The sequence below is a fragment of the Saccharopolyspora sp. NPDC045839 genome (genome assembly GCF_056431645.1).
Map to the genome: position 1 here is coordinate 273,284 of NZ_JBWKKH010000002.1, position 107,290 is coordinate 380,573.

121 protein-coding genes and 5 pseudogenes (2 of these 126 cut by a window edge) are annotated in these 107,290 nt (G+C 70.3%); 52 read left to right on the top strand and 74 right to left on the bottom strand.

Annotation, left to right across the window (positions count from 1 at the left end):
- A protein-coding gene (murJ, locus tag AC07EQ_RS04125; RefSeq protein ID WP_478386468.1) for a murein biosynthesis integral membrane protein MurJ crosses the window boundary here: on the bottom strand, positions 1–383 show its beginning. It extends 1,243 nt beyond the left edge of the window; the window shows 383 of its 1,626 coding nt (coding positions 1–383); the start codon lies at positions 381–383; the stop codon falls past the left edge of the window.
- Positions 384–503: 120 nt separating this feature from the next.
- On the opposite strand from murJ, the gene AC07EQ_RS04130 reads away from it, so the two are divergent.
- Positions 504–977, top strand: a complete 474-nt coding sequence (locus AC07EQ_RS04130) for a YkvA family protein (protein ID WP_478386469.1) — start codon at positions 504–506, stop codon at positions 975–977.
- A 3-nt stretch (positions 978–980) separates the two neighbouring features.
- Here AC07EQ_RS04130 and AC07EQ_RS04135 read toward each other — a convergent pair whose 3' ends face one another.
- Positions 981–1,412 carry a DoxX family protein gene (locus tag AC07EQ_RS04135; RefSeq protein WP_478386470.1) on the bottom strand — a complete coding sequence of 144 codons (432 nt, stop codon included), beginning with the start codon at positions 1,410–1,412 and terminating at the stop codon, positions 981–983.
- Positions 1,413–1,557: 145 nt separating this feature from the next.
- Positions 1,558–2,715 (bottom strand): acyl-CoA dehydrogenase, encoded by a 1,158-nt coding sequence (locus AC07EQ_RS04140; RefSeq protein WP_478386471.1) that lies wholly within the window; start codon positions 2,713–2,715, stop codon positions 1,558–1,560.
- A gap of 131 nt (positions 2,716–2,846) precedes the next feature.
- On the opposite strand from AC07EQ_RS04140, the gene AC07EQ_RS04145 reads away from it, so the two are divergent.
- Positions 2,847–3,590 (top strand): TetR family transcriptional regulator, encoded by a 744-nt coding sequence (locus AC07EQ_RS04145; protein ID WP_478386472.1) that lies wholly within the window; start codon positions 2,847–2,849, stop codon positions 3,588–3,590.
- Between the two features lie 147 nt (positions 3,591–3,737).
- Here AC07EQ_RS04145 and AC07EQ_RS04150 read toward each other — a convergent pair whose 3' ends face one another.
- Together AC07EQ_RS04150 and AC07EQ_RS04155 are read right to left on the bottom strand one after the other, a co-directional pair.
- The gene (locus AC07EQ_RS04150; protein ID WP_478386473.1) at positions 3,738–4,088 is read right to left on the bottom strand and encodes a VOC family protein; all 351 of its coding nucleotides are present in this window, start codon (positions 4,086–4,088) and stop codon (positions 3,738–3,740) included.
- A 60-nt stretch (positions 4,089–4,148) separates the two neighbouring features.
- Positions 4,149–5,099: a TIGR03621 family F420-dependent LLM class oxidoreductase gene (locus AC07EQ_RS04155; RefSeq protein ID WP_478386474.1), complete on the bottom strand. Its 951-nt coding sequence runs from the start codon at positions 5,097–5,099 to the stop codon at positions 4,149–4,151.
- 211 nt (positions 5,100–5,310) lie between these two features.
- Here AC07EQ_RS04155 and AC07EQ_RS04160 point away from each other — a divergent pair, with 211 nt between their 5' ends.
- The gene (locus AC07EQ_RS04160) at positions 5,311–5,826 is read left to right on the top strand and encodes a GNAT family N-acetyltransferase (RefSeq protein WP_478386475.1); all 516 of its coding nucleotides are present in this window, start codon (positions 5,311–5,313) and stop codon (positions 5,824–5,826) included.
- Positions 5,827–5,854: 28 nt separating this feature from the next.
- Here AC07EQ_RS04160 and AC07EQ_RS04165 read toward each other — a convergent pair whose 3' ends face one another.
- The 3 genes from AC07EQ_RS04165 to AC07EQ_RS04175 form a co-directional block, all read right to left on the bottom strand.
- Positions 5,855–7,066 (bottom strand): threonine synthase, encoded by a 1,212-nt coding sequence (locus AC07EQ_RS04165; RefSeq protein WP_478386476.1) that lies wholly within the window; start codon positions 7,064–7,066, stop codon positions 5,855–5,857.
- A 42-nt stretch (positions 7,067–7,108) separates the two neighbouring features.
- Positions 7,109–7,270, bottom strand: a complete 162-nt coding sequence (locus AC07EQ_RS04170; protein ID WP_478386477.1) for a hypothetical protein — start codon at positions 7,268–7,270, stop codon at positions 7,109–7,111.
- A gap of 411 nt (positions 7,271–7,681) precedes the next feature.
- Positions 7,682–9,232, bottom strand: coding sequence for an N-acyl-D-amino-acid deacylase family protein (locus tag AC07EQ_RS04175; protein ID WP_478386478.1), 1,551 nt, complete (start codon positions 9,230–9,232; stop codon positions 7,682–7,684).
- 83 nt (positions 9,233–9,315) lie between these two features.
- Between AC07EQ_RS04175 and AC07EQ_RS04180 the strand changes: the two genes are divergently transcribed.
- Positions 9,316–10,365: a lipoate--protein ligase family protein gene (locus AC07EQ_RS04180; RefSeq protein ID WP_478386479.1), complete on the top strand. Its 1,050-nt coding sequence runs from the start codon at positions 9,316–9,318 to the stop codon at positions 10,363–10,365.
- A gap of 5 nt (positions 10,366–10,370) precedes the next feature.
- On the opposite strand, the gene AC07EQ_RS04185 is transcribed toward AC07EQ_RS04180, so the two are convergent.
- The 3 genes from AC07EQ_RS04185 to AC07EQ_RS04195 form a co-directional block, all read right to left on the bottom strand.
- On the bottom strand, positions 10,371–10,589 hold the full coding sequence (locus tag AC07EQ_RS04185; protein ID WP_093263387.1) for a DUF5703 family protein: 219 nt from the start codon (positions 10,587–10,589) through the stop codon (positions 10,371–10,373).
- Entirely contained in the window at positions 10,586–11,566 is a 981-nt protein-coding gene (locus tag AC07EQ_RS04190) for a YncE family protein (RefSeq protein ID WP_478386480.1), read from the bottom strand. The genes AC07EQ_RS04185 and AC07EQ_RS04190 overlap by 4 nt, the downstream gene beginning before the upstream one ends.
- A gap of 101 nt (positions 11,567–11,667) precedes the next feature.
- Positions 11,668–12,651 carry an aldo/keto reductase gene (locus AC07EQ_RS04195; RefSeq protein WP_478386481.1) on the bottom strand — a complete coding sequence of 328 codons (984 nt, stop codon included), beginning with the start codon at positions 12,649–12,651 and terminating at the stop codon, positions 11,668–11,670.
- Positions 12,652–12,939: 288 nt separating this feature from the next.
- Between AC07EQ_RS04195 and AC07EQ_RS04200 the strand changes: the two genes are divergently transcribed.
- Positions 12,940–13,761, top strand: a complete 822-nt coding sequence (locus AC07EQ_RS04200; RefSeq protein WP_478386740.1) for an undecaprenyl-diphosphate phosphatase — start codon at positions 12,940–12,942, stop codon at positions 13,759–13,761.
- A 105-nt stretch (positions 13,762–13,866) separates the two neighbouring features.
- On the top strand, positions 13,867–14,547 hold the full coding sequence (locus AC07EQ_RS04205; RefSeq protein WP_478386482.1) for a histidine phosphatase family protein: 681 nt from the start codon (positions 13,867–13,869) through the stop codon (positions 14,545–14,547).
- Positions 14,548–14,553: 6 nt separating this feature from the next.
- Here AC07EQ_RS04205 and AC07EQ_RS04210 read toward each other — a convergent pair whose 3' ends face one another.
- The 3 genes from AC07EQ_RS04210 to AC07EQ_RS04220 all read right to left on the bottom strand — a co-directional run bounded on the left by AC07EQ_RS04210 (position 14,554) and on the right by AC07EQ_RS04220 (position 16,555).
- The gene (locus tag AC07EQ_RS04210) at positions 14,554–15,405 is read right to left on the bottom strand and encodes a hypothetical protein (protein WP_478386483.1); all 852 of its coding nucleotides are present in this window, start codon (positions 15,403–15,405) and stop codon (positions 14,554–14,556) included.
- A complete protein-coding gene (locus AC07EQ_RS04215; RefSeq protein ID WP_478386484.1) occupies positions 15,399–15,935 on the bottom strand; it encodes a hypothetical protein in 537 nt (178 codons plus the stop codon). The genes AC07EQ_RS04210 and AC07EQ_RS04215 overlap by 7 nt, the downstream gene beginning before the upstream one ends.
- A gap of 347 nt (positions 15,936–16,282) precedes the next feature.
- Positions 16,283–16,555 carry a helix-turn-helix domain-containing protein gene (locus AC07EQ_RS04220; RefSeq protein WP_478386485.1) on the bottom strand — a complete coding sequence of 91 codons (273 nt, stop codon included), beginning with the start codon at positions 16,553–16,555 and terminating at the stop codon, positions 16,283–16,285.
- A gap of 56 nt (positions 16,556–16,611) precedes the next feature.
- Here AC07EQ_RS04220 and map point away from each other — a divergent pair, with 56 nt between their 5' ends.
- Together map and AC07EQ_RS04230 are read left to right on the top strand one after the other, a co-directional pair.
- Positions 16,612–17,379 carry a type I methionyl aminopeptidase gene (gene map / locus AC07EQ_RS04225; RefSeq protein ID WP_478386486.1) on the top strand — a complete coding sequence of 256 codons (768 nt, stop codon included), beginning with the start codon at positions 16,612–16,614 and terminating at the stop codon, positions 17,377–17,379.
- A 261-nt stretch (positions 17,380–17,640) separates the two neighbouring features.
- Positions 17,641–18,816 (top strand): macrolide family glycosyltransferase, encoded by a 1,176-nt coding sequence (locus AC07EQ_RS04230; protein WP_478386487.1) that lies wholly within the window; start codon positions 17,641–17,643, stop codon positions 18,814–18,816.
- A 101-nt stretch (positions 18,817–18,917) separates the two neighbouring features.
- Here AC07EQ_RS04230 and AC07EQ_RS04235 read toward each other — a convergent pair whose 3' ends face one another.
- On the bottom strand, positions 18,918–19,460 hold the full coding sequence (locus AC07EQ_RS04235; RefSeq protein ID WP_478386488.1) for a YciI family protein: 543 nt from the start codon (positions 19,458–19,460) through the stop codon (positions 18,918–18,920).
- Between the two features lie 136 nt (positions 19,461–19,596).
- Positions 19,597–20,841, bottom strand: a complete 1,245-nt coding sequence (locus tag AC07EQ_RS04240) for an FAD-dependent monooxygenase (protein WP_478386489.1) — start codon at positions 20,839–20,841, stop codon at positions 19,597–19,599.
- 90 nt (positions 20,842–20,931) lie between these two features.
- Here AC07EQ_RS04240 and AC07EQ_RS04245 point away from each other — a divergent pair, with 90 nt between their 5' ends.
- Positions 20,932–21,924: a helix-turn-helix transcriptional regulator gene (locus AC07EQ_RS04245; protein ID WP_478386490.1), complete on the top strand. Its 993-nt coding sequence runs from the start codon at positions 20,932–20,934 to the stop codon at positions 21,922–21,924.
- A 217-nt stretch (positions 21,925–22,141) separates the two neighbouring features.
- Here the strand turns inward: AC07EQ_RS04245 and AC07EQ_RS04250 are convergent, their stop codons facing one another.
- The 5 genes and pseudogenes from AC07EQ_RS04250 to AC07EQ_RS04270 form a co-directional block, all read right to left on the bottom strand.
- Positions 22,142–23,428 carry an RNA polymerase sigma factor gene (locus AC07EQ_RS04250; protein WP_478386741.1) on the bottom strand — a complete coding sequence of 429 codons (1,287 nt, stop codon included), beginning with the start codon at positions 23,426–23,428 and terminating at the stop codon, positions 22,142–22,144.
- Positions 23,429–23,439: 11 nt separating this feature from the next.
- The gene (locus AC07EQ_RS04255; protein WP_478386491.1) at positions 23,440–23,859 is read right to left on the bottom strand and encodes a YciI family protein; all 420 of its coding nucleotides are present in this window, start codon (positions 23,857–23,859) and stop codon (positions 23,440–23,442) included.
- 166 nt (positions 23,860–24,025) lie between these two features.
- Complete coding sequence (locus AC07EQ_RS04260) at positions 24,026–25,372, bottom strand: MFS transporter (RefSeq protein WP_478386492.1); 1,347 nt, start codon at positions 25,370–25,372, stop codon at positions 24,026–24,028.
- A 64-nt stretch (positions 25,373–25,436) separates the two neighbouring features.
- The gene (locus AC07EQ_RS04265; RefSeq protein ID WP_478386757.1) at positions 25,437–25,628 is read right to left on the bottom strand and encodes a hypothetical protein; all 192 of its coding nucleotides are present in this window, start codon (positions 25,626–25,628) and stop codon (positions 25,437–25,439) included.
- A 67-nt stretch (positions 25,629–25,695) separates the two neighbouring features.
- Positions 25,696–26,169: pseudogene (locus AC07EQ_RS04270) on the bottom strand (DUF2306 domain-containing protein); the annotation flags it as partial.
- A 196-nt stretch (positions 26,170–26,365) separates the two neighbouring features.
- Here AC07EQ_RS04270 and AC07EQ_RS04275 point away from each other — a divergent pair.
- The 3 genes from AC07EQ_RS04275 to AC07EQ_RS04285 all read left to right on the top strand — a co-directional run bounded on the left by AC07EQ_RS04275 (position 26,366) and on the right by AC07EQ_RS04285 (position 29,285).
- The gene (locus tag AC07EQ_RS04275; RefSeq protein ID WP_478386493.1) at positions 26,366–27,325 is read left to right on the top strand and encodes a TetR/AcrR family transcriptional regulator C-terminal domain-containing protein; all 960 of its coding nucleotides are present in this window, start codon (positions 26,366–26,368) and stop codon (positions 27,323–27,325) included.
- Positions 27,326–27,435: 110 nt separating this feature from the next.
- Positions 27,436–28,338 carry an alpha/beta fold hydrolase gene (locus AC07EQ_RS04280; protein WP_478386494.1) on the top strand — a complete coding sequence of 301 codons (903 nt, stop codon included), beginning with the start codon at positions 27,436–27,438 and terminating at the stop codon, positions 28,336–28,338.
- Between the two features lie 185 nt (positions 28,339–28,523).
- Positions 28,524–29,285, top strand: a complete 762-nt coding sequence (locus tag AC07EQ_RS04285) for an alpha/beta fold hydrolase (RefSeq protein WP_478386495.1) — start codon at positions 28,524–28,526, stop codon at positions 29,283–29,285.
- 206 nt (positions 29,286–29,491) lie between these two features.
- Here AC07EQ_RS04285 and AC07EQ_RS04290 read toward each other — a convergent pair whose 3' ends face one another.
- From AC07EQ_RS04290 to AC07EQ_RS04305, 4 genes are read right to left on the bottom strand one after another with little or no spacing between them, the layout of a single operon-like run.
- A complete protein-coding gene (locus AC07EQ_RS04290; protein WP_478386496.1) occupies positions 29,492–30,067 on the bottom strand; it encodes a 1,2-dihydroxy-3-keto-5-methylthiopentene dioxygenase in 576 nt (191 codons plus the stop codon).
- Positions 30,064–30,690 (bottom strand): methylthioribulose 1-phosphate dehydratase, encoded by a 627-nt coding sequence (gene mtnB, locus AC07EQ_RS04295; RefSeq protein ID WP_478386497.1) that lies wholly within the window; start codon positions 30,688–30,690, stop codon positions 30,064–30,066. The genes AC07EQ_RS04290 and mtnB overlap by 4 nt, the downstream gene beginning before the upstream one ends.
- Complete coding sequence (gene mtnC / locus AC07EQ_RS04300) at positions 30,687–31,406, bottom strand: acireductone synthase (protein WP_478386498.1); 720 nt, start codon at positions 31,404–31,406, stop codon at positions 30,687–30,689. Before mtnC ends, mtnB begins: the two co-directional genes overlap by 4 nt.
- A complete protein-coding gene (locus AC07EQ_RS04305; protein ID WP_478386499.1) occupies positions 31,403–32,443 on the bottom strand; it encodes a s-methyl-5-thioribose-1-phosphate isomerase in 1,041 nt (346 codons plus the stop codon). The genes mtnC and AC07EQ_RS04305 overlap by 4 nt, the downstream gene beginning before the upstream one ends.
- Positions 32,444–32,745: 302 nt before the next feature.
- Between AC07EQ_RS04305 and AC07EQ_RS04310 the strand changes: the two genes are divergently transcribed.
- Complete coding sequence (locus tag AC07EQ_RS04310) at positions 32,746–33,552, top strand: ABC transporter ATP-binding protein (protein WP_478386500.1); 807 nt, start codon at positions 32,746–32,748, stop codon at positions 33,550–33,552.
- 398 nt (positions 33,553–33,950) lie between these two features.
- On the opposite strand, the gene argG is transcribed toward AC07EQ_RS04310, so the two are convergent.
- Positions 33,951–35,399, bottom strand: a complete 1,449-nt coding sequence (gene argG / locus AC07EQ_RS04315; protein ID WP_478386501.1) for an argininosuccinate synthase — start codon at positions 35,397–35,399, stop codon at positions 33,951–33,953.
- A gap of 126 nt (positions 35,400–35,525) precedes the next feature.
- Here argG and AC07EQ_RS04320 point away from each other — a divergent pair, with 126 nt between their 5' ends.
- A complete protein-coding gene (locus AC07EQ_RS04320; RefSeq protein ID WP_478386502.1) occupies positions 35,526–36,188 on the top strand; it encodes a TetR/AcrR family transcriptional regulator in 663 nt (220 codons plus the stop codon).
- A 130-nt stretch (positions 36,189–36,318) separates the two neighbouring features.
- On the opposite strand, the gene AC07EQ_RS04325 is transcribed toward AC07EQ_RS04320, so the two are convergent.
- Together AC07EQ_RS04325 and AC07EQ_RS04330 are read right to left on the bottom strand one after the other, a co-directional pair.
- A complete protein-coding gene (locus tag AC07EQ_RS04325) occupies positions 36,319–37,209 on the bottom strand; it encodes an MBL fold metallo-hydrolase (RefSeq protein ID WP_478386503.1) in 891 nt (296 codons plus the stop codon).
- Positions 37,210–37,432: 223 nt separating this feature from the next.
- Entirely contained in the window at positions 37,433–38,641 is a 1,209-nt protein-coding gene (locus tag AC07EQ_RS04330) for an MFS transporter (protein ID WP_478386742.1), read from the bottom strand.
- A gap of 83 nt (positions 38,642–38,724) precedes the next feature.
- Between AC07EQ_RS04330 and AC07EQ_RS04335 the strand changes: the two genes are divergently transcribed.
- The 4 genes from AC07EQ_RS04335 to AC07EQ_RS04350 all read left to right on the top strand — a co-directional run bounded on the left by AC07EQ_RS04335 (position 38,725) and on the right by AC07EQ_RS04350 (position 42,132).
- Positions 38,725–39,186 carry a winged helix-turn-helix transcriptional regulator gene (locus AC07EQ_RS04335; protein WP_478386504.1) on the top strand — a complete coding sequence of 154 codons (462 nt, stop codon included), beginning with the start codon at positions 38,725–38,727 and terminating at the stop codon, positions 39,184–39,186.
- Positions 39,187–39,428: 242 nt separating this feature from the next.
- The gene (locus AC07EQ_RS04340; protein WP_478386505.1) at positions 39,429–40,160 is read left to right on the top strand and encodes an alpha/beta hydrolase family protein; all 732 of its coding nucleotides are present in this window, start codon (positions 39,429–39,431) and stop codon (positions 40,158–40,160) included.
- 202 nt (positions 40,161–40,362) lie between these two features.
- On the top strand, positions 40,363–41,106 hold the full coding sequence (locus AC07EQ_RS04345) for a MerR family transcriptional regulator (RefSeq protein WP_478386506.1): 744 nt from the start codon (positions 40,363–40,365) through the stop codon (positions 41,104–41,106).
- An 84-nt stretch (positions 41,107–41,190) separates the two neighbouring features.
- A complete protein-coding gene (locus AC07EQ_RS04350) occupies positions 41,191–42,132 on the top strand; it encodes a bile acid:sodium symporter (protein ID WP_478386743.1) in 942 nt (313 codons plus the stop codon).
- A 56-nt stretch (positions 42,133–42,188) separates the two neighbouring features.
- Here AC07EQ_RS04350 and AC07EQ_RS04355 read toward each other — a convergent pair whose 3' ends face one another.
- Positions 42,189–42,737, bottom strand: coding sequence for a hypothetical protein (locus AC07EQ_RS04355; protein WP_478386758.1), 549 nt, complete (start codon positions 42,735–42,737; stop codon positions 42,189–42,191).
- A gap of 130 nt (positions 42,738–42,867) precedes the next feature.
- A pseudogene (locus tag AC07EQ_RS04360) lies at positions 42,868–43,677 on the bottom strand (carboxylesterase family protein); the annotation flags it as partial.
- A gap of 97 nt (positions 43,678–43,774) precedes the next feature.
- On the opposite strand from AC07EQ_RS04360, the gene AC07EQ_RS04365 reads away from it, so the two are divergent.
- Positions 43,775–44,374, top strand: coding sequence for a TetR/AcrR family transcriptional regulator (locus tag AC07EQ_RS04365; RefSeq protein ID WP_478386507.1), 600 nt, complete (start codon positions 43,775–43,777; stop codon positions 44,372–44,374).
- A 90-nt stretch (positions 44,375–44,464) separates the two neighbouring features.
- Positions 44,465–44,842, top strand: coding sequence for a hypothetical protein (locus AC07EQ_RS04370; RefSeq protein WP_478386508.1), 378 nt, complete (start codon positions 44,465–44,467; stop codon positions 44,840–44,842).
- Between the two features lie 11 nt (positions 44,843–44,853).
- Here the strand turns inward: AC07EQ_RS04370 and AC07EQ_RS04375 are convergent, their stop codons facing one another.
- The 3 genes from AC07EQ_RS04375 to AC07EQ_RS04385 form a co-directional block, all read right to left on the bottom strand.
- Positions 44,854–45,270, bottom strand: a complete 417-nt coding sequence (locus AC07EQ_RS04375) for a nuclear transport factor 2 family protein (protein ID WP_478386509.1) — start codon at positions 45,268–45,270, stop codon at positions 44,854–44,856.
- A gap of 176 nt (positions 45,271–45,446) precedes the next feature.
- A complete protein-coding gene (locus AC07EQ_RS04380; RefSeq protein ID WP_478386510.1) occupies positions 45,447–45,878 on the bottom strand; it encodes an Rrf2 family transcriptional regulator in 432 nt (143 codons plus the stop codon).
- Positions 45,879–46,299: 421 nt separating this feature from the next.
- A complete protein-coding gene (locus AC07EQ_RS04385; protein ID WP_478386511.1) occupies positions 46,300–46,926 on the bottom strand; it encodes a TetR/AcrR family transcriptional regulator C-terminal domain-containing protein in 627 nt (208 codons plus the stop codon).
- A gap of 72 nt (positions 46,927–46,998) precedes the next feature.
- On the opposite strand from AC07EQ_RS04385, the gene AC07EQ_RS04390 reads away from it, so the two are divergent.
- Positions 46,999–48,249, top strand: coding sequence for an FAD-dependent monooxygenase (locus AC07EQ_RS04390; protein WP_478386512.1), 1,251 nt, complete (start codon positions 46,999–47,001; stop codon positions 48,247–48,249).
- A gap of 75 nt (positions 48,250–48,324) precedes the next feature.
- On the opposite strand, the gene AC07EQ_RS04395 is transcribed toward AC07EQ_RS04390, so the two are convergent.
- Entirely contained in the window at positions 48,325–48,621 is a 297-nt protein-coding gene (locus AC07EQ_RS04395; protein WP_478386513.1) for a recombinase family protein, read from the bottom strand.
- Complete coding sequence (locus tag AC07EQ_RS04400) at positions 48,618–48,833, bottom strand: hypothetical protein (protein ID WP_478386514.1); 216 nt, start codon at positions 48,831–48,833, stop codon at positions 48,618–48,620. The genes AC07EQ_RS04395 and AC07EQ_RS04400 overlap by 4 nt, the downstream gene beginning before the upstream one ends.
- Before the next feature lie 242 nt (positions 48,834–49,075).
- Between AC07EQ_RS04400 and AC07EQ_RS04405 the strand changes: the two genes are divergently transcribed.
- The 3 genes from AC07EQ_RS04405 to AC07EQ_RS04415 are packed head-to-tail and all read left to right on the top strand — an operon-like array spanning position 49,076 to position 51,563.
- Entirely contained in the window at positions 49,076–50,188 is a 1,113-nt protein-coding gene (locus AC07EQ_RS04405; RefSeq protein ID WP_478386515.1) for a methyltransferase, read from the top strand.
- 2 nt (positions 50,189–50,190) lie between these two features.
- Positions 50,191–51,243: a type III polyketide synthase gene (locus AC07EQ_RS04410; protein WP_478386516.1), complete on the top strand. Its 1,053-nt coding sequence runs from the start codon at positions 50,191–50,193 to the stop codon at positions 51,241–51,243.
- Positions 51,244–51,254: 11 nt separating this feature from the next.
- Positions 51,255–51,563: an alpha/beta hydrolase fold domain-containing protein gene (locus AC07EQ_RS04415; RefSeq protein ID WP_478386517.1), complete on the top strand. Its 309-nt coding sequence runs from the start codon at positions 51,255–51,257 to the stop codon at positions 51,561–51,563.
- 24 nt (positions 51,564–51,587) lie between these two features.
- On the opposite strand, the gene AC07EQ_RS04420 is transcribed toward AC07EQ_RS04415, so the two are convergent.
- From AC07EQ_RS04420 to mug, 5 genes and pseudogenes are all read right to left on the bottom strand, one after another.
- The gene (locus AC07EQ_RS04420) at positions 51,588–52,433 is read right to left on the bottom strand and encodes a Tn3 family transposase (RefSeq protein ID WP_478386744.1); all 846 of its coding nucleotides are present in this window, start codon (positions 52,431–52,433) and stop codon (positions 51,588–51,590) included.
- Entirely contained in the window at positions 52,402–52,659 is a 258-nt protein-coding gene (locus tag AC07EQ_RS04425; RefSeq protein ID WP_478386745.1) for a Tn3 family transposase, read from the bottom strand. Before AC07EQ_RS04425 ends, AC07EQ_RS04420 begins: the two co-directional genes overlap by 32 nt.
- Positions 52,632–52,832: pseudogene (locus AC07EQ_RS04430) on the bottom strand (DUF4158 domain-containing protein); the annotation flags it as partial. The pseudogene AC07EQ_RS04430 and the gene AC07EQ_RS04425, both read right to left, overlap by 28 nt.
- A gap of 120 nt (positions 52,833–52,952) precedes the next feature.
- On the bottom strand, positions 52,953–53,303 hold the full coding sequence (locus AC07EQ_RS04435; protein WP_478386518.1) for a hypothetical protein: 351 nt from the start codon (positions 53,301–53,303) through the stop codon (positions 52,953–52,955).
- A 345-nt stretch (positions 53,304–53,648) separates the two neighbouring features.
- Positions 53,649–54,239 (bottom strand): G/U mismatch-specific DNA glycosylase, encoded by a 591-nt coding sequence (gene mug, locus AC07EQ_RS04440; protein WP_478386519.1) that lies wholly within the window; start codon positions 54,237–54,239, stop codon positions 53,649–53,651.
- 215 nt (positions 54,240–54,454) lie between these two features.
- Between mug and AC07EQ_RS04445 the strand changes: the two genes are divergently transcribed.
- Positions 54,455–55,495, top strand: a complete 1,041-nt coding sequence (locus AC07EQ_RS04445) for a tyrosine-type recombinase/integrase (RefSeq protein WP_478386520.1) — start codon at positions 54,455–54,457, stop codon at positions 55,493–55,495.
- Between the two features lie 41 nt (positions 55,496–55,536).
- Here the strand turns inward: AC07EQ_RS04445 and AC07EQ_RS04450 are convergent, their stop codons facing one another.
- The 3 genes from AC07EQ_RS04450 to AC07EQ_RS04460 form a co-directional block, all read right to left on the bottom strand.
- Entirely contained in the window at positions 55,537–56,091 is a 555-nt protein-coding gene (locus tag AC07EQ_RS04450; protein ID WP_478386521.1) for a dihydrofolate reductase family protein, read from the bottom strand.
- 128 nt (positions 56,092–56,219) lie between these two features.
- On the bottom strand, positions 56,220–56,984 hold the full coding sequence (locus AC07EQ_RS04455; protein WP_478386522.1) for a class I SAM-dependent methyltransferase: 765 nt from the start codon (positions 56,982–56,984) through the stop codon (positions 56,220–56,222).
- 279 nt (positions 56,985–57,263) lie between these two features.
- Positions 57,264–58,433 (bottom strand): epoxide hydrolase family protein, encoded by a 1,170-nt coding sequence (locus AC07EQ_RS04460; protein WP_478386523.1) that lies wholly within the window; start codon positions 58,431–58,433, stop codon positions 57,264–57,266.
- 103 nt (positions 58,434–58,536) lie between these two features.
- On the opposite strand from AC07EQ_RS04460, the gene AC07EQ_RS04465 reads away from it, so the two are divergent.
- Positions 58,537–59,112, top strand: coding sequence for a CGNR zinc finger domain-containing protein (locus AC07EQ_RS04465; RefSeq protein ID WP_478386524.1), 576 nt, complete (start codon positions 58,537–58,539; stop codon positions 59,110–59,112).
- Here the strand turns inward: AC07EQ_RS04465 and AC07EQ_RS04470 are convergent.
- From AC07EQ_RS04470 to AC07EQ_RS04490, 5 genes are all read right to left on the bottom strand, one after another.
- The gene (locus AC07EQ_RS04470; protein ID WP_478386525.1) at positions 59,072–59,461 is read right to left on the bottom strand and encodes a DUF6204 family protein; all 390 of its coding nucleotides are present in this window, start codon (positions 59,459–59,461) and stop codon (positions 59,072–59,074) included. The genes AC07EQ_RS04465 and AC07EQ_RS04470 overlap by 41 nt on opposite strands.
- Positions 59,458–60,111 carry a TetR/AcrR family transcriptional regulator gene (locus tag AC07EQ_RS04475; RefSeq protein ID WP_478386526.1) on the bottom strand — a complete coding sequence of 218 codons (654 nt, stop codon included), beginning with the start codon at positions 60,109–60,111 and terminating at the stop codon, positions 59,458–59,460. The genes AC07EQ_RS04470 and AC07EQ_RS04475 overlap by 4 nt, the downstream gene beginning before the upstream one ends.
- Positions 60,112–60,160: 49 nt before the next feature.
- Complete coding sequence (locus AC07EQ_RS04480) at positions 60,161–60,679, bottom strand: GNAT family N-acetyltransferase (RefSeq protein ID WP_478386527.1); 519 nt, start codon at positions 60,677–60,679, stop codon at positions 60,161–60,163.
- Between the two features lie 20 nt (positions 60,680–60,699).
- Entirely contained in the window at positions 60,700–61,266 is a 567-nt protein-coding gene (locus AC07EQ_RS04485) for a helix-turn-helix domain-containing protein (protein WP_478386528.1), read from the bottom strand.
- A gap of 65 nt (positions 61,267–61,331) precedes the next feature.
- A complete protein-coding gene (locus tag AC07EQ_RS04490; RefSeq protein ID WP_478386529.1) occupies positions 61,332–64,406 on the bottom strand; it encodes an AfsR/SARP family transcriptional regulator in 3,075 nt (1,024 codons plus the stop codon).
- A 108-nt stretch (positions 64,407–64,514) separates the two neighbouring features.
- Between AC07EQ_RS04490 and AC07EQ_RS04495 the strand changes: the two are divergent.
- Both AC07EQ_RS04495 and AC07EQ_RS04500 read left to right on the top strand, forming a co-directional pair.
- Positions 64,515–65,408: pseudogene (locus AC07EQ_RS04495) on the top strand (NAD(P)-dependent oxidoreductase); the annotation flags it as partial.
- Entirely contained in the window at positions 65,401–66,282 is an 882-nt protein-coding gene (locus AC07EQ_RS04500; protein ID WP_478386530.1) for an NAD(P)-dependent oxidoreductase, read from the top strand. The pseudogene AC07EQ_RS04495 and the gene AC07EQ_RS04500, both read left to right, overlap by 8 nt.
- Before the next feature lie 230 nt (positions 66,283–66,512).
- Here AC07EQ_RS04500 and AC07EQ_RS04505 read toward each other — a convergent pair whose 3' ends face one another.
- The gene (locus AC07EQ_RS04505) at positions 66,513–67,403 is read right to left on the bottom strand and encodes an EamA family transporter (RefSeq protein ID WP_478386531.1); all 891 of its coding nucleotides are present in this window, start codon (positions 67,401–67,403) and stop codon (positions 66,513–66,515) included.
- Between the two features lie 69 nt (positions 67,404–67,472).
- Here AC07EQ_RS04505 and AC07EQ_RS04510 point away from each other — a divergent pair, with 69 nt between their 5' ends.
- The gene (locus tag AC07EQ_RS04510) at positions 67,473–68,330 is read left to right on the top strand and encodes a LysR family transcriptional regulator (RefSeq protein WP_478386532.1); all 858 of its coding nucleotides are present in this window, start codon (positions 67,473–67,475) and stop codon (positions 68,328–68,330) included.
- 33 nt (positions 68,331–68,363) lie between these two features.
- Here the strand turns inward: AC07EQ_RS04510 and AC07EQ_RS04515 are convergent, their stop codons facing one another.
- From AC07EQ_RS04515 to AC07EQ_RS04525, 3 genes are all read right to left on the bottom strand, one after another.
- Positions 68,364–68,927: an AAA family ATPase gene (locus AC07EQ_RS04515; RefSeq protein WP_478386533.1), complete on the bottom strand. Its 564-nt coding sequence runs from the start codon at positions 68,925–68,927 to the stop codon at positions 68,364–68,366.
- A gap of 272 nt (positions 68,928–69,199) precedes the next feature.
- Entirely contained in the window at positions 69,200–70,333 is a 1,134-nt protein-coding gene (locus tag AC07EQ_RS04520; protein WP_478386534.1) for a glycosyltransferase family 9 protein, read from the bottom strand.
- Between the two features lie 39 nt (positions 70,334–70,372).
- Positions 70,373–71,122 (bottom strand): SDR family oxidoreductase, encoded by a 750-nt coding sequence (locus tag AC07EQ_RS04525; protein ID WP_478386535.1) that lies wholly within the window; start codon positions 71,120–71,122, stop codon positions 70,373–70,375.
- A gap of 94 nt (positions 71,123–71,216) precedes the next feature.
- Between AC07EQ_RS04525 and AC07EQ_RS04530 the strand changes: the two genes are divergently transcribed.
- The gene (locus AC07EQ_RS04530; protein WP_478386536.1) at positions 71,217–71,780 is read left to right on the top strand and encodes an NADAR family protein; all 564 of its coding nucleotides are present in this window, start codon (positions 71,217–71,219) and stop codon (positions 71,778–71,780) included.
- Between the two features lie 28 nt (positions 71,781–71,808).
- Here the strand turns inward: AC07EQ_RS04530 and AC07EQ_RS04535 are convergent, their stop codons facing one another.
- Positions 71,809–72,012, bottom strand: coding sequence for a DUF397 domain-containing protein (locus tag AC07EQ_RS04535; RefSeq protein ID WP_478386537.1), 204 nt, complete (start codon positions 72,010–72,012; stop codon positions 71,809–71,811).
- Between the two features lie 19 nt (positions 72,013–72,031).
- Positions 72,032–72,895 carry a helix-turn-helix domain-containing protein gene (locus AC07EQ_RS04540; RefSeq protein WP_478386538.1) on the bottom strand — a complete coding sequence of 288 codons (864 nt, stop codon included), beginning with the start codon at positions 72,893–72,895 and terminating at the stop codon, positions 72,032–72,034.
- Positions 72,896–73,010: 115 nt separating this feature from the next.
- Between AC07EQ_RS04540 and AC07EQ_RS04545 the strand changes: the two genes are divergently transcribed.
- On the top strand, positions 73,011–73,301 hold the full coding sequence (locus AC07EQ_RS04545; RefSeq protein ID WP_478386539.1) for a hypothetical protein: 291 nt from the start codon (positions 73,011–73,013) through the stop codon (positions 73,299–73,301).
- 27 nt (positions 73,302–73,328) lie between these two features.
- On the opposite strand, the gene AC07EQ_RS04550 is transcribed toward AC07EQ_RS04545, so the two are convergent.
- Together AC07EQ_RS04550 and AC07EQ_RS04555 are read right to left on the bottom strand one after the other, a co-directional pair.
- On the bottom strand, positions 73,329–73,745 hold the full coding sequence (locus AC07EQ_RS04550) for a 3'-5' exonuclease (RefSeq protein WP_478386540.1): 417 nt from the start codon (positions 73,743–73,745) through the stop codon (positions 73,329–73,331).
- 193 nt (positions 73,746–73,938) lie between these two features.
- On the bottom strand, positions 73,939–74,514 hold the full coding sequence (locus AC07EQ_RS04555) for a TetR/AcrR family transcriptional regulator (RefSeq protein ID WP_478386541.1): 576 nt from the start codon (positions 74,512–74,514) through the stop codon (positions 73,939–73,941).
- 338 nt (positions 74,515–74,852) lie between these two features.
- Between AC07EQ_RS04555 and AC07EQ_RS04560 the strand changes: the two are divergent.
- Positions 74,853–75,101 (top strand): annotated as a pseudogene (locus AC07EQ_RS04560) (anthrone oxygenase family protein); the annotation flags it as partial.
- A 165-nt stretch (positions 75,102–75,266) separates the two neighbouring features.
- Here the strand turns inward: AC07EQ_RS04560 and AC07EQ_RS04565 are convergent.
- Positions 75,267–76,091, bottom strand: coding sequence for a pentapeptide repeat-containing protein (locus AC07EQ_RS04565; protein ID WP_478386542.1), 825 nt, complete (start codon positions 76,089–76,091; stop codon positions 75,267–75,269).
- A gap of 161 nt (positions 76,092–76,252) precedes the next feature.
- On the opposite strand from AC07EQ_RS04565, the gene AC07EQ_RS04570 reads away from it, so the two are divergent.
- The gene (locus AC07EQ_RS04570) at positions 76,253–77,389 is read left to right on the top strand and encodes a hypothetical protein (protein WP_478386543.1); all 1,137 of its coding nucleotides are present in this window, start codon (positions 76,253–76,255) and stop codon (positions 77,387–77,389) included.
- A 77-nt stretch (positions 77,390–77,466) separates the two neighbouring features.
- Here the strand turns inward: AC07EQ_RS04570 and AC07EQ_RS04575 are convergent, their stop codons facing one another.
- Positions 77,467–78,678 carry a GDSL-type esterase/lipase family protein gene (locus tag AC07EQ_RS04575; protein ID WP_478386544.1) on the bottom strand — a complete coding sequence of 404 codons (1,212 nt, stop codon included), beginning with the start codon at positions 78,676–78,678 and terminating at the stop codon, positions 77,467–77,469.
- 13 nt (positions 78,679–78,691) lie between these two features.
- Complete coding sequence (locus AC07EQ_RS04580) at positions 78,692–79,147, bottom strand: RidA family protein (RefSeq protein ID WP_478386545.1); 456 nt, start codon at positions 79,145–79,147, stop codon at positions 78,692–78,694.
- 151 nt (positions 79,148–79,298) lie between these two features.
- On the opposite strand from AC07EQ_RS04580, the gene AC07EQ_RS04585 reads away from it, so the two are divergent.
- The 3 genes from AC07EQ_RS04585 to AC07EQ_RS04595 are packed head-to-tail and all read left to right on the top strand — an operon-like array spanning position 79,299 to position 81,298.
- Complete coding sequence (locus AC07EQ_RS04585; protein WP_478386546.1) at positions 79,299–80,381, top strand: serine hydrolase domain-containing protein; 1,083 nt, start codon at positions 79,299–79,301, stop codon at positions 80,379–80,381.
- A 51-nt stretch (positions 80,382–80,432) separates the two neighbouring features.
- Positions 80,433–80,891: a GNAT family N-acetyltransferase gene (locus AC07EQ_RS04590; RefSeq protein ID WP_478386547.1), complete on the top strand. Its 459-nt coding sequence runs from the start codon at positions 80,433–80,435 to the stop codon at positions 80,889–80,891.
- A 20-nt stretch (positions 80,892–80,911) separates the two neighbouring features.
- Positions 80,912–81,298: a VOC family protein gene (locus AC07EQ_RS04595; protein ID WP_132490162.1), complete on the top strand. Its 387-nt coding sequence runs from the start codon at positions 80,912–80,914 to the stop codon at positions 81,296–81,298.
- 4 nt (positions 81,299–81,302) lie between these two features.
- On the opposite strand, the gene AC07EQ_RS04600 is transcribed toward AC07EQ_RS04595, so the two are convergent.
- From AC07EQ_RS04600 to AC07EQ_RS04610, 3 genes are all read right to left on the bottom strand, one after another.
- Positions 81,303–82,697 carry a carboxylesterase/lipase family protein gene (locus AC07EQ_RS04600; RefSeq protein WP_478386548.1) on the bottom strand — a complete coding sequence of 465 codons (1,395 nt, stop codon included), beginning with the start codon at positions 82,695–82,697 and terminating at the stop codon, positions 81,303–81,305.
- Complete coding sequence (locus AC07EQ_RS04605) at positions 82,694–83,245, bottom strand: GNAT family N-acetyltransferase (protein WP_478386549.1); 552 nt, start codon at positions 83,243–83,245, stop codon at positions 82,694–82,696. The genes AC07EQ_RS04600 and AC07EQ_RS04605 overlap by 4 nt, the downstream gene beginning before the upstream one ends.
- A 114-nt stretch (positions 83,246–83,359) precedes the next feature.
- On the bottom strand, positions 83,360–84,346 hold the full coding sequence (locus AC07EQ_RS04610; protein WP_358378706.1) for a malate dehydrogenase: 987 nt from the start codon (positions 84,344–84,346) through the stop codon (positions 83,360–83,362).
- A 291-nt stretch (positions 84,347–84,637) separates the two neighbouring features.
- On the opposite strand from AC07EQ_RS04610, the gene AC07EQ_RS04615 reads away from it, so the two are divergent.
- The 4 genes from AC07EQ_RS04615 to AC07EQ_RS04630 all read left to right on the top strand — a co-directional run bounded on the left by AC07EQ_RS04615 (position 84,638) and on the right by AC07EQ_RS04630 (position 87,781).
- Positions 84,638–85,009 (top strand): YciI family protein, encoded by a 372-nt coding sequence (locus AC07EQ_RS04615; RefSeq protein WP_478386550.1) that lies wholly within the window; start codon positions 84,638–84,640, stop codon positions 85,007–85,009.
- Positions 84,991–86,214: an RNA polymerase sigma factor gene (locus AC07EQ_RS04620; RefSeq protein ID WP_478386551.1), complete on the top strand. Its 1,224-nt coding sequence runs from the start codon at positions 84,991–84,993 to the stop codon at positions 86,212–86,214. Before AC07EQ_RS04615 ends, AC07EQ_RS04620 begins: the two co-directional genes overlap by 19 nt.
- A 64-nt stretch (positions 86,215–86,278) precedes the next feature.
- Positions 86,279–87,037 carry a DUF899 domain-containing protein gene (locus tag AC07EQ_RS04625; protein WP_478386552.1) on the top strand — a complete coding sequence of 253 codons (759 nt, stop codon included), beginning with the start codon at positions 86,279–86,281 and terminating at the stop codon, positions 87,035–87,037.
- Positions 87,038–87,142: 105 nt separating this feature from the next.
- Complete coding sequence (locus AC07EQ_RS04630) at positions 87,143–87,781, top strand: LysE family translocator (protein ID WP_478386553.1); 639 nt, start codon at positions 87,143–87,145, stop codon at positions 87,779–87,781.
- Here AC07EQ_RS04630 and AC07EQ_RS04635 read toward each other — a convergent pair.
- Positions 87,717–88,526: a helix-turn-helix domain-containing protein gene (locus AC07EQ_RS04635; RefSeq protein ID WP_478386554.1), complete on the bottom strand. Its 810-nt coding sequence runs from the start codon at positions 88,524–88,526 to the stop codon at positions 87,717–87,719. The two genes, AC07EQ_RS04630 and AC07EQ_RS04635, sit on opposite strands and share 65 nt — an antisense overlap.
- A 64-nt stretch (positions 88,527–88,590) precedes the next feature.
- Between AC07EQ_RS04635 and AC07EQ_RS04640 the strand changes: the two genes are divergently transcribed.
- Positions 88,591–89,955, top strand: a complete 1,365-nt coding sequence (locus AC07EQ_RS04640; protein WP_478386555.1) for an MFS transporter — start codon at positions 88,591–88,593, stop codon at positions 89,953–89,955.
- A gap of 16 nt (positions 89,956–89,971) precedes the next feature.
- Here the strand turns inward: AC07EQ_RS04640 and AC07EQ_RS04645 are convergent, their stop codons facing one another.
- From AC07EQ_RS04645 to AC07EQ_RS04665, 5 genes are all read right to left on the bottom strand, one after another.
- A complete protein-coding gene (locus AC07EQ_RS04645; protein ID WP_478386556.1) occupies positions 89,972–90,460 on the bottom strand; it encodes an MFS transporter in 489 nt (162 codons plus the stop codon).
- 93 nt (positions 90,461–90,553) lie between these two features.
- Positions 90,554–91,387 carry an SDR family NAD(P)-dependent oxidoreductase gene (locus tag AC07EQ_RS04650; RefSeq protein ID WP_478386557.1) on the bottom strand — a complete coding sequence of 278 codons (834 nt, stop codon included), beginning with the start codon at positions 91,385–91,387 and terminating at the stop codon, positions 90,554–90,556.
- The gene (locus AC07EQ_RS04655; RefSeq protein WP_478386558.1) at positions 91,384–92,280 is read right to left on the bottom strand and encodes an alpha/beta fold hydrolase; all 897 of its coding nucleotides are present in this window, start codon (positions 92,278–92,280) and stop codon (positions 91,384–91,386) included. The genes AC07EQ_RS04650 and AC07EQ_RS04655 overlap by 4 nt, the downstream gene beginning before the upstream one ends.
- Positions 92,273–92,938, bottom strand: coding sequence for a CatB-related O-acetyltransferase (locus AC07EQ_RS04660; RefSeq protein ID WP_478386559.1), 666 nt, complete (start codon positions 92,936–92,938; stop codon positions 92,273–92,275). The genes AC07EQ_RS04655 and AC07EQ_RS04660 overlap by 8 nt, the downstream gene beginning before the upstream one ends.
- 14 nt (positions 92,939–92,952) lie before the next feature.
- On the bottom strand, positions 92,953–94,578 hold the full coding sequence (locus AC07EQ_RS04665) for an ABC-F family ATP-binding cassette domain-containing protein (protein WP_478386560.1): 1,626 nt from the start codon (positions 94,576–94,578) through the stop codon (positions 92,953–92,955).
- 304 nt (positions 94,579–94,882) lie between these two features.
- Between AC07EQ_RS04665 and AC07EQ_RS04670 the strand changes: the two genes are divergently transcribed.
- The 3 genes from AC07EQ_RS04670 (at position 94,883) to trpS (ending at position 97,294) form a co-directional block, all read left to right on the top strand.
- Entirely contained in the window at positions 94,883–95,140 is a 258-nt protein-coding gene (locus AC07EQ_RS04670) for a hypothetical protein (RefSeq protein ID WP_478386561.1), read from the top strand.
- A gap of 117 nt (positions 95,141–95,257) precedes the next feature.
- Positions 95,258–95,998 (top strand): GNAT family N-acetyltransferase, encoded by a 741-nt coding sequence (locus tag AC07EQ_RS04675; RefSeq protein WP_478386562.1) that lies wholly within the window; start codon positions 95,258–95,260, stop codon positions 95,996–95,998.
- Positions 95,999–96,241: 243 nt separating this feature from the next.
- Positions 96,242–97,294, top strand: coding sequence for a tryptophan--tRNA ligase (gene trpS / locus AC07EQ_RS04680; RefSeq protein ID WP_478386563.1), 1,053 nt, complete (start codon positions 96,242–96,244; stop codon positions 97,292–97,294).
- Here trpS and AC07EQ_RS04685 read toward each other — a convergent pair.
- Both AC07EQ_RS04685 and AC07EQ_RS04690 read right to left on the bottom strand, forming a co-directional pair.
- Positions 97,271–97,960: an ABC transporter ATP-binding protein gene (locus AC07EQ_RS04685; protein WP_478386564.1), complete on the bottom strand. Its 690-nt coding sequence runs from the start codon at positions 97,958–97,960 to the stop codon at positions 97,271–97,273. The genes trpS and AC07EQ_RS04685 overlap by 24 nt on opposite strands.
- Positions 97,957–99,063, bottom strand: coding sequence for an ABC transporter permease (locus AC07EQ_RS04690; protein WP_478386565.1), 1,107 nt, complete (start codon positions 99,061–99,063; stop codon positions 97,957–97,959). Before AC07EQ_RS04690 ends, AC07EQ_RS04685 begins: the two co-directional genes overlap by 4 nt.
- 177 nt (positions 99,064–99,240) lie before the next feature.
- On the opposite strand from AC07EQ_RS04690, the gene AC07EQ_RS04695 reads away from it, so the two are divergent.
- Positions 99,241–100,458: a sensor histidine kinase gene (locus AC07EQ_RS04695; RefSeq protein WP_478386566.1), complete on the top strand. Its 1,218-nt coding sequence runs from the start codon at positions 99,241–99,243 to the stop codon at positions 100,456–100,458.
- The gene (locus AC07EQ_RS04700; RefSeq protein WP_132490194.1) at positions 100,458–101,090 is read left to right on the top strand and encodes a response regulator; all 633 of its coding nucleotides are present in this window, start codon (positions 100,458–100,460) and stop codon (positions 101,088–101,090) included. The genes AC07EQ_RS04695 and AC07EQ_RS04700 overlap by 1 nt, the downstream gene beginning before the upstream one ends.
- Here AC07EQ_RS04700 and AC07EQ_RS04705 read toward each other — a convergent pair.
- Positions 101,074–102,090, bottom strand: coding sequence for a methyltransferase domain-containing protein (locus AC07EQ_RS04705; protein WP_478386567.1), 1,017 nt, complete (start codon positions 102,088–102,090; stop codon positions 101,074–101,076). The two genes, AC07EQ_RS04700 and AC07EQ_RS04705, sit on opposite strands and share 17 nt — an antisense overlap.
- Complete coding sequence (locus tag AC07EQ_RS04710) at positions 101,997–102,572, bottom strand: ASCH domain-containing protein (protein ID WP_478386568.1); 576 nt, start codon at positions 102,570–102,572, stop codon at positions 101,997–101,999. Before AC07EQ_RS04710 ends, AC07EQ_RS04705 begins: the two co-directional genes overlap by 94 nt.
- Positions 102,573–102,692: 120 nt before the next feature.
- Between AC07EQ_RS04710 and AC07EQ_RS04715 the strand changes: the two genes are divergently transcribed.
- From AC07EQ_RS04715 to AC07EQ_RS04735, 5 genes are all read left to right on the top strand, one after another.
- Positions 102,693–103,415, top strand: coding sequence for a 3-keto-5-aminohexanoate cleavage protein (locus AC07EQ_RS04715; protein WP_478386569.1), 723 nt, complete (start codon positions 102,693–102,695; stop codon positions 103,413–103,415).
- The gene (locus AC07EQ_RS04720; RefSeq protein ID WP_478386570.1) at positions 103,412–103,813 is read left to right on the top strand and encodes a PaaI family thioesterase; all 402 of its coding nucleotides are present in this window, start codon (positions 103,412–103,414) and stop codon (positions 103,811–103,813) included. The genes AC07EQ_RS04715 and AC07EQ_RS04720 overlap by 4 nt, the downstream gene beginning before the upstream one ends.
- Before the next feature lie 46 nt (positions 103,814–103,859).
- The gene (locus tag AC07EQ_RS04725) at positions 103,860–104,186 is read left to right on the top strand and encodes an ArsR/SmtB family transcription factor (protein ID WP_478386571.1); all 327 of its coding nucleotides are present in this window, start codon (positions 103,860–103,862) and stop codon (positions 104,184–104,186) included.
- On the top strand, positions 104,183–105,121 hold the full coding sequence (locus AC07EQ_RS04730) for an SRPBCC family protein (protein WP_478386572.1): 939 nt from the start codon (positions 104,183–104,185) through the stop codon (positions 105,119–105,121). The genes AC07EQ_RS04725 and AC07EQ_RS04730 overlap by 4 nt, the downstream gene beginning before the upstream one ends.
- 98 nt (positions 105,122–105,219) lie before the next feature.
- Positions 105,220–105,546 (top strand): putative quinol monooxygenase, encoded by a 327-nt coding sequence (locus AC07EQ_RS04735; protein ID WP_478386573.1) that lies wholly within the window; start codon positions 105,220–105,222, stop codon positions 105,544–105,546.
- Between the two features lie 48 nt (positions 105,547–105,594).
- Here AC07EQ_RS04735 and AC07EQ_RS04740 read toward each other — a convergent pair whose 3' ends face one another.
- A complete protein-coding gene (locus tag AC07EQ_RS04740) occupies positions 105,595–106,296 on the bottom strand; it encodes an alpha/beta fold hydrolase (RefSeq protein ID WP_478386574.1) in 702 nt (233 codons plus the stop codon).
- Between the two features lie 88 nt (positions 106,297–106,384).
- On the opposite strand from AC07EQ_RS04740, the gene AC07EQ_RS04745 reads away from it, so the two are divergent.
- Positions 106,385–107,170, top strand: coding sequence for an ArsR/SmtB family transcription factor (locus AC07EQ_RS04745; RefSeq protein ID WP_478386746.1), 786 nt, complete (start codon positions 106,385–106,387; stop codon positions 107,168–107,170).
- A gap of 7 nt (positions 107,171–107,177) precedes the next feature.
- Here AC07EQ_RS04745 and AC07EQ_RS04750 read toward each other — a convergent pair whose 3' ends face one another.
- On the bottom strand, positions 107,178–107,290 hold the 3' end of the coding sequence (locus AC07EQ_RS04750) for a cupin domain-containing protein (protein ID WP_478386575.1). Its footprint extends 361 nt past the window's final position; only the last 113 of its 474 coding nucleotides appear in the window; its start codon lies beyond the right edge, outside the window; the stop codon is at positions 107,178–107,180.

Here is a 107,290-nt window from a genome sequence, read left to right on the forward strand (position 1 = left end):
GTGTCGGGGCCGAGGTAGAGCTCGGTGAGCAGTGGCGCGGCGGCTACCGCGGCGGTGGTGGCGGCGACCAGCAGCACCCCACCCATGGTGATCATCCACTGCGCGTAGGACTCGCCCTGCCGGGCGCCCTTCTGCTGCGCCCGCACCAGCAGCGGAATCGCGATACTCGTGAGCACCCCGCCGAGCAGGAGTTCGTTGACCACGGTCGGGAGCGTGTTCGCGACGGTGTAGGAGTCGTTGACCATGCCGAGCCCGAGAACGGCCACCAGCAGCACCTTCGCCAGCAGGCCGCTGACCCGGCTGACGGTCGTCGCCACCGCCATCGCGGCGCTGGCCCGTGCCAGCGAAGTGCCGCGCACGCTGGAATCGGCCTGCTCGACCACGACGCTCCCCAGTTCTCGGTCCCACCTGCGCCGACGGTGCCATGAAAACCCGGCCGCCGCCTCGCGACCGCTCGTCCCATGGCAACCTGATCACACCGACGTGGACGGGGAGGCGCTGCGATGATCGTGATCGGCGGGCTGTTGCTGGTGGCCGGGGTGGTCGTGGCGATCGTCAGCGGCGGCGACATGGCGGGCGGCTGGTTGCTGCCGGTGGGCCTGATCGCCGCGGGCCTCGGGATGCTCGTCGCCGGAACGGTCGCGGCCGCTCGCCGCCGGCTCCCGCTGCGAGCGGCAGTCCGTGCGCACCGGGTGGCGCCGGTGGGCAGCCCGCTGCGGCGGGCCCGCGCGGTTCCGCCGATGATCGCCTCCACCGCGCGGGGCCGGAATCCGGTGCTGCCGCGCTACCAGCTCGCGCTCTGGCTGCTGGCCGCGGTGTACGTGGTCTCGCCGATCGACTTCATCCCGGACTTCCTGCCGCTGCTGGGCATCGGCGACGACATCGGCGTCGGCACCTGGCTGCTGACCAGCCTGTACGCCGAAGCGGGCAATTTCCTCGCCGCCCGGGAGCAGCGGTCCGGTACGGACGCCGAGTAGTCCTCAGGTCGTCGTCGGCGCGGGTTCGGTGGGAGTGCGACGGCGGCGGAAGAGGCCGTGGTCGATCGACCAGTTGCCACCGTTGAAGCCCAGTGCGAGCGCGGCGACGCCGATGGCCAGCGGCAGTTCGAAGCCCATGGGGGAGAGCAGCCCGTAGGGCAGGTGCACGAGCACCACCGCGCCGGCCATGTCGATGGCGACCAGGACGCCGACCAGCGGCAACAGCAGCCCGAGGATCAGGAACACGCCGCCGATCAGTTCGACCAGGGCCGCGTACCAGGCCGACACCTGCGGGAACGGGATCTGCATGCCGGCGAAGCTCTGCGCGACCGCGCCCAGCCCGTAGTCGACGACCTTCTGCCATCCGTGCGCGATCAGGATGATCCCGATGCCCAGCCGGCCGATGAAGGCGAAGAAATCACGAACGACGTGCATGACGTGCCTCCTGTCCTGCGTCGACCCCGCTGGCGGCGCGGCCCCACCTCAAGTCTGGTGGGTTGCCAGGTCGCAGTCATCTCGGCGGAGTTCGCGCCGGGCAGGCGGGTTGGGGGGCCGGCCTGCGGCCCCCCAACCCGGTGGTTCAGCCCTTGAGCAGGGAGCGGGCCATCACCATGCGCTGGATCTGGTTGGTGCCCTCGTAGATCTGGGTGATCTTGGCGTCGCGCATCATCCGCTCCACCGGGAAGTCCCGGGTGTAGCCGGCGCCGCCGAAGAGCTGCACCGCGTCGGTGGTGACCTCCATGGCGACGTCGGAGGCGAAGCACTTCGCGGCAGCGGAGATGAAGCCGAGGTTCGCCTCGCCGCGCTCGGCGCGGGCCGCGGCGATGTAGACCATGTGGCGCGCGGCCTCGACCTTCATCGCCATGTCGGCCAGCATGAACTGGACGCCCTGGAAATCGGAGATGGCCTTGCCGAACTGCTTGCGCTCCTTGACGTAGGCCAGCGCCTGGTCCAGCGCGCCCTGCGCGATGCCGACGGCCTGGGCGCCGATCGTGGGCCGGGTGTGGTCCAGCGTGCGCAGCGCGGTCTTGAAGCCGGTGCCGGGCTCGCCGATGATCCGGTCGGCCGGGATCGTGCAGTCCTCGAAGTACAGCTCCACGGTCGGCGACCCCTTGATGCCGAGCTTCTTCTCCTTGGGGCCCACCACGAATCCGGGGTCGTCGGCGTGCACGACGAACGCGCTGATGCCGTTGGCGCCCTTGTCCGGGTCGGTCACCGCCATCACGGTGTACCACTTGGACTCGCCGCCGTTGGTGATCCAGCACTTGCTGCCGTTGAGCACCCAGTGGTCGCCGTCGAGGCGCGCGCGGGTCTTCATCGACGCGGCGTCCGAACCGGCCTCGCGCTCGGACAGCGCGTAGGACGCGGTCGCCTCGCCGCTGGCGATGGAGGGCATCACCTTCTTCTTGAGCTCCTCGGAGCCGGAGAGCAGGATCGGCATGGTGCCGAGCTTGTTCACCGCCGGGATCAGCGACGACGAGGCGCAGACCCGGGCGACCTCCTCGATCACGATGCAGGTGGCGACCGAGTCGGCGCCCTGCCCGTCGTAGGCCTCCGGTACGTGCACGGCGGCGAAGCCCGCCTTGACCAGCGCGTCGCGGGCCTCGCGCGGGTACCGCTCCTGCTCGTCCACCTCGGCCGCGTACGGCGCGATCTCCTTCTCGGCCAGGGCACGCACCGCCTCGCGCAGTGCTTCGTGCTCCTCGGCCAGCTGGTAGGTGCCGAAGCTCGGGTCCACCGGATGCCTCCTAGTTCCCCGGCTCCGCGGCCGGGTAGTCCTCGCGGTCCGCGCCGGCGGACCCCTGTTCGTGCCGCCATCGTAACGGCACTGAGTGCCACTAGCAACGTGGCCGGTGCTATATTCCGGCCATGTCCGAGGCAGCGACTCCGGCGCCCAGATCCCGTTCCGGCCGCACCCCGCACGGCCGCCGGCGGGTGCGCAGCTCCCTGGCGCTGGCCGCGATGGAGCTGTTCGGCGAGCAGGGTTTCGAAGCGACCACTGTGGACCAGATCGCCGAAGCGGCGGGCGTCGGTCGGCGCACCTTCTTCCGGTACTTCCGGTCCAAGGAGGACGTCGTCTTCCCCGGCCACGACGAGCGGCTGGCGGAGGTGGTCGAGCTGCTGGCGGCCGCCGACCCGGCGGCCGATCCGCTCGCGGTGCTCGGGCGGACCGCCGAGGTGGTGCTGGAGATGTACCTGGCGGAACCGGAGGTGTCGCTGAAGCGGTTCGAGCTGACCCGAGAGGTTTCCGCGTTGCGGGACAAGGAGATCGCCAGCATCGATCGCTACCAGCGGGTGTTCGCGCGCTACCTGCGCGGCCGCTATGCGGACGAGCCGGGCGGCGATCTGCGCGCCGCGGTGGTGGCCTCGGCGGTGGTCGCCGCGCACAACCACGTGCTCCGCCAGTGGCTGAAGAGCGGGGGAGCGCTGGACGCGAAGGCGCTGCTGCGCGAAGCGCTGCAGCAGGTGATGGTCGCGATGTCGGGGCAGTGGGGCCGCGACGATTCCGCCGTCGAGGCGGGGGAGAACGTCGTGGTGGGAGTGGTGCGGACCGCGGCGCCCGCGGGTGTCGTCCTCAAGCACCTCGAAGAGGCGCTGCGGGACATCCGCTAGCGGGAGTTCGGCACTCAGTGTCAGAGCAAAGGCGGCAGGAGCGCCGATCAAAAATATCGATTACATCTATTTGTTCAGCGCCGAGTGAAATTATCTCGAATCACACGACGACGTAGAGGTCGTGAATGAGCAGGGCGCGTCGATGCTCTAGCCCAGTTCGGTGTACATGCTCAGGACGTTCCCGTCAGGATCCTTGAAGTCGAAGTAGTCGACGGCGTCCGGTACATGCTCGAGCGGGCTCACGGCCACGCCCATGGCCGCGAGCCGCTCCCGCTGGGCGCTCGCATCCGCCACACCGAACCGGAGTACGACCTCAGCGCCGGAGCGGACGGTGGATTCTTCACCAAGCTGCAACCAGACTGGGCCGACCCGGAACTCCACGACGCCCTCGGCGGGTTCGAGATCGGGCTCGGACAACTCGAGGACCTCTCGGTACCACTCGATCGATCTTGCGAGCTCGCTGACGGGCAGCCCTACGGTCGCACTCACCACGTCCATGGCGATCACCGTAGCGCCCACGGCAAACGCCGCGTGGCTCGTTGTCCCGGTTGCCGGGGCTCAGCCGGTCATCGCGCGGACCCGCTCGATGACCGGCGCGAAGGCGTCCATGTACGGACCGTGCACCGTGTAGTAGGTGAAGCCGTAGCGCTCGCGGTTGCGCAGCACTTGGTCGGCGATCTGCTCGACGCTGCCGATGAAGGCGAACGGCGTCTCCAGGAGCTCGTCGGCGGTCATCATCGAGCCGTACCGCTCCAGGAGCTTCTCGGCGGCGGCCGCTCGGTCATCGGTGATCGCGACCACCTGCGTCAAGGCGTGCCACTGCACGCGATCGGCGCGATCTCCGGCGCGTTCGCGGGCGTAGCGGACCCGTTCGTCGGCTTCGGCCGCCGTGCCGATGCGCAGCGTTCCCGGCGGTTGCCCCTTGACCTGGAAAGCCCCGGCGATGCCGATGACGTCTGCGGATTCGGCGGCGATCTGCAGGATCCGGTCGCCGGTGCCGCCGACGATCAGCGGTGGCCCGTAGCCGCCGAAGCCGGAGCGCTGCACGGGGTGCAGGACCGGGATGCCGAAGTTCTCGCGCATGGCCGCCTGCTGTTCGTAGCCGTCCGCGGCGAACAGGCGGCCGAGCTCGTCGATGGTCGCCCGCAGTCGTTCGGCGCGGCTGCCGAACGGTTCCCACTCGATGCCCGCCTCGTCGAACTCCCACTTCATGTGGCCGGCGCCGAGGCCGACTTCGAGACGTCCGCCGGCGAGGACGTCCGTGGTGGCGATCTCGCGGGCCAGCAACGCCGGGTTCCAGAACGGTGCGTTGAGCACGAGGGTGCCGACCCGGAGCCGTTCGGTGGCCTGCGCGGCGGCGACGAGGGTGGGGAAGGGGGACGCGATGCCGAGGTGGTCGGCGGCGAACACCGCGTCGTAGCCGTACCGCTCGGCGCGGCGGCAGGTCTCGGCGAAGGCCGTGGGCTCTTCCAGGCCGAAGATGTTGTAGGAGAAGCGGAAGTCGGTCATGGGGCTCATGCTGCGGCATGTCCGGGACGACCACCAGGAGTTCAGCACTCGGCGAACCTCCGATATCATTAAAATCTATTATTTCAGTACTGAATGAAATAAAGCACTACGCCGACACCTACCGGAAAAACCGCTAGGAAGCCGGAGCGGACCTCTCTAGCCTTGCTCCGCAATGGTTTTCGTGAATCGGGGAGTGGGAATGGTCGGGTCGGTGCGTTTCGATCCGTTGTCGCGGCAGGATTTCGGGTTGCTGCAGAGCTGGCTGTCGGCCCCGCACGTGCGGGAGTGGTGGCGCGGCGCGGAGCCGACGGCGGACCTGGTGGAGCAGGAGTACGGCCCGTCCGTGGACGGGGTGGATCCGGCGCGCTGCTTCGTGATCAACGTGGCGGGGGAGCGGGTCGGGATGGTCCAGTGCTACCGGATGGCGGACGAACCGGAGTGGGACGCGCTCGTGGGGATTCCGGCGGCGGCCGGCGTCGATTACCTGATCGGGATGCCCGGCCGGTGCGGGCTCGGGATCGGCCCGTCGGCGATCGCGGCGTTCACGGAGCTGGTGTTCGGCCTCTACGACGACGTCGAGGCGATCGTCGCGGTGCCGCAAGCGGACAACCAGGCGTCCCGCCGGGCGCTGGAGCGGGCGGGGTTCGAGCTGGTCGAGGAGCGAGACCTGGAGTCCGATGATCCGTCGGACGCCGGTGTCAGCGCGATCTACGAGTTCCGCCGCTGACCGGGGCGATCCACTGTGGATGCGCGGTTCAGCATGCGATGCCGGAGGACCGCAGGTGCCGGCGCACCACGTCCCAGCGCGGATCGACCGGTTCGGGCCGTTGCGTCCCGACGCCGATGTCCTTGAACCCGCTGGAGGTGGCGATGCACACCACTGGGCCGTCGAACTCCTCCTGGTCGCGCGCCTGGCGGAAGCCGGCGAGTCCGGCGGCCGCGGAGATCTCGTACCACAGGCCCGCGCGGGCCAGATCGTGTTGCGCCCGCGTCATTTCGGCGTCGTCCACCAGCAGCGCGCGGCCGCCGCCGGCCCGGATCGCCGCCACCGGTCGGTAGCCGCTGACCTTGGAGTTGATCGCGTAGGCGGCGGTCTGGGCGACCTCGACTTCCGCCGCCGGGCGTCCTTCGGCGAGGGAGCGGGCCAACGGGCCGCCCGCGGCGGGCTCGCAGGCGAACATCCGGGGAGTCTTGGTCGCCACGCCGAGGCGTGCCAGCTCGGCGAATCCCTTCCACACGCCGAAGAGCAGCTCGCCGTACCCGGTGGGTGCGAACACCGCCGCCGGGACGCCGAGTTCGGTGAAGATCTCGTACGCGATGGTCTTGTACCCCTCGGGGCCGAAGGCGTGTCCGGTGTGCGTAGTCGTGATGTTGCTGACCGGATGGAAGCCTGTTTCGGCCACGATCCGGCGCAGCAGCGGCCAACGCGCTTCCGTGGGTACGGTCAGCACGATCGCGCCGTAGGCCCGCAGGAACGACGTGACCGCTGGCGGGGTTTCGGCCGAGGTGAGCACGACGCACTTCAGCCCGGCGCGGGTGGCGTACGCGGCGGCGGATGCGCCGTGGTTGCCGGACGATGCGACGACGATCCCGTCTGCGCCCGAGCCGAGGGCGGCGCTCACCGTGCAGCGGTTCAGCCGGTCCTTGTGGCTCCAGGTGGGGTTTCGCGCTTCGTCCTTGACGAATGTGCCGTCGGCGATCTCCACCAGCGGCGTGCCGCCTTCGGCCAGTCCCGGGGCGGTCAGGGGTGGCAGCAGCGGCGCCCAGCGGTTCAGGCCGGTGCCGGTCGCGTGCTGGAACAGGCCTGGCGGGACCCGGTCGTAGTCGTAGTCGACCTCGACCGGGTAGGCGATCTCGTCGGTGCTCGTGGTGGGGCAGCCGGCGGTCAGCGGCGGCCACAGCGGGTAGGCGATGTCCGGGTCGCCCATCGAGCGCTGGCCGATGGCCAGCGAGAGATCGGTTGCCACTTCCAGAGCGTAACGGCCGGTGCGGGAGGGGAGGAGTTCCGGTCAGTCGTAGCCGCGGATCAGGTGGCTCTCGTCGTGGTCGTCGTGATCCGCGGCGGGGGTGGTTTCCACTCGGTCCTGGGCGGGCACGCGGAGTTCTCCGAAGTCCGGGGTGGGGGAGGCGGTTCGCTGCTGCGGGGCGGCGAAGTGGTCGGAGAGCGTCATGCCCGGCTCCTCTCGAAGCGGAAGTTATTGCCTGATGGTGCTTCTCGGGTTGGGAGATCGCATGGCGACCCGCGATCGCTGATCGGAAATCGCCCGGTCGGGAGGAGTACGTGTATAGAATTAACTTCTATGATATCAGTGTAGATTGAAATTAAATCTACGATCATGCGCCGGAACTTGCCGTGCACACGCCAAACCGCATGGACGGCTAGGGGTTTCCTCTTGCTGGACCGGGGATTCTGGTCGGCAACAGCGTCGGCGGTCTGACGATCAGCGCTGTCGCGAGTGCCGTGCCGGAACTGCTCGGCTGACGCCGGACAAGCCCTTCGAGGTGCGTGCGCCGGCCGGCGGTGTTCGCGGAGTTGTTGGCCGGTCTCGTCTGTGGCATTCCGGGTCGCCGGGGCGGTGGGGTCAGGGTTTCGGTGTCAGACGGATTCCGGTGCGGGGGCCGATGTATTCGCCGTTCTCGACGACGGTTCGCCCGGCCTGGCAGACCCAGGGGATGCCGGCCGGTGGGCGCATCGGGTCCTGGTAGTCGCCGATGTCGGTGACCGCGTCGGCGTCGAAGGCGACCAGGTCGGCGATGTGGCCGGGGGCGATCACGCCGCGGTCCGGGATGCGGAAGCACCGGGCGGGCAGCGAGGTCATCCGGCGGATGGCTTCGGGAAGGGTGAGGACGCCGCGTTCGCGGGTGTAGCGGCCGAGGACCCGGGGGAAGGTGCCGGTCAGTCGTGGGTGCGGTTTGCCGCCGGTGCCGGGTGGCAGGCCGTCGGACCCGATCATGGTGTGCGGGTCGGTCATGGCGAGTTCGAGGTCGTCCTCGTGCATCGAGAAGTTGATCATCGCTGCGCGGAGTTGCTCGTCGACGAGGACCTTGATCAGTGCGTCGACGGGTTCGGTGCGGTGGTGCGCGGCGAGTTCGGCGATGGTGCGGCCTTCGTGGCGGTGGCTGGCGGTGGTGGCGATGAGGATGCGGTCCCAGGCGGTGCGTTCGCCGATGGTGGCGGCGAGGTCGTCGCGGCCGGTCTTGCTGCGGAGGCGGGCGAGAGTCTGTTCGGCGGTGCCGGCGAGGTACGGGGTGGGGAGGAGGGCGGTGAGCATGGTGGAGGACGCGGTGTAGGGGTAGACGTCCTGGACGACGTCGTGGCCGGTGTTGCGGGCTTGGTCGATCTTGTCGAGGGCGGGCCGCATCTTGCCCCAGTTGTCTGGTTTGGTGGCTTTGAGGTGGGACAGGTGGGTGCGTCCCGCGGTGGCGCCGATGCGGAGCGCTTCGTCGATGGATTCGAGCAGTGCGTCGCCTTCGTCGCGCATGTGCGTGACGTAGAGGCCGGTGCCGCCGAGTGCTTCGGCGACGGCGGTGAGTTCGCGGGTGGTGGAGAAGACGGCGGGTGGGTAGATGAGTCCGCTGGAGAGGCCGAAGGCGCCGGCGGTCATGCCTTCTTCGAGGGCGGTTCGCATGGTGCGGAGGGCGTTGTCGTCGGGGGCGGTGTCCGCCATGCCGAGGGCGGCGATGCGGAGGGTGCCGTGCCCTATGAGGGGGCAGTAGTTGGTGACGTAGCCGGCTGCGTCGGTGGCGGCGAAGAGGTCGTGGAAGCCGGTCCAGGTGAAGTCCAGTGGTGGGAAGAGGCGTTGCAGGAAGGTGGCGAGGGTGTCGGCGTTGTGGGTGCTGCGCGGTGCGAGGCTGAAGCCGCAGTTGCCGACGATTTCGGTGGTGACGCCTTGCAGGATCTTGGTGGTGTCGTCGGTGGTGAGCAGTGGGGCGTTGTCGGCGTGGGAGTGGACGTCGATGAAGCCGGGGGCGAGGACGAGTCCGGTGAGGTCGCGTCGGGGTGTGTCGGTGGGGAGGGTGCCGGGGTGTTCGACGGCGGTGATGCGGTCGTCCTGGATGAGGATTTCGGCGGGGTGCAGGGGTGTTCCGGTGCCGTCGGCGAGGAGCGCGCCGGTGAGCAGTTCGGTGGTCACTCGGGCTGCCTTTCGGGTGCGGTGGAATAGCGGTGGTCGTGTGATGTTGTCCGGTTCGTCGGTGTCTAGGGCAGGGGTGTGCGGTGCACGGTGAGTACAAGGTTCCCGGTGGGAAGCTGGTCGTGGTCGATCTGGACGTTGTGGACGGTCGGCTGGCGGATGTGCGGTTGAGCGGGGACTTCTTCTTGGAGCCGGATGAGGCTTTGGAGGACATCAACGGTGCGTTGACGGGGGCGCCTGCGGATGCCGATGGGGCGGAGTTGGCGGCGCGGGTCCGGAGCGGGTTGCCTGCTGGTGCGCGGTTGGTGGGTTTCGATGCGGAGGCGGTCGGGGTCGCGGTGCGGCGGGCGTTGACGCGTGCGTCGGATTGGGCTGATCACGAGTGGCGGTTGGTCCACGATGGGCCGCAGGCGCCGTTGATGCACATGGCGTTGGACCAGGTGTTGGCCGAGGAGGTGGCGGCGGGGCGGCGTGCGCCGACGTTGCGGTTCTGGGAGTGGGCGGCGCCGGCGGTGATCATCGGGAGTTTCCAGTCGGTGCGCAATGAGGTGGACATGGCTGGTGCGCAGCGGCATGGGGTCGAGGTGGTGCGGCGGATCACCGGTGGTGGGGCGATGTTCGTGGAGCCGGGGAACACGGTGACGTATTCGCTTTATGCGCCGGGTTCGCTGGTGGCGGGGATGACGTTCGCGGAGTCGTACGCGTTCCTGGACGACTGGGTGCTGGGTGTGTTGCGGGAGTTGGGGTTGAACGTGTGGTACCAGCCGTTGAACGACATCGCGTCGGATGGCGGGAAGATCGGTGGTGCGGCGCAGAAGCGGTTGGTGTCGGGTGCGGTGCTGCACCACGTGACGATGTCCTACAGCATCGATGCGGACAAGATGGGTGAGGTGTTGCGGGTGGGGAAGGAGAAGTTGTCGGACAAGGGGATCTCGAGCGCGAAGAAGCGGGTGGATCCGTTGCGGCGGCAGACGGGGTTGGCTCGTGAGGTGATCATCGAGCGGTTGATCGAGGGGTTCCGCCGGCGGTTCGGGTTGTCCGATGGTCCGGTGTCGGAGGGCGAGCGGCAGCGGGCGCGCGAGTTGGTGGAGTCGAAGTTCGCGACGCGGGAGTGGTTGCTGCGGGTGCCGTGACCGGGTCAGGTGAGCAGGCCGGGTACGCCGGGGGTGGTTCGGCGGCGGCGTAGCCAGATCTTGCGGGTTCCGTCGGCGTAGAGGAGCACGCGGGAGAGTTCCCAGCCGGAGAATTCGGCGTGGATGCTGAGTTGGGTCGCTGCGCTCCAGCGGGTGACGCCTGGTGGGAGGCGCAGCGGTTGGTATTCCCAGTCGGTTTCGGTGTCGGTTCCTTCTGCGTTCACGCTCTCACCACCTGGTAGCCGGCGCCGTTGGCGGAGGCGATGTAGATGTCTCCGGTGTCTGGGTCGACTGCGACTGCGTTGGGTTGGCTGATGGTGGGCAGCCGGTGGCGTTCCTGGGGTTCGCCGCCGGCGATGTCGTAGCCGACGAGTTCGTTTGTTGCGGTCAGCGTGATCCAGGCTAGGTCGCGGGTGGGGTCGTAGGCGAGGCCGTAGGGGGCGCCGGGCACGGGGTAGCGCTGTTTCATGACCAGCGGGTCGGTGCTGAAGGCGAGGAGTTCTTGGCCTCGGGTGTCGATGGTGAGGATGCGGCCGTAGCGGTCGGTGATGGCGTTGGTGGCGCCTTGTCCGGCGCGTAGACCTGCGCCTTTGGTGCCGGTTGCGGGGTCGATGGGGGTGATGGCGGTGGCGAGGCGGTCGAGGACCGCGATGCCGCTGCGGGTGGGCAGCAGTTGTGCCGGGCCTTGGAATTTTTCGGTGGTGGCGGTGGGGGTGCCGTTGTGGAGGACGGTGACGGTGCCGGTGTCGCGGAGGATGACGGCTGTTCGGTCGCCGTCGAGGTCGATGGCGTCGACCGGGCCGCCGGGGACCTGGGTGGGTTGTGCGGTGGCGGTGCGCAGGTCGATGCGGCTGATGAGGTTGGTGTCGGGGAGTGCGGCGGTGAGTTGGCCGCGTTCGGTGCGCAGGGTGGCGGGGGCGCTGGGGAGGGTGAGGGTGCGCGGGGTGTTGGTGCGCGTGTCCACGAGGGTGAGCTGGGGGCCGCTGGCGAGCACGAGGGTGTGGGTGTCGCGGTCGTAGGCGGCGTGTTGCACGGGGGGTGCGGGGTGGACGGTTCCTGCTGGTGGGGTGGTTGCGGGGGGCGCGGTGGCGGGTGTTGCGGCGGTGAGGGTGTCGGTGACCTGGAGGGGGTCGCTGGTGGTGTCCATTCCGCAGCCGGTGAGCAGGGCTGCGGAGAGGCAGATGATGGCCAGCCGACGCAACGGGGGTCCTCCTTGGTGCCGCGTGCCCCGCGGGTTGCGGTGCGTGTTGCTGGCTCCAGCATCCCTGATTCGGTCGGTCGGGTGGTGGTTGGCCCGGGGTGTCAGGGCTGGGCGGGGTTGCGTTCGGGGTAGCTCTGGTCGGGTGCGCTGATGTCGTCGAGGGCGGCGCGGATGGCTGGGGGGAGGGTGAGGTCTTCGGCGGCGAGGGCGGTTTTGAGCTGGGTGTTGGTGCGGGCGCCGAGGATGGGGGCGGTGACGCCGGGGCGGTCGCGGACCCAGGCGAGGGCGACGTGGACGGGTGCGGAGCCGAGGCCTTCGGCTGCGGTGAGGACGGCTTGGACGATGCGGGCGGCGCGTTCGGTGCGGTGGTGTTCGACGTAGCTGGCGAGGTGGCTGGTGGCGCCGCGGGAGTCGGGTGGGGTGGCGTTGCGGTATTTGCCGGTGAGGACGCCGCGGCCGAGTGGTGCCCAGGCGAGGAGGCCGAGGCCGTGGTGGGTGGCGGCGGGGGTGACTTCGCGTTCGATGCCGCGTTCGAGGAGTGAGTATTCGGCTTGGGTGGCGATGAGGGGGGTGCGGGTGGGGTGGGCGTTCTGGTGGGTGGCGGCGGTGGCGAGTTGCCAGCCGGCGTAGTTGGAGATGCCGGCGTAGCGGACGCGGCCGCTGGTGACGGCGGTGTCGATGGCGGAGAGGGTTTCGTCGAGGGGGACGGAGGGGTCCCAGGCGTGGAGTTGCCAGAGGTCGACGTGGTCGGTGCGGAGGCGGCGCAGTGAGCCGTCGAGGGCGGTGAGGAGGGCGCCGCGGGAGGCGCCGCCGCCGAAGGGGCCGGGTTTGCGGCGGGCGACGGCTTTGGTGGCGAGGACGATTTCGTCGCGGGGGAGTTGGGTGGTGAGGAGGTCGCCGAGGATTTCTTCGGTGTGGCCGTCCTGGTAGACGTCGGCGGTGTCGATGAGGGTGCCGCCGGCTTCGTGGAAGGTGGACAGTTGGTCGGCGGCTTCGTCGGCGTCGGTGTCGAGTCCCCAGGTCATGGTGCCGAGGGCGAGTCGGGAGACGCGGAGGCCGCTGCGGCCGAGTTGTCGGTGTTCCACGGTGGGTGAGGGTATTGCCTGTGGCGGTCGTGGGTGGTGAGGCTGCTGCGGCGGGTCTGGTTCTGGGTGTTCCGGATCACAGTTCGGTTCGTGGTGCTGGTGGGTGCCGGGTTTTTCGTTGCTCGCTGTGATCAGTCGTTCGCTGACCTGGTGGGATGTGGTTGCCCGGGGTGGGGGAGGGCGGGTGGTGGGAATGCTGCAAGATTTGGGCTTCGGGCTCGGCGGCCGGTGGCTGGTGGGCGCACAAGAGTTTCCGCGATCGTGCTGGAGTGGGTTTCGTTGTCGTGGTTGCAGGCCATGGTGTTGGCCGTGGTCCAGGGGCTCACCGAGTTCCTTCCGATTTCTTCGTCCGGTCACTTGTCGATCGTGTCGAAGTTGTTCTTCGGTGACGATGCTGGTGCGTCGTTCACGGCGGTGACGCAGATCGGTACCGAGCTGGCGGTGGTGATCTTCTTCCTGAAGGACATCGTCCGGTTGGTGGGCGTGTGGTTCCGGGGTTTGGTGAATGCCGAGGTGCGGCGGACGCAGGATTACCGGCTGGCCTGGTTTGTGATCGTCGGTAGTTTGCCGATCGGTGTGCTGGGTTTCTTGTTCCAGGACTTCATCCGGTCGACGTTCCGGAGCCTGTGGATCACGGGTACGACGTTGATCGTGTTCGGTGTGCTGATGGGGTTGGCGGAGCGGTTCGGTCAGCAGCGGCGGTCGCAGGACCGGTTGCGGTTGAGCGATGGTGTGGTGATGGGTTTCGCGCAGGCGCTGGCGTTGATCCCGGGTGTGTCGCGGTCGGGTGGCACGATCACGGCTGGTCTGTCGTTGGGTCTGGACCGGCCGACGGCGGTGCGGTTCTCGTTCTTGCTGGCGATTCCGGCGGTGTTCGCGGCGGGGTTGTCGGAGATCCCGCACGTGTTCGAGCCGAGCCCGTACGGGTTGCAGCCGACGACGGCGCAGATGGTCGTGGCGACGGTGGTGGCCGGGGTGATCGGGTATGCGGTGATCGCCTGGTTGTTGCGGTTCGTGGAGCGGCACAGCGTGTACTTGTTCGTGTGGTACCGGATCGCGTTGGGTCTGCTGGTGTTCGGGTTGTTGGGTTTCGGCGTCATGCAGCCGTGATCCGGTGATCGGGGAGCGCGGTCGGCACCGTCGGGTGCCGGCCGCGTTTTCGTTTGCCGGGGGTTGTGGTGGGTGGCGCGGGGGTGGGGCCTACAGTCGGCGGGCGTGGCGACTCTCATCCTGTTGCGGCATGCGCGGTCGGCGGCCAATGGTGCCGGTACGTTGGCGGGGCGTTCGCCCGGCGTCGGGTTGGACGAGACCGGGGTGGGCCAGGCGGCCGGGTTGGTGGACCGGTTGGCGGGGGTTCCGCTGGCCGGGATCGTGGGGTCGCCGTTGCAGCGGTGCCGGGAGACGGTGGCGGGGCTGGCCGCGCAGCGGGGGCTTTCGCCGGTGGTGGAGCCGGATCTGGCGGAGGTCGACTACGGCGAGTGGACCGGCCGGAAGATCACCGAGTTGACCGCGGAGCCGCTGTGGAAGGTGGTGCAGCAGCATCCGTCGGCGGCGGTGTTCCCGGGTGGCGAGGGGTTGGCGCAGGTGCAGGCGCGGTCGGTGGCCGCGGTGCGGGCGCATGATCGCCGGTTCGGTGCGGATGCGGTGTGGTTGGCGTGCACGCATGGCGATGTGATCAAGTCGGTGCTGGCGGATGCGTTGGGGCTGCACCTGGACGGGTTCCAGCGGATCGTGGTGGATCCGTGTTCGGTGAGCGTGGTGCGCTACACCGAGACGAGGCCGTTCGTGTTGAAGGTCAACGACACCGGTGGGGACGTGTCGGGGTTGGTGCCGCCGGCGGATGCCGCGAAGTCGGATGCCGTCGTGGGCGGCACGACGGGTTCGCCGGATCGCTGAGCGGGGCTAGTTGCGCAGTGCCACGAGGTGGCAGCGGGCGGCTGCGGGCAGGAAGCGCTGGGTGCCGCCGGTGAAGCGGACGAGGACCTGCTCGTTGGTGGCGGGGGTGACCTGGTCGACGATGCCGACGGGCCCGATCGGGCCGTAGATGCGGATGGCGTCGCCGGGGAGGAGCTCGTCGGCGTGCACCTGTTCGAGGTTGGTGGCGGCCGAGGCGGGCCGGATCCAGCGGGTGGTGGCGAACCAGAGGGTGTAGGCGGCTGCGGGCAGGATCAGCGGCAGCCAGGTGTTGAGGTCGGTGAGGGCGAGGCCGAGTGCGGCGCCGGCGAGTGCGGCCCATAGCCCGGAGCTGATCGTCCGTGCGCCCAGCTGGAGCCAGCCGGTGGTGCGGATGGTGCCGTCGGGTCGGTGGCCGCGGGGCGGCGGCGGGATGTGGTCGAGGTCCGCTTCGTCGCCGTCGGCGTCGTCGCGGGTGTGGTGCGCGGTGATCTTGCCCAGGGGTTCGCGGGCGGTGTCTTCGGGTTGTACCCGGGGGATTTCGGCGGTGACGTCCAGCGCCGCGGTGTCGGTGTTGGTGACGGCCGGTGGTGCGGGCTTGTCGGTGGGGGAGGTCGCCAGCGGCTGGTCGAAGTCGGCGTTCTCTGGGTTGAGCAGGGTGCGCAGCATCGTGATCTCCATGCCGCGGCGTTGTCCGCATTGCGGGCAGGCCATCGCCACGCCGGTGGGCGCGGTGGGGTCGGTGATGGTGGTCAGCGGGCCGTGCCCGTGGGGGCATTGCGGGGCGTGGGGGCCGTTTTCCAGGATGCGCAGGGCGCTGGCGTGGTGGCGGTCGGTGCCGGGGTTGTTCTTGTTCACCATTGCGTGGTCCACCTCAGCTTGCCGTGGTCGTCGCGTTCGCAGCTGGCGGCGGCGCCTGAGGAGGTGCGGCCGACGTCGCCTTCGCGGGAGCAGCGTTCGCCTTCGGTGACTTCCGGGACCCAGTCGTCGTCGCCGGTGGAGGTGGTGGTGGGCCGGCCGTGATCCCAGCCCGGGGGCGGGGGCATGGGCGCGCGGGTGGGTTGCGGGCGGCTGCTGGTCGTGGTGACCGGTGCCGCCGTGGTGGTGGGTTGTTTCCGGCTGCTGCTGGTAGTCGGGGGTGCGACCGGTTCCGGCTCGGTGGTTGCCGCGGCCGTGGTGGTCGTGGTGACCGCCGTGGTGGTGGTCGGCGCGACGTAGTCGACGGGGGCGCGCGGGGGCGGCGCAGTGGCGACGTCTTGGCTGCCTGCGGGCAGGGCGCTGAGGGCGCCGGCGCCGGTCGCGGTCAGCAGTGCGACGGCGGGCAGCAGGCGTGCCGCCAGCGGGGTCCGCCACCACCAGCGGCGCAACGGGTCGGGGTGCTCGGCGGGCAACTGGTCACTCCGTTCGTGTAGTGCCGGTTGTTGTCCTGTCCCCGACCCGGCCGGCGAATCGTAGCGAATTCGTCATGAATTCGTGTCGGACGGTCCATGCGCCCGGCGGGTTACCGGTCGGTTGCCGGAGCGTACGCACCACACGGGTGCCCGCTTGTGATCTCCGTCGCAGCATGCGGAGGGTGTGGCGGGGTCAACTGGAAACGCATGCGCGGACACGAAGGGTCGCCACCATTGGTGTCCGATGTGGACTGTCCGAAGCGGATCGTCGCCCGGCGTCCGGGGGTCCGCGGAGCCGGCCTGTTTTCAGCCGGTTTCAAGGGGGAGTTATGCCCGGTCCGGCCGGGTCACGCCGACATGCGCTGTTGTGCTTCCTGTGTCGTCGCGACGTTCTTGCGCAGCTCGTCCAGCGACAGTCCCACCGCGTCGGCCACCGCTGCGACGGTGAAGAACGCGGGGGTGGGGATGCGGCCCTTCTCGATCTTGCGGAGGGTTTCGGTGGAAATCCCGGACGCGGCGGCGATCTCGACCATGCTGCGCGCGCCGCGGGCTTCCCGCAGCGCCTGGCCGAGCAGTTCGCCTCGTTGCCGTTCTTGCTCGTTCAGCGGCACACGCACCATGGCCGTGATACTAATATCGGTATAGTTATTGGGTCCAGTGGTGTGGAGAGACGCACGTGATCGAACTGAAGACGCCCACCGAGATCGACGCGCTGCGCGAAGCGGGCCGCATCGTCGCCCGAGCACTGCACGCCGTCCGCGAGCACGCCACCGCCGGCACCACGCTGCGCGAGCTCGACGAACTCGCGCACACCACGATCACCGACGCCGGCGGGCAACCGGTGTTCCTCGGCTACCGGCCCAACTGGGCGCCCACCCCGTTCCCCGGCACCATCTGCACCTCGGTCAACGACGCGATCGTGCACGGCATCCCCAACGGACAGCGGCTCGCCGACGGCGACCTCGTCAGCATCGACTGCGGCGCCCGCCTGCAGGGCTGGGTCGGCGACGCCGCCATCACCTTCAGCGTCGGCGCCGCCCGCCCCGAGGACACCCGGCTGGCCGACACCACCGCGCAGGCCCTCGCCGACGGCATCGCCGCCGCCCGGCCCGGTGCCCGCATCGGCGACATCTCCCGCGCCATCGGCGTCGTCGGGCGCAGCGCCGGCTACGGCATCCCCGACCCCCTCGGCGGCCACGGCGTCGGCCGCGACATGCACGAAGCCCCGTTCGTGCCCAACGACGGCCCCGCCGGCCGCGGCACGCCGCTGCGCCCCGGCCTGGTCCTGGCCATCGAGCCGATGTTCCTCGCCGCCGGCCGCGACGACATCCGCACCGCCGACGACGGCTGGACCGTGCTCACCGGCGACGGCAGCCGCGCCGCCCACGTCGAGCACACCATCGCCATCACCGAGGACGGCCCGCGCGTGCTCACCCTGCCCTGACACCGGGAACAACGCGGAAGGCTCCGGGCTTTTTCCCGGGGCGTCAGGGAAACGCGCGCCGACGGGCTCCGGCAAAACCGGGGGCGTGGCACGAATTGCGGCGAGCGGCCGATTCCGGACGCAATTCCACCGGCCCCGAACACCTTTTGACCGGAATAGGCGAAAAACGGTGATGATCAACGCCACATGCCGCCGCCGGAACAGATCCGGATACTGGACGGTGAGCCCCGCGCGAAACGCGCACGTCCAGTACGAGGGATCATGAAGAAGCACTTCGCGTTCATCAGCATGCCCGCCGCCGGCCACATCAACCCCACCCTGCCCCTGGTGACCGAACTGCTGCGCCGCGGCCACCGGGTCAGTTACGCCACCGGCCCGAAGATGGTCCAGGCCGTGGAAGCCACCGGCGCCGACGTCGTCGAACTGCCCACCGATGTGCCGGAAATACCGCCCCAGGCGCAAACCGGCCCGCCGCCGGTCGGGAGGCTGATGCAGTTCTTCGTCGACGACATCAAGAACAGCTTCCCGCCGCTGCGCGAGCACTTCCGCGCCGACCCGCCGGACGCCGTCTGCGTCGACATCATGAGTCCCATCGGGCGCATGCTCGCCGACGACCTCGGCATCCCGTTGATCGCACTGGTGCCCAGCTTCGCCGCCAACGAGAAGTTCTCCCTCTTCGACACCATCGCCAAGGACAACGCCGCATTCTCCCCCGAGGCCTTCGCCGAATTCGGCCAGCGGATCCAGCAGATCGGCGCCGAGTTCGGCGTCCGCGCCCAACTGCCCTTCGGTGCGCCGCCGGCCGAGCTCAACCTGGTGTTCCTGCCCCGGGAATTCCAGCTCGCCGGCGACACCTTCGACGAGCGGTTCCACTTCATCGGCCCGCTGCTCGGCGACCGCCACGACCAGCCCTGGCTGCCCCGCGACGCGGGCGCCCCGCTGCTGTTCATCTCCCTGGGCACCGCGTTCAACAACCGCCCGGAGTTCTACCGCATGTGCTTCGAGGCGTTCGCCGACAGCCCCTGGCAGGTCGCCATGTCCACCGGGCAGCACGTCGCCCCCGCCGGCCTCGGTGAGATCCCCGCCAACTTCGACGTGCGAGCCTCCTTCCCGCAGCCCGCGGTCCTGCGCCACGCCACCGTCTTCCTCTCCCACACCGGCATGAACTCCACCATGGAATCCCTGCACGCCGGGGTGCCCCTGGTCGCCGTGCCGCAAATGCCCGAACAAGCCGCCAACGCCAGCCGCGCCGAAGAACTCGGCCTCGGCCGCCGCCTCGACCCCGACACCGTCACCGCCGCCGAACTGCGCACCGCGGTCGACGACATCGCCACCGACGAACAGGTCCGCGCCAGCCTCCAGCGGATGCGCCAGATCATCCACGACTGCGGCGGAGCCACCGCCGGAGCCGACGCCCTCGAAGCGCACCTGAACTGACCCCCGCTCCCTGTGGGGCATCGCCGCCAGGAACACGCCGCGATGCCCCACAGGGGTCCGGCCGATGCCCGGACCGCGAACCGCGTCAGGCAGAACTCCTTCTACCGGCGCCCGCCGGACTGCCACGTGTGCACCTCGACATCGGCGTAGCGGTCCGCGTCGAGGACACCCCGCGCCTCGTCCGGGTCCTGCGCCCGGACCAGCGCTGCCGTGCCCAGCCAGGCAGTGCCGTCGTCGGACAGCAGCGGCCCGTACGCGATCAGGGCGTCCCGGCCCCGCGGCACCTCGAGACCCACCGCCTGCCCCGCACCGAGACCGAGCACCAGGTACCGGTTGCCGCCGCTGCTGCCGCCGGGGAAGTCCCACATCGTGCGGCCCAGCACGTTGCGCCAGCGCCGCAGCAGCACATCCCGGTACGCCCCGGCCTGGTAGCCCGGCTCGTCGAAGGCGAACGCGCGCGCAGCAGCGGGATCAGGAAGGTCGACGATGTGCACGCTGCCGGTCGGCGTGTCGCCGTCGAGGGTCGGACCCCGGGCGATCATCACCTCCGCAAACCGGTCCATGTAGGACCAATGTGCTTCCAGCAGTGCCTCGCGCAGCCCCAAGGAACCGCGCCGGTCGCGGTGATAGCAGAAGAACTCCATGCCCCACAGTCTTCACCGCCCACCCGATCACCGGGCAGGCACCGCGCGACGATCACGATTCCGGCCGGCGTGCGAATACTTGATCTCGGCACGGGTTCGGATCGAGGAAGCACGACGGTGGGGTAGGAGTGGGCGGTCAGCGCCCGAGCCGGGCGGCAGCGGCCATGATCGGGGTGGCCATCGCGGTGGCCACGGCGCCGAGGGTGGTGTCGGTGACCAGGATCAAGCGAACGGTCTTCATGGCCGAGGTGAGGACTTCACTGCCGCGCCGGCGCATCCGGGCTTCGAATCGACCGATCGCGTCGGCGAGCGTCGTGGCGTCCTCGGAGATGGTGTCGAGCTGGCCGAGCAGGTCAGCGGCGTCTTGAATGGCCGCGCCGGCGCCCATGCCGGCGGTGGGTGGTGTGGCATGGACGGCGTCACCGAGGGCGGTGATACGGCCGGCGTTCCACGGCGCGAGTTCGGCGGCGCGGGTCGAGGCGGCGTTGAACCGGAACGCGGCCACACTGGCCGGATCGGCGCGGGCGATGACCTCCAGGGTGTGATCGGTCCACCGGCGGTCGCGAAACCGGTCGAGCAGAGCGGCCTGCAGCTGGGCGCCGCGCAGGTCACGCAGGGATTCGGTCCGAGCGGATTCGGTGAACATCGCGCCCCAGATGTAGGTCGGGCCCGTGGTGACCGACCTGCGCAGCTCGGGGGCGTCGAGCGCGGCGTTGCCGACCGGGTCGAGGAATCCGACATAGAGCGCAACGCCCCGCGGGCCGATTCCCATCGTCGAGCGCGACCCGAGCCGCTGCTGTTCAGCGGCACTGAGGTCGGCGCGGCGGGTACGGCCGGAAAATCCGATGATGCCGGCCGGGCGGTTGGTCGCTCCTGCCGCCAGATGCCGGGCGATGACCGAATGGGTGCCGTCGGCGCCGACCACCAGATCCGCAGTGACCGACGTGCCGTCGGCGAACGCGACCCGCGGCATCCCGTGCTCGTCGTAACCAACCCCCGACGCGTCCCGCCCGAGATGCAGGTCCTCGCCGACGGCTTCGGCCAGCAGCGTGCGCAGCGTGATGCGGTCGACGTCGATGCTCGCGCTGCCGGCCAGATCCGGGCCGTACCCGAGCAGACGGCCACGGCGGTCCCAGAACGCGTCCCGCTCACGCAGCCGCAGCGCCGACCCCGACGCCAGCAGCCGTCGCATGACCTCCGGCGCCACCAGTCGTCCCAGCGCCGACTGGGCTCGCTGGTCAAGGGTGATGTGGTAGCCGCCGGTCGCGGCGACATCGGTGTCACGGTCGAACACCGCCACCTCATAGCCGCTGCGGCGCAACCCGGCACCCAACGCGAGCCCGCCGATCCCGCCCCCGACCACCACGACGCGCATGCTCATCCGTCCTCCACTTGACCGATCACTTGTCCGACCCGACGGTGACACCGGTAGTGGACACCGAATGACCAGTACCGGTGCCAGGATGGGGTGATGGCGACCACCTCACGTCGGGCGTTACGGCTGCTGTCCCTGCTCGGATCACGCCGGCAATGGCCGCTGCGCGACCTCGCCGCCCGGCTCGCGGTCAGCGAGCGCACGGTCCGCCGCGACCTGGACACCCTGCGCGAACTCGGCTACCCGGTCGAGACCGTCCGCGGTCCCGACGGCGGCTACCGCCTCGGCACCGGACACACCCTGCCGCCGCTGCTGTTCGACCACGACCAAGCGCTCGCGATCGCCATCGCGCTGCAGACCGCGCCCAGCACCGTGTTCGGCCTGCAGGACGACACCGCCAGGGCACTGGCCACCCTGCAGCAAGCCATGCCCGAGACGATGCGCGCCGCGATGGAATCCCTGCGCCTGACCCGGCTGCAGAACTATTGGGAGTTCCCCGCACCACCGATCGATCCCGCCGCGCTCAGCACCGTCGGCACCGCGGTGCGTCTGCGTCACGTCCTCGTCACCGAACTCCTACGCCCCGACGGGACGCGCCCCGCCCCCGAAGACCAGGACTTCGCTGCAGCCCGCCGCCTCGAACCCCATCACCTCGTGGTGTGGGCGGGCCGGTGGTACCTCATCGCCTACGACCTCGACGACCACCAGTGGCGAGTGCACCGGGTGGACCGGCTGCACCCCCGCCCCACGACCCGCGGCTTCGGCCATCGCGACCTGCCCGGCGGCGACCTCGCCCACTTCGTCATGAGCAGCCATGACCGCGGCGACACTCCCGCCGCCTGGCAATGCACCGGCAGCGCACGACTCAACCTGCCCGCCCACATCGTGGCCCGCTGGGCACCCGGTGGCTCCGTCGTCGAACACCTCGACGCCGATCACTGCCGTCTCGTCCTCGGCGCCTGGTCCTGGGTCGGCATCGCCGGAATTCTCGCCACTTTCGACACCGACCTCACCGACCTGCACCCACCCGAACTTCTCGAAGCGTGCCGCCGAGTCGCGCACCGCCACGCGGCGATACCCGAGACATGACGCCCGTGTTCAATGAACGGTCGGATACTGAACACCGCTGGTCAGGCGTATCCGCCCGATTTCCGGCGAGTACTGCGGGAACCCTCACGAGCATCGGTCTCCTGATGCGGTACTGGTGGCCGGTGCTGGGCAGCGCCCAGCATCCTCCTCAACCCCGGCGGCCCAGCACAATTCCGGCTCGGCACAGCCGTTCTGGTGGCAGCCGCGTAGCTGCCGGTCAGCCGAGGTCGGCGAGTTTGCGTTCGAGCACGGCCCGCTCGCGTTCGTTCCCGCACAGCTGCAGTGCGAGCTGCAGTTCGGTGCGTGCCTGGTCGATGCGTCCCAGGCGGGTGAGCAGTTCCCCGCGGACGCTGGGCAGCAGGTGCGAGTTCGGTAGCGCCTGCGCGGCCGCCAGCTCGTCCACGATCGGCAACGCGGCCGCCGGTCCCCGCGCCATGCAGACCGCGACGGCCCGGTTGAGGTCGACCACCGGTGACGGCGCGAGCCGCCCGAGCGCCTCGTAGCGGAGCACGATGCGCTCCCAGTTCGTTTCCTCGACCGACGGCGCCACGGCGTGGCATTCGGCGATCGCCGCCTGCAGGCCGTAGGCGCTCAGGCCCCGGCCGATCCGTTCCGCGCGGGCCAGCGCCGCCCGTCCCCGGCGGATCGCGGCGCGGTCCCAGCGGCGGCGGTCCTGGTGCTCCAACAACACCGGCTCGCCGTCGGGCCCGGTGCGGGCGGGGAAGCGCGCCGCGGTCAGCTCCAGCAGCGCCAGCAGGCCGAAGACTTCGGGCTCGTCGGGCACCAGGCGGGCCAGCACCCGCGCGAGGCGCTGCGCCTCGCGCGCGAGGTCGAGCCGGATCAGATCGCTACCGGAGCTGGCCGAGGATCCCTCGGTGAAGATCAGGTAGACCACGCTGAGCACCGAGCCCAGCCGCTCGGCGCGCTCCGCGGCCGCGGGCACCGCGAACGGCACCCGCGCCGCCCCGAGGGTCTTCTTCGCGCGGGTGATCCGGGCCTGCACGGTGGCGGTCGGGATGAGGAACGCCTTGGCGATCTCGTCGCTGGTGAGACCGCCGACGACCCGCAGGGTGAGCGCCACCCTCGCCTCCCGCGACAGCACGGGGTGGCAGGCGGTGAACATCAACGCGAGCACGTCGTCGTCGATCTGGTCGGGATCCCACAGCACATCTTCGGCGTCCCGATCCGCATTCACGGGCGGGCGCCCCGAGGCCACGCCGCCCTCGCCGAGGTCGTGGGCGAGGGCGGCGTACCGCTCGTCGAGGGCGGAGCGCCGGCGGAACGCGTCGATCGCGCGACGCCGGCCGACGGTGAGCAGCCACCCCGCCGGATTGCGCGGCACGCCCTCGCGCGGCCAGGTCACCAGCGCCTCCGCCAACGCCTCCTGGGCGAGGTCCTCGGCGAGCGCGAAATCGCCGGTGTAGCGGGCCAGGGCGCCGACGATCCGCGCGGACTCGATCCGCCAGACCGCCGCGACCGCCTCGCGGCCGGTGGGGTTCGCCATCGCGTCCGGGCTCAGAGCTGGCCGGTCGCCTCGCGCCAAGCCCGCTCCTTCTTGATCCACTCGTTGTCCTGCGGGAACTCGTCGATGCTGGTGACCCGGCGGATCTCGCACTTGCTGCCCGGGCCGGCCATCGGCGCGCGCTTGGCCCACGCCACGGCCTCCTCCTTGGAGGCGACGTCGAGGATCCAGTAGCCGCCGAACAGTTCCTTGGTCTCGCCGTAGGGGCCGTCGGTGACCACCGGCGGCTGGGAGGAGTAGTCGACGACCACGCCGTCTGTGGCGTCGTCGAGGCCTTCGGCGGCGACGAGGACACCGGCCTGGATCATCTCGTCGTTGAACCGGCCCATCGCCTCCATGATCTCGTTGAAGTCGACGTCCTGGAACGCCTCGAAGGACTCGTCGGTCGCGCGCATGATCAGCATGTACTTCACGGTGGTGTCTCCTTGGGTCATCCGGGGGTCCCGCTCGGACCCGCTCACCCCTAGGTCGAACGGGAAACGCCGCGGATCGACACGCCAGTCGAACTTCTTCCGAAAGGGCACTTCCGGGCAGCCTACGACCAGGCCGGTGACATGGCGATCGGCGCGAGGACAGGTTTCACCGGGCGCGGAAGGCCACCGCGACGGCCAGCAGCGCCAGGACCGCGGCGAGACCGAAACCCGCGAGATACGCGGTGGCAGGCGACCACACCAGCCACGCCGCGAACAACGTGCCCGCCACCGCCAGCACCGTCGTGGTGAACAGCGACTCGCTGAGCTGCAACGCCGAACTGTTCACGCCCTGCTCGCGCGGCGCCGACAACCGCAGCGTCAACGTCGACAACACCGGATACACCAGGCCCATCCCCAGCGACATCATCGCGAGCCCGCCGATGCACACCACCAGCGGCACCGCCGCGAAGACCGTCGTCGCCACCCCCGCCGCCCCGGCGGCCAGCAGCGCCGCGCCCAGCACCGGAACCCGGTTCCACGCCGGCAGGCGGCCCTGCAGCCACGAACCCGCCAGCCACCCGACCGCGGTGGTGGTCAGCACCAAACCCGCGGCGGTGGGGGACAGGCCCCGTTCCCGCGACAACATCAGCGGCACGAACACCTCCGCGGCCGAGAACGCCGCACCCGCGATACCGCGCAACGCCACCACGCTCGGCAGCCCCGCCCGGCCCCGGAACGTCCCCACCGGCAACAACCTCGGCGCGAACGCCACCAACGCCGCCAATCCCGCGATGACCAGCACTCCCGACAGCCAACCGGTCTGCTGCCCGCCGTAGTGCAGCAGCAGCCCGCCCGCCGCCGCACCCACCGCCCACAGCGGACGGTCGAAACCGCGCCGCTGCGGCCGCGAACGCCAGGACAACCCGCGCAAGCTCGGGCTCACCAACGCCAGCGCGGGCACCGCCAGCACCATCGTCGCCAGGAATACCCACCGCCAGCTCAACCTCTCCACCAGCAGCCCCGCCACCAGCGGGCCCACGATCGACGGCAGCAGCCACGCCCCGGCCAGCATCCCGAAGAACCGCGCCCGCAACGCCTCCGGCAACACGTGCCCCACCACCACGTACAGGGCCACCGAGATCAACCCGCCGCCCAAGCCCTGCACGATCCGGCCCGCCACCAGCACCCACATCACCGGCGCGACCCCGGCCAGCAGCAGCCCCGCGGCGAACACCGCGACCCCCACCCGCAGCGGCACCGCAGGCCCGCGCGCATCGCTCCACCCGCCGGAGACGACCATGCTCACCACACCGGCGGCCGTCGTCCCGCCGAACGCCACCGCGTACAGGGCCAACCCGTCCAGGGAACGGGCGACCGTCGGCATCGCCGTGGCCACCGCCACGTACTCGAAGGCCACCAGCGAGATCAACGTGAGTGCGCCGAAGGTCAGCGACCGGTAGCGGCGGGAGAACAAGCCGCCCGTGGTGGCGGCATCGACATCGATCGCGGACACGACCACCCCCGGGCGGCTCGGCGAACCAGACCGCCCCAGCGTTCAACCTCCACCGCACTCCAGGTCAAGCCGGCACCCCGGAACGGCTCGCGGCCCGGGCGCGTTTCTTCGGCCGCCGGTCCAGCCACAGCTGGGCGAGGATCAGCGGAACCACCCAGCCCAGCCACGTCGTCAGCCCGGCGATCGTCGACGTCATGTACTGCTCGTTGCCGCCGAAGGTCGTCTCCAGCTGCGGGCCCAGCACCACACCCGCCACCACCCCCCCACACCCGGTTGGTGACCGTGGAGATGGTCAGCACGAACGACCGCACCATCCACTTGCGGTGATCACCGAACCGCCGCGCCCGCCCCGCGCGCCACCCCGCGACCGTGCAGCCGAACCACACCAGCCCCAGCAGCACGCTGCTCACCCGCGCCACCGGACCGAACGGCGACATCGTGCCGATCACCGTCGCCATCACCGCCGCGGGCAGCACCCCGGCGAAGACGTAGGCGCGGCCGATCCAGCGGTGCGCCACCGGATACCGCCGCCGGAACGCAGGCCACACCTGGAAGCAGCAGCTCACGATCGCCACCGACCCGCACAGCACGTGCGCCACGAGCATCGGGTAGTACGGCGCGAACCACTCCACGGGTGGCACCAGCGACTGCGCCGGATCAAGCGTGAGGTACCGCGGCACCGACACCACCACGAACGCCACCGCGACCAACGCCAACGGGCCCACCCACGGCCGCCGCCACCACCGCACCGCCCGCGATTCCTCCGCAACCACCGGACGTTCCGCCACCACGCTCATCGATCCACCCCGAAAAAGGAGAGTGCGTACCCCGCACCTGACGCGTACACCGTATTGGATGCGGTGCCGAACATGCTGCAGTACAACGAAAAATCCCGGAAAATACGTGGATAGCACTAGTGCGCCTTAAGGGAATCCGTGGGGTTTCCTATAATTTCCCGGGGTAGTGCACTAGTGCGAAACCGAAAGGGGAGCGATGACCACCGGATCCCGGCCCCACCCGCCGTACCTGCGCATCGCCGAGGACATCCGCGCCCGCATCGACTCCGGCCGGCTCCGCCCCGGCGACAAGGTGCCCTCGACCCGCCAGATCATCGACGAATGGGGCGTGGCCATGGCGACCGCCACCAAAGCCCTCGCCGCCCTGCGCCAGCACGGCCTCGTGCACGCCGTCCCCGGCACCGGCACCGTCGTCAGCGACCCCACAGCGCACCGCCGCACCCGGCCCCGGTCACCCCGAACCACCGAACCCGCCGGCCGCGAACGCATCGTGCGCACCGCCATCGGCATCGCCGACCGCGAAGGCCGCGCCGCGGTGTCCATGCGCCGCGTGGCCGCCGAACTCGGCGCCGGCACCATGTCCCTGTACCGGCACGTCCCCGACAAGGACGAACTCCTCCGGCTCATGGCCGACGCCGCCCTCGCCGAAACCCCACTGCCCGGACCCGGCCACCGCGGCTGGCGCGCCCGCCTCGAAGAACTCGCCCGCCGGCAATGGGCCACCTACCGGCGACACCCCTGGCTCGCGCCCATCGCCCTCAACTCACTGGCCCAGCCGCCGCTGCTGCCGGCCGGCATGGCCCACGTCGAATGGCAACTCGCCACCCTCGACGGGCTCGGCCTCGACCACCGCGACAAACTGCGCATCGCCGTCGGCCTCAACGGCTACGTCGGCGGCATCGCCATGAGCCACTCCCTAGAAGCGGAACTCACCCAGGAAACCGGCATCACCAGCAGGCAACGCCACGACACCGACGAACCCGAGATGTGGAACCTGCTGGGAACCGGCCGCTACCCGAACCTGGCCGCCGCCGCGACCAGCGGCGTCGAACTCGGCCTGGACGACCTGTTCGAGTTCGGCCTGAACAACCAGCTCAACGGCATCGAACACCACCTCGCCCACCGCGCAGAACACCGCAGAAACCTGCCGCGATGACCGGCAAGCACAGGTCCGCGAGTGGACGAGCCTGGTGAATGGGGGTGCGGCCCGGCAGGTCCGCCGGCTCCGATGTGCTGACCAGGCTCCCGACGACAGGAGTACAGGCCATGGCGGAGAACACCGGGCCCCCGTTGGGGATGAGCTACGAGGTCCCGGACGGAGCGATGCTGCTGCACCGGTCCGGCACCGGTGGGCCGCCCGTGGTGTTCCTGGCCGGTGGTGGGATGTCCGGCCTGTACTACTGGAACGTGCACAACCTCGTCGCCGAGTTCACCACGAGCGTGATCTACGACCGGCTCGGCATGGGCTGGAGCGACGTGGTGGACCTTCCGCGCAGTGGCACGCAGGTGACCGACGACCTGCACGAACTGCTGCGCGCCGCGACCGTACCCGGCCCGTACGTGCTGGTCGGGCATTCGCTCGGCGGCCTGTACGCGCGGCTCTACGCGAAGCGATTCCCCGGCGACGTCGCCGGCGCGGTCCTGCTCGACCCGACTCACGAGGACATCGTCGACTACCTGCCGGAGGAGAAAGCGCAGCGGCTGCGGAACCCGAACACCGACGACCTGTTCCCGCCCGAGCAGCTGGACGCGATGCGGGCCGCGTACCGGACCACGTTCGGCCGGGCGCTTGCCGCCTGGCCCGCCGAGATCCGCGAACCGCTGCTGGATCAGGGGTTCAGCAGCGAGGGCTACCGGCAGTCCCTGCGCGAGCCGATGAACCTGCCGCGGCTGTTCGGCGAAGTCCGCGACGCCGGACCCGATCCCGACGTGCCGCTGATCTTCGTGTCCGCCATGGGGACCGACACGTTCGCCGAGGAGCTGGTGCCGCCCGAAGCGCACGCATCGCTGGCCGAGTCCAACCAGACCAAGCACCGGCTGTACACCGACCTGGCCGCGGTGCTACCCCGAGCCCGCGTTCGCCGCCTGGACGATGCCGGGCACTCGGGCATCGCCTGGCTCCGGCCGGACGCCGTTGTTCAGGCAATCCGCGACACCATGTCGTATTGATCAAGCGGTTCTCGGCCGCCCCGCACGACATTCCACTCGCAGAGATCACCCACGACCAACCCGTCAGGAACCGAGCCGCCCGAAAACCTCCCGCGATCGAAGCGGAACGACACCCGGCGCCGCCGCAACCCCAGTAGCGTCGGCGCCACCGTCAGGGGAGCCACCGGCGACGAGGAGCAATTCGGGTGCCCATCGCACGCAGCAACGGATACCGGATCTCCTACCAGATCGCCGGAGACGGGCCCCCGCTGCTGCTGCACCCGGGCATGTTCCAGACCGGCGCGCACTGGACCCGAACCGGCTGCACCACAACGCTCGCCGCCACCCACACCGTCATCACCGTGGACCCGCTGGGCCTCGGCGCAAGCGACGCCCCGCACGACCCCGCGGCCTACGCCCTGGCCCGGCGCGCCGACTACGTCACCGCCGTGCTCGACGCCGTCGGCGCCACCGAAGCCGCGTTCTGGGGCTACTCGCTGGGAGCCTTCACCGGCTACGCCGTCGCCGTGCACGCCCCCGAACGGCTCACCCGGCTCGTCGCCGGCGCCTTCGACCCCATCGACGGATTCCGCTCCGCGATCGCCCCGGTGCTGCGCCACCTCGGCCTGCCGGCCGACACCGACCCCTACCCGTTCATGCACCAAGCGGCCACCGCCGACCCCGCACTGGCCGCCGTGATCGACGCCGCCGACCCCGCGGCACTGCGCGCGAACTTCCAGGCCTTCGCCCACGAACCCGGCCAGCACCACGCGCTCGCCACCACCGGCGTCCCGATGCTCATGTACGCCGGCACCGAGGACTTCTGGCACGACCCGATGCGGACCTTCGCGCAGCAGACCGGCACCGAGTTCTTCTCGCTGCCCGGCGCCGACCACCAAACCGGCTGGGACCGGGCCACCGACGCACTGCCCCGAGTCCTGCGGTTCCTCGCCGGGGACCAGATCTGAGGGGACCTGGTCGAACCCGTCGGCGTCGCCACCGGCCGCAACACCGCATCCGAAGACCCGGAAACCTTCCACGCCACCAGATCGCGCTGCCGCTGCAGGAAACCCAGCAACGCCGTGCGCTCATCACCGCGATGGGCAGGCGCGGTCACCCTGCCCCAGAAGGAGAAGCCGGGTGCGGAAGGAGAAGTCCGCACCCGGCGCCGGCTTCACCGCGAGGCCATCAGCTCGTCGAACGACGGGAACCGCTCCGCGGTGTCCGTGGCGCAGAAATCGCCCACCCAGCCGTCCTCGTCGTGGAAGAACCGGATCGCCACGAAATCCGGGCGCGTCCCCATGTCGAACCAGTGCGTGGTGTTCGCAGGCACGCTCAGCAGGTCACCCGCCTCGCACAGCACCGCGTACACCTTCCCACCGATGTGCAGGTAGAAGACCCCGGCACCGCGGGCGAAGAACCGGTCCTCGTCATCGTCGTGGGTGTGCTCCGACAGGAACTTCTCCCGCGCCGCCTTCGCCTGCTGAGCCCACTCCGGATCACCGTCGCGCGGCGTCATCACCGCCGCGTCCACCTTGATGTAGCCCTCGGCGTCGATGACCCGGTCGACCTCGGCGCGATACGCGGCCAGCACGTCGTCGGCGGACGCGTCCGCCGACAGCTCCTTGAGCTCCCAGCGCTCGAAGCGCACCCCGAACTGCTTGAGGACGTCCGCGATCCGCTCGCCGTCCTCGGTGCGCAGCTCCACCGTGCCGGGATCGGTGTCCGGCCACACAGTCAGCAACGTCATGCCACACCCTCCTGGATTCCGTTCGTGGCCAAGGTGAACTGGAACAGCCAGTCCAAGCATTCCGTGCGGTGCCGGGCCTGCACCAGATCCCGGCCCCACACGTACAAGCCGTGCCGGGCCACGATCACCGCCGGCGTCGCGGCGTCGAAACCCGCCTCGAACGCATCGCCCAACACGCCCATGTCCTGGCTGTTGGGCACCACCGGCACCGTCATCACATCGTCGTCGCGGCGCCCGAGACCCTTGAGCATCTCCAGATCCCGCAGCACCACACCACCGGGCCAGCGCTGCCCGGCCACCACCGCCGAGAGCATGTGCACGTGCACCACCGCACCCGCACCGGCCACCGCCGCGATCCGCGCGTGCAACCCCGCCTCCGCCGACGGCCGCTGCGCGGGATTGGGCTGATCGGGCACTGCCGCCCCGGCGGAGTCCACGACCACCACGTCCTCGCCGGTCAGCTCGCCCTTGTCCAGGCCGCTGGCCGTCACCGCCAGCCGCAGCGGCTCCCGCTGCAACGTCACCGACAGGTTGCCGGACGTGCCACGCATCCAGCCCAGCCCCGCCATCCGCGCCGACTCCGCGGCCAACGCCGCCCCGGCCTGCTCCAGACCGACGCTCACACGATCACCCCAAGCTCAACATCGTCGAAAGTGGACACCACCGGATGCGACCCGAAATCGGCGTCCGCGAACGGCTCCCCGGCCCGGGCCACCCCCACGGTCCGCCAGCCCGCCGCCGCGGCGGCATCCAGCTCCGCCGGCACGTCCGAGAAGAACACGATCTCGCCCGCGACCGAACCCAGCCCCGCGGCGATCGCATCGTAGGAGGCGCGCTCCCGCTTCGGCCCGGCGTTGACCGTGTCGAAGTGATGCGAGAACAGCCCCCGCAGGTCACCGGAGGTCGTGTTGGAGAACGACGCGACCTGCCCGGCCACCGAACCCGAGGAGAACACCGCCAGCCGCAGGCCCCGGTCCAGCCACGACCGCAACGCCGGCACCACGTCCGCGAAGTAGTCGGTGGTCAGCTCCCCGCGGGCGTACCCGTCGGCCCAGATCAGCCCCTGCAACGTCTTCAACGGACTGGCCTTGCGGTCGGCGTCCATCCAGCCGTGCAGCACCGCCACCACCTCGGCGGTGCCGGCCCGCTCACCCAACCCGGCGTCGGCCTTGACCTGCGCCACCGCCTGGGCGACCACCGGATCGTCGCCGTGCGCGTCGATCCACGGCCCAAGCCGCGGCCGCGCGTAGTCGTAGAGCACCACGTGCACCTGGCTGGTGGCGGTCAGCGTTCCCTCGATGTCCAGCACGACCCACCTGGCCGCGACCCGCACGCTCACCGTGCCGTCCCCCGTTCCTCGTTCCAGTACTCGTGCACCCGGTCCGGCGCGAACGCGCCCCGGTCGGTCACCACCGTGGTCACGAACCGCGGATCGGTGATGTCGAAGGCCGGGTACAGTCCCCGCACCCGCTCGCTGGCGCTGCGCCGCCCCAGGGTGTGCAGCACCTCGTCGCCGTCGCGGAACTCGATCGGCACATCCGCGCCGGTGGCCGAGGCGGGATCCGGGGCGTGGCACAACGCGTGGAAGGGCACGCCGAAGGCGTTCGCGGCCACCGCCAGCTGCAACGTCCCCACCTTGTTGATCACGTGCCCGTCCATGGTGACCCGGTCGCTCGCGGTCACCAACGCGTCGATCTCACCCACCCGCATCAGCGACGCCGGCATGCCGTCGGTGACCAGCGTGGTGTCCACGCCCATCTCCGCCAGCGTCTCCGCGGTCAGCCGCGCGCCCTGCAGGTACGGGCGGGTCTCGGTGCACACGAACGACGGCCGCTTGCCGGTCTCCAGCGCCGCCTCGACCAGACCCACCAGGTACAGATCGCCCCAGCAGTGCGTCAGGACCCGGCCGCCCTCCGGCAGCAGAGCCGCACCGGCGCGTCCCATCTCGCGGCTGCGCCGCCGGTAGTCCTCGTCCCCGGCCCGCGCACCGGCCAGCGCCGCGGCGGCCACCTCATCGCCGCCGGTGTCCACCGACGCCATGACCCACTCCACCGCCTTGCGCGGCTGGTCGTTGGTCGGGCGGGTGGCGATCAACCGGTCGCCGGCGGCCCGCAGCCGCTCGCGCGCGGTCTCCGGATCCTGCCCGGCCGTCTCCCGCGCGGCCAGCACCATGCCCCACAGCACCGCGAAGTACGGCCCGGACGACTGCGTCACCATGTCCTCGATCGCCGCGGCGACCTCCTCCACGGTGCGGGCGTGCACCCACCGGTGCTCGAACGGGAACACCCGGCGATCCAGGATGTGCACCCCGTCCTCGGCCAGCCGGACGCTGTCGGCCAGCGTCGGCAACCCGGGATGTGCGGCAGGTGGCGGCATCGAATCCTCAACTAGGCGCAATAGCAGGTGAACAGGTTTTCACCAGGGTATCGATCCCGGGCGGCGCACCGGCAACACGATCCACATCGCGGAACCGGTAGGGTTCCGGTACCGACCATGATCGGACGGTCAGCGGCCCGGCGACACCGGGACCGCGAGCGACACCGGGCCCGCGCCACCACCCACTCCGGGACGTCTCCCGAAGGGCCGCGCCGAGGCCGAGTCGAGCCTCGCGTCCGACCCCCGTGCACGTCACACGAGCACCCGGCCGTGCCCGGGCGCGAGATCCTGGAGGCCATCCGGTGATCGACTCCCGGCCCACCGAGACCGGCCCCGTCCTGCGGGTCACCGACATCGACGTCGTCCGCGACGGGAACTACCTGCTGCAGTCGATCTCGCTGGAGGTCCACCGCGGCCAGCACTGGGCGCTGCTGGGCGCCAACGGTGCCGGCAAGAGCACCCTGCTGAACCTCCTCGGTGCCGTCAGCCACCCCACCCGCGGAACGGTCGAGGTCCTCGGGCACCGGCTCGGCCGGGTCGACATGCGGCAACTGCGCTCCTACGTCGGCCACATCAACCCCCGCCACCCCCTGCAGAGCCCGCTGCGGGTCCGCGACGTCGTGCTCACCGGCGCCACCAACACCACCGAACCGGTCCCGCGCTGGCAGCCGACCGACGAACAGTCCCGGCAGGCCGACCGCCTGATCGGCATGCTCGGCATGGGCGGCAAGACCGATGCCCGCTGGAACACCCTTTCCCAGGGCGAACGCGGCCGCGCCCTCATCGCCCGCGCCCTCATGCCCCTCCCACGGCTGCTGCTGCTCGACGAACCCGCCACCGGCCTGGACCTCGCAGCCCGCGAACAACTGCTCACCAGCCTCGACGAACTGCGCGCCGAACACCCCGAACTGGCCACCGTGCTGGTGACTCACCACCTCGAAGAACTCCCCGCCAGCACCACCCACGCCATGCTGCTGCGCGAAGGACGCTGCCTGGCCACCGGGGGAGTGGACGAGGTGCTGACCACCGACGAGGTCAGCAAGTGCTTCGACCACCCGGTCCGCATCACCCGAACCGACGGCCGCTGGCACGCCCGCGCCGACCGATGACCACGCACCGCGTAGCCGCGGCGTACGTCAGAGGGGCGCGGCCAGCCAAATCCCGAAGCCGACCAGGCTGAGACCGCACACGGACTCGATCGCCCGCTCGCGCCGGCAGTGCTCGCGTGGCAACCCGAAGTCCGCCGCCTCATGGACCTGTCGCAACTGATCGTGCTGCGCCTGGGGATGGGGGAGGGGCTGTGGTGGGAGGCTCGCGCCACCCAACCCCCGCGCAACCGCACGGGAAGGCGGCCCACCACACTGCGTTCTGCGTGGTCGTCAGCGACGGAAGCGGCTACCCGCAGTCGATCCTGGTGCCCGACGCCGACCTGTCCCGACGCGGTGAACACCCAGGAAAGCCGTTGTGGGCCAGGTGGGACGCCCCACCTGGCCCACAAGAACGCAGATCAGTCCGTGCCGTACTCCATCGCGGCCCGGTCGAGGGTCTGCCCCTCCTCGGAGTCCCGGCCGCGGGAGGCGATCGCCTCGGCACCACCCTGCGGCATCGCCCCGATCAGCCCCGTCGACGCCGCCTGCGCGGCACCGATGAGCGCCGGGTGACCGGTGCCGACCATGCCGATGCCCGCGTACTGCTCCAGCTTGGCGCGCGAGTCCGCGATGTCGAGGTTGCGCATCGTGAGCTGACCGATCCGGTCCACCGGGCCGAACGCCGAGTCCTCGGTACGCTCCATCGACAGCTTGTCCGGGTGGTAGCTGAACGCCGGGCCGGTGGTGTCCAGGATCGAGTAGTCCTCACCACGCCGCAGCCGCAGCGTCACCTCGCCGGTGATCGCCGTGCCGACCCAGCGCTGCAGCGACTCCCGCACCATCAGCGCCTGCGGGTCCAGCCACCGGCCCTCGTACATCAGCCGGCCCAGCCGCCTGCCCTCGTTGTGGTAGTACGCCAGGGTGTCCTCGTTGTGGATCGCGTTGACCAGCCGCTCGTACGCGGCGTGCAGCAACGCCATCCCCGGCGCCTCGTAGATGCCGCGGCTCTTGGCCTCGATCACGCGGTTCTCGATCTGGTCCGACATGCCCAGGCCGTGCCGGCCACCGACCGCGTTCGCCTCGATCACCAGGTCGACCGCGGTGGCGAACTTCTTGCCGTTGATCGTCACCGGGCGGCCCTGTTCGAAGCCGATCGTCACGTCCTCGGTGGCGACCTCGACCTCCGGGTCCCAGAACCGCACGCCCATGATCGGGTCCACGGTCTCGATGCCGGTGTCGAGGTGCTCCAGCGTCTTGGCCTCGTGCGTCGCGCCCCAGATGTTGGCGTCGGTCGAGTAGGCCTTCTCGGCGCTGTCCCGGTAGGGCAGGTCGTGCGCCAGCAGCCACTCCGACATCTCCTTGCGGCCACCGAGCTCGGACACGAAGTCCGCGTCCAGCCACGGCTTGTAGATGCGCAGCTGCGGGTTGGCCAGCAGGCCGTACCGGTAGAACCGCTCGATGTCGTTGCCCTTGTAGGTCGAGCCGTCGCCCCAGATCTGCACGTCGTCCTCGAGCATCGCCCGGACCAGCAGGGTTCCCGTGACGGCCCGGCCCAGCGGCGTGGTGTTGAAGTACGGGCGCCCCGCGGAGCGGATGTGGAACGCACCGCAGGTGAGCGCGGCCAAGCCCTCCTCGACCAGCGCCGCGCGGCAGTCGACCAGGCGCGCGAGCTCGGCACCGTAGGTCAGCGCACGACCGGGCACCGAGGCGATGTCGGGCTCGTCGTACTGGCCGATGTCGGCGGTGTAGGTGCACGGGACGGCGCCCTTGTCGCGCATCCACGCGACCGCGACAGAGGTGTCGAGGCCCCCGGAGAAGGCGATGCCGACGCGCTCGCCGGTGGGCAGGGAGGTGAGAACCTTGGACATGGAAGAGAGTATGCATTGCGACGTATGATCATGCAAAACTGGGGTGCACGACAGCCCGCGCCGCAGCTCGGGAACCGCAATTTCACACAACGGTCGTTATGAAAATTGTGTGGCAGAATCGGCGGGGTGCCGAACACGAAGGCCCGGCCGGCGGGTGGCGAGGGCGGAACCGAGCCGGCCGCGCAGCGTGGCCGCCCGACCGGGGACCACGCCGCGAAGCGGGCGGAGCTGCTGAAGGCGGCGACGTCGGTGATCGCGCGGGAGGGCTACGCCAACGCATCACTGCGCAAGGTGGCCCAGCGCGCGGGGTGCACGACCGGGGCGGTGACCTACTACTTCGCGAACAAGGAGGAACTGGTCACCGCGTTGACCGAAAGCCGGTTCGACACCTACGACGCGATGCTGGAATCCGCCCGGGAGCACACCGACATCAAAGCGCTCTTCCAGCGGTGGCTGGATCTGACCACCGGCGATCCCGAATTCTGGCCGGTAATGTCCCAACTGCTCGCCCACGCCCGATACGAACCCGCCCTCGCCACCGTCATCGAGCAGCGCTACGCGCACCACCGCGACACGTACACCACGATCCTCCAAACCGGCCAAGCACGAGGCACCGTCCGCGACGACATCCCCCCGGACCTGCTCGCCGATCAGCTCGTCGCCATGGGCGACGGCTGGATGCTGATGCACCCCTTCGAACCCCAGAGATTCACCCCGAGCCGGGTCCAGGCCCTCACCGACGCCGCCCTCGCCCTGATCACCCCCACCCCGGGCACGCCTGGCTCATAACCCGCGCACTTCCCGCGGCGCGCGATCAGTCACCGTCGGCCAGCGCGCGACCGCAAGTCCGACGACTGCGGGAGCGAAACCTTGCTGCCGGAACCGGTCAACGTCCGTGGGTGCCCGATGGAGTCGAGCGCTACGTCGCGAGGAACCGGCCCTGCTCGACCTCTGCGACCAGCCCCTTGCCGATCAAGCGGTCCAGGTGCCGCATCGCCGTCCTCTGCTCGACCGGATTCACGTGCGCGCCTTCCACATGCGGCCGGTAGACCAGCCGGTGCGCGACGATCTCCGCGACGGACCGCGGTTCACCGAGCAGCCCCAGCAGCACCGCGTCCCGCTTCTCCACCACACCGGCAAAGGCATCGAGTCGCCTGCGGAACTCATCGCCACCCTCGATCACACCCTTCTGATGCGACGTGCCGTACCAGCGGGCGTCGATCTCCCGGCACCGGCGCATGGACGCCTCGAAGTCCACAAGACTGCTACCGACATCGCCGTAGTAAGGACCGAACGACGTCAGGTCGACATCCGCCACGAACAGGAATCCGTCCGGCTCGACCAGGAAGCCGCAGTGACCCGCCGTATGACCGGGAAGGTGCACCACGGTCACGGTGCGCCCACCGAGGTCGAACACGGCTCCGTCGGTGAACTTCAGCGCATCCGGACGACCGTTCACGTGGAAAAGATCCCGCAGCTTCCGGTCGGCGTCGTCGATGGCGTCGGGAGGGAGCCCGAACCCGGCGACCATGACCTCGCGAGATCGCAGGCCGTCGATGTCCGCCTCGTGGATGTGAACCGGCACGTCGTAGCTTCCGAGACCGGCGACGTGGTCCTCATGCGCGTGGCTCACGAGGACCACGTCCGCGGGTGGCGCCGCTTCGACCAACGACAGCGACGGATCGACGACCAACGCGGCGTCGCTGCCGCGCACCACCAGCGAGTTGCCGAACGGGTAGGCGCCCCGCTCCGCGCCGATGAGCACGGTGACCTCGCCGTACTTCATTTCCGTGTACTCCGTGGCGACCAACTCGAGTTCCTCCCGCGTGCTCTCGGCTGATGTGGTTCGAATCGGTGCTCCAATGCGGACAACCCGGAGTCCGGCCGCCAAGCACCGCAACGTCATTCGTGCTGGCCAGAGATCCCGGCATGCGCGCCGGCCGATGGAGGCACCGTACCGAGCCCCAAGATTTCACGCAACGTTTGTTATGCGAATTGGGGAGTGTGCGCAGTCGCCGAATTCGGCCAAAGCGTCACGGCCGGCTCGCTTTCTGCCGGTCGTTCAGAGGCAGGCGCGGGCCGGTCGCCACGCGACGGCTGGATGCCCAGACCACGAGCGCGCAGGCGGCGAAGGCCGCACCGAGGATGCTGGAGCCAGCCCATCCGGCACCGGCGAACACGGTGGTCGTCGTGGTGGCGCCGAGCGCGGAGCCGAGGGAGTAGAAGATCATGTAGCCGCCGACGACGCTGCTGGTGCGGTGCGGGTGGGCCATGGTGAGCAGGTGCTGGTTGCTCACGTGCACGGCCTGGACGGCGAAATCCAGCACGACCACGCCGATGACGACGAGCCACAGCGACCACGACGCTTGCCCGATGGCCAGCCATGAGGCGGCGAGGAGAACGAGCGCTCCGCCGGTGACGACGCTCGTGAATCCGGCGTCGGCCCAGCGTCCCGCACGGGCGGCACCGAGCGCGCCGACCAGGCCGGCAAGGCCGAACAGGCCGATCTGCGCCGTGCTCAGATGCCACGGGGCGGCCGCGAGCGGTAGCGCCAGGCCGCTCCACAGCGTGCCGAAGGACGCGAACAGGAAGAACGCGATCAGCCCGCGCGAGATGAACAGGCGCTCGCGGAACAGTCCACCCAGCGACGCCAGCACCTGTCGATACGTGGTGTGGTCGGCGCGCGTGTCCGGCGGCAGGGTTTTCAGGACAAGGCACGCCAGCGCCACCAGGAGCACGGCGAGCGCGACGTACACGCTGCGCCAGCCCCATACTGCGGCCAGAGCGCCGGCCGCGACGCGCGCCCCGAGAATGCCGATGACGACACCGGAGGTCACCACGCCGAGGTTGCGGCCGCGTTCCTCGGGCGTGGACAGAGCTGCGGCGTAGGCGACCGTCGTCTGGACGACGACCGCGAAGAGGCCGGCGGCCACCAGTCCGACAAGCAGCACCCAGGCCCGAGTGGCTGTCGCGGCCAGCGCCGCGCCCGTTGCGGTCAGCAGAAGGTGCCCCGCTATGAGCTTGCGCCGATCGATCATGTCGCCCAACGTAACGAGAGCGGCCAGTCCCGCCAGATAGCCGAGCTGCCCGGCCGCGACGATCCACCCCAGCCGGGCATCCGGTACGCCCAGGTCGGTTCCGATCTGAGCGAGAACCGGCTGGGCGACGTAGATGCTCGCGACGGCGACCGCGCAGACCGCGGCGAACAGCGTCCTTCGGCCAAGGCCAATGGTCGGGCCCATCTGCTCTCCCTTGTTTAGTAGCAAATTGCAACTGATTCGAAGGTACGGCAGAATGGTTTCAATCAGCAACTCTTCAGGGAGGCATGGTGACTCAGACCGCGATCAGTGCCGAAGACGTGGCCTGGACCGACCCGCCCTGCCCAGTGGCGCGAACGCTTGACCTGATCGGTGACCGTTGGAGCCTGCTCATCGTCCGCGACGCCATGGACGGCGCGCGAGCGTTCACCGACTTCCAGCAGCGCACCGGGATCGCCCGCAACATCCTCACCGACCGGCTCCGCCGGCTGGTCGAGCGAGGCATCCTCGACCGGACGACCGCACCATCGGGCAGGCGGCAGCTCTACGCGCTCACCCCTGCCGGGCGCGACCTGTTCACCGTCGTCGTGGCCCTGCGCCAGTGGGGAGAACGCCACGCCTTCGCCCCCGACGAGAGCCACTCCGTCCTCGTCGACGAGCTTGGTCTCCCGCTTCCGGAGCTCCGGCCGATCGGCTCCAGCGGCACTCCCGCCGACGTCGACACGACCTCCGTGCGAAAGGATCACTGATGTCGCTGGCCCGATCCCGGCGCCGATGAAGTACTCAAGTCAACCGGAAACGCGGCCACCGAGCCTCCGCGAAAACCTGTTGGCGGGCCACGGCGACCACTGCTAGCTTTCCGGAGGCCGTGCGAGAGAACGAGGAGGTGGTACCCGTGAACGCATCGACATGGGTGCTCCCCTCCGGGGTCACGGTCGGGCGATAGGTCGTCCGGGAGCGCCGTTCACGAGCACTCCCGAAAGGCACGACCATGCGATTCACCTCTGAACAGCGCCTCGACGACGGCGTCCTCGAACGCGAATTCATCCTCGGCGAGGTCCCCGGCGTCCTGTGGACGCCCGGATCCGCATCCGCGCCGGCCCCGCTGATCCTGATCGGCCACCCCGGCGGACTGCACAAGATGTACCCCCGGCTGGTGGCCCGGGCCCGGCACTCCGCGGCGGAGGGCTTCGCCGCGGCCACCATCGAGCTCCCCGGGAGCGGTGACCGGCCCCGTTCCGCCGCCGCCGAGGAGGCCCGCGCCGACCTGCACCGGGCGCTGGAGGCCGGCGAGCCGGTCGACGACGAGATCGTCGACCGGCTCGTCCTCCCGCTGGTCGAAAAGGCGGTCCCGGAATGGCGGGCCGCCCTGGACGCCCTCCTTTCGCTGCCCGAGATCGGTGGCCCGGTCGGGTACGCGGGAGGGGTGACCGCCATCGGCATCCGGCTGGCGGTGGTCGAGCCGCGCATCTCGGCCGCCCTTCTGTTCGCCGGGAGTTTCGTGCCCCGCACCATGTTCGAGGAGGCCCGGCAGGTAACCATTCCGCTGCAGGTCCTGCTGCAGTGGGACGACGAAGGAAACGACCGGCAGCTGGCCCTGGACCTGTTCGACGCCTTCGGCTCCAAGGAGAAGACGCTGCACGCAAATATGGGCGGGCACACCGGCGTCCCGCAGTTCGAGGGGGACGACGGGAACCGGTTCTTCGCCCGGCACCTGAAGTGAGGCCGGGCCGTCAGGCCGGCAGCAGACGATAGGAGCTGTCGGCCAGGATGCCGCCATCGAGGACAGGTCCCGGCCCTCCTCGATGGCGGTGCCGGCAGATGCACCAGCGCCCCGAGCCGGAGCAGCGGCGAGCAGAGACGGATCGGGCGGCCTTGACCTTCGAGTCGGCTTGAAGGTTTACCGTCGGGAGGTGGGCACCACGATGCGGATCTCTCAGCTGGCCGAACGCGCCGGCATCCCGGCCACCACCTTGCGGTTCTACGAGACCGCGGGGCTGCTGCCCGCCGAACGGACCCCGTCCGGCTACCGCATCTACAACGAGGGTGCCGTGGATCGGCTGGCGTTCATTGGCGCGGCGAAGCAGCTGGGATTGCCGCTGGAGGAGATCGCCGAGCTGCTGCGGATATGGGAGTCGGGGGCCTGCAAGGAGGTCAAGGCCGACCTGCGCCCTCGGATCGCCGCCCGGATCGCCGAAGCCGAGCGGCGCACGGCGGAGCTGGCCGCGTTCACCGCCGTCCTGCACCGGGCGCTGGAGCACTTGGACGCGCTACCGGACCGCAGCGGTCGCTGCGACCCACAGTGCGGGTTCCTTGCCCCCAACGAAGATGCGCAACCGGATTTCCTGTGGCAGGCCGTGGCGGACACCGAGGGGTGGCGCACGGTGCCGGTCGCCTGTTCCCTGACCGGCGAGGGCATCGCCGAGCGCGCCGGACAGTGGCAGCAGTTGCTGTCGGGAGCCGAACGCGAGGAGATCGACCACGGCGTGCGCCTGGTCGTGCCCGCCGAGCGAACCGCGCAGATCGCCGCCCTGGCCACCGCTGAGCAGCAGTGCTGCCCGTTCTTCGACTTCCGCCTCCACCTGGACGGCCCGGTGCTGCGCCTGGAGATCCGCGCCCCTGCCGAGGGCGCCGCCCTGCTCACCGAGCTGTTCACCCCGGCCGACTGACCATTGCCCGCGCCGTTGGGCCCGCCTGCGCAACCTGCAAGGGAGCACTGAACGTTGTCGTCCTCATCCGGCCTGGTCGAAGGCATGGAACGCCACCAGGTCGCCATCTACCTGGGGGCGCTGGCAGCCGGGGGCCTGGCGGGCTGGATCGCCCCCGGCGCGGGTCCGGGCCTGGAGCACGCCATCAACCCGGTACTCGCGGCCCTGCTGTACGTGACGTTCTTGCAGGTGCCTGCCGCGGAACTGGGCCGCTCGGTGCGGGCGGGCCGGTTCCTGGCGGCCACGCTGGTGGTGAACTTCGTGGTGGTGCCGCTGGTGGTCGCGGCGCTGTTCGCCTTCCTGCCCGCCAACCAAGCCGTGCGACTGGGAGTCCTGCTGGTCCTGCTGACACCGTGCGTGGACTACGTGATCGTGTTCAGCGGGCTGGCCGGCGGCAGCAGTCAAATGCTTCTCGCAGCCACGCCACTGCTGCTGCTCGCGCAAATGGTGCTGCTGCCCGGCTTCCTCTTCCTGTTCCTGGGCTCGGACCTAGCCGAGGTCGTCGAGGTCGGCCCCTTCGTCGAGGCATTCGTCGTGCTGATCGTCATCCCGCTGACCCTGGCCTGGCTCACCCAAGGCTGGGCGGCTCGCCGGGACACGGGGCGACGGGTGGCCGAGGCGATGGGGGCGCTGATGGTGCCGCTGATGGCCGCGACCCTGCTGACAGTGGTGGGCTCCCAGATACCGAAGCTCGACCACGGCCTCGCCACGGTGGCCCGTGTCGTCCCGTTCTACGTGCTCTTCCTGATCGTGATGGCCTTCGCCGGGATTGCCATTGCCCGCCTGTTCCGACTGGACGTCCCGGCCAGCCGGGCGATCGTGTTCACCGGCGCCACCCGCAACTCGCTGGTCGTTCTCCCGCTGGCCCTGGCCCTGCCCGACACGCTGGCCATCGCGGCGGTCGTGGTGGTCACCCAGACCCTGGTCGAGGTCGTCGGCATGGTGATCTACGTCCGGGCGGTGCCCCGACTGCTACCCGCCCACTGACCCGATTCGGCTCCCTGGGGGAGCGCCCCCGGGGGACTAGGAGCCGACCCGGACAATTACGAGAGATCGAACGGGGCGGGGGAGTGGCCTTCCCAGATCTGGCGGGATGCCTGTTCGGGGTAGGGCAGAGTCTTCGACTCGGTGTCCAGGACGCGGGTGAGGTGCCCGCCGGGCCGGTGGGCGGACCAGCCCGCGTCGCCGGTGGTGACGAAGCGGACCCATGCCTCCTGGAGTTCGCGGGAGAGCGCGACGGCCTCGGGAGTGGGCTCCTCGCCGATGAGCTGGGTGCCGACGGGGCTGTCCAGCGTGCCGAACGCCAGGGGCACGTCGAGGCTGTGGCAGGCGCCCAGGATGCCGCCGAGGGCCGGGGCAACCCAGCGCAGTTCGAACAGGTAGGAGGTGCCGCCGGCTGCGGCGTTCGCCTCGGCCAGCTTCTGTGACGGCATGCGGAAGAGGGCGTCGGAGTACACCGTCTCCACCAGCTCCTCCGGGCCTGCCTGCGGGAACGCGGCACGGTAGGCCCGCGCGCCGTCCGGCTGCGGGGCGTGCAGTTCCAGGGCTGCGTGGGCGTCCTCCTCGGTGAAGGTGCCGTACCGTCCGCTCATGACGCTGAAGTACCGGAATTCGTCCCGGGTGTGGCCGACGAGCAGTTCGGTCCCGCTCGCGCGCGCAGGTCAGCGCGGGCCAGGGCGTTTCCGGGAGGACCTCGCCGTCGACGACGGGGCACAGCGCGGTGCCGGTCTCCGTGAGGCGTCCCCAGCTCTCCTGGTGCGCGTGGAGGCCGGCGTTGAAGGAGGTGAGCTCGGCGGCCAGGTGCCATGGGTCGATGTCGCGCAGGGCCTCGGCGGTGGGGGCCGCCGCGCCGAGCCGGTCCGCGAACGCGGCGGTGACCTGCCGTGCCAGCGCGGGGGTGCTGTGCAGCCCCGGCACCGAATGGGCGATGGCCCGCCGGAACAGGCCGCGCGCCGGCTTCATCGTCAGCAGGGCGGCGACCGAGCCCGCCCCGGCAGACACCCCGGCCACGGTGACCCGGCCGGGGTCGCCTCCGAAGGCGGCGATGTTGCGCTGCACCCACTCCAGCGCCGCGATCTGGTCGAGAAATCCGCGGTTGGGCGGCACGTCGTCGAGGAACGCGAATCCCTCCGCGCCCACGCGGCAGTTGATGGTCACGACGACGACTCCCGCCTCGGCCAGCGCTGCCGGGTCGTACATCGGGTCGCTCGACGCCGCCGAGAGGTAGCCGCCCACGGGGATCCACACCAGCACCGGCAGTCCCGCCGCGCCGGGATCCGGAGTGCCGACGTTGAGCGTCAGCCAGTCGGTGCCCTGCGGGGGCACGTCGATCGGCAGGGACAGCGGCACCACGGGGCCGAACTCGACCGCCTGCCTCGTCCCCTCCCAGCGGTGCGGCGGCGCGGGCGCGGCGAAGCGGAGCGCTCCGACCGGGGGCTGGGCGTAGGGGATGCCGCGGAACACCGCGTGCCCCTGCCGCCGGCGCCCCTGCACCACGCCTTCCGTGGTCCGTACCTTTGGCTGTTCGGACATAACGATTCCTTCCCTCGAGTGGACCCCAGGATCATGGGTCAGGTGTATTATGTCAACTGTATTGGAACAGTCTCGGGGTACGAGGGAGGGGCCGGCGATGCCGAAACAGGTGGATCACCGCGGACGCCGCGAAGCGATCGCCCGCGCACTGTGGCGGGTGGTGGAGCAGCGCGGCGTCACACAGCTGACGATGCGCGTGGTGGCGCAGGAGGCGGGCATGTCACTCGGGCAGCTGCAGCACTACTTCGCCTCCCGGACCGCCATGCTCTCCTTCGCCATGGACTTCGCGTCCGAGCAGACCTCGGCGCGCGTACACCAGGGGCTCGAAAAGCTCGGTGACCGTCCGCACCCCCGTGACGTGCTGCGACTGACGCTCGCGGAAATGCTCCCCCTGCATGCCGACGCCCGCGCGACCAGCCGGATGAGCGCCGCCTACGTCCTGGAGGCGCTGCACGACGAGGCCGTGCACGAGCAAGCGCGCCGCGGCCTCGTCCAAGGGCGGGCCCTCGTCGAGCAGTTGGTCCGCCAGGCGATCGCCGACGGGCACATCGACTCCGGCCGCGACCCGGCGACCGAGACCAACCTGCTCCTCGCCCTCACCGGCTTCACCTCCCTGATCGAACTCGACGTGATCGAGCCCCAGGACGCGCTCGCCGCGATCGACGTGCATCTGGACCGGCTGTTCAGGAGTACGTGACCTGCCCCCGGACACGGGGGCAGGTGGGGACAAGATCAGCTCTAGTCCGCCCGCTCCCCGGCCTGGTCCACGACGCCGATCGCGACGCGAGTGAAGATCGACCAGGTCGCTCCCTTCTCGAGCGCCATTCCAGATGGGTTCGAGGCCAACCTCGGGAACCTGCGCACCCGCGAGGGCATGGCGCTGGCCAAGAAGAACGGCAAGCTCAAGGGCAAGCAGCCCAAACTGCCCGAACCGGCCGGGCGCTCCATCCGCCGCCGCTACGCCGAGGGCGAGGTGTCTCTGGCCGACCTGGCCACCGAGTACAGCGTCGGACGCTCCACCATCCACCGCATCGTCCACGGGCCAGAGACCTCCAAGGAGGCCGATCACACGCCGAAGCCAGGCGTCACCATTTCGCTCAAGATCATTCTCAGCGCCAACCGCTGTTCCTGGGTTCCCCGACCCCGTTCCTGGAGGTTGCCCTGAGCACTCTCCGCTCAGCCGGCGTTGAACGCCTCGTCGACGGTCAGCGTGTCCTCGTACAGGTGCATGCGGACGATCCGACCGTCCTCGACCACCAGGTGCATGGCCGCCGGTGTGGTGAACTCCTTACCGCTGGCCAGGACCGTGTGCGTGAAGTCCGCCAGCAGCATCACGTCACCACCGTCGACGATGACGCGCTCCAGCACGACCTTGCTCCTGCCCGGCGCGAAGTGCGGCCACATCGTGGTGAAGTACGGCGCGACCTCCTCCCGGCGGGTACGGCGCCCGGTCCAGGACAGCGCGTCACTGCCGGGGACGTGCCAGTCGATCTCCTCGGCGAACAGTTCCTGGATGCCGTCGGCGTCCTGCCTGCCGAGGCGCTCCACGAACGTCTCGGCCACGGTCCGCGAGGTCTGAGTATCTGTTGCCATCGTCCTTGTCCTTTGTCTTTTTGTTCGCATGAGGTGTGTCGGTCGGGCCTCAGCCCTGGAACAGAAAGTGCTTGCCGCTCACCGAGATCCTCCAATTCCTTGACGTAACCATTTTTGTTACATCGATGGGTGCGGGCTGTGATCTCCCTCGAGCAGGGGAAGTCAACGGTCCGAGGTCAGGCGGCTTTCAAGACGTCCCGCAGCACGTCCTCCAACGTGGTCTTAGCCAGCTCCCTGCGCAGGGCGGACTCCACCTTGTCGTACACGGCGGTCATCGCCGGCCCGATGCCGTGGCCCACGACGCACTCGGGGTCCGGTGTCGCGCGGTGCAGGGCGAAGACCGGTCCCGGCTCGATCGCCTGGTAGACGTCGAGCAGGGTGATCGCCGCCAGGTCCCGCGCGAGCATCCAGCCCGCCCCCGCCCCCCGCTGCGAAACGGCCAGGCCGGCCTTGCGTAGCTCGGCCAGCAGGCGGCGGATCACCACCGGGTTGGTGTTGACGCTCGTCGCGATCTGCTCGGAGGTGGCGACCCCGTGGCCGCGCCGCTGGTACAGCCCGATCCATGTCAGGGCGTGCGCCGCGACGGTCAGTCTGCTGTTGGCACTCACGTCGGAGTCCACCTCCCTCACCCCTCGGTCCTAGTCGTAACATTAGTTGTTACAACGACATGCGGCAAGTCCTTCGGGACAGCCCCCGGCCGGACCGGGCGCACGCCCGCTCCCGAACGCCGACGAGGCGGACCTGTTTGGCGGCACCGAGTTTCGCAACAACGACAGTCAAGATCGAGCGGGATGTAACGAAACTCCGTGTGCTGCAAGGGACTGCCGGAAAGTCATGCGCCAGCCGGCCACCGGTCACCGACGCACCTACTGCTCCGCCGATTCCGCGTGTTCGTGCACTTGTGCAGGCGCCGTGGACATTCAGATGGGAATCGACCAGCGAAGCCAACCGTGTCATCAAACCCTGTCGTCAATCACCAACGGATCTGATTGGATTCGAGCCGCCACCGACCCCCGGTTTTGCACGGGTTCATCGGACGCGTCGGCCGCCTGTCGTGAATCGTTCGGTTGCCGACAGGGAGGCGGCCCGCATTGCGGTGCGGTTCACCAGGCCGTCCAGGATGAGGGTCAGGCCGGCCTCGAATGCCGACTCGTGGTCGATCACAGGCATGTCCGCCGCCGGATGCGCCTGCTCGCCGGAGCCGGCGTCCGCCTGTTCCTCCAGGACACTGCCGACTGTGAAACGGCCGGCGGCCAGCATCGCCATCTGCGCGTCCCGCTCAGGCACTCCGGAGGTGACCAGGAAGTCCATCTTGCGGCGGATCCGGTCGAGGTCGTTGGCGGGGGTGCTGCCCGCGTGGAGGCGTGCGCCGTCCCGGCGCATCAGCAGGGCGCGCCGGAAGCTTCGCATGTTGTCCAGGAACCAGTCGCGCCAGTCGTCGTCGGGCGCCGGCAGCGGGGCGGCCGCATGCGGTGCCATTGCCGCCTCCGCCATGGCGGCCAGGAGGTCCTTCTTGGTGCGGAAGTACCAGTAGAGCGAGGGCTGTTCGACGCCCAGCCGCTTCGCCAGCCGCCGCGTACTGACCGTGTCCAGCCCGACCTCGTCGAGCAGGTCGAGTGCTTCGGAGACGACGATCTCACGGTTCACCTTGGTCACGTTGACAAATCTATCACTGATAGATGACCCTGGAGAGGAATCATTCGCTGATAGATTTTTGAGGTGCTGGGCATGGCCAACGGATCGGGAGCGCGCCCCCTGCGGGTCCTTGTTGCCGGCGGCGGGATAGCAGGCCAGGCGCTGGCTTTCTGGCTCACGCGGGGCGGCCACAGGGTGACCGTCGTCGAACGCTTTCCGGCGCTGCGGGCCACCGGGGCGCAGATCGACCTCCGGGGGCAGGGCATCGAGGCCGTCGACCGGATGGGGCTTCTTGACGCCGTCCGCGGCAAGCTGGTGGACGAGACGGGTGTCGCCTTCGTCGACGCGCGCGGCAGGGCCAAGGCGACGATCATGGCCAACACCTCCGGCCAGGGCCGGCAGACCCTCACCTCCGAGTACGAGATCATGCGCGGTGACCTGGTACGCATCCTGCACGACGCGTCGAAGGACGACACCGAGTACGTCTTCGGCGTGAGCGTGGACGGCTTCGAGCAGGACGAACGGAAGGTCATCGCGCACTTCTCCGACGGGTCCTCCGGCGAATTCGACCTCCTGGTCGGCGCGGACGGGCAGGGATCGCGCATCCGGCGGGCGATCCTCCCGGAGGGCTTCGACCCGTACTGGCGGGTCGGCATCCACATGGCCTACTGGTTCATCCCGCGCATATTGTCCGACAGCAACATCCGGGACACCTACATGGTCCCGGGGGGCCGTCAGATCATGCGCCGCAGCCACAACCCGACCGAGACCCAGGTGTACTTCGTGATGCGGGAGGAGTCCGAGGGGGCCTCGGCGATCCACCGGGAACCCGTCGAGCGCCAGCGGGAGTTCTGGGCGAGCAGGTTCCGCGACGCGGGCTGGCAGACCGAGCGCTTCATCGACGGCATGCAGACGAGCCCTTTCTTCTACTCCCAGGAGATCGTCCAGGTCCGTACCGACACCTGGTCCAAGGGCCGCGTGGTCCTTGCCGGCGACGCCGCCCACTGTGCCTCCCCTTACAGCGGCATGGGCATCTCCGGCGGCCTGGTGGGCGCCCACGTCCTGGCCGGCGAGATCAACCGGCACCCGGGCGACCTGCCGACCGCACTGGCGAACTACGACAGCGCGCTGCGGCCCTTCGTCGACGAGATCCAGGGCGAAGTGAATCCGCGTCTCCTGCGCCTGGGCATGCCGATGACCCAGCGTGCGATCGACGCCTTCCAGGCCGCCACCGCACTGGCCTGCTTCCTGCACGTTCCCGATCTCGCCGCGCGCTTTTCGAAGAAGGACCGCGGCGGCGGCTGGAAGCTCCCCGAGAACCCGGCGCCGATCAGCGCCGTCTGAAAGCGGCCGGACATCGGGGACCGATGGCCGTCGCGAGTAGCACGGCAAGAACGAAGGCACTGGCCCGCAGGGTGATCAGCGCCCTGTCGACTCCTCGTCGATCACCTTCGGCCGTCCGCCGTGGTTTCCACGTGCGGCGGCGGCCTGCTGGCCTTCGAGGGTCTTTTCGCGGATGTAGTCGCGGTCGAGCTGGGCGGCGACGGCGAGTACGGCGAAGAGCATGTATCCCATGCCGTGGGGGGCGTAGACCCCGGCAAGCGGCCCGGTCAGCAGCTCCAGTTGCACCCCGCCGCCTTGAAGTTGGGCGGAGAGGGTCATGAGCTCGGCAGCGTTGCGGGCGAGGCGTTTCATCTCGTGCACGGTGAGGATCACGGGCTGGTCCGGCGCGCCGCGGTTTTGATCTCGTGGGCGAGGGTGAGTGCCTTCTCTAGCTCGGGGCGGATCTTGATGCGGCTGCTGATCTTCTCGGAGAACACACGCGGCGGCGGTCTTCCCGGCGCGGGTGCGGCAGGCGCTGCCAGCGGGGGCGTCGCATTGCGGGCAGGGGTGGCGTTCGACCGCAGCCGCGGCGTCGTCGGGTCCAAGTTCCTCTCGCTAGCAACGAGAGATTCAGGCAACCCTCGAAGGCACTTTCGGGTAGACCGAGAGATCCACCCTTCTTCTCCTTGAGTCCGCCGCATAGCTTTCACCGCAACCGCCCCGAGCGTGCCGGGAAATCTTCTAGATCGACGGCGGAATCCACAGTGGAGATCGTTTCTCCCAGGTCTCGGACACCGTGCCGCGGGCGGGTACGTGCAGATACGCGCCGGAGAAGAGGAGAACGACCGTGGCTGACGTAGTGGAATCAACCGGCTCGTTGGAAGACTTACGCCCGCTACCGCACCCTCGAATCAAGAGCCAGGGTCAGGTCGAACAACCTCCCGAGTTGACTCCGGCATCGTTGATGCAGTTGACTACGGGGTTCTGGAGTTTCAAGAGCTTCGCCGCCGCCGTCGAGCTGGAGCTGTTCACCAAGCTCTCCAACCTCGGCTCGGCCACAGTCGAAGCAGCGTCCGAGGCCCTCGGAATGCCCGATCGGCCCACTGATCTGCTGCTGGCCGCGTGTGCGTCCCTGGGATTGTTGGAGAAGACCGGGAACGAATACCGCAACGCGCCGGTCGCGGAGGAGTTCCTCGTGGTGGGCCGTCCTTACTACTTCGGCGGCTTCGTCCGGTTCTGCGATCAGCGCGAGTACCCCGCCTGGCACCGGGTGGTTCAAGCGCTGCGCACGAACCGACCCACCACTTGGGACCCGGAGACCCAGGATTCGCCGTTCGCGGCCGAAGACCCGGTGATGATGGCCCTGTTCTGGGAGGCCATGTATTCCATCTCCACGTTCACCGCCCGAGCACTGGGCGACTCCTACGACTTCGCTGCGCACAACAGGCTGCTGGACGTCGGAGGCGGGCAGGGAGCGTTTCCGATCGAGCTGTGCCGCCGCAACCCGCACCTGTCGGCCACCGTATTCGATCTTCCACACGTGTGCGATCTCGCCGAGGACAAGATCGCGGAAGCGGGCCTGGGCAACGTGCTCGATGCGACCGCCGGCGACTTCCTCGACGACCAGCCGCTGCCCAGTGGCTACGACGTCATCCTGCTGAGCATGATCCTCCACGACTGGGACGAGGCGAGCAATCGTCAGCTCCTGGCCAAGTGCTACGCGGCGCTTCCGCCGGGCGGCGCAGTTGTCGTGTGCGAACTGGTGCTGAATCCTGAGCGCACCGGCCCTCCAGCCGCCGCCCTGATGGGGATGAACATGCTCATCGAGACTGAGGGGGGCAAGAACTACTCGGAGACCGAGTACACAACGTGGCTCCTCGAAGCCGGGTTCGAACAGCCCCGCATCGTCCCGCTGGCCGCAGCCGGCGCGAACGCCGCCATCGTGGCCGTGCGAGGGTAGCAATGCCCATCGTCTCCCGCCCCGTCGTGGGGCTACCGCCCCACGTGCTGGACCAAAGTGAAGTCCTGGCCCATTTGACACGCCGCCTGCGGGGCAACCCGAAGATCGCCGCTATCCGACGAGTGCTGGAAAACACCACCGTGCGGTCCCGGCGCGCCGTCATCCCGCTGGACCAGATCGTCGCGCACACGGGCCTGAGCAAACGGAATCGTCTTCACCTCGAACACGCCGTCGGACTGGCCACCAACACCGCCCTCGACGCCCTGGACGCAGCCAACTGCACCGCGAACGACATTGATGCGCTGGTGGTTGCCAACTGCACCGGTCACGCCCTACCTGGCGTGGACGCACATCTGGTCAACACACTCGGACTGCGCCCCACCGTACGCCGCACGCCCATCGCCCAGATGGGCTGTGCTGGCGGTGCCTACGCGCTAGCCCGGGCCGCTCAGGACCTCGCGGCTCACCCCGACGCAACCCACGTCCTGGTTGTTGCGGTGGAACTCCCTTCCTTGTCCTACCAAGCGGACGACCTCACCACTTCCAGCCTCGTCTCCGGCGCTTTGTTCGGGGATGCGTGCGCGGCCACTGTGGTCTCGGCCGACGACACCCGCAGCGGCCTACGCCTAGGTGCCGCCTGGGAGTACCTTCTACCGGCTTCCCTCGACGACATGGTCTACCGCGTCGACGAGGCGGGCTTTCACTTCGACACCCTGCCATCCGTCACTGACTGCATAATCAAAACCGTGCCGCATCTGGCGGCGTGGCTCCGAACGACCAGCCCCGACCCGCAATGGGCCCCGCAGTTCCTCATCTCCCACACCGGCGGCCCCAAGATCATGGACGCGCTCAGGGACGGACTCGGCTGTTCCGAGGAACTGTTCGCCTTTTCCCGTGCCAGTCTTCGCGAACTCGGCAATACCGCCAGTGTCGCCGTCCTGGACGTCCTCGCCCGAACTTGGCACCAAGCGAGCGCGCACCCAGCGGCAACTGGGCTGCTTGTCGGCTTCGGACCGGGCGTCACCACCGTCGCCATCCGCGCTTCGTGGAATTGAGAAGCCACGACATGAGTGGTCTGACCCCGGCAGGTCGGTTGATCGCTGACGAGTACTTCATCCAGGCCTATGCCGGTCATGCGACCGACCGCACCGCTCCGGACATCTTCCCGGTCTATGGCGACCTGCGCGGCCTGCCTCCGCTTGTGATGGTCGTCGGCAGTGTGGACGTCCTGCTGGAGGACAACATGGCCATGGCGGCCCGAGTGTCAGCAGCCGGCGCAGAAAAGCGGTCCGCAAGCCAACACTCGATGTCGCACAGCGCGGCTTTGGCCATGCCTGTCGAACGGGAGGTGAAGCCGTACCGTGCTTCCGGGTAGATCCGGAGGTCGACTTCGCCGCGTCTAGCTGACGTTGGTCGTCAACAGCTCAACGTGCGTCACCGACTGGCTTCGAGCGTGGCCATCGGCCGATCCAGCCCGCTGGATCGGCCGATGGCCACGCGAGACCCGCCCCGCGGGGCTGGCGAGCGGCTCCGCCGCAGGCGTGATGTCGCCGGGGAACAGTGCGCCCGGCACCAGGTCCAGCGTGGTGACCGGCAACGTGTCCGGCGGGGACAGGTCCAGCACCCAGTCGCCGAACCGGCGGATGGTGTGGGTGATGTACGGGGAGATCGTGGCCAGATCGTCGGCGTCGATCGGGCGCCCGTCACGGGCCAGCGCGTTCGCGACGGTGGTGATGTCGCAGGCGTTGGAGTAGATCACGCAGTTGGCGAGCAGCTCGTTGAACTTGATGATCTTCTCCTGGTAGTCCGGGTCGTTGCGCCCGATCGCCTCCCCGCCGAAGCGCAGCCAGGCGGAGAACCCGTGGAACGCCTCGGCCTTGTTGGTGGTGATCGCGGTGATCTGCTCGCGCAACTGCGCGTCGGCGAGGAACCGCAGCAGCGTGATCGTGCGGATCACTCGCCCCAGCTCAGGGAATGCCCGGTAGAGCCGGTTCTTGCGGGAGTCGTTGCCCAGTCGGCGCAGCAGCGTCACCGACGACAGGCGGCCCTCGCTGATCGAGATCGCGGTGCGCAGCAGGTCCGTCCAGTGCGTCTCGATCAGGCCCCAGTCGATCACGTTGTCGCCGAACAGCGAGTCGATGTGTTCGAAGCCGGTGTCCGCGCTGGGTCGGTAGAAGTTCAGGTCGGCCCAGTTGCGGATGCGTGGGAGCAGGTCAAAGCCGAGTAGCGCCGCCAGCCCGAACACCGGCAGCGACTGGCCCCGGGGTGTCTGCGTGGATGGTGTCGGGCTGGACGTCGGAATCGTTGCGCAGCAACCCTTCGATGATGTACACGGCCTCCCACACCCCGCAGGGAATGAAGTGGCTGAAGAGCGCGATGTAGGTGTCGGAGATGTGCCGGTAGGCGATCCCGCCGTACCCGCCGTAACGGCCACCCCCATCCGGGTCCGCACGTAGTCGCGATGGCGCCACAATGTCCGGTCCGACTCGTGCACCGCAGCGACATCCTTGCCCAGCCCCAGCGTCGCCCGGACATGATCGATCACCACCAACGGCACGTCAGCCGGCTTCGGGAAGTACCCCAGCCGTTGGTAGCACTTCAGCAGCACCGCTGCCCGAAGAAGATCTTCCGGGTGAGGCGGCAACTCGGGTCAGTTTCGGGAGTTCCGGGCCATGCCGGGCCGCCGGCAAAAACAACAGTGGCCTTGGCACCAGCGCAGGATGCAGGTCTGCGCCAGTGCCAAGGCCACCGCCTTGCGCTGCTCTTACCGCTTCTTCTTCGGCGGATCCTTGCGCAGCAGATCAGGGCCGATGATACGGCGCACCACCCGGCGGACCAGGCTGCGCTTCTTCACCGGGGCGGGCGGAGCCGATGTCACCGGCTTGACCCGCTCGGTCGGCGCCGCCACCGACGCCTGCGGTTGCGGACCCGTCATCCCCGCGGCCGGCGCCGGCGGGTCGGGGTTGAGCAGCTTGGCGAACTCCGGCTGCTCGTCGCGGATCGCGGGAATGTAGGGCTGGGTGACCTCCACCCGGGATGGGGCGTCGGCCATCGGCGGCGGCGAAGGCGCCGGGCGGGCCGGAACGACCACCTCGTCCAGGGGCAGCTGGCCCACGATGCGGGTAGTCGGAGGTCCCGAGTCCAGTCGCGGCTGCTGCGCTTCCGACTGGAGCACGGGCTGGAACCACGGTCGAGCAAGGTCGTCTTGAATAGTCATCCGTATCGACTCTGCGGGGGGCAAGGGGCCAATGTCACCGGATCAGGGGCTTCCCTCACCGGCGGGTCAGACCCTACCGGTAACGGACAGATAAAGCACACCCCCGTGTTCCGTATGTCTCGCTGCGTGATCACAGCGAGTCCCGAGGCGGCCATCCGGCGTAATCAAGATCCGCCAAGCGAGGGCGAAACCCATCGGTCCCGCCCTCGTTAGCCGTCCCGCCGAGGCGGTTCGGGCGCCGGGTCAGCCCTGCGGCGCGCCGGAATCCTGTTGTGGCGGCTCGCCGGGCATCGAGACCTGCTGCAACTGGCGGAACTCCGCGGCCAGCGTGCCCGCGGTCCAGTGCGCGTTGAGACCGCTGGGATTCGGCAGCACCCACACCCTCGCGCCCTCGATCCGTCGGTCCTGTGGCCCCACTGTCGCCCGCCGCTCGCCGAACGCCGTCCGATATGCGGTGATCCCCACCACCGCCACCCACGCGGGCTGGAACCGGCGCACCTTCTCCACCAGCACCTGCCCGCCGGCCCGCAACTCGTCGTCGGTGAGCTCGGCCGCTCGGGAGCTGGCCCGCGCGACGAAGTTGGTGATGCCCAGCCCCAATGCGGGCAGCTCGCCCTGCTCGTGCGGCTGCAGCAGGCGCGGCGTGAAGCCCGAGGCATGCAACGAGGGCCAGAACCGGTTGCCCGGCCGCGCGAAGTGGTGGCCGGTGGCTCCCGACCACAGCCCCGGATTGATCCCGCAGAACAGCACCCGCAAACCAGGGGAGAGGACGTCCGGAATCCTCGCCCCCTCCGCCGCGGCCAACTCCTCCGCGCTCGGCCGGTTCCCCGCCAACTCGCACCTCCGGTTCCCGCAACCAACACCGGACCTTAACCGGCGACCACGGCGTCCCGAACCGGGTCCGGTCACCGCCTCCGGCAGCACCTCCGCAAAGGGTTACGTAACACAATTAAAGTAACGTTATGAATCAAACGAAACAGAATTTTGATTCGAGAAACACCGCCGGATGCATCGCGCATAATCGCGCTTATGTGCGGTAAGCTGGTTCGGTGAGCATCACCGGGGAAGCGCGGGCGTCAGTCGTCGGCCGAGAGGCGCAAACGGAACTCCTGGCCACGCCCACGCGCACCGGCCACACCGTGGCCGCGTTGATCGCGGCGTGGCTGGGCTCGTTCGCGGACTCCGGAGCCACCCGCGCCGCCTATGCACGGGATCTCCGCGAGTACGTGGAGTGGTGCACGCGCCGGGAACTCGATCCGCTCGACGTGCGCCTCCCGGAGGTGCAGATGTACGGCGCCGAGCTCGCCGTGGCGACCAACCCGCGCACCGGGCGCGCGTTCGCGGCCAGCACCCGGGCGCGGAAGATCGCCGCCGTCTCCAGCTGGTACACCTTCCTCGTGCGCGCCGGCGCGATCGACGCCAACCCGGCTCGCGACGCAGCGAGGCCCCGTTATGACAGGCAGCACTCGCCGACCGCCAGCGTCTCCGAGCGGCAGGCCGCGCAGATGCTGACCGTCAGCCGGGACTACCGGCACCGCAGCCTCGCGCCCGAGGCGGTCGCGCTCGTGATGATGCTGCTGATCGATCTGGGTATCCGCGTCTCGGAGCTGTGCCACGCCGACCTGGCCGACCTCGGTCAGCGCGACGGCCTCCGGGTGCTGACCGTGCACATGAAGGGTGGCAAGGTCCGTACCCGGCCCATCCCGGCGCCGCTGGTCCCGGTCCTGGACACCTATCTGGCGCAGCGACCGGACGCCGACACTGGTGCCCTGGTGGTGACCCGGCACGGCGAGCGCATCAACCGCCATCAGGTCTTCCGGCTGGTGCAGACGATGGCCGCCGAAGCCGGCGTGCCGATGCCGCAGCGGATCACGCCGCACTCGATGCGGCACACCTTCAACACCATTGCCCGGGAAAGGGGAGCGGCGCTGGAGGATCGCCGCGACGCGCTCGGGCACTCCTCGGCGGCGGTCACCCAGCTCTACGACCACGTCGCGGTGTCGCTGACCCGCGACCCGGCCCACCTCGTCGCGGGAGCGACCAGTGAAACCCGCGAAACAACCCCGAATTCGCCCGAGCAATCCCATTGATCATTTACGTCACGGTGACGAAATTGATCAATGGAACCTGGCTAGCGTTTCGGCGCGTACCGCAGGAGCACGACGCCCGAGGTGAACTGGCGCGTCTCCAACAGCTCGAGATCCTCGCGGACCGACTCGAACAGGCGGGCTCCGTGACCGACGGCCACTGGGAAGACGAACAACCGGTACTCGTCGACCAGGTTCGCCGCGATCAACGCGTGGACGAGCCGGATACTGCCGGTTGCGACGATGTCCCGGCCCGGTGCCGTTTTCAGCGCCGCGACCTCGTCGACGAGCGGTCCTCGCAGCACCGTGGAGTTCTGCCACCCGGGTTCGGTCAACGTGCTCGACACGACGTACTTGTCCACCGCGTTCAGGTAGTCGGAGACTCCTGTGGTGTCATCGGTCTGCTTCGGCCAGAACTCCCGGAAAGCCACGAAGGTGTTGCGGCCGACCAACAAGGCGTCGGCCGCTTCGCGTTGTTCGGTGAGCGCCGCGGTGATGTCGGACCGGTCGACCTCGTTGTCCAGGGGATCGAACCAGCCACCCGCCATGTCGATCACACCGTCGACGGTGCTGTTCTCGGTGACTACCAGCTTGCGCATGTGAACCTCCTCGAGGAGGTGGACTTCCGCTACCGGTGGAAATCATCGCCGAACCGCTCAGGTTCGCCCGAACGCCCAGGATTCCCCAGTGGAGCGCAGGCGGGAATCTTGAGTCACGGTGACGAAAGTCAGGCCGGTTTGCGGGCCTCGACGAGAACCCGGGTCGAGTGGGCGATGAACGGGCCCTCTCGCTCGATCCGCTCGTGCAACTCACGCAGCCGGTCCCGGTAGCGGTCGACGAAGAAGTCCGGAACGGTCCAGATCACCTTGCGCAGGAAGTAGATGACGGCGCCGACGTCGAAGAACTCCATCCGCAACCGCTCCAGGCGCATGTCGACGACGTCCAGTCCGGCTGCCTCGGCTTCGGTTCCCTCGACGTCAGGATGGCGTTTGCGGCGGATGTTCTCGGACAGTGGCCCGAGGAAGAACTCCACGAGCTCGAACACGGTCTCCGGGCCGACGTGCTGGGCGAAGTAGGTTCCCCCGGGCCGCAGGACCCGGGCGATCTCCGCCCACCACACGGTCGCCGGATGACGGCTGGTGACCAGGTCGAACGCCGCGTCGGCGAACGGCAGGGGCGGCTCGTCCCGGGCTGCCACGACCACCGCGCCCAACGGGTGCAGCAGCTCGGTGGCCCTGGCGACGTTCGGCGGCCAGGACTCCGTCGCGGCCATCACGGCGGGGAAGTTCCCGGCCCCGGCCAGCACCTCGCCGCCGCCGGTCTGCACGTCCAGCGCGGCCGACGCTGCACCCAGCCGATCGCCCAGCAGCCGCTGGTAACCCCACGACAGGCGCTGCTCGGTCGCGCGACCGTCCAACCAGGAAAAGTCCCACCCGTCGACCGGTGCGGCCGAGGCCTCGGCCACCAACTCCTCGAACGAACTCGTCGACATGCAGCCGATTTTCCCTGCCGGCCACGCGCGCAGCCACCGAATATTCGGTGGCTGGACGGAACATCCGGCTCACGGAGTGCGACGAATGTTGCCCCAGTGCCAGATTCGCGGTGAGTACGACGCCACACTGAGCGGATGGCGGCCGACGCACCCGATGGACTGGGGTTTCTGCCCTATGCCAACGCCGTGCACTACGGCGGCGGAGCGCGGCGGGCGGCGTTTCATCGGCTGCTCGTCACCCGGTCGGCGCACGGCGGGATCGTCGAGGAGCCGCGTTCACTAATTAGCGGCCAGCACTGCCGCGAGGCCTTCTTGCAGATCCTTGACGAAATACTCGGGAACCTCCAGCGACGGGAAATGTCCCCCGGTTTCGGGCGACCTCCATCGGACGATCTGCCGGAACCGCTCCTGCGCCCAGGCGCGCGGACACTTCTCGATGTCGCGGGGATACACACTAATCGCTGACGGGACGTCGACCCGAAGTTCGGGGTCGAGCGAGTTGTGGCTTTCGTAGTAAATGCGGGCAGACGATGCGCCGGTCCGCGTCAGCCAGTACAGGGTGACGTCGTCAAGAATGCGGTCTCTGGAAATCCTCTCGAACGGGCTATCTTCGGTATCTGTCCACTCAGCGAACTTGTCGAGGATCCAGGCGAGAAGCCCGACCGGTGAGTCGACGAGCGAGTAGCCGATGGTCTGCGGTCGGGTCGCCTGCTGCTTCGCGTACGCCGCGTGGTGGCGCCAGAAATCGCGGGTTTCCTCGGTCCATTTGCGCTCGGCCGCCGTCAGCCCGTCCGTTGTCAACCCGGGCGGTGCCTGCGCGGTCGTTGTGTGGATGCCGAGAACGTGCTCCGGGAACCTGCCGCCGAGGACCGTGGTGATCACACCGCCCCAGTCGCCGCCGTGGGCCGCGAACTTGCTGTAGCCGAGCCTTCCCATCAGCTCCACCCATGCGGCCGCGATCTTTTCGGTTCCCCACCCGGTGGTGGCCGGCTTGTCGCTGTAACCAAAGCCTGGCAACGACGGGGCCACGACGTGGAACGCTGGCGTGTCTGCATCTTTCGGATCTGCCAGCTCGTCCACTACATCGATGAACTCGGCAATGCTGCCTGGCCAGCCGTGCGTCAAGATCAGAGGAGTGGCGTCTGCGCGCGCGGATCGGCGGTGCAGGAAGTGGATTCCCAGATCATCAATGGTCGTGCGGAACTGGCCGATCCGGTTAAGGCGCGCTTCGAACGACCGCCAGTCGTACCCGGTGCGCCAGTAGTTCACGACATCGACGAGGTCGGCGAGAGGAACGCCCTGTTCCCATCGACGAGGGCCGGGCGCGGCGCGATAGACCGTCTCGGCTTCCGGCAGCCGCGCCGCGGCCAATCGCGCGCGCAGATCGTCGAGGTCAGCGTCAGTTGCGTGGGCTTCAAATGCTTGCACGTCGCTGGTTGGACGGGGCATGAGATCTCCTGGTCATCGTGGAACCGGCTACGACCTACCGCGAACCGGCTAAGACGGTTCTAGCATGTCTCCATGTCAACGTGCAACCTGCTAAGGTGGTTCCATGCGTGCTGGGTTCCCTGAATTTCGCCTCGGTAACGTGCTAGCGACCAGCTTCACGGGGACTCTGTCGGAGCGTTCTGGCAACGCTGTGGAACGCATTCCCACGCCGCACCGACTCGTCGACTGGCTGGTAGTGAACGGCCTCGCCGTGGACTCCTGCACCACCGCCCAGCTCGAACTCGCTCGGGAACTGAGGGAATCAATTCACGCCGCCGCGACAGCGGCCGCGACCCAAGACGCTCTCCCTGTGTCTGCTGTCCAAGTCATCAATGACTGCAGCGCTCAGGGTCGGGCCGCGGCTATCCTGACGCCCGAGGGCAATCGGCGATGGCGACTTAGTTCGGCTTCCTGCGTAGAAGATGCCCTAGGCGTGATCGCCGCCGACGCGATCAGCATCATCGCAGGCGAACGAGACGGAAAATTGGCCTTGTGCGCATCGCCAACCTGCCAAGCCGCCTTCTTCGACACTAGCCAAAGCCGCACCCGCAAATGGTGTGACATGAACACGTGCGGGAATCGTCAGAAGAAAGCGCGCTTCAACGCCAACCAGCGCAAAAACCCCACCTCAGCAAAGTAATTGGCACCTGGCCGTAGCTTCGGGAGTATTGGGCCGACATCGACGAGTGATCCGGCAGCGCCGGGTGGCGGCCCTTCCGGCGGATCTTGATCTGGCGCATGTCGGTCACCGCCGTGCGCAGGACCTGGTACGGGTGGCCATGGGCGTCCAGCGCCGCCAGCGCGCGCTGGGTCGCCTCCCGCTCGCCGTCGTCGTCGCGTTCCGCCGGAACCTGGCAGCGGAAGGTGAACGCCGAAACGGTGCCGTCGTGGGTGAACGTGCCCGCCTCGGTGAAAGCGGTGTCGGTGGCCGCCAGGACGGCCGCGCGCCCGGCCTCGCTGAGCCCGTCGAACTTGCCTCGGATCGTCACTCGGAACATGGTTGGTCCTTTCGCCTGGCGTAGGTGAGAACGCGATCGCCGAGCACGTCCTCGACGGTGGTCAGCAGATCCAGCGTGGCCTCGGCGATCGCATCGGGGCGCTCGCCGGCCGCGAGGCGCTTGCCGATCTCGGCGAACACCAGGGAGTGGAAGCAGCCCAGCTGGTGGGCGATCACCCGGGGCAGCGGGTCGTCCGGTGCGGCACCGGTCTCCTCGGCGAGGACGGCGGTGAGCGCGTCGGTCATCTGCTGGCCGAGGGACTCGAGCCGGGCGAGGAGCGTGGGCGCGGCCCGCATCATGTCGAAGACGCGGCCGAAACCCCCGGTCAACCCGACCTTGCGGTCGCGGCGGTGCACCTCCTCGCGCAACTCGCGCAGGATCGCGTCCGCGGCGGACTCGCCGACGCGGCGTTGCCGCACCATGTCGGCGAGCCGTTGCGGGAACGCTTCGTCCGGCGGCAGGACCAGGTCTTCCTTGGTCGGGAAGTAGTTGTAGACGGTGTTCGCCGACACCTCGGCGGCCGCGGCGACTTCCGCGATCGTGACGTGTTCGAAGCCGCGCTCGACGAACAGGCCCATGGCCACCTCGGTGATCCGCTGCCGTGTCCGGCGCTTCTTGCGCTCCCGCAGCCCCTCGGTCATGCCACAAGCTTAACTCGACTCCAATATTGGAGTCGACTTCAATATTTCGTCAGGCGAGTTGCTTGTAGAAGAAGCTGCCGTCTTCGAGGCGACCGGCCGGGTCGGCGGCGTAGCCGGGCACGATGCCGAACCGCGTCCAACCGGCGGCGAGGTAAAGCCCCTCGGCAGGACTGCCGGTGGCAGTGTCCAGGAGCAGCAGGATGGCGCCCGCGCGGGCGGCGGCCCGTTCGGCGGTGGCGAGGAGTTCGCGCCCCAGCCCCTGGCCGCGGGCGTCGCGGTGCACCATGAGCTTGACGATCTCGGCGCGGTGCCGGCCGTTGGGCTTGGATTCCAGCACGAGGCTGACGGTGCCGGCGATGCCGTCGGGGCCGTGGGCGGCCCAGACGATCAGGCTGCCGTCGGCGATCGCGGGTTCCCGGGTTTCCCACCAGGCCACGGCCGCGTCCTGGTCGAAGGGTTCGAGAAACCCGAGCGAGAAGCCGCCGTCGACGACGTCGACGAGGAGATCGGCCAGTTCCTTCACGTTGTCGCGGAAATCGGCGGCGGACAGCCGGGTGATGGTCGACAAGACGGGATTCCTCCGAGTGATCAGGGCAGGACGATCAGCAGGGCGTAGCGGACCGGTTCGGGGCCAGGGCAGCGGAAGCGCGACCGGCCCCACAGCCGGAACCGCAGGCAGTCGCCGGCCCGCACCTCGTGCACGTGGTCGCCCGCGGTGACCTCCAGCGCGCCCGCCAGCACCCAGATGTGCTGCTCCAGGCCCGGCACGGCCGGGCCGTCGTAGGAGATGTCCGCGCCCGGTTCCAGCACGCCTTCGACGACCTCGCCGCGCAGTCCCGGATGCGGCGGGGACACCGAGCGCCGGGTGAAGCCCGATGCCTCGTCCCGCCACACCTCCTGCCGGTCGGCACGCACCAGCTGCGGCGGCTCCGATTCCACCTCGGCCAGCAGCTGCGACATGGTCCGCTCGTAGGCCGCGCACAACTTGTTCAGCAGCGCCGCGGTCGGGCTGATCTCGGCCCGCTCCAGCCTCGACAGCGTCGAGCGGCTGATCTCGGTGCGCTGCGCCAACTCCTCCAGTGGCCAGCCGCGCTCCACCCGCAGCTCCGCGAGCCGGCCCGCCAACCGGGTATCCATCTCAGAGCCGTTTCTCATATTCGGGAGACTAACTCAAATATGAGATGAACCGGAAGCCGGGTGCGGATGTCACCGAGAGCACATCATGGCAACCCTGCGTCGGCATCGTCGGCGTCCGAAGCGAACTCGGCAGCGAACTTCTCGCTACCGAGCGCCGCGAGAACCCCGGCAGTAATCCGATCCACATCGCCGCGCTCGGCCTCCGGTAGCGGAGCACCGCTGAGCTCGCGGGCCCGCGTGGCGGTGCCCAGGAGACGTGCGGCCCGGGCCGGTTGACCCGCGAGGGCGTAAGCACCGGCAAGGCCCTCCTGCGCGAGGGCCACGGCCCGCGGATCTCCGCTGTCACGGGCGACGGCGAAACCTTGACGATGCAGGGACAGTGCCGCGGAGGCGTCGCCGCGCTGTTCGGCGAGGAAGCCGAGTTCGGCGATGAGGAGCGCCGGCCCGGGGCCGAACTCGACTTCGCGGTGCCATTCGAGTGTCTTGCGGAGGTGCTTCTCGGCGAGGTCGTAGTCGCCCTCGCGCCGGGCTCCGAGGGCGAGGCCGATCTCGGCGTGGATCTCGCCCGCCGCGTAGCCGTGTTCGGCTGCCAACGCCATCGCCTCACCGTGGAGCTCGGCGGCCCGCGTGACATCACCAGTCAGGAGGGCGACCCTGCCGAGGCCGGTGATCCGGTCGGCGGCATCTGCCCAGAATCCCAGCTCTTCGGCCAGGCGGCGCCCTTCTCCGTGCAGTTGCGCTGCCCGCGGGCAGTCACCGGTGATCGCGGCCAGCGCCGCAAGCGGATAGGTGGTTTGCAGCTGCCCCCAGCTGTCGCCGAGCTCCGCGAAAATCGCGTGACCGTCTTCGGCGCTGCGCCTCGCCGCGGCGAGATCGCCCCGCAGCAGAGCCTGCCCGGCCCGGGTGCTCTGCGCCGCGGCGACCCCCCAGCGGTCGCCTTCTGCGCGGAGGTCGGCCAGGGCACGATCCACCAGCGTCTCGCTGCGTTCCAGGTCCTCTCCCGCTTTGAACAAGGCGTGGCCGAGGAACCATTCGGCACGTGCACAACCGGCTCGACCGGGCACGCGAACCTGATCACTCCGTTGTTCACCTGCCAGCAGGGCGAATCCCGCGTGCCAGAGAACGGCTTGGGAATGAAGGGGATTCCGGGCGTCGTCGCTGACCTGCAGCGCTTCCTCCAGCGACCGCCGTGCCTCGCTCAGCCGGCCACGCAGGAACCAGTACCAGGCCGAGGCGACCGCCAGGCGCAGGGCGCCAGGGGCGTCTTCCCGCCGCACGGCACGGTCCAGGGCAACACGCAGGTTGGCGCTTTCGTGGTCCAGGCGTGTCAGCCAGCGCTGCTGCTCGGGGCCGCGGAGGTGGTCCCCGGCTTGTTCGGCCAGCTCCATGTAGTAGGCATGATGGCTCAGCTGGAGCGCGTCCAGCTCGCCCGCTTCCGCCAGGCGTTCCGATGCGTAGGCCGACACCGACTCCGGAAGCCGGTACCGCTGGTCGTCGGTCACGGTCAGGACCGAGCGGTCCACCAGCCGGATCAACGGGCCGAGGACGTCCCGGCCACCGCCGCACACCGCCTCGGCGGCTTCGAGGGTGCAGCCGCCGGTGAAGACCGACAGGCCGCGCAGGAGCGCCCGCTCGTCGTCGTTGAGCAGCTCCCAGCTCCAGTCGATCACCGCCCGCAGGGTTCGCTGGCGCGGCGGCACGCCGCGATGGCCGCCGTCGAGCAGGCGGAACCTGTCGTCCAGCCGGGCGGACAACTCGCGCACGCCCAAAGCGCGGACCCGGGTCGCGGCCAGTTCGAGCGCGAGCGGTAGCCGGTCGAGGCGGCGGCAGATCGTCGCGACGGCCTCCGCGTCGCCTTCGGCGACGACGAATCCGGGTGCGGCGGCCGCGGCTCGTTCGGCGAACAGACGCTCGGCGTCGGATTGCTTCAGCGGAGGAACGTTCCACACCGCCTCGCCGGCCAGCCCGAGAGGTTCCCTGCTCGTCGCCAGGACACCGATCCCCGTCGCGGCGGTCAGGATCCGGCGCACGGTCTCGGCCGCGGAGTCGATGACGTGCTCGCAGTTGTCCAGCACCAGCAGGAAACGCCGCGAACGCAACGCGTCCTCCAGCCCCGCCGGTCCCTCTTCCCGGATGCCCAACGCCGCGCTCACCTGCTCGGCCACCTCGGTCGATCCGGCGAGGCCGACCATCCGGACGCCGTCGGGATAAGCACCGGCCGCCAGGCCGGCCGCCTCCTGCGCCAGCCGCGTCTTGCCCACCCCGCCCGGGCCGGTCAGCGTCACCAGCCGGTGGGCGGTGAGCAGCCGGCACACCGCGGGCACCGCTTCCTCCCTGCCGACCAAGGCGGTGAGCGGAACCGGGAGGTCGCCGCAACCCTTCAGTTCGCGGCGGGCGGCAGGGGCGGCCGCCAGCTCGGCATCGTGGGTGAGGATCGCTTGGTGGACGGCGGCCAGTTCCGGCCCCGGATCCACGCCCAGCTCCTCGGCCAACCGGTTCCGCAGTTCGGTGTAGACGGCCAGGGCCTCGGACTGCCGCCCCGCCCGGTACAGCGCCCGGAGCTGGACGGCGCGCAGCCGCTCCCGGAGGGGATGGCGGGCCGCCAGCTCGCTCAGCTCACCGATGAGGGTGCGGTGCTCGCCCAGTTCGAGCCGGGTCTCGGCGAGCGCTTCCAGAGCGGTCAGCCGCTGCTCCTCCAGCCGTGCGACAGCGGCGCGCAGGAAATCCAGGTCGCCCAGGCCGGCGAAGGCGTCTCCCTGCCACAGGGCCAGGCCTTCCGCCAGCAGGTTCGCCCTGGTACGCGGGTCATCGGTGCCGTGCGCGGCGTCGGTCATGTCGGTGAACCGCAGGGAATCCACGTCCCCAGGGCCGATGCGCAGCAGATATCCCGAGGGCCGCGACTCCACCAGCAGCTCTGCCCCCGGTTCGGCCTTCGCCAGGGCGCGCCGCAATCGCGAGATCTTCGTCTGCAGGGCACCGGCCGGGTTTCCGGGCAGCCGATCGCCCCACAGGTCGTCCACCAGCCGGTCCGCCGTGATCGTGCGCCCCGCATCGACGAGCAGGGCGGCCAGCAGGACGCGCACCTTCGCCTCGGGGACGTCGACCGGCTGCCCGGCCGACGTCCAGGCAGCCAGCGGGCCGAGCACGGAGAAGTACATGGCGGCACAGTAACCGGCCGACAGCGGCCATCCGGAACCGCCAGCGACCCGCCAGGGTCCCGACAGCCCTGGTCGGCAAGGTGAGAACACACCGAACGACAGGAGAACCACATGTCGGAGAACCACGAACAGTCCACAGTGTCCGTGATCGGCTTGGGGCAGATGGGCGCCCGGCTCGCCCAGGCATTCCTCGCCGCCGGCCACACCACGACGGTGTGGAACCGCAGCGCCGCGAAGGCCGACGCGCTCTTCGTCCAAGGCGCTGTCCGTGCGGCCGCAGTGGAATCAGCGGTCACCGCGAGTCCACTGGTCGTGGTCTGCCTGCCGGACTACGCGACCGTGCGCGAGGTGCTCGGCCCGGTCGCGGAAAGCCTGCGCGGCCGGGTTCTCGTGAACCTGACCTCCGGCACTCCGGAGGAAGCGGCCCAGGCCGCCGCCTGGGCCGCCGAGCACGGCGCGGCCTACCTCGACGGCGCCGCAATGAGCGGGACCCGGCTGGTCGGGCGTCCCGAGGCGCTGTTCGTCTTCAGCGGCTCGCGCGAGGCGTTCGCCGCCGACAGGGCAGTGCTGGCGAGCTTGGGGAACGCCGTGCACCTCGGCGATGACCCGGCGCTGGCCCCGGTCTACGACACCGCGCTGTTCGGCCTGGCCTGGGGCGCGCTGGCGGGCTTCTACCACTCGATCGCCCTGGTGGCCGCGGCAGGCGTCGACCCGACCGCGTTCGCAGCGGTGGCGACCGAACACATGCCGTTCGTCACCTCGCTGATGGCCGACCACGCCCGTCACGTCGAAGACGGCCGGTTCCCCGACGACGACGGCACCGTGGAGGTGCACCGGGCCGCGATGGAGCACCTCGTGGACACCAGCAGGACGCAGGGCATCGGCACCGACGTGCCTGACCTGTTCAAGGCTCTGCTGGACCGGGCCGCGGTCGGCGGTCACGGCGCGAGCGGCATCGCGAGCGTCATCGAAACGATCACGAAGGGCGAGCGGAATGCCTGAGCAGACCAAGCCGCGCGTGGCGGTCCTCGGTCTCGGGCGCATGGGCGCGCCGATCGCCACCGCGTTCATCACGGCCGGCTACGAAACGACCGTGTGGAACCGCAGTGCGGCGAAAGCCGACGCGCTCATCGAGCAGGGCGCCGCCCGCGCGGCCACCGTCACCGATGCGGTCGCGGCCGCGCAGCTGGTGATCGCGCCGCTGCTGAACCGCGACGCGGTCCGGGAAACCCTCGGTCCGGCCGCGTCCGCGCTCCGCGGTCGTACCGTGGTCAACCTCGCCAACACCACTCCCGGCCAGGCCCGGGACCTGGCCGCCTGGGCCGCCGGGCACGGCGCCGACTACCTCGACGGGGCCATGATGGCGCTGCCCGAGACCGTCGCCACCGAGGCGGGCTTCTTCGTCTACAGCGGCTCCGCGCAGGCGTTCGCCACCTACCGGCGGGAGCTGGAAGTGATGGCGCCCGCGCACTACTTCGGCACCGACCCCGGCTCGGCGGAGATCCACGACCTGGCCCTGCTGGGCACCGGATACGCGGCCCTCACCGGGTTCCTGCACGCTGCGGCACTGGTCACCGCGGCAGGCACCACTCCCGCGGTGTTCGCCCCGCTGGCGGCCCGGTGGCTGAACGGGATGGCGGAGTTCCTGCCCGAGCTGGCTCGCGAGGCGACGTCAGCGACATACGCGGACGGGGTCTCCACGGTCGACCTGAACCGGGCCGCGGTGGACAGCCTCATCGGTCTCAGCCGTGCCAACGGCATCGCCACCGACGTGCACGAGCCGCTGAAGGCACTGCTCGACCGGCGGTCGGCAGAAGGCCGTGGGCAGGACAGTTTCTCCAGCGTGTTCGAGCTGCTAAGACCACGGTCAGCGTGAGCCCCGCGCCTGATCCCGCCCGGCCCTTCGACCAGCCGGGCGGAGATCAGGAACCGTAGTCGTCGTAGAAGCCGTGCCCTGTCTTGGCGCCTAGGCGCCGCACGTCGACGTAGCGTTGCAGCGGCTCACGCTGCCCCTGATGTCCAGCACCGCGCGTTCGGTGCGGCCGCTGGACATCAGGTCACCCGCGGCGTCGCCCAGGTCAAGACTTCCACAAGACGAGCGCGCCGCTACTGGCGCGTGGTGACGACGCTGACGACGTTCGCGGCGACGATCGCCGCGATGCTCAGCCACTCCAGCACCTGCAGGTTCTGGCCGAGGAACACCAGCCCCACGCCGGCCGCCAGAACCGGGTTGATGCTCATGAAGATGCCGAAGAACTGCGCCGGAACCCGCCGCAGCGCCAGCATGTCGATCAGGAACGGCACGGCGGAGGAGAGGATGCCCGCCGCGGCCGCGCAGCCCAGCGCTGCCGGGGTCGGCGGATGCTGGATGAGCACCGCGATGCCGATCGGCACGAACAGCAGACCCGACAGTCCGGCCGAGGCAGCGGTGCCCTCGGCACCGGGCAACCGGCGGCCCACCGAGCGGTTGAGCAGGATGTAGGACGCCCAGCACGCCGCGGCCAGCAGCGCCAGTCCGATGCCGACGTAGTCCGTGGTCGGCTGGGGCCGGGTCAGCGCCACCACGCCCGCGGCGGCGACCACCGCGCACCCCAGATCCACCACGCGTCGCGACGCGGCCAGCGCGACCGCCAGCGGCCCGAGGAACTCCAGCGTCACCGCAAGACCGAGGCCGATGCGGTCGATCGCGCTGTACAGCGACAGGTTCATCGTCGCGAACACCGCCGCCAGCAGCAGCACCGGCTGCCACTGGCGCCAGGTGAACGCCCGCAACCGGGGGCGCCCCACCGCCAGCAGCGCGACGGCGGCGATCCACTGCCGCACCGCCACGACACCGGCCGGCCCGATCACCGGGAACGCCAGCGACCCGATCGCCGCACCGATCTGATTGGACAGCCCGCTGCCGACCATCATCGCGATTCCCGCGTAGCGGCCGCCGTTTTCCGCGGTGGGCGCCGGGATCGCCACGGGCTGCCGCGCATGCGCTGTCGTCTGCATGGCACAGAGCCTGCGCCGCCGCGGTGCTTCCGCAAAATGCATCCGACGCGCCAGCTATACGCTTGGGTTATGGATGTGGAGCTGCGGCAGCTGCGTTGCCTGGTCGCGATCGCCGACGAGGGCACCTTCACCGACGCCGCCATCGAGCTGGGCGTCTCGCAGGCGGCCGTCTCCCGCACGCTGGCCTCGCTGGAATCCGCCCTCGGCGTCCGCCTGCTGCGCCGCACCAGCCGCGAGGTCGTGCCCACCGCCGTCGGCACGCAGGTCATCGCCCGCGCCCGGCGGCTGCTGGCCGAGGCCGACGACCTGGTGCGCGACGCCACCTCCGGGCACACGCGGCTGCGCATCGGCTACGCCTGGTCGGCCATGGGCCGCCACACGGTGGACTTCCAGCGCAGGTGGCCCGGGTTTCGCCCGGACGTCGAGCTGAGCCTGGTGCGCACCAACTCCGCCACCGGTGGCCTCGCCGAAGGCGCGTGCGACGTCGCCGTGGTGCGCACGGAACCCGACCAGCGCCGCTTCGACGGCGTCATCGTCGGCCTGGAACGCCGGTTCTGCGCGGTGGCGTCCGACGATCCGTGGGCCCGCCGCCGTTCCATCCGGCTGGCCGAGATCAGCGAACGCACGCTCCTCATCGACCGCCGGACCGGCACCACTACCACCGAACTGTGGCCGCCGGAGAACCGGCCTGCCGTCGAGTACACCCACGAACTCGACGACTGGCTCACCACCATCGCCACCGGTCGCAGCGTCGGCATCACCGCGGAGAGCACCGTCGACCAATACCCGCGCCCCGGTGTGGTCTTCCGCCCGCTGCGCGACGCCGCGCCCATCGCGGTCCGCCTGATCTGGTGGCGCGACGACCCGCACCCGGCCGCGCAAGCCGCCGTCGCCCTGCTCACCGATCTCTACCGCGCGCACAGCTAGAGGAGCCCGTCGCTGTCGGGATGAGCCGGCTGCTCACCTGCCGATGTCCGCGTCGCCGGCGAGTTCGTCGAGGACGAATCGCATGCGCTGGGCGACCGTTGTTCGCGGTAGGTGGACGAGTTCGTAGCCGTAGTCGGTGTAGGCGGCGACCATGTGCTCGTAGGTGCGTTCGGCCTCCGCCGGGGTTTGCTTGCGTTCGCCGTCCTGGCGGTAGATCTCCGGCCAGAACGGGGCGATCAGCACGCGGTTGCGGTACCGGAACCGCCGCGCGGCGGCATCCACGTGCGGTGGCACCGGCAGGCCGCTCAGCCGCAGGTAGCCGACGATGTCGGGCAGCCCGCGGTCGAAGATCACCGGTCCGCACCGGCGGCGGGCCTGCCGGTAGGAACGCAGGTCCCGCTGCAGCATCAGCTCTGCGAACAACGCCCGGTCCGCCCAGGGCAGGCCGCGGCCTCCGGTGGCCAGCTGATCTGCGATGACGCCGCGGCCCGCCTCCGGCGAGCAGGCGCATCCGGCGGCGGCGAGGCGCTCGACGAGCGTCGTCTTGCCCGCCCCGGGGCCACCGGTGATCACGACGAAATCTGCTGGCGACGACATGCCGGCCTCCACCATCGAACCCTTGCAACGGATATGGAAGTGCGGTGATTGTCGTCGCCGGATGCGGCGGGAACGCCGGGGTGAGCGCGGCGTGAACGGCCACTGGAGCAGGCCTGGCACCAGATCTTAGCGGTCGCGATGAGTTTCGCGGCCCGGCGCGGTCCAACCATCGGAGGCGCTTGCCGGCCGGAGGTGTCTCCGGGGCCGTGTCCGAGGTCGCGCATTCGGCTGCAGGGGGTACTGCGCGGCACTCGGACCGGCCCTGGCGCTCGTCACAGGTAGGCGGTCAGCAGGTCGTCCACCGAGTACATCAGTTCCGTGCGGCCGCCGAAGAGCTCGTGCAGGCGGGTGGCGTGATCGCGCATCGCGGCATCGAAGTCCGCGGCACCGTCGTAGAGGCGGGCCACGCCGTCGACGAGCTCGGGGAGGTCGGCGTCGATGCGGGCCGCGGACATGCTGGGCGAACGCGGGCCGTCGTCGTCGACGGGTTCGGGCGTGTTGCCCAGCATGACGTAGCAGGGGAAGCGTGCCAGGTCCGGCAGCACCGAGTAGAACGGCACGCCCGGGTTGAAGTAGTACTCCGCCCAGTCGTTCCCGGCCAGCGCCAGCCACGGGGTGCCCACGGCCAGCGCGGCGAATGCGAACCCGGTGTGCGGCGAGAGCAGCATGTCGCAGCGCTGCATCGCGGCCAGCTGCCGGTCCAGCGGCACGTCCAGCGCCCACGCCGCGTTCGGGACGGTCGCGGCCAGCGCGTCGAACTCCGCGCGCGTGAACCCGGTGCTGGTGCGGCCGTCGTCGGCGAGTTTGCCGGTGAAGCAGATCCGCGCCTGCGGCCAGCGGTCGGTGATGGCGCCGAGGATCCGCTGCCACGACGCCAGCGACGGGTAGCGCCACCGTTCGGCGCTGCCGCCGGGCAGCACCGCGATGGTCGGCGCGTCGTGCTGCGGCAACAGCTCGGCGGCCCAGTCGCGCGCCGCGGCCGGCAGGTTCAGCCTCAGCGGGTTGCGTGCCTGGTAGGCCGGTTCGGGCGCGCCGACCTGCGTGTGCCCGCCGGTGGTGCGGAAGTGCTCGGCCGACAGCTCGTAGTAGCGCTGCAGGCCGGGGAAGAAGTCGTGCTGCCACTTCTGGTGGCCGCGCGGATCGTCGACGACCCAGTCCCATTCGGCGGGGATGTGCGCGAGGACGTCGGCCGTCGGCGGCTCGAACACGTCGATGTCCACTGTGTACACCTCGTCGATCGCGTCGCACCAGGCGGCCAGGTCGATGGCGGTGGCGGAGTTGAGCACCACCGCGATCCGCCGATCCGGGTTCGCGCGGCGATATCCCAGGCAGGACTGCAGCGCCTCCACGGCGTGCCCGACGGGATGGCAGTAGACGAAGTTGACGAGCACCGATTCGCGTTGCACGAGAGCAACCCTACGGTCGCGGACAACAGGTTTTCGCCGCTACAGGCCGCCAGCGACGCGCAGCACCGCCCCGCTGGTGTAGGCCGATTCCGGGCCGAGCAGCCAGCCGATCGCCGGGGCGATCTCGTCGGGTTCGCCGGCCCGGCCGAACGGCACGCGTGCCACCGCCGTGTCGATGCGTTCCGGCGCTCCCGCGCTGGCGTGGATGTCGGTGCGCACCAGTCCGGGAGCGACGGCGTTGACGCGCACGCCCTCGTCGGCGAGTTCCTTCGCCAAGCCCATCGTCAGCGCGTCCACGGCTGCTTTGGCTCCGGCGTAGTGGACGTACTCGTGCGGCGATCCGAGCGTTGCGGCGCTGGAGGAGATGTTGACGATGGCCCCGCCACCGCCGCCGCGGCGGGTGGACATGACCTGCGCGGCGCGGCGCGCACAAAGCACCGCGCCGAGGAAGTTGACGTCGATGACGCGACGGATCACCTCGACCGGCGTGTCGGCCAGATCGCCGATGTGCGCGGTGAGCCCGGCGTTGTTGACCAGCCCCGTGACCGGACCCAGTTGGTCCGCGGCGTCGGCGAACAACCGGTCCACATCGGCCTCGCGGCGGACGTCCACGCGCACCAGCACGCACCGGGCGCCGTGCCCGCGGGCCTCGGCCGCGACGCGCTCGGCGCCGCTGTCGTGGTCGCGGTATCCGAGCACGAGGTCGTGGCCGGCCCGGGCCAGCCACGACGCCGTGGCCGCGCCGATGCCGCGACTGGCGCCGGTGATGATGGTGATGGGGCGACTCATGCGCTGATCATGGCATCCGCCGGTGCCGGGCTCGTCGACAGCCGTGCACGAATTCGTTGGCCCGCAGCCGACCTGAACGGGAAGACTGTCCCACATGGACATCGGCCCAGCGGACGTCGGCGACGTGATCAGCCGGGTGCGGCGAGGCCGGCGCGTGAAGTTCCTGTACTTCTGGGGCCATCGGCCCGAGCGCGATGGCCGCGTCGGGCGCGGTTGTCTGAGCCAGTGGTGGCCCGCGCCGTTCACGGTGGACGGCCGGAGGTTCGCCACTGCCGAGCACTACATGATGTGGCGCAAGGCGGTGCTGTTCGGCGACGCCGGCAGCGAGGAGGAGATCCTGCGGGCGTCCCATCCCCGGCAGGCCAAGCAGCTGGGGCGTGGCGTGCGCGGATTCGACCAGCGCTGTTGGGAGGAGTGCCGCTACGAGATCGTGCTGACGGCCTGCGTCGAGAAGTTCCGCCAGAACCCGGACCTGCGGGATTTCCTGCTGGGCACCGGTGGCCGAGTTCTGGTGGAGGCCAGCCCGGTCGACTCGATCTGGGGCATCGGCCTCGCCGCCGACGATCCGCGCTGCGAGAACCCCGAGCAGTGGCGAGGACTGAACCTGCTGGGCTTCGCGCTGGGCGAAGCCCGCGCCCGTCTCACGGGTCAGCCCTGATCGCGTGGCCGAGCTTGTGCGCCGTGGGTCAGGGCCGGTCGAAAGTGCCGTTAGTGAGCGAGCCGAGGAAGCGAGACCATGCAGATGGGCCGAACACGAGCACTCCACCGGCGGGATCCTTCGAATCACGAGCAGCGATCCCACCGCCCGAGAACGCCACCTCGACGCAGGTGCCGTTGTTCCCGCTGTAGCTGGACTTCCGCCACGTTGCAGTGCTTAACGGGCCCAACATGGCAGCTCCTCTTCACCGGTTATGTCTTCAGCATGCTCTTGAGCAGCGTGATCGACTGCTGCGGGCTCAGCGCGACACGCTGCAAACTTTCCGCAGCCATCGTATAGGAGGCGACCTGCTCCGAGTCCTGGATGTAGATCGCCCCGTCATGCAGTTCCGCATATGCGATGGACCGGACGTTCTCGAAGTCGAGCACGATGAATTGCCCGGTCAACGCGGTGTGTAGGCCGTCTTCGGGACGGACGACCTGAATCGTGACGGTGGGCTTCCTCGCCATGTCGATGAGGTGCCGGAGTTGGTTGCGGTGCAGTTCGTCGTCGCCGACCCGCAGCCGTAGCGCGGCCTCGGCGATGACGGCGTGCAGATGCAAGGGGCGTTGCGCGTCGTTGAGGCGTCGGGTGCGTGCCATGCGGAAGCTGACGAAGCGCTCGCCGTGGTCCTGACGAACTCGTGGTGTGTCGGCTGTTGTCGCGCTGGCGTATTCCTCGGTCTGCAGCAGTCCAGGAATGATGATCGGTTCGAAGACGAACTCGCGCTCGGCCAGACCTTCGAGCCCTACGAACGTCTTCAACCAGTCCGGGACGACGTGTGCCCACGGACCCCACCAGGTGGCCTGGTCGGCCCGGCCGGTCAGGGTCGTCAGCCGATCTACGTCGCGGAGTTCGGTTCCATAGGTCTTGAGCAATAGTGCGATGTCATCCGGCGCCTGCTGCTGGCGGCCGGTTTCCATGTGGCCGATCTTCGCCTTCGACATCCCCGTGTTCGCACTGGCGACGGCCAACGACATGCCCGCTTCGTTGCGATACCGGGCCAGCTCCACACCGATGAGCCATCGCAGGGGCGATGGGTCACTCCGAACAATCACCTGGACCTCCTTGGTCACGCACATCATCCACCATGTTGCTCTCCGTGACTTTCACCTGATCAGTTAGTTACGTCATGAGACGTCTATCGATACGGTTGGTGGACACTGTCCACAAGCGACAAGGAGGTCGGCAATGGGGGAGAACTCGCCGAAAGAACGGCAATCGTGGACGTTCGCGGACTGGATGGACGAGCTGGTACGCGTGTGCGCGCCTCGGATGTTTGCTCTCGTCGAAGAGGTCGAAGACCGGTTCGGGCGCGACGGCGAGCTGATCGCGTGGGGATTGCAGTTCGACGATCACGCCGAGTTGGTTGGTGTGGACGGCGGGATGCGTGGCACGTTCACCTCCGCGCAAAGCGCAGTCGACCTGTTCTCCCACGCCGGGAAGATGCATCTGATCTGGCACTCGGCGCCCGACAGGTGAGCATGCGGCGCAATCCATGGGTCTGGACTACCAGTCGCGGCTGGGCATGTTCGGCCAGGGAATTGTTCCATCACAGCAGGGAAGCCGGGCCGGTCGCGGGCGGCGGGCGGCGGATTCGGTGCTGGTGATCGCGTCGGCGAGACGCGACAGGAACGGGGAGCCGGGTTCTGTCCTGCCGGGAGCCCTGGATCGTTCGCCGTTGCCGCGCCCGGTGAGGTAGAGGTGACCCTGGGCGTGGGGCATGCCGACAAAGAACAGGCGACGTTCCTCGGCTACCTCTTCCTTGGTGGATTCGGTGCCCGGCCAGGGCAGCGGCAGCAGGCCGTCCTCGCAGCCGACCAGGAACACCACCGGGAATTTCAGACCCCTGGCGGCGTGCAAGGTCGGCAGGAAGATCGCCTCGGCCATCGCGGCGTTGCTGCGGCGCAGCTCGTCGACCGGCACGTTCTGGAGAATCCGCGGCTCCGGGCCGTGGGTGGCGGTGAAGTCGCTGACCCCACCGAAGACCTTCTTGCTCTTGGGGCCACACAGGGGACCTCGCCGACGATCTCCGGCAGCCCCGGCGATCTTGCCAAAAGATCATCGGAGACCGGCGGAGGGCCGCCCGCCGATGAGCGGGCGGGCGACCGTGCTCCGGTCAGCTCTCCGGCAGGCTTCGAGTCACCAGGTCGTCGACGATCTTGTCGATGCCGTACGGCTCCAGCAGTCCGGGGACCGTGAGGTCGTCCACGATGACGCCGAGCATGGCCAGGTAGAGCTGCAGCACGGTGGCGCGGTCGCCGGGCAGGCCGACCTCGAGGTGCCAGTCGATGTTGCTCTTGAGCATGTCGGCGAAGATGGCGGTCAGGTCGTCCTGCAGCTCCGGTCGGCGAGTGGCCTCCAGGCGCAGTTCCAGCATGGCGAGGTGACTGCTGCGGTCGCCGCGCATCCGCTCGACGAGCTGGCGCAGCAGCGTGGCGGTGAGCTCGCGGCTGGGCGCGGCCTTCATCGTCTCGGCCATCTCGACCGGGTCCGGGGTGAGGCGCTCGTGGGTGCGGGCCATGATCTGGCGGAGCAGCTCGGCGCGGTTGGCGAAGTAGTTGGTCGTCGTGCCGGTGGGAACGCCCGCTTCCTTGTCCACGGAACGCAGCGTCAGCCCGCGCGACCCGTCCCGCGCGAGGACCTCGATCGCGGCATCCAGCAGGGCGGTGCGGCGGGCGGGGTTCTGTCGCATGTCGGTCTCCCGAAACTCGTTGACGCCACTGTGAATGCAGTACTACGTTTTAACCACTGCGGACACAGTACATCAATGGAAGTTAAAAGTGCGGGCCCGAGATGCCGCGCCCCGCCCCCGGCCGCTGCCCGAACCCGGCACCCGCCGGTAACCCGCACCCCTGCCTGCCGCCCAGCGAGCCACGCCCGAACGGGAGATCAACGTTGGAATTCCTCCAGACCGCCACGATGCTGTCCGCCACGATCGCCTGCGCGCTGATGGCCGGGCTGTTCGCCGGGTTCGCCTACGCGGTCATGCCCGGCCTCCGCCGCTCCTCCGACCGCACCCTGGTCGAGGCCATGCAGAACATCAACAAAGCCATCCTCAACCCGGCCTTCCTGGTGCCCTTCATAGGCGCGATCCCGCTCATCGCCCTGGCAGTGTTCCTGGCCTGGCAGGGATACGGACGCCCAGCGCTGCCGTGGCTGATCGCCGGTCTGGTGCTCTACCTGGTCGCGTTCGCCATCACCGCAGCCGTCAACGTTCCCCTCAACGACCGGCTCGCCACGGCCACCACCGACTTCGCCGCGGCGCGCAGCGCGTTCGAGAAGACCTGGGCCACCTGGAACATCGTCCGCGCCCTCGTGCACACCGCGGCATTCGCGTGCCTGCTGTGGTCCCTGGTCGTCTACGGCTCCCAGCGGGTCGACGACGGCCAGCCGGTCACGCGCGTTCCGTCGTCGTCCTCGGCGGCTGAGCGGCAGCGCGGCGGATCACCAGTGCGCGGGGCGGGAAAGCGCTGGGGGCAGCTTCGTGGCGGCATCGCCCTTGGCGGCGTTGAGCTGGGCCTGGGTGAGGAAGAGCGCGCCGGTGAGGTCGGCCCCGCGCAGGTTCGTGTCGCGGAAGTCCGCGCCGATCACGTCGGCCGAGCGCAGGTCGGCCCCGCGCAGGTCGGCCGCGATGAGGTAGGCGCCGCGGAGGTTGGCGCCGCGCAGGTCGGCGCCGCGCAGCTTGGCTCCGATGAGATCGGCGCCCCGGTGGTTCTTCTTGCGGCCCGAGACCTTGGCCCGCACGAGCTCGCTGGTGCGCAGCAGCAGGATGTTGATGTCGTGGCGCAGCGCCGCGACATCGACATCGGTGAGCTCATCGGCGCTGCCGCGGGTCAGCGCTTCGGTGTCCTCCAGCGCCGTGCGGAGATCGTCGTGCAAGGGCTCGGCCGCCGGCAGGGTCAGGGCTTCGGTGAGGTACCAGAGCAGCTCGTGGAGCTGGCGCATCACCGGGAACACCGCGAACATCTTCCCGGCGGTGCGCGGGGCCTGCCGCCAGTCCGTGCCGCCGAAGGTGACCTGCGAGACCTTCTGCCCGGCGCCGAAGCAGTCGAAGACGGTGCAGCCGGGAAAGCCCCGCTCGCGAAGCTGTGAGTGGATGCCGCAGCGGAAGTCATCCAGCAGGTTGGTGCACGGCGTCCCGGCGTCCTTGTTCACGGCGAAGTCGGCCGAGGCGGCGAAGGGCAGTGCCACGCAGCACAGTCCGAAGCAGTTCGCGCAGTCGGCGTGCAGACCGCCATCGGCGGTTGGGGCTTGGTGCTGGTCGGACAACGTGCGTGATCTCCTGCCGCGAGGTGTTCTCCCCACATTCTCCCCGACCAGAGGCGGCGGGCCGGACGCAGGTCGTGATGCCGGAGCGGGTCCCGAGGGCGGCGGCGTGCCCCGCCAGCAGGTCCGACGTGCCGCCGGTCGCGGTTGATAACGTCCGCGCCATGGGTGAGCAGCAGGTGCGCGACGCGACGTCCGAGGAGCAGGCCGAAGGGGTGTGCCGGTTTCCCGGATGCTCGCGGGAGGTCGTGCGCACCGGCGGCCCGGGGCGCCCCTCGGAGTACTGCGATCTCCCCGAGCACACCCGCTGGCGGGCCTGGAAGGAACGGCAGCGCCTGCAAGCCGTGCAGGAGCAGGCCGAGGTTTCGCCGGTCGCGGCCGTCGAGTACGACAGCGCGCGACTGCGGGCCGAGGAGCTGCTGCGGCAGTACCGGCTCCTGTCGGAGCAATTGACCCGGAATCTGCGTGCCGGCATCGCCGAACTCGGCACGATCGCTGATCCCAGCGCTGCGGAGGCGCAGATCCAGGCAGCCCAAGCCGAAGCCGCGCACCGCATCGCGCAGGCCGAGAAAGCCCTGGCCACCGCGCAGCAGCAGCGTCGCGACGCCGAACAGGCGCGCAGCGCCGCCGAGGCGGCGGCTGAGGACGCCACCGCGGCCGCGGAAACCGCCGGGCAGGAGGCCGAAAGCGCCCGCAAGGAACGGGATGATGCCGTGGAACGGGCGGGCCAAGCCGAGCAGCGGGCGCGGCAGGACGTCGAGGCGGCGCGCAACGAAGCCGAGGTCGCCACCGCGGCGGCCCGGCGCGACGCCGAGCGGCAGATCGCCGACGCGCGCAGCTCCATCGAGCAGGCGAAGGCGAGCGCGGCCGCGGAAATCCAAGCGGCGCAAGAAGAAGCGCGGCGGCAGATGGATGCTGCGGCGCAGCAGCAGGCGGCGGCGGTGGAGCGGGCGGCGCGCGCCGAGCAGGCGGCGGAGACCGCGCAGGGACAGCTGGACGAGCTCAAGCGCGCAGCGGAAGAAGCGCGCGCGGAGGTGCAGCGCCACCGCGACGAGCTCGCTGTGCTGCGCGAGCAGCAGGCGGCGGAACTCCAGCAGCTGCGGACAGAGGCCGCGGAGCGGATGGAGACCGAGCGCACCGCCGCCGCGCAGCGGGTGGCGGCGGTGCAGGACGCGCGGGAGCAGTCGCTGGCACGCGCGGAGCGCGCCGAACGGCAGCTCGACGCCGCGGCGGAGGAGCTGCGTGCTCTGCGGGCAGCGGCGGCGCAGCCGCCCGTGGAGGCACCTGTGGAGCCGGCGTAGCCGGGCGGAACGCCTTCAGGCCACCGCGGCGCCTGCCTCCGGGTTCCGCAGCAGGTAGGCGGCGCGGTGACGCGTAGTCAGCGGGCTCGTTCGGCGGTGAACGGTCCGTCGGTGCCGAAGGCCCGTTCGGCGAAGCGTTCGCCGATGCGGCGGTGGGTGGCTGCGTCCGGGTGCAGCCGGTCGGGCAGCGGCAGCTCGGCGAAATCCGCCTCACCGTAGAGCTCGAGGCCGTCGAGGTGGTGCAGGTTCGGGTCGTCGGCCGCGCGCTGCTTCACGATGCGGGCGAGCTCCTCCCGGATGACGCCCAGCGTCAGCTTCCCGGCGGCGCGCTCCGCAGGATCGCCGGTGGCCCGGAACTGCACCTTTCCGGCTCGGAGCGCGTCGACGTCGAACGCGCCGGGGCCGGGAGTGTCCTCGTGGATGGGGCACAGGATCGGCGAGACGACCAGCAGCGGCGTCGTCGGATGCCCTTCGCGGATGGTGTCGAGGAAGCCGTGCACCGCCGGGGTGAAGGCGCGCAGGCGCATCAGGTCGGCGTTGACAACGTTGATGCCGATCTTGACGCTGATCAGGTCCGCGGGGGTGTCGCGCAGGGTGCGGGCGGTGAACGGGTCGAGCAGGGCGCTGCCGCTGAAGCCCAGGTTGATCAGTTCCACGTCGCCGAGGGCGGCGGCCAGCGCGGGCCAGATCGTGCTGGGGCTGGCCGCGTTGGAGCCGTGGCTGATGGAGCTGCCGTGGTGCAGCCACACCTTCCGTCGCCCGGTCGGCACCGGCTCGACCGGAGCGTCGGTGCGCAGGGCGACCAGTTGCGTGAGCTCGTTGTGCGGCAGCCAGATCTCGACCTCCTTGACGCGGTCGGGCAGCCCGGCGAACCGGACGGTGCCGACCGGGCCAGGCCGGGTCTCGGTGGAGCCGGTGGCGATGTCCACGGTCACGACGTTGCCGCCCGGCGCGCTGGCCTGGTCGGTCAGGCGGCCATCGACGAGCAGGTCGTAGACGCTGCCGGGGCGAGGCGGGAGGCCCTGGTAGACGGTCTTGGTGGGGAGGACGTCCAGCTCGACGACCGTGGCCCGGGTGCTGACGACCAGCCGCACGCCGGAGGGCTGGGACTCGGCCATGGCCAGCTGCCCATCGGTGTACTGCGCACGCGCCCAGGCCGGCAGCCGGTGCGGCAGCAACCCGTGCTCGGTGCGTTCCAGGTCGAGCGCGCCGCGCAGGAGATCCGCGGTGATGGGGGTGGTGACCCGGGCCTGCGGCCCAGGTGTGGCGGCGTCGTGCTGATGGTTCATGACCACCAGGTTGTCAATTGGTTTCCGGATCCGCACCCAGATTTCCGGTTGCTGTCCCGGCTCCGGGGTCCACTGCGGCCAGCGCGTCGATCTCGACCAGCTGGTCGTCGTAGCCGAGGACCGTGACGCCCAGCAGCGTGCTGGGCGGGTCGTGGTCGCCGAAGTGGTCGCGCACCACTTCCCACGTCGCCACCAGGTGGGCCTGCCGCGTGGCGGCCACGTAGACGGTCGTCCTGACCACATCGGACAGCCGGGCCCCGGCGTCGGCCAGGGCGGTTTCGAGGTTGCGCATCATCTGGTGCGCCTGTGCGGCGTAGTCGCCGACGGCCACGGTGCCGCCGGACTCGTCGAGCGGGCAGGCTCCGGCGGCGAAGACGAGCTGTGCGCTGGGGTGCACGACCGCGCCGTAGGCGTATTCGGCCACATCGGACAGTTTTCCGCTGCGGACCAGGCGGAACGTTTCGGACATAACGCCACCCTATCGGTGGGAGTCGCGACGAGGCTTTCGCTTACCGCGAAAAAGGAGTTGATCGTCCGAATAGTCTGGTTGTCAGCGGACGGTCACCGAGCCGGGGCCTCCGGAATTGTTCCACAGTGGACACCGAAGGGGCGGGAGGACGATGGAACCGCGGGGCGTGGTGGACGACCGGTTCGCCAAGGTCGCCGAGACCTTCGCGCAGCTGCTGGCCGACGGCCGCGAGACCGGCGCCGGACTGGTGGTGCGCCACGGCGGCGAGGAGGTCGTGCGACTCTCCGGCGGGTGGGCCGATGCCGCGCGCACCAGCCCGTGGCGCGAGGACACGCTCGTGCACGTCTACTCGGTCAGCAAGCCGTTCGCCGCCCTGACCCTGCTGACGGTGCTGGCCGAAGCCGGGATCGCGCTGGACACCCCGGTGGCCGCGCTGTGGCCGGACTACGCGGCGGCCGGCAAGTCGGCGACCACGCTGCGCCAGCTGCTCAGCCACCAGGCCGGGCAACCGGTGTTCCCCGCCGCGGCCGGGGGCCTGTTCGACGACGCCGGGCTGCGCGCGCAGCTGGCCGCGGCCGCGCCGGAATGGCCACCGGGCACGGCGGTGGCCGAGCACGGCCTGACCTACGGTCATCTGCTCGACGGTGTCGTGCGGTCGGTCACCGGGCGCTCGCTGGGGACGGTGTTCCGGGAGGACATCGCGGGACCGCTGGGGCTGGATGCGCACTTCGGGGTTCCTGAAGCGGACCTGAGCCGGGTCGCGGAACTGGAGGTCGCCGACCCGGAGTCCTGGAAGTTCGGCGAGCCCGGCGATCTGACGCACCGCGCGCTGGCGGTACCTCCCGGCGCGCTGGACGTGGCGCTGCACAACTCCGAACGCTGGCGCCGCGCCGAGTTCCCGGCGATCGGCATGCACACCACCGCCCGGGCACTGTGCGGGTTCTTCGCCGGACTGGCCGACGCCGACGGGCCGGTGGCGCGGCTGCTGGGCGGGGAACTGCACGGGGAGTTCATCCGGCCGCAGGTCAGCGGGTGGGACCTGTTCCTCGGCTTCGACGTGACGTGGACGCTGGGCCTGCAGCACTACGACGGAGACCTGGCCATGGGCGGCCTGGGCGGCTCCACGGCGTGGGTGTCGCGGAAGCACGGGTATTCCTGCGCGTTCGCGACCCGCCACCTCGCCGGCCCGCACCGGATGATGGCGCTCGAGGAAGCCATCGAGTCGGTGTGGTGAACCGCGCTTCCGGCGCGTCGGGTGTCGTGGGGCTGGTATTGACTGGTTGCCATGGCAATAAAGATCGAGGACGCGACGGTCGCCGATGCCGAACGGCTGACGCGGATCGTGCGGACCAGCAGCGCCTACCGCGGGCACTACCGGGTGATGGTGGCCGATCTGGGCATCGACGCCGAGTACCTGGCGGCGCATCTGGTGCGGGTCGCCCGCGACGAGGCGGGCCGGCCGATGGGCTTCTACACGGTGATCGTCCCGGGGCGCGGCGGCGCCGGCGAGGGCGAGCTCGACTTCATGTTCGTCGACGACGCCGCGCAGGGCCGGGGCGTGGGCCGGATGCTCATCGACGACGCCCGCATGCAGGCCCGCGCCCGGGGTTTGCGGCGGGTGCACGTGGTGTCGCACCCGCCGTCGGAGGGCTTCTACCTGTCGGTCGGGGCTCAGCGGGTGGGGACGGTTGCCGCGGAGGGTGCGATCACGTGGTCCCGTCCGCATCTGGTGCTCGAACTGTAGGCGGCACCTACCGTGTCGACATGCGAATCTCACGTCTGCAGTTCGTGTCGGTGCCGGTGGCCGACCACGTCAAGGCCCGCGAGTTCTACGTCGATGTCCTCGGCTTCGAACTGGTCGTGGACATCGCCGGCCCGCACGGCCAGTTCGTCATGGTCGCCCCGCCCGGCGCGCAGACCGGTGTGGTGCTGGTCGACTTCAGCGTCGACGGGCGCGAATTCGGCGGGCCCGTGCACCTGCAGTTCCACACCGACGACCTGGACGCCGATATCGCGGAGCTGCGCGCCGCGGGGGTGGAGGCCGGGAATCCGCAGGACGTGCCGTGGGGCCGGATGACGACCTTCACCGATCTCGACGGCAACCCGATCTCGCTGCTGCAGCCCTCGGCGATGGGAAACCGGCCGGGCTGAGCGGTCACCGCATGGCGCGCCAGGGTTCGCCGCCGGCCCGGTCGAGCCGGTCGCCGGGTATCGCCCAGGTGTGCACCGGGGTTTCGCCGGTGGTGACCGGCGGCCAGCCGGGGTCGCCGGTGCGGGCGAAGTCGCGCCAGGCGCGCATCATGCGCCGGGACAAGGCCTGGTCGTGGTCGTCGGGCGGGCCGCCGAGGAGGAAGTCCGCCGCGGTGAGGTTGCCGAAGTTCAGCGGCACATCGGCGCCGTGCCAGGCGTGGACTCCGGCGCGGCTGCGGGCGAAACGGGCCAGGTGCGCCCGCCCGCCGTGGCGTGCGTGGTGCTCGGCCAGCCGCGTGCTGTGGGCCGCGAAGATCGCGTCGCCGAACAGGGCGAGATAGGCCTCGCGCGGCGAGGACGCGAGGGTGCGGTAGTGCTCGGCGACGGTGTCCGGGATGGCCATGGCGTGGGCGAAGGCGCGCAGCTGGGCATCGGTGTCGACGCGCTTGATGGTGTCCAGCGCGTCGAACAGCCAGTACTCCTCGGTCGTGTGGCACACCAGCAGGTTCACGGTCGTGTCGTGCACTGTGGACAGTGGCGCCGCGGGCAGCGTGCGGCCGTCGACGACGGGGCCGAACAGGACCGGGTCGTACTGTCGTCGGGAACCGGGCTGCGGGCCGCCGGAGACTTCGCTCGCGGCGGCGACGAGTTCGTGGGGCGATGCCGTCGCCGGATCGGTGCCCAGCCGCGTGGTGATCTCGGCGGTGATGGCCGCGGCGGCGTCGGTGGTGAAGTAGGAATCGGGGACGCTGTGCAGGATGGCGCGGCGGAACAGCCCGCGTGCCTGCGGCATGAGCAGCAGGCACGCCACCGATCCGGCGCCGGCGGACTGCCCGGCGACCGTCACGTTGCCCGGGTCGCCGCCGAATGCCGCGATGTTCTCCCGCACCCAGCGCAGCGCGGCGATCTGGTCCAGCAGGCCGCGGTTGTCGGGATGGCCGGGCAGGTGCCCGAACCCTTCGAAACCCAGCCGGTAGTTGGCGGTGACCACGACGAGCCCGGTGGCGGCCAGGGCGGTGCCGTCGTAGTCGGGCTGGGCGGTGGAGCCGAAGGTGTAGGCGCCGCCGTGGATCCACACCAGCACCGGGAGCCGGTGCGCGGCCGGCGGCGCCCAGACGTTGAGGGTGAGCACGTCGTCGGCGCCGGACCACGTCGGCGCGCCGGGCAGTTCCGCGTCCTGGGGCGCGATGGGGCCGAACGCCACGCAGTCACGCACCCCGTGCCAGGCCGCTGCCGGCCTGGGCGGCTGGAACCGGTTCGGCCCGAACGGTGCTGCGGCGTAAGGGATTCCGAGGAACGAGCGGATCGCGTCGTGGCGGCCGCGGATCCGGCCGGCGGCGGTGGCGACCTCGGGCGTCACCGCTGGGCCGGGCGGGTCAGTCGCCAGATGACGTCGATGCCCTCTTCGCTGCCCGCTCGGGGGTCGCGGCTGGGGCTGCGGCGGTCGACGCAGGTGAAGCCGAGGCGTTGCGGGATGCGCCCGCTGGCGGTGTTCGCCGCGTCGTGCCAGATCTCCACCCGGTCGATGCCCGGCAGCGCGAACGCCTCGTCGACCAGCGCGGCGGTGCTGGTGGTGGCCAGGCCGAGACCGGTGTAGTCGGGGTGCAGCCAGTACCCGATCTCCAGGCCGCCGGAGCCGATGCGGCGTTCCATGGCGACGCAGCCGGCGATCGCGCCGTCGACGATGATGGCGTAGGTGTAGGCGCTGCCGGTGTGCCAGTTGCGGTCGCAGCGGTCGAGGAATTCGACGGCGGTGTCCAGCGAGTAGTCCCCGGCGGCCCACGGCATCCACGGCCGCAGGTGCGGCAGGGCCTCGGTGACCACTCGGTGCATCTCGGCGAGATCGCCACCGCGCCAGCGGCGCAGCACCGCGGATTCGAGGGTGATCAGTTCCGGGGGATGGGCCATGCGCCGATGGTCCTGCCCCGCGGCCGGTCCCGGCAACCGAATATCACCGGATCCGCAACGAGGAGTGGGCCGCCCCGCAACCGGGACGGCCCACTTCGGCTCTGCGCGGGTGGCTCAGATCAGGCCGAGCTTGCGGACCGCGTCGCGCTCCTCGACGAGCTCGTTGACCGAGGCGTCGATGCGCTCGCGGGAGAACTCGTCGATCTCCAGGCCCTGCACGATCTCGAACTTGCCGTCACGGGCGGTGACCGGGAACGACGAGATCAGACCCTCCGGCACACCGTAGGAGCCGTCGGAGACCACGGCCGCCGAGGTCCAGTCGCCCTCGGGCGTGCCGTTGACCCAGGTGTGCACGTGGTCGATGGCGGCGTTGGCGGCCGAGGCGGCCGAGGACGCGCCGCGGGCCTCGATGATGGCCGCGCCGCGCTTGGCGACGGTCGGGATGAACTCGTCGGCCAGCCAGGCCTGCTCGACCTGCTCGGCGGCGATCTTGCCGCCGACCTCGGCGTGGAAGAGGTCGGGGTACTGGGTGGCGGAGTGGTTGCCCCAGATGGTGAGCTTCTTGATGTCGGTGATCGACACGTTCAGCTTCTGCGCCAGCTGGGACAGCGCCCGGTTGTGGTCCAGGCGGGTCATCGCGGTGAACCGCTCGGCGGGCACGTCCGGCGCGTGGGCCTGGGCGATGAGGGCGTTGGTGTTGGCCGGGTTGCCGACCACCAGCACGCGCACGTCGTCGGCGGCACCGGCGTTGATCGCCTCGCCCTGCGGCTTGAAGATGCCGCCGTTGGCCTCCAGCAGGTCGCCGCGCTCCATGCCCTTGGTGCGCGGGCGGGCGCCTACCAGCAGCGCGACGTTGGTGCCGTCGAACGCGGTGCGGGCATCGTCGGTGATGTCGATGCTCTGCAGCAGCGGGAAGGCGCAGTCGTCGAGCTCCATCGCGGTGCCCTCGGCCGCCTTGACCGCCTGCGGGATCTCCAGCAAGCGGAGCTTGATCGGGGTGTCGGGCCCGATGAGCTGACCGGATGCGATCCGGAACAGCAACGCGTAGCCGATCTGACCGGCCGCACCGGTAACGGTCACGGTGACGGGAGCTTGGGTCATGAGGTTTCGTTCTCCTGCTCGCCGGGTGATTGCCTAGCCGGATGCTATCCCCAGTGCGCCGGTGCCGTTGCGCGCCCGCCACGGATCACAGTGGACCGCGCGCCGGACCGATTCAGCCGCGACCGGCGCGGAGAGGCAGACCACAGTCCGGCGGCCGCGTGATCATCTTCACGTGCCGGGTGGCGGCCCGCGGAAATTCTTCGCACCGTGGTGTCGATCCGGCGCTAAGCCGTTCGTGTAGTGGGTGAGGAGCCGGGGCGGAGCCGGCTTCACGAGCGCGAGGAGAACCCGATGAAGCAGTACCTGCTGAGTATCTACCAGCCCGACGGGCCCACGCCGCCGCCGGAGGTGCTGGAGCCGATCATGCGGGACGTGCAGGCGGTGAACGCCGAGATGCAGGCCGCCGGGGCGTGGGTGTTCGCCGCGGGCCTGTACCCGCCGGCCACCGCGACCGTGCTGCGTGCGGCGGGCACCGACGTGCTCACCACCGACGGCCCGTACACCGAGGGCAAGGAGCACCTGGGCGGGTTCACCATCATCCGGGCGGCCGACCTGGACGCCGCGCTGGAGTGGGGCCGCAAGCTGGCGAAGGCGATCACCCTGCCCATCGAGGTGCGGCCGTTGCAGGACGACGAGGGCGAGACGTGCCGGTCGTCGGCGTAGCGGAGGTCGAGCGGGTCTTCCGCGCGGAGCACGGCCGCGCGGTGGCGGTCCTGGTCCGCGTCTTCGGCGACATCGACATCGCCGAGGAAGCGGTCCAGGACGCCTTCGCCACGGCCGTGGCGAAGTGGCCGTCGGCGGGCCTGCCGCCGAGTCCGGTGGGCTGGATCATCACCACGGCGCGCAACCGGGCGGTGGACCGGCTGCGCCGGGAGGCCTCCCGAGAGGACCGGCACGCGCAGGCCGCGCTGCTGCTGCACGCCCGCGACGAGCCGGAACAGGAGGGGCCCGTGCACGACGACCGGTTGCGGCTGATCTTCACGTGCTGCCACCCGGCGCTGTCCACCGGCGCGCAGGTGGCGCTGACGCTGCGGCTGCTCGGCGGGCTGAGAACCGCGGAGATCGCGCGGGCGTTCCTGGTGGCCGAGCCGGCCATGGCCCAGCGGCTGGTGCGCGCCAAGGGCAAGATCCGCGACGCCGGGATCCCGTACCGGGTGCCGAGCGAAGTCGACCTGCCCGACCGGCTGCGCGCGGTGCTGGCCGTGGTCTACCTCGTGTTCAACGAGGGCCACACCGCCAGTTCGGGGCCTCGGCTGGTCCGCGAGGACCTGTGCGCGGAGGCCATCCGGCTGGGGCGGCTGCTGGCCGAGCTGATGCCCGACGAGCCGGAGGTCCTGGGGCTGCTGGCACTGATGTTGCTGGTCGAATCGCGGCGGGCGGCGCGCACGACCGCCGATGGCGCGCTGGTGCTGCTGGCCGATCAGGACCGCGGCCGCTGGGATCGCGACCTCGTCGCCGAAGGCCAGGCCCTCGTGCGCCGCTGCCTGCGCCGCAACCAGCCCGGCCCCTACCAGATCCAGGCGGCGATCAACGCCGTGCACAGCGACGCGCCGACCGCCGCCGACACCGATTGGCGGCAGATCCGGGCGCTGTACGACCAGTTGCTGGCGGTGTCACCGAGCCAGGTGGTGGCGCTGCACCGCGCGGTCGCCGTCGCGGAGGTCGAGGGCCCGGAAGCGGGGCTGGCCCTGGTGGACGAGCTCGACCTCGGCGGATACCACGTGTTCCACACCGTCCGCGCGGACCTGCTGCGCCGCCTGGGGCGCGTCGAGGAGGCGGCGCGGGCCTACGACGCTGCGATCGCGGGGACCGGCAACGCGGCCGAACGCGACTTCTTGCGGCACGCGCGCCGGGCGCTGGCGCGATGAGTTTCGCGGCGCGCGCCGGTCTACCCGTGGTGCAGGCGGAACCACGAGGTTGACGGAGTATGTGATGAGCGTTCCTGACATCGTTTCGCGCGAGGAGTGGCTGGCGGCCCGCCGCGATTTCCTGGTGCGGGAGAAGGAGTTCACCCGCGCCCGCGACGCGCTCAACGCCGACCGGCGGCGGCTGCCGATGGTCGAGATCGACGCGGGCTACCGGTTCGAAGGCCCGGCCGGGCCGGTCGGCCTGCCGGAGCTGTTCGACGGGCGGCCGCAGCTGGTGATCTACCACGCGATGTTCGATCCGAGGTGGGACGGCGCATGCCGGAGCTGCTCGTCGTTCATCGACCAGATCGGGCACCTGGCGCATCTGCACGCCCGCGGCACGTCGCTGGTGCTGGTGTCGCGCGCGCCGCTGGCCAAGATCGAGGCGTTCCGGGCCAGGATGGGCTGGGCGGTGCCCTGGTATTCCTCCTACGGCAGCGACTTCAACTACGACTTCCACGTGACGCTGGACGAGTCGGTGCGCCCGGTGGAGTACAACTACCGCACCGCCGAGGAGCACCGGCGGGCCGGCACCGGCTACTACGTCTCCGGGGAGCAGCCCTTCGAGCTGCCCGGGCTGAGCTGCTTCCTGCGCGTCGGCGACCGCGTGTTCCACACCTACTCGACCTACGGGCGGGGCATGGACGTGCTGGGCAGCACCACGAGCTTCCTGGACCTGACCGCCCTGGGGCGCCAGGAGGACTGGGAGGAACCCGAGGGCCGCGCCACCGGCCTGGGGGCCCCGGCGGGCAGCCCGCAGGTGAAGTACCACGACGAGTACTGACCACGGCCCAGGTGAGGCCAGTGCCGCCGAATTGGCCGTTTGTGCCGCCGCCGCGGCCGCCTAGTGTCCGATGAGGACGGTTCGTTGCGGCGAGAAGGTGGCGTGGTGGTCGAATTTCCGGCGGTGGCGGGGATCGCGGTGGTGGCGCTGGGGCTGGTGCTCACGCCGGGACCGAACATGTTCTACCTGGTGTCGCGGTCGCTGACGCAGGGACGCCGGGCGGGGCTGGTGTCGCTGCTGGGCGTGGCGGTGGGGTTCCTGGTGTACGCGGCGGCGGCCACCGCGGGCATCGCCACGGTGTTCGCGTTGGTTCCCGTGCTGTACACGGCGTTGCAGATCGCCGGCGCGGCATACCTGCTGTGGCTGGCGTGGCAGGCGGTGCGCCCGGGCGGGGTGTCGGCGTTCGCGCCGGTGCCCACCTCCGCCTACGGGCCGGGAAAGCTGTTCGCGATGGGGCTGGTGACCAACCTGCTCAACCCGAAGATCGCGGTCCTCTACGTGTCGCTGCTGCCGCAGTTCATCGACCCCGCGCGGGGCGGTGTGGCCTTGCAGAGCCTGACGTTGAGCGTGGTGCAGATCCTGGTGGCGCTGTCGGTGAACGCGCTGATCGTGGTGACTGCCGGGTCGGTGGCGGGCATGCTGGCGCGGCGCCCGGGATGGTTGCGGGTGCAGCGCTACTTCATGGGCGCGGTGCTGGCCGGGCTGGCGGTGCGGCTGTTGACCGACCGGGCTCGCCCGGCGTGATGCCGAGCGCGGTCTGCAGCCCGGTGGCGCCGTGCGCGGTGAGTTTCAGCGCCCGCTGCTGGGGTTTGCGGGCCAGCCAGTCTGAGTCGAGCAGCGCGGTCAGCAGCGCCGAGCCGAGCCGGCCGGCGAGGTGGTGCCGCTGTTCGCTCCAGTCCACGCAGAACCGCAGCAGCGGCCGTCGCGACGGCCCGGCCTGCACGGCGTGCAGGTCCACGCCCAGGGCGGCGAAGACCTCTTCGGCGTGCGGACCGAGCCGGTAGGGATGGTCGCTGAGCTGCACGGACAGGCCCTCGTGCGGGCGGCGGCGGGTGTCGGGGATGCCGTCGTCGGCGGCGAGCGCGCCACGGTCCAGCAGTGCCGCGGTGACCGTGACGCCGAGCCTCCCGGCGAGGTGGTCGTAGCAGCTGCGGGCTTCGCGCACCGCGGCGGCGCGGGTGCCCTGGCGCAGCGAGCGCACCGGTTCGACCGGTGCGATGGCGGCGAGGGCTTCCAGCACGGCGGCGACCCGGTCGTCGACGAGCCGGAAGTAGCGGTGCCGCCCGGAGCGTTGGGCCTCGATCAGGCCGCCGGCGCAGAGCTTGGCGAGATGTGCGCTGGCGGCGCTGGCCGACAGCCCGGCCTCCGCGGCCAGCACCGAGGCGGGTAGCGACCGCCCGTCGGCCAGCGCCTGCAGCACCTTGGCGCGGCCGGGTTCGGCGAACAGTGCGGCCACCGGTGCGATGTCGCTGTCTCCCTGGACTGCCATGCGCCCATTCTGCGCCCACGACGTTTCAGGCCGGCGTGAAGTGTTGCGGGTGCAGCCTCGGTGCGTGTTGAAGAGACGAGGTTCTCCTGTGCTGGTGCTCGCGGTGATGTGCGCGGGCATGTTCCTGGTGCTGCTGGACGTCACGGTGGTCAACGTGGCTCTGCCCGCCATCCGCGGTGCGCTGGGTGCGGAGATGGCGGGGACGCAGTGGGTGGTCGACGGGTATGCGCTGGCCATCGCCGGGATGTTGCTGGTCGGTGGCGCGCTGGGTGACCGCTTCGGGCACCGCCGGGTGGTGCTGGCCGGGCTGGCGGTTTTCGGCGCGGCGTCGCTGGGGTGCGCGCTGGCTCCGGGGCTCGGGGCGCTGGTCGCCGCCCGCGCGGTGCAGGGCGTGGGGGCGGCGTTGCTGCTGCCGGGCAGCCTGGCGGTGATCGCCGGGGTGTATCCGGATGCTGCGGCGCGGGCACGGGCGTTGGGGGTGTGGGCGGCGGTGTCGTCGCTGGCGTTGCCGGCCGGTCCGCTGGTGGGCGGCCTCCTCGTCGAGTGGGGCGGCTGGCAGTCGGTGTTCGCGCTGAACGTGCCGGTGGTGATCGCCGCGGTCGTGGGAGTTCGCGCGCTGGTGCCGGATGTGCCCGGCGATCGCGGGCAGCGGGTGCGCGTCGGGGTGCTGGCGGGCGCGGTCGCGGGGTTGACGGCGCTGGTGTTCGCGGTGATCGAGGCCGGCCAGGCAGGGCTGGACGCATCGGTGGTGGCAGCGCTGGTGCTGGCTGTGACCGCGCTGGTGGCGGCCGGGCGGCGGATGCCGCGTTCGTGGCTGGGCAACCGGCCGTTCCTGACGGCGAACTCGGTGGCGCTGCTGATGAATCTCGGCATGAACGGCACGCTGTTCGTGCTGTCGCTGTACCTGCAGAACCTCGGCGGGAACTCGCCGGCGCGCACCGGTGTGCTGCTGTTGCCGATGTCGATTCCGCTGGTGCTGCTGGCGCCGGTGGCCGGGCGGATGGTGGCGCGCTTCGGACCCCGGGTGCCCATGGTGTGCGGCGCGGTGATCGCCGCGGCGGGATCGGGTTGCTGGGCCCTGGCGTCTCCGGGCGGTGGTTACGCCGAGGTGGTTCCGGTGCTGGTCGCGTGCGGGATCGGTGCCGGATTGCTGACCACGCCGGTGGTGGCGGCCGCGGTCGGCGCGCTCGGGCCGCGGCGTTCGGGGCTGGCCAGCGGGGTGAACAACACCATGCGGCAGACCGGGACCGCGCTGGGTGTCGCGGTGTTCGGCGCGGTCGCGGGCTCTCCGGAGGCACCTGCTGATTTCGTTGCTGGGCTGCACCGACTGGCCGTGGTCGGCGTGTTGCTGTGGCTGGTGGCGATCGCCTGCAGCCTCGCCGCAGGCGCGCCTCGGCCCGTGGGTGACCGCGTTTCGGCAGTGCGGTGAGATGCGCTCACGGGGGTCAGGCTGTGCTTGGCGCGGTGGGTTCCTGGACCCGGATCGAGGCGAGCAGGAGGCCGGAGATCAGGTAGGTGGCCGCGTCGACCAGCACCGCCAGCGGCGCGCCCAGCACCTTGATCAGCGCGGTGGCCAGCACCGGGCCGGCGGTCTGCGCGACCGCGTCCGACTGCTCCAGCCTGGCGTTCGCCGAGGTGAGCAGCCCCGTGGGCACCAGCCGCGGCAGAAAAGCCTGGTCGGCCGCGTCGAAGAACAGCGACGCCACGCCCACGACCGCCACCAGCAGCGCCAGCGTCGGCAGGTCGAGCAGCCCGAACAGCAGGTACGGCATCCAGCGTGCGGCGTTGAGCAGGCCGAGTTCGGTCGCGGTGGCGTGCAGGGCGATCGCGGCGAGGATCTGCACGGCGAGGCCGGTGATGTGGGTGCCGAAGATCGAGGTGGTCGACGCCGCCCAGAACCGGCGGTAGCCGGCGAGATCGACGAGGCGTGGCATGCCGGGACCGTAACAACGATTTCGCCCCGGCATTCCGGTGTTTCGTTCCCGGTTTTCCCTGCCGCGCCGATCGGCGGGACACAGTGGACGGCGCTAGATCATGCGTTTGCCGCCTCCGGCGTAGATGGTCTGGCCGGTGACCCAGCGGGCTTGGTGGGAGGCGAGGAAGACCGCGAGGTCGGCGATGTCGTCGGGGCGGCCGACGCGGCCCAGCGGGCTGAACTCGGCGAAGCGGGTGTTCATGTCGTCGCTGATCCAGCCGGTCTGCACCGGGCCCGGCGAGATGATGTTGACGGTGATGCCGGCGGCGCCGAGTTCGATGGCCGCGGAGCGGCTCAGCGATTCCAGCGCGTTCTTGGTCGCCCAGTAGGAGATCTGGTCGGCCGCGCCGGGCGCGGCGTCGGTGGAGATGTTGATGACGCGGCCCCAGCCGGCCTTGCGGCGCCGGTGGCGGCGGTGGAATTCGGCCATCAGCAGCGCGGGTGCGCGGGTGTTGACGGCGTGGTGGGCGTCCAGGCTCGCCGCGGCGACGGTGGTGGCGCCGCGCGCGGGGTCGGTCCGGAAGGTGTCGGGCACGCAGTGGGCGGCGTTGTTGATGAGGATCTCCACCGGCCCGAAGTGGGTTTCGGCGTGGTCGAAGATCGCCGGGACGACGGCGGGGTCGGCGAGGTCGACGGCCAGCGATTCGGCGTCGGCGCCGTCGGCGCGCAGGGCATCGCGCACGTGATCGGTGTCGGTTGCCTTCGCCGTGCCGTAGGTGCGGTCGGCGCCGGTGGTGTCGCGGGTCGGGGGTGTTTCGGGCAGGGAGGCGAGCACGACTTTGACGCCTTGGCGGGCCAGGGCACGGGCGATGCCGGCGCCGATGCCCAGCGGGCTGTTGGCGCCGGTGATCACGGCAACGCGGTCGCGCAGGCGGGGGTCGATCACGCGGTGGTCCTCTCGAAGTGTCCGATGTGGTCGGTGATGGTGGTGGTGATCTGGCGGTGCAGCGCGCCGGGCAGGGCGTGGCCGAGCCCGGGGATGGTCGCGCAGCGGGCGCCGGGGATGAGGTCGGCGAGGTGCCGGCCGTGCGGGGGCGGGTTGATGGGGTCCTGCGGGCCCTGGATGACCAGGGTCGGCGTGGAGACGTGGCGCAGTTCGGCGCCGCGTTCGGTGGGGACCGGGGTGGCGAAGGCGTGCGCGGACGGTTGCCGGTAGCTGCCGGCGTGGTCGATCGCGGCGTTCTCCCAGCGGCGGAATTCCGCGGCGTCGAAGGGGATTTCGTCGCCTGCGAGCAGTCGCCACTCGTCGATGCGGCGTTGCAGCGCGGTGGCGCGGTCGGGTGCGGGGTCCGTGCGGTGGGCCATCGCGGTGACCACTCTCGGGGTGGGTGTGGGCAGGTCGGTGGGTTCGCCTTCGACGGCGCGGCGCATCGAGTCGGCGAAGTCGACGTCGAGGGCGGCGGTCAGCATCAGGGTGAGGGTGCGCAGCCGGTCGCGGTGGTCCAGCGCGAGCAGCTGGCCGAGGGTGCCGCCCATGGACAGGCCGACGACGTGGGCGGTGGCGATGCCGTGGCCGTCGAGGACCGCCACGGCATCGCGGGCGAGGTCGGTCAAGGCGTAGTCGGTGATGTCCAGGTGCGTGGAGCGGCCGGTGTCGCGGTGGTCGTAGCGCACGACGTGCAGGCGGTGCGCGACGAGGGCGTCGACGAACTCGTCGGGCCAGCCCAGCGCGTTGGTGTTGGCGCCCATGATCAGCAGCACCGGCGGGTCCGCCGGGTCGCCGCGGGATTCGCTCCACAGCAGCAGGCCGTCGGGGGTGGTGATGTGACGTTCAGTCATCGAGCAGCCCTTCCCGTCGGGCCAGGGCTGCGAGCTCTTTGGGGTCGCCGCCCATGATGGTCCGCACGTGGGTGGTGATGGTCTGGACGGGCCAGTTCCACCAGGCGATGCGCTGGAGCAGTTCGACGTCGTCGTCGTAGAAGCGGCGGCGGATCACCTGAGCCGGGTTGCCGCCGGCGATGCCGTAGGCGGGGATGTCGCCGGTGACCACCGCGCCGGTGGCGATGATCGCGCCGTCGCCGATGCGCACGCCGGGCATGATGGTGGCGTCGCGGCCGATCCAGACGTCGTTGCCGACGACGGTGTCGCCCTTGGTGGGCAGGCTGGTGGCGAGGTCGAGGGTGGCCCGGGCCCAGTCGCCGCCGAACATGGTGAACGGGTAGGTGGAGCAGCCGATCATGGGGTGGTTGGCGGCGGGCATGATGAACCGCGCTCCGGTGGCCAGCGCGCAGAACCGGCCGATGCGCAGCCGCGCGGGTCCGTAGTTGTAGAGCACGTTGCGGGTTTCGAATTCGGCCGCGCCTGCGGGGTCGTCGTAGTAGGTGTACTCGCCGATCTCGATCAGCGGGGAGCTGACCACTGTGGACAGGAAGGCCACGTTGGTCAGTTCGGGCCGGGTGCTGGGGTGCACCCGGGTGGGGTCGGGCGTGTTGGGCATGGTGGCGGCTCCCCTCAGGCGCTTCGGCCGTCGTGCAGGTTCAGGGTGGGCCCGTTCCAGCGTCGCCGCAGCCATCGGTCGTGGCTGGCGACGACGATGGCGCCGGGCGCGGTGTGCAGGGCGTCTTCGAGTTCGCCGACGAGGGTCAGCGACAGGTGGTTGGTGGGTTCGTCCAGCAACAACACCTGTGGTGGGTCGGCGAGCAGCAGGGCCAGGGCCAGGCGGCGGCGCTGGCCGACCGAGAGGACGCCGACGGGGCGGTCGAGGTCGGCCGGGGCGAGCAGACCCAGGTCGCGCAGGTCGGGCCGGTCCTCCCGGTGGGGCGTGGCGTAGATCTGCCGGGGGCTCTTGCGGGGTTCGGCGAAGGTGACGTCCTGTTCGAGCAGGCCGATGCTGACGTCGTGGCGGCGCTGCACGCTGCCGGTGTCGGGTGCCAGCCGGCCGGCGGCCAGGTGCAGCAGGGTGGACTTGCCCGCGCCGTTGCCGCCGGTGATCAGCAGCCGGTCGGTGCCGGTGACGTCGAGTTCGTCGATCCACACCCGTCCGTGCACGCCCGCTTCCCGGATCTGCAGCACCACATCGGTGGTGGTTTCGCGGCCGGTGAGGGGCGTGGCGAAGCGCAGCGGGCTCGGCGGTTCGTGAACTTGGGCCGCGGTGAGGTCGTCGAGGCGCTGCTGGGCGTTGCGCACCCGGCGGGAGATCTGCTTCTGGACCCGGCCGCCGGAGTAGTCGTAGGCCATCTTGGCGTTGTCGCGCCGCATGCCGTGGTGGCTGACCTGGCGGGCGGTGACGTCCACGGCGTGGCGCAGGGCGGCGAGTTCGTTCTGCTCGGCGGTGTAGCGCTGTTGCCAGCGGGCGCGTTCGGCGCGTTTGGCGGCGAGGTAGTCGGTGAAGGTGCCGCCGTAGCGGGTGGGCCCGTCCACGGCGGGGTCGAGGTCGAGGATGTCGGTGCACACCGCGTCGAGGAACACGCGGTCGTGGCTGGCCAGCACGACGGCGCCGGGCAGCGCGGCGAGGTGCTGCTGCAGGAACGTCAGGGCGGCTTCGTCGAGGTGGTTGGTGGGTTCGTCCAGCAGCAGCGCGCGCGGCCGGCGCAGCAGCAGGACGGCCAGGCCCAGCCTGCTGCGCTGGCCGCCGGAGAGCGTGCCGATGCGCCGGTCGCCGGTGATGCCGCCCAGGCCGAGCCCGTCGAGGACGACTTCGGCGCGGTGGTCGGCGTTCCAGGTGTCGTGCTGCTGGGCCCAGTCGAGGACTTCGCCGTAGGCGGCGAGGATCCCGGGGTCCTCGGGTGCCTCGCCGAGGGCGTCGGCGAGTTCGGTCAGGCGGGCTTGCGCGGCGCGGTGGTCGGCCAGCGCCTCGTCCAGCGCGGCCCCCAGCGTCGTTTCGGGAGTGAAAGGTGGTTCCTGGTGCAGGAATCCGAGGTCGTCGGGGCGGGTGAGCTCGCCGCTGTCGGGATCTTCCGCGCCGGCGAGGATGCGCAGCAGGGTGGATTTGCCGGCGCCGTTCTCGCCGACCAGGCCGATGCGCTGGCCGGGCGAGGCGGTCAGCGACACCCCGGCGAGGACGGCCCGGTCCGCATAGGACTTGACGAGATCGCGTGCGCGGAGGACGAACGAGGAAGCAGGAGAAGCATTGGACACTGGGGCGTCACACCAGGGGACTCGATGGCAATTACCCGCCGGGCATGATTCGACGCGAGCCTGTGGAAGCAGGTCGCGGAAGCCTCGGACGCGGGCCTAGCTCGAAGTCAGTTCTTCATAGTGGTGTTGATCTTAGCGGCACGCCCGCCGCGCATGTCAAGGGAATTTCCGCGCCCCGTCCGCCGGACGGGGTAGATCCACTCGCCTGTCGTGGTGATCCAGTCGGCGCGAGCCGCCCGTCGATGTTGGCCTGGGGCCACCGGCCCCCGCAGGAGGGGCCCGAGCATTTGGGAGACATGTGATCATGCGCCGATTCCTCAGCGCCGCCGTGCTCGCCGCGGCCTTCACCGGCACCACCGCCGGCCTCGCCCACGCCCAGGACCAGCCGTGGGACGCCGTCACACTGCCCGCGCCGGCGTGCGAGAGCGGGAACTGTGCCGTCGCCCACGGCCAGGACGGCAATGGGCAGCACGGCAACGCGCAGGGCAGCAAGGGCCAGGACGGGTACGGGCAGGACGGCTCGGCGCACGCCGTGGCCACCAACGAAGGCAGCGGCCGGTGAAACCGGTTCTCCGATAGCCGAACCGTTGGGGGCCTGCCGCGCGAGGCAGGCCCCCAACGTCCGTCCCGACGCTATTTCGGTTGCCCTGACGAGAGATTCGGGTGTAGTGCTTGTCGAATGATGCAGGAGAACCACGCCGGCGACACCGCGCTGCTCTCGGATGGCACCACGACGGTGTCCTACGTCCCGAACGCGATGCCGCGCACCGCGCAGGTGCTGGGCATCGACGGGCCCGGTGCGCTGGATCTGCTCCGCGCCGAGTTGCCCGGGTGGAAGCTGTTCGTCGCGCCGGAGCAGGGCGAGGCGTTGGTGCGCGACGGTGCGCGGCTGAAGCGACACGCGCATGCGATGCGGCGGGATCTGCGGGCCGACCCGCCCCCGCCGGAATGGGCGGAGCTGATGCCGGCGGCGCCGATGCGGGTGGTGGACTGCGATCGCCCGGCCTCGGAGTTGCTGGAGCCGTGGCGGGAGGCATACCCGTCGGGCCATCCCGACCGGGTCTCCGGCACTGATCAGCAGGCGCTGGCGGAGCTGCTGCAGCCGCTGCTGACCGGCCGGGTGCTGGGGCCGGTGCTGGGGTGCAGCGCGTTGGTGGTCGACGCCGACGACCGGGTCGGGGCCGGGCTGGTGGTCAACGATCGCGACGGCATCCCGTGGGTGGGCGATGTGTTCCGCCGCCCGGCACCGGAATTCGCCGGCCTGGGCGGGCTGCTGCTGAAGCGGGCGATGGCGTGGCTGAGCGCGCAGGGCCGGCGCGAGGTGGGTTTGGCCGTCACGGTCGGCAATCCGGCGCAGCACGTGTACGAGCGGCTCGGGTTCGCCATCACCGACACGACGATGACCGTGGAAATCCCGTGACCGCATCCCCGGACCGGCCGCCACCACGGGGATGGTTTCGGTCATACCACGGGCAGTGCGTGGCCGGAGCGGGTTAGGATGGCGGCGTGATTCGCAGTTCGTGCTTCGCGTGGTGGCGCTCCGGTTAGGAGCGGCCATCTCAGCACGCACGTCTCGGGCCGTTCGGATGGACGGCCCTTTTTCGTGTTCTCCACGCGTCCCGGGGCCCCGGCCGGACCCCGCCACCAGACCGAGGAGAACACCATGACCACCGTGATCGAGACCTCCACCGCCGTGCGCCGCAGCACCGAGCTGGAGGAGCAGATCGCCTTGCGCCCCAACGACTTCCGGGTGCTCACCGGCGACCGCCCGACCGGTCTGCTGCACCTGGGTCACTACTTCGGCACCCTGCACAACCGCGTCCGGTTGCAGCGCCAGGGCGTGGAGATGATGGTGATCATCGCCGACTACCAGGTGCTCACCGACCGCGACCTGGCCGAACACCTCGGCGAGCACGTCGACGACCTGGTGCTGGACTACCTGGCCGCCGGGATCGACCCGCAGACCGCCACGATCTTCACCCACAGCGCGGTCGCGGCGCTCAACCAGCTGCTCCTGCCGTTCCTGAGCCTGGTGTCGGTCTCGGAGCTCAGCCGCAACCCCACGGTCAAGGACGAGATCAACCACTCGCGGCAGGCGGCCGTCAGCGGCCTGATGTTCACCTACCCCGCGCACCAGGCCGCCGACATCCTGTTCTGCAAGGCCAACCTGGTGCCGGTGGGCCAGGACCAGCTGCCGCACCTGGAGCTGACCCGCACGATCGCGCGCCGCTTCAATGACCGCTACGGGCGGCTGCTGCCCGAGCCCGACGCACTGCTGTCACCGGCGCCGCTGCTGCTGGGCACCGACGGCACCAAGATGAGCAAGAGCCGCGGCAACGCGATCACGCTGTCGGCCACCGCCGATGAGACCGCACGGCTGATCCGCGGCGCGAAGACCGACGCGCAGCGCCACATCACCTACGACCCGCAGTCGCGCCCGGAGGTCTCCAGCCTGGTGCTGCTCGCGGCCCTGTGCCTGGGGCGCGATCCGCACGACGTCGCCACGGACATCGGCCCGGGTGGCGCGGCGGCGCTGAAGCGCACCGTCACCGAGGCCGTCAACGAGAACCTGGCGCCGATGCGGGAACGCCGCGCCGCCTTCGCGCAGGACCGCGGCTATCTCCGCCGGATCCTGCGCGAAGGCAACGAGCGCGCCAACGCCATCGCCGAGGCGACCCTCGCCGAAGTGCGCTCAGCGATGGGCACCCGCTACTGAACGGACCAGCAGCCCGTCGCGCATCACGGCCACCTCGTCGACCTGGTCGAGGTACTCGGTGTCGTGGGTGACCATGACGGTGGCGACCTGGTGCTGGCGGGTGACCTCGGCGAGCAGCTCGACGATCTGGCCGCCGCGCTCCTGGTCGAGCGCGGCGGTCGGCTCGTCCACCAGCAGCACCGCGGGCCTGCCGGTGAGGGCGCGGGCGATGTTGACCCGCTGGCGCTCACCACCGGAGAGCTGGTGCGGACGCCGGTGCTGCTTGCCATCCAGCCCGACCGCGGCCAGCGCTTCGGCGGCCGCACGGCGCTGCCGCCGCACCGCACCGCCGCGCATGTGCTGGACGGCGAGCAGTTGTTCGGCGGCCGTCAGCGAACCGAGCAGATTGGGCTGCTGGAAGACGATGCCGATCTTCTCCAGCCGCAGCCGGGCCCGCTGCGCGGCGGAAAGACCACCGGCGTCGACGCCGTCGACGACCACGCGGCCGGAATCGGGGCGCAGCAGGGTCGCGGCCACTGCCAGCAGGCTCGACTTGCCGGACCCGGAGGGGCCGACGACGGCCAGCATCCGGCCGGCATCGACCTGCAGCGACACCTCGTCGAGGGCGGTGAGGACGCGGTCGCCGTCGGGGTAGGTCAGGCGGACATCGGTCAGGGTGAGGCTCATCGGGCTGCTCCCAAAGCGGTCAGCGGGTCGACGGAGGTGATGCGCCGGACGGCCAGGACGGCACCGGCCATGCCCAGGACGATCATGGCGGCGATGGGCAGCACCGTCGTGGCGGCGGTGAGCTGGAACGGCACGACCTGCACCGCCAGCGACCCCAGGCCGACCCCGACCGCGCCGCCGGCACCGGCGCCGAGCACCAGCACGATCGCCGACTGCGCCAGCGCATCCCGCAGCAGATATCCGGTGGCACCGCCCAGGGCCTTGAGGATCGCGATGTCGCCGCTGCGCTGGATGGTCCACACGGTCATGAACGCGCCGATGACCAGCGCGGAGATCGCGTACAGGAAGCCCTGCATCATCAGCAGCGACCCGTTCTCCGAGGAGTAGGAGCCGATGGCCGACAGGCTGGCACCGGTGGTGGCCGTGGTGGTGCCCGCTGCGGCGTCGGCCTGCGCCGGGTCGGTGGTCACCTCGGCGGCGATGACGGTGGCCAGCGGTGGGTCGACGCGCGGGGGCCGCAGCTCCGACCAGGTCTCCAGCGTCGTCCACGCCACCGGCGTGTGGCTGTAGTAGGCGTTGTCGGCGATGCCGCTGATGGTCAGCCGCTGCGTGCCTGCCAGCACGGTCTGCCCGACGGCCAGGTCGTTGTCCTCGGCGAGCTCGCGGCTGATCACCAGCGTGCCGGGCGTGACCGCCTCGGGCGCGAGTCCGTCGGCGGAGCGCACGCCGAAGATGGTGGCCGCCGCGCCGCCGGTGGCGGTTTCCAGGCGGGTCTGGGTGATGCCCAGCGGCGCGGCGCGCTGCACGCCGGGCGCGGCGCGGTAGGCGTCGAGCTGGGCCTGGGTGACCGAGGAGTCGGCGAAGGACTGCTCGGGGGCTTCGGCGCTGGTCGTGCCGAAGGCGATGTGGGTGGCGGGCAGCTGCGAGATGGCCGAGGTGGACTGGTGGGCCAGTCCCGCGGTCAGTCCCGACAGCAGCACGATCAACAGCGTGATCAGCCCGACCACCGAACCCATGAGCGCGAACCGCCCCTTGGCGAAGCGGATGTCGCGGATGGCGAGGAACACGGTGCTCTGCTTTCCGGTCGTGGTCGATTCCGGCATCCAGCCTCGCCGCGATCGGCCCCGCTGCCATCGCCGCGCGGATTGATTCCGGGCCTGCCGCGCGGTGCACCCCGATCTCAACCGAACGATCGATGCCGCGACCCGGCGGCGATGTCTAGAAAGGACCCTGGCGAGCACCGTCCGCCCCGTCCACCCGCAGGCCTTAAGGTGTCCACAGTGTCCGAAACGTCGTTGCCCGCCGGCCCCGGCCCGGTGGCGATCCTGCGGTTGATGCGGCTGGTGTTCCACGCGGGATTCCTGCTGCTGCTGGGCATCGCCACCACGCGGGTGTTCCTCACCCACCCCGCCGGCCCGACCGCCTGGCTGGCGGTGGCCGGCGCGGTGCTGCTCACCGCCGTGTACGCCGCAGGCGCGGCAGTGCGCCACGCCCTGCACCGGCGGTGGCTGGCGATGACGTGGCTGGCGGCGGTCACCGCGGTGTGGGCGGTCCTGCTGGTGATCAGCCCGGACTTCTCGTGGCTGGCTTTCCCGCTGTTCTTCCTGCACCTGCACCTGCTGCGCGGGCGGCACGCACTGGTCGCGGTCGTGGCGGTCACCGCCCTGGTCGTCTCGGCACAGGGCTGGCACGCCGGGACCTGGAGCGTGGGCATGGTGCTGGGCCCGGTCGTCGGGGCCGGCGTGGCCGTGGTGATCACCTGGGGCTACTCGGCGATCTACGCCGAGAGCCAGCGCCGGCAAGTCCTCATCGACGACCTGACCCGCACCCGCGCGAAGCTGGCGTCCTCGCAGCACCAGGCCGGGGTGGCCGCCGAGCGTGAACGACTGGCCAGGGAAATCCACGACACCCTGGCCCAGGGCCTGTCGAGCATCGTGCTGCTGCTGCGCGCGGCGGACTCGGCGCTGCCACTGCAAGCGGACAAGGCCCGCGCCCGCATCGCCGAGGCACAGCGCACGGCGGCGGACAACCTCGACGAGGCCCGCCGCTTCGTGCGGGACCTGCGGCCACCATCGCTGACCGGCGCGGGACTGCCGCAGGCGCTGCAGCGGCTGTGCGAGGACACCGCGAGGGAATCGGACATCCACTGCCGCTTCCAGACCGATGGCGCACCCGTGCAACTGCCGTCCGGCTACGAGGTGGCGCTGCTGCGCGCGGCACAGGCCAGCCTCGGCAACGTCGTCCGCCACGCCCGCGCCCGCACCGCGGTGGTCACGCTCGGGTTCCTCGACACGGAGGTCACCCTCGACATCTACGACGACGGTGCCGGCTTCGACCCGGCCGCGGTCCGGCCCGCACCGGATGGCAGCGGATACGGGCTGATCGCGCTGCGGGAACGCATCGGCGCGCTGGGCGGGCGGCTCGCGGTGGAGTCCGCGCCCGGCGACGGCACCGCGGTGGCCATCCGGCTGCCCCTGACCGATGAGGAGATCCGGTGATGGCCGAAGCGTTGCGCATCCTGCTCGTCGACGATCATCCGGTGGTCCGGCGCGGGCTGCGGGCGATGTTCGACGACCGGCCGGACATGACGGTGGTGGCCGAGGCCGCCGACGGGCAAGCCGCGCTGGACGTGCTGGCCGGCACCGAGGTGGACATCGTGCTGATGGACCTGCAGATGCCCACCGGCATGGACGGCGTCACGGCCACCCGCCGCATCACCGCCGACGGCGGCCCGCCGGTGCTGGTGCTGACCACCTACGACTCCGACGCAGACATCCTCACCGCCGTGGAAGCCGGCGCCACTGGCTACATGCTCAAGGACGCCCCGCCGGAGGAGCTGTGCCAGGCGGTGTGGCTGGCGGCGTCGGGCCAGACGGCGCTGGCACCCGGCGTGGCGGCACGACTGCTCGGCCACCTGCGCCGCCCGCAGCCCGCGCTGAGCCCGCGCGAGGTGGAGATCCTGCAGCTGCTGGCCCAGGGCTTGTCCAACCGGGCGCTGTCGAAGGCGCTGTTCATAAGCGAGGCGACGGTGAAGACGCACCTGGTGCACATCTACGACAAGCTCGGCGTGGACAACCGCACGGCGGCGATCACCACGGCATTGCAGCGCGGCATCATCCGGCCCCGGTGACCGCCTCGACCAGGAACGCCGGCCGCCACCAGTAGTCGGCCAGCCGCCGGGTCGTGATCCCGGCGAACCCGGCCTCGCGCAGCAGCGCTTCCCAGGCGTCGATGGCCAGCTCGTAGTTGGTAGGCGCGGCGGTGCCGAACTTGCCGAGGATCACCGGGAGGATGAACCCGGCGCCGACGAGATCGCGGTCGTCGTCGTACTCGCGCAGGCCGCGCTCCAGCCGGGCCAGGCAGTCGCGGAACCACGCGGGTTCCCACACCGAGGCGACCTCCGGGACATCGAACTCCACCAGCACGAACCGGTCGGTGTGCGCGGCGATCCAGCGCAGCACCCGGGCCTTGTCGGCCTCGGGCAGGGATTGCAGCGCGAAGGTGGACTGCACCAGGTCCCAGCGCCGGGTGTGGGTGGCGGTGAAGTCCTGGGCGGTGCACGGCCACGAGAGGTGCGGGATGCCGCGCCGGGTCAGCTCGGCGGTGGTCTCGGCCAGCAGCGCGGCACTGGGCTCGACGACCCCGACGGCGGGGCTGTGCTCGGTGAGCGCGGGCAGCAGCGCCATCCCGTCGCCGGTACCGATGTCGAGCAGCCGCTGAGGCCGGTGCCGCTGGTAGAGCTCGCGCAGCGCGCCGGAGGTGGCCTCGTAGAGGCCGATGTTGCCGCCGCCGCGGATGAACGCCCGGAATGCCGCGGGGGAGTCGTAGACGCCCGCGGCATCACCGCCCGCGGTGATCACGGCCAGCAGCCGCGCCAGTTCGCTGTCCGGGTCCAGGGCACGGGCCTGTTCGGCCGCACTGTGCGCGGTGGTGGTATCACCGCGGCTGTAGGCCCGGATCGCCGCGCACAGTGCGGTTTCGGCGTCGGTGTGGATGTCGGCGGGGCTGGTCTGGTGGATCAGGACGTGCTCCTCGTTCAGGTGGGACCGTCGAGATAGGACTGCCCGCGCGAGGACAGCCGGAAGCCCGACTCCTGGGGCTCGACGAGGCCGAGCTCGCGCAACTGCCACACATCGGATTTGCAGCGGGACACCGGCCGCCCCTGGTCTGCGGCGAGTTCGGCGGCCCGAAGCCCGGGGCGCCGACGCAACACTTCCAGGACGGCTTTGGTCCACGGCCCGCGCGGGGAGGCGACGTCCAGCCGCGCCAGTCGCCGGTCGATCTCGGCGCGCTCGCGGGGACGCAGCTCCACCGGTTCCGGCGGCAGCTCGGGCGCAGAGCCCGCGTAGCTGAGGGCGAGGCGGTAGACCGCGCCGCGGCCGTGCTTGTCCAAAGAGGACCGGAGCCCGGCTGCGGAGGCGAAGCCGGCGCGGCGGGCGTCGGCATCGGTGATCTCGGCCGGATCGACCTCGGCGACCTCGTCGACACCGATCACCCCGACCGCGGTGTGCAACCGCGAGCCGGCCCGCGCCAGCGGGCTGGGCCAGCGCTGGAACGCCAGGGTGATCTCGCCGGCGGCCACGCCCCGCAGGATCCGGTTGCTCAACACCACGGCCACCACGCTAGTACAGACGCCGCAATCACCGATCCGGGCGGATTGTCGCGCCCACGATGATCACGAAACGGGGTCGTCAGCTTCCGCACTACCGCCGGCGCAGGGGAGAATCAGGACATGTTGCAGGTCTGCCTCAACGGCGCCCGCTCGCCGCGCGAGCACTTCCACCTGCCCGTGCGTCCCGAGGAACTGGCCAAGGCCGCCGCGGACAGCATCGCCGCCGGCGCCACCGACATCCACCTGCACCCCAAAGCACCCGACGGGGCCGACAGCCTCGACCCGCACGCGGTCGCCGCCGCGTTGCGCGCGGTGCGGGCCGCGGCACCCGGCGTCGGTGTCGGCGTCACCACCGGCGCCTGGACCGCGCCCGACCCGGCCGACCGGATCCGGGCCATCCGGGCGTGGACGGTGCTGCCCGATCACGCCTCGGTGAACTGGCACGAGCCCGGCGCGGACGACGTCGCGGCAGTGCTGCTGGAGCGCGGTATCGGCGTCGAGGCGGGCATCTACTCCGGCACCGACGGCGACCACCAGTTCCTGCGTTCCCCGCACCGCGGCCGGGTCCTGCGGGTGCTGGCCGAGGTCACCGACCTGACCGCGCGCGGCGCCCCGGCGACCGCCGAAGCCCTGCTGGAGCGGCTGCGCCCGGCGGCGACACCGATCCTGCTGCACGGCGAGGCGGCCGGTGCGTGGCCGGTGCTGACCGTCGCCGCCCGCCGTGGGCTGGCGACCCGCATCGGCCTGGAAGACACCCTGCTGCTGCCCGACGGGCAGGTCGCCGCCGACAATGCCGAACTGGTCGCCGCCGCGGCCCGGATCCTCGCGGAGGAGAGCTCATGACCGCCATCGACCACCAGCAGCTCGTCGCGCTCATGCCGTTCGCGGAGTCGCTGGGTGTGCAGATCGACTCCGCGAGCGCCGATGAGGTCCGCGGGCACCTGGACTGGGCACCGCAGCGCTGCACGGCGGGGGGAGTGCTGCACGGGGGAGCGGTCATGGCGCTGGCCGATTCGATCGGCGCGATCTGCGCGTTCCTCAACCTCCCCGAGGGCGCGCACACCGCCACGATCGAATCGAAGACGAACTTCTTCCGCGCGCTGCGCGAGGGTGCGCTGCACGCGGTCAGCCGCCCGCTGCACGTGGGCCGCACGAACATCGCGGTGCAGACGGAACTGCTGGACGTCGACGGGCGCCGCGTCGGGCACACCACCCAGACCCAGGCCGTGCTCACGGCCTGATCCCGCCGAACTCGCAGGCATATTTCCGCTCAGCTATATTGACGAGGTGGCAAGCACCTTCGAAGTCCTGGCCGAACCGCACCGCCGGGACATCCTCGACCTGCTGCGCACCGGCGAACGAGCCGTCGGCGACCTCGTCGACCGCCTCCCGCTGAGCCAGCCCACGGTGTCCAAGCACCTCAAGGTGCTGCGCGAAGCAGGCCTGGTCGAAGTCCGCCAGGACGCCCAACGCCGCTGGTACCGGCTGCGTCCCGAGCCACTGGCCGAGATCGACGCCTGGCTGGCGCCCTACCGGCAGATGTGGCACGAACGCCTCGACGCCCTGCAACGCCACCTCGACGCCATGCCCGACCCGGAGGACACCCAGCCATGAACACCGACACGTCCGTCACGATGATCGGCGACCGCCCCGTCCTGCGCCTGCAACGACTGCTGCACCACCCGCCGGAGAAGGTGTGGCGCGCCATCACCGACCCCGCCGAGCTGACCCACTGGTTCCCGGCCCGCATCGACTTCGACCAACCCGTCCCGGGCACCAAGATGCGCTTCACCTTCGAAGGCTCCGACACCGCCGACGAAGGGGAGATCCTCGAAGCCGACCCGCCGAAGGTCTTCGCCTTCCGCTGGGACACCGACGTCATCCGCTGCGAACTGCTCCCACGCCCCGCAGGCTGCCTGCTGGTGTTCAGCCACGCGCTGCACGGTCCCGACAGCGACCGCCCATCGATCGCCCGCCACACCGCCGGCTGGGACGCCTGCCTCGACGGCCTCGCCGCCCGGCTCACCGGCACGACCGCCGAATTCTCCATGCAGACCTGGTTCGAACGCGCCGAGGCCTACATCGAGCAGTTCGGCCTCGGCGAAGGCGAACTGCACGAGACCGGCAACGGCCACGAGATCCGCTTCGAACGCGACTTCGTCCAGCCACCCCACGAGGTCTGGACGCTCATCACCGGCGACAGCAACCCCACCGCAGGCACCCAGCCCCCGCTGGAGAGCACCCACGGCTACGGCGAGGCCGGCGCACTCACCACCGTCGACGCCCCGAACACCCTGGAATACGCCTGGCAACCAGGCGGCACCGTCCGGTTCCAGCTCCGCGACCAGCACCCGATCGGCACCCGCCTCACGCTCACCCACACCCTGCCCGCCGCACAGGCCGCCGAACGGACCACCCTCCTCGCGGCATGGCAGGTCTACCTCGAAATCGTGTTCGCGGCCCTGCACGGCGACATCCGCTGCCCCTGGCCCGCAGACCGCACCGACCAGCTGCGCGAGCACTACGCGCAACACCTCGGCCTGGACTGAATCGAAGCCGACCAGCCCGAATCACCCCACGCACGGTTCCTTAGGATCATCGAGCCCGGCGGAAGCCGAGCACCACGACGCCCGAAGGAGTACCCGCGATGATCTTCATCACCGCCAAGTTCCGCATCCGGCCCGAACACGCCGACCGGTGGCCGGAGATCGCAGCCGAATTCACCAGGGCAACCCGCGCCGAGCCCGGCTGCCTGTGGTTCGACTGGTCCCGCAGCCTCGACGACCCGAACGAGTACGTCCTGGTCGAAGCCTTCCGCGACGACCAGGCCGGCGCCGCGCACGTCCAGTCCGAGCACTTCAAGCAGGCCCGGCAAACCCTCCCGCCGCACCTCGCCGAGACACCGCGGATCGTCAACGCGACCGTGGACCAGCAGGACTGGTCGCTGCTCGGCGAGATGGCCGTGCAGGACTGACCCGCTGTGGTGTCGTGCGTCCGAGCACGCACGACACCACAGCCGTCGTCACAGCGATCCCGCTAGATCGGCCAGCAGGGCGGCGACCAGATCCGGACGGGACCAGTTGGGGCAGTGCCCGGCCGGCAACTCCACGACCTCGACCGCGTCCCACTCGAGCGAACCCGACACCAGCTCCGGCATCCGGTCGGCCGCGCCCCGCACGAAGGTCGCCGGCACCTCCCGCCACGCCGCCGCCCGCACACCCTGCGCACTGATCACCGGATTGCTGGGCCGCAGCAACGAAATCGCCTCCTCGGCCCGCGCCGCGGAGCAGTCGTGGAACAACGCCTCCCGCGCGGAATCCGCCGTCAGCTCCAGCAAGCCATCCACCCGCCACCGCACCGCCTCCCGCGCCCCGGGCCCAACAACAGGCGGGGGAGCGAGATCGGCCAGGCTTTGCCCGGCATCAGGCATCGCACCGGCGAGGTACACCAACCGCCGCACAGCCGGATGCCCTGCACCTGCCTCCGTGATCACCGCACCGCCGTAGGAGTGCCCGCACAGCACCACCGGTTCGGCCACCGCGTCCAGGAGCTCCCGAACCTGAGCGGCATCGTCGTGCAGATCACCGGCCGCATCGCGGATGCCGCCGAGCCCGCTGGGCAGATCCGCGACCGAGCACGCGATACCCACGCCCTCCAGATCCGCGACGACATCGCGCCACGACCAGGGCCCCAGGAAACTGCCGTGCACCAGCACCACAGCCATACCGGGAGCCTACCGGCCATCCTTTGACATGCAGCCGACAGGCTGCCTATATTCCCGCAGCCAACCGGCTGCACTTTTGGTAGGTGAGATGGACGACGTGTTCAAAGCACTGGCCGACCCCAACCGTCGCCAACTGCTCGACAACCTGAACGCGCACAACGGCCAAACCCTGCGCGAACTGTGCAGCGGCCTCGACATGGCCCGGCAATCCGTGAGCAAGCACCTCGCAGTGCTCGAAGCCGCCAACCTCGTCACCACCGTGCGACGCGGCCGCGAAAAACTCCACTACCTCAACGCCGAACCGATCAACGCCATCACCGAACGCTGGATCAACCAGTACGACCGACAACGCATCCGCGCACTCGCAGACCTCAAAACCGCACTGGAGCAACCCGTGAACAACCCTGAATTCGTCTACACGACCTACATCAACACCACGCCGCAACGGCTCTGGCAAGCCCTCACCGACCCCGCCTTCACCCGCTGCTACTGGGGCCTGACCATCGACACCGACTGGCAACCCGGCTCCACCATGACCTGGCACGTACCCGGCACCACGATCACCGACCCCGCCCAGGTCGTCCTCGAAGCCGAACCCCACCGCAAGCTCGCCTACACCTGGCACACCTTCACCACGCAATGGGCCGAAGGCAGCGGCATCGACGACGACACGCTCACCACGATCGCCGCCGAACCCCGCTCGAAGGTCACCTTCGAGATCGAACCCCTCGGCGACATCGTCAAACTCACCGTGATCCACGACGGCTTCGAACCGGACAGCACCGTCCTCACCATGATCACCCAAGGCTGGCCCGCCCTGCTCTCCAGCCTCAAAACCCTGCTGGAAACCGGCGAAGCACTACCCGACGCCTAACCGCACCTCACACATCGAACCGCAACGGCGTCAACTGCTCGATGTCATGACGCCGACGCAACTCCGCCACCGCCACATCATCCACGCCACCCGGAGCCTCCAGGATCTCCAACAACTCCT

Bases quoted from the DNA above. Each gene is read 5' to 3' on its own strand.
- AC07EQ_RS04660 (WP_478386559.1), bottom strand. From the start codon at position 92,938: ATGCCCAACACGCCCGACCCCACCCGGGTGCACCCCAGCACCCGGCCC.
- AC07EQ_RS04490 (WP_478386529.1), bottom strand. From the start codon at position 64,406: ATGTACTTCTCCGTGCTCGGCCCGCTGGCTGCCTGGACGTCGGCCGGG.
- AC07EQ_RS04525 (WP_478386535.1), bottom strand. From the start codon at position 71,122: ATGAGTCGCCCCATCACCATCATCACCGGCGCCAGTCGCGGCATCGGC.
- AC07EQ_RS04510 (WP_478386532.1), top strand. From the start codon at position 67,473: ATGGATGTGGAGCTGCGGCAGCTGCGTTGCCTGGTCGCGATCGCCGAC.
- AC07EQ_RS04375 (WP_478386509.1), bottom strand. From the start codon at position 45,270: ATGGCAACAGATACTCAGACCTCGCGGACCGTGGCCGAGACGTTCGTG.
- AC07EQ_RS04575 (WP_478386544.1), bottom strand. From the start codon at position 78,678: ATGAACCATCAGCACGACGCCGCCACACCTGGGCCGCAGGCCCGGGTC.
- AC07EQ_RS04350 (WP_478386743.1), top strand. From the start codon at position 41,191: ATGGAACGCCACCAGGTCGCCATCTACCTGGGGGCGCTGGCAGCCGGG.
- AC07EQ_RS04455 (WP_478386522.1), bottom strand. From the start codon at position 56,984: ATGTCGACGAGTTCGTTCGAGGAGTTGGTGGCCGAGGCCTCGGCCGCA.
- AC07EQ_RS04500 (WP_478386530.1), top strand. From the start codon at position 65,401: ATGCCTGAGCAGACCAAGCCGCGCGTGGCGGTCCTCGGTCTCGGGCGC.
- AC07EQ_RS04485 (WP_478386528.1), bottom strand. From the start codon at position 61,266: ATGAGAAACGGCTCTGAGATGGATACCCGGTTGGCGGGCCGGCTCGCG.
- AC07EQ_RS04700 (WP_132490194.1), top strand. From the start codon at position 100,458: ATGGCCGAAGCGTTGCGCATCCTGCTCGTCGACGATCATCCGGTGGTC.
- AC07EQ_RS04290 (WP_478386496.1), bottom strand. From the start codon at position 30,067: ATGACGTTGCTGACTGTGTGGCCGGACACCGATCCCGGCACGGTGGAG.
- AC07EQ_RS04145 (WP_478386472.1), top strand. From the start codon at position 2,847: ATGTCCGAGGCAGCGACTCCGGCGCCCAGATCCCGTTCCGGCCGCACC.
- AC07EQ_RS04415 (WP_478386517.1), top strand. From the start codon at position 51,255: ATGAGTGGTCTGACCCCGGCAGGTCGGTTGATCGCTGACGAGTACTTC.
- AC07EQ_RS04450 (WP_478386521.1), bottom strand. From the start codon at position 56,091: ATGCGCAAGCTGGTAGTCACCGAGAACAGCACCGTCGACGGTGTGATC.
- AC07EQ_RS04615 (WP_478386550.1), top strand. From the start codon at position 84,638: ATGAAGCAGTACCTGCTGAGTATCTACCAGCCCGACGGGCCCACGCCG.
- AC07EQ_RS04250 (WP_478386741.1), bottom strand. From the start codon at position 23,428: ATGGCGAACCCCACCGGCCGCGAGGCGGTCGCGGCGGTCTGGCGGATC.
- AC07EQ_RS04365 (WP_478386507.1), top strand. From the start codon at position 43,775: ATGCCGAAACAGGTGGATCACCGCGGACGCCGCGAAGCGATCGCCCGC.
- AC07EQ_RS04535 (WP_478386537.1), bottom strand. From the start codon at position 72,012: ATGTTGGGCCCGTTAAGCACTGCAACGTGGCGGAAGTCCAGCTACAGC.
- AC07EQ_RS04240 (WP_478386489.1), bottom strand. From the start codon at position 20,841: ATGAGCATGCGCGTCGTGGTGGTCGGGGGCGGGATCGGCGGGCTCGCG.
- AC07EQ_RS04580 (WP_478386545.1), bottom strand. From the start codon at position 79,147: ATGTCCGAAACGTTCCGCCTGGTCCGCAGCGGAAAACTGTCCGATGTG.
- AC07EQ_RS04475 (WP_478386526.1), bottom strand. From the start codon at position 60,111: ATGACCGAGGGGCTGCGGGAGCGCAAGAAGCGCCGGACACGGCAGCGG.
- AC07EQ_RS04670 (WP_478386561.1), top strand. From the start codon at position 94,883: ATGCGCCGATTCCTCAGCGCCGCCGTGCTCGCCGCGGCCTTCACCGGC.
- AC07EQ_RS04460 (WP_478386523.1), bottom strand. From the start codon at position 58,433: ATGCCCCGTCCAACCAGCGACGTGCAAGCATTTGAAGCCCACGCAACT.
- AC07EQ_RS04735 (WP_478386573.1), top strand. From the start codon at position 105,220: ATGATCTTCATCACCGCCAAGTTCCGCATCCGGCCCGAACACGCCGAC.
- argG (WP_478386501.1), bottom strand. From the start codon at position 35,399: ATGTCCAAGGTTCTCACCTCCCTGCCCACCGGCGAGCGCGTCGGCATC.
- AC07EQ_RS04235 (WP_478386488.1), bottom strand. From the start codon at position 19,460: ATGGAGTTCTTCTGCTATCACCGCGACCGGCGCGGTTCCTTGGGGCTG.
- AC07EQ_RS04335 (WP_478386504.1), top strand. From the start codon at position 38,725: ATGGTGACTCAGACCGCGATCAGTGCCGAAGACGTGGCCTGGACCGAC.
- AC07EQ_RS04230 (WP_478386487.1), top strand. From the start codon at position 17,641: ATGAAGAAGCACTTCGCGTTCATCAGCATGCCCGCCGCCGGCCACATC.
- AC07EQ_RS04645 (WP_478386556.1), bottom strand. From the start codon at position 90,460: ATGCCACGCCTCGTCGATCTCGCCGGCTACCGCCGGTTCTGGGCGGCG.
- AC07EQ_RS04655 (WP_478386558.1), bottom strand. From the start codon at position 92,280: ATGACTGAACGTCACATCACCACCCCCGACGGCCTGCTGCTGTGGAGC.
- AC07EQ_RS04465 (WP_478386524.1), top strand. From the start codon at position 58,537: ATGCGTGCTGGGTTCCCTGAATTTCGCCTCGGTAACGTGCTAGCGACC.
- trpS (WP_478386563.1), top strand. From the start codon at position 96,242: ATGACCACCGTGATCGAGACCTCCACCGCCGTGCGCCGCAGCACCGAG.
- AC07EQ_RS04275 (WP_478386493.1), top strand. From the start codon at position 26,366: ATGACCACCGGATCCCGGCCCCACCCGCCGTACCTGCGCATCGCCGAG.
- AC07EQ_RS04635 (WP_478386554.1), bottom strand. From the start codon at position 88,526: ATGGCAGTCCAGGGAGACAGCGACATCGCACCGGTGGCCGCACTGTTC.
- AC07EQ_RS04340 (WP_478386505.1), top strand. From the start codon at position 39,429: ATGCGATTCACCTCTGAACAGCGCCTCGACGACGGCGTCCTCGAACGC.
- AC07EQ_RS04590 (WP_478386547.1), top strand. From the start codon at position 80,433: ATGGCAATAAAGATCGAGGACGCGACGGTCGCCGATGCCGAACGGCTG.
- AC07EQ_RS04330 (WP_478386742.1), bottom strand. From the start codon at position 38,641: ATGGGCCCGACCATTGGCCTTGGCCGAAGGACGCTGTTCGCCGCGGTC.
- AC07EQ_RS04545 (WP_478386539.1), top strand. From the start codon at position 73,011: ATGGGGGAGAACTCGCCGAAAGAACGGCAATCGTGGACGTTCGCGGAC.
- AC07EQ_RS04730 (WP_478386572.1), top strand. From the start codon at position 104,183: ATGAACACCGACACGTCCGTCACGATGATCGGCGACCGCCCCGTCCTG.
- AC07EQ_RS04155 (WP_478386474.1), bottom strand. From the start codon at position 5,099: ATGACCGACTTCCGCTTCTCCTACAACATCTTCGGCCTGGAAGAGCCC.
- AC07EQ_RS04745 (WP_478386746.1), top strand. From the start codon at position 106,385: ATGGACGACGTGTTCAAAGCACTGGCCGACCCCAACCGTCGCCAACTG.
- AC07EQ_RS04530 (WP_478386536.1), top strand. From the start codon at position 71,217: ATGGACATCGGCCCAGCGGACGTCGGCGACGTGATCAGCCGGGTGCGG.
- AC07EQ_RS04610 (WP_358378706.1), bottom strand. From the start codon at position 84,346: ATGACCCAAGCTCCCGTCACCGTGACCGTTACCGGTGCGGCCGGTCAG.
- AC07EQ_RS04130 (WP_478386469.1), top strand. From the start codon at position 504: ATGATCGTGATCGGCGGGCTGTTGCTGGTGGCCGGGGTGGTCGTGGCG.
- AC07EQ_RS04715 (WP_478386569.1), top strand. From the start codon at position 102,693: ATGTTGCAGGTCTGCCTCAACGGCGCCCGCTCGCCGCGCGAGCACTTC.
- AC07EQ_RS04345 (WP_478386506.1), top strand. From the start codon at position 40,363: ATGCGGATCTCTCAGCTGGCCGAACGCGCCGGCATCCCGGCCACCACC.
- AC07EQ_RS04305 (WP_478386499.1), bottom strand. From the start codon at position 32,443: ATGCCGCCACCTGCCGCACATCCCGGGTTGCCGACGCTGGCCGACAGC.
- AC07EQ_RS04135 (WP_478386470.1), bottom strand. From the start codon at position 1,412: ATGCACGTCGTTCGTGATTTCTTCGCCTTCATCGGCCGGCTGGGCATC.
- AC07EQ_RS04605 (WP_478386549.1), bottom strand. From the start codon at position 83,245: ATGGCCCATCCCCCGGAACTGATCACCCTCGAATCCGCGGTGCTGCGC.
- AC07EQ_RS04685 (WP_478386564.1), bottom strand. From the start codon at position 97,960: ATGAGCCTCACCCTGACCGATGTCCGCCTGACCTACCCCGACGGCGAC.
- AC07EQ_RS04505 (WP_478386531.1), bottom strand. From the start codon at position 67,403: ATGCAGACGACAGCGCATGCGCGGCAGCCCGTGGCGATCCCGGCGCCC.
- AC07EQ_RS04720 (WP_478386570.1), top strand. From the start codon at position 103,412: ATGACCGCCATCGACCACCAGCAGCTCGTCGCGCTCATGCCGTTCGCG.
- AC07EQ_RS04740 (WP_478386574.1), bottom strand. From the start codon at position 106,296: ATGGCTGTGGTGCTGGTGCACGGCAGTTTCCTGGGGCCCTGGTCGTGG.
- AC07EQ_RS04210 (WP_478386483.1), bottom strand. From the start codon at position 15,405: ATGGTGAACAAGAACAACCCCGGCACCGACCGCCACCACGCCAGCGCC.
- AC07EQ_RS04690 (WP_478386565.1), bottom strand. From the start codon at position 99,063: ATGCCGGAATCGACCACGACCGGAAAGCAGAGCACCGTGTTCCTCGCC.
- AC07EQ_RS04390 (WP_478386512.1), top strand. From the start codon at position 46,999: ATGGCCAACGGATCGGGAGCGCGCCCCCTGCGGGTCCTTGTTGCCGGC.
- AC07EQ_RS04245 (WP_478386490.1), top strand. From the start codon at position 20,932: ATGGCGACCACCTCACGTCGGGCGTTACGGCTGCTGTCCCTGCTCGGA.
- AC07EQ_RS04515 (WP_478386533.1), bottom strand. From the start codon at position 68,927: ATGTCGTCGCCAGCAGATTTCGTCGTGATCACCGGTGGCCCCGGGGCG.
- AC07EQ_RS04585 (WP_478386546.1), top strand. From the start codon at position 79,299: ATGGAACCGCGGGGCGTGGTGGACGACCGGTTCGCCAAGGTCGCCGAG.
- AC07EQ_RS04595 (WP_132490162.1), top strand. From the start codon at position 80,912: ATGCGAATCTCACGTCTGCAGTTCGTGTCGGTGCCGGTGGCCGACCAC.
- AC07EQ_RS04675 (WP_478386562.1), top strand. From the start codon at position 95,258: ATGATGCAGGAGAACCACGCCGGCGACACCGCGCTGCTCTCGGATGGC.
- AC07EQ_RS04150 (WP_478386473.1), bottom strand. From the start codon at position 4,088: ATGGACGTGGTGAGTGCGACCGTAGGGCTGCCCGTCAGCGAGCTCGCA.
- AC07EQ_RS04355 (WP_478386758.1), bottom strand. From the start codon at position 42,737: ATGAGCGGACGGTACGGCACCTTCACCGAGGAGGACGCCCACGCAGCC.
- AC07EQ_RS04625 (WP_478386552.1), top strand. From the start codon at position 86,279: ATGAGCGTTCCTGACATCGTTTCGCGCGAGGAGTGGCTGGCGGCCCGC.
- AC07EQ_RS04280 (WP_478386494.1), top strand. From the start codon at position 27,436: ATGGCGGAGAACACCGGGCCCCCGTTGGGGATGAGCTACGAGGTCCCG.
- AC07EQ_RS04170 (WP_478386477.1), bottom strand. From the start codon at position 7,270: ATGACGCTCTCCGACCACTTCGCCGCCCCGCAGCAGCGAACCGCCTCC.
- AC07EQ_RS04220 (WP_478386485.1), bottom strand. From the start codon at position 16,555: ATGGTGCGTGTGCCGCTGAACGAGCAAGAACGGCAACGAGGCGAACTG.
- AC07EQ_RS04410 (WP_478386516.1), top strand. From the start codon at position 50,191: ATGCCCATCGTCTCCCGCCCCGTCGTGGGGCTACCGCCCCACGTGCTG.
- AC07EQ_RS04555 (WP_478386541.1), bottom strand. From the start codon at position 74,514: ATGCGACAGAACCCCGCCCGCCGCACCGCCCTGCTGGATGCCGCGATC.
- AC07EQ_RS04570 (WP_478386543.1), top strand. From the start codon at position 76,253: ATGGGTGAGCAGCAGGTGCGCGACGCGACGTCCGAGGAGCAGGCCGAA.